The organism is Ekhidna sp., from assembly GCF_040223195.1.
Taxonomy (GTDB): domain Bacteria; phylum Bacteroidota; class Bacteroidia; order Cytophagales; family Cyclobacteriaceae; genus Ekhidna.
The window spans coordinates 57672-165538 of record NZ_JAVKDX010000007.1; the positions used below are offsets into that span (position 1 = coordinate 57672).

Genomic DNA, 107867 nt, shown 5'->3' on the forward strand with positions numbered 1-107867 from the left:
TCTTTTGGGTGTTTGTGCCAATCCAATACCATATCTCATTTCCTCCGGGATAGATAATGGAAGGGCCTCCTCTGAGATCCGCATTGGAAACTTGTTCATCAGTCAGGAAAAAGCCGGTTTCAAATCGCCACAGGTTTTTAAACTCCAGAAATACATTTCCATTCATGGAAGATTCGAGAACCACGCCCCCAAAATCCAGATTCTGTTCAAAATACATGTTGTAGGATTGGTTCCTGAAAAGTTTTGTGACCTTATTGATCCGGTAATTGGTCCAGGCCCAGTTATTAATAATATCTGTTTGCCGCAAAAAGCCAATATCGTTCAATTCCAATTCGGGAGATTTATAATTTGAGCCCACCGTCCACCTCCATTCACCACTTCGTTTTCCGAATGAAAAGGACGAAAAAGTCCCTACTAGCTCTGTCCTGGTCGAATCTACGCTTTTGTATGTATTGTCTGTCCGTTGGAAGCTTCGCTGAAAGGCATTCTGCGTTCTATAGATGGATCCTCTACTACCAGTCACCCTACTGAAACCATACTTAAAATTCACACCGTACTTACGATCTTTGAAATTATGGTCAATATCGAATCCTCCGCTTTGGGCATTGTCATGCAAGAGTTCCATGCCATTTCCCTGGTTATCAAACCGATTGACATTTGTAACGATAGCTCCAAAGACTGTCTTGGCATTGTTTAAATCTTGTTGAAATCTGGCTGCAAAATAGTTGGTCATCGGTTCGATGGTCTCACTTCTAAAATTTCTCAAAGTATCCATAACCTCAGCATTTTCACTATTTGTGACAGATTCAAGCACGCCCCAGGAAAATCCTTTTGCGTTTTTTCCAGTGAGCTTTGCCGCCCCTATCAAGCGTGTCTGACGCGGTACATCTGCATACTCCACATCATCTGGCAGTTGGCCCTGGGGAGATCTACCTATCCTGCGGGAATAAAAAAGGTTATTGATTCCTCCGCTTGTTCCAAAATCCAAAATGTTGCTTCCTTCAAGGAAAAAGGGCCTCCGTTCCTGGAAAAAGATCTCAAATGCCGAAAGATTTACCTGGGAAGGGTCACCTTCCACCTGACCAAAATCAGGGTTGACCGTTAAATCGAGCGTAATGTCAGAGGTGATTCCAATTTTGGCATCCACTCCCACGTTGTTCTTAAATTCTTTGCCCGCATCCCTGAATGGATTTCCTTCCTCTTTCGGATATTTTTCCAAGGAGGAAAGTACATATGGCTGGATTTCGAGCTGCTTTTGTGGTTTTATTCCTTTGATTCCATTGAGCTCTCCAAAAAGGTGAACCCATCCCGGGGCATTGGGATCGACTGGCTGCCAGGTAGAGCGCTCTTCCTCCCTGAATATGCGGCGAGTGAATTGAATCCCCCAGGTGTGATTCTCTTTATTTGCAAAACGCAACTGCGAAAGGGGGATCTTGAATTCTGCTATCCATCCCTGATCATCCACACTGGTTCTCAGGTACCAGATAGGATCCCAGGTACTGTCCCAATTATCTCCATTGTTGGATACATATTCATCCCCTTTTACCCCAGATACAGATGCAGAGAATGAAAAAGCCGTTCGCTTATCCCCGTAGCTGTCAATGTTAATTTCTACAAAGTCCCCATCAAAACCATCCCTTCGGGACATTCTTTTTACGATCTTGTCCGGTTCCGTGTCGAATGCGCGCACCCCTACGTAGAGGAATTTTGCATCGTATAGAATTTTGAATTGGGTTTGCTGCTTTGGCTCGACATTATATGCAGGTCGGTGACCAATAAAATCTCCACCCCACTCTACCTGATCCCAGGCCTCCTCATCCAGCTTGCCGTCAATGGTGATTTCACTTTTTATCCAGTCAGTGGTGTAGGATTTCTTGGGGGGAAGTTCTTCCTGGCCAAGAATTTTTGTGCAAAGACATAACAGGGTTACAAACTGAGTGAGCAGTTTCAGGCGCATGAGTATAGTTAGTTGTAAGCGACACCAATCCAAACGAATGAATGGATGACAATGAATACTCCAATAATGATGAGTGGTTACATTTTTTATATAGAAAAAAGAAATCTGGGATGGAAGGTTACTTCATAGTATACCTCAAACCTGTTTGTATAGACAATCTGGAAGGATTGCTGGTAGAATTACTAATAGGAGTAATCGCGTGACGATAGTTTGGCTCAATGGTAAAGGCAAAGTTGCTTAATATGGAGTATCCCAGTTCCAATCCCCCTATTCCGTCAAAAGACCAATCATTATATAAGTTTAGGTTATCACTATCCAGAACTTGCCTGGATGGATCAGAAAGACTTCCATTTATCAAATAGTTTGCAGCAAGGCCTGCATTAAGTCTTAAACTAAATTTTCTGTCAAAGACGTAATATCCGGCCTTGAGTGGAATGGATGCTAACTGCACATTGTTGTTCAACTCAACCTCGTGATCATAGCTTTCTTCGACTTCAATTACCGTTTCTCTGGCTCCTGGAGGTGGTGAGACAGGATTTTTCTTAAAGGAGGATGGAACTTCGCCTCCAACCAGCTCTCTACTGTCTATGGTAAAAACGTCTAACACGTTTATGGATGCAGAGCCGCTGTTGTTCATCCGCGTATAAGCCAGACCACTTTCAAGGGTCCATTTCTTACCAAGCTGCACGCCAAAATCAACCCCAATGGAAGTAGCTAATCCTTCATTCATGCTTGAAGAAATACTGGTGGTAGGATTGATAAAACCCTCCGTACCAACTGCTGAAGCAATTCCTGCGGGGTTCAACGAACTTGCTAAAGCACTTGAGCCTGAAATATTGCTGCTAAAAGTGCCAGCTCCAGCCTCTACTCCTGCCCATACTTTCTTCTCTGCAGGCTCTCTCGATGATTTGCGAGAAGTGCCTGGTCCGGCGGCTCTGTACCAATAGATATCAGATGATACCGTGGCAAGCTCCAATCCGGGAGATTTCTTACTTATGATAAACTCTTCATAATCTGACTCTACAGTTTCGTCTTTTTCAAAATATGCGAGCATTTCATTACTACTACTATTTACTGAATTGCTGGAACCTGAGATTTTCTTAAAGGTCAAATCCCGGCTTTGGAAAGTTGAAAAATTATGATCAAAATAATTGTCTGTATTCCAGTCTTTAGAAAGCAAGGCATTATAACTCTGATAATCCTCTGGTGAGACATCACTGCCTGAAAACGGGAAATAGAGTATTCCCAAAAAGAAAACAATGACAAAAACAGCAGCTACAGCCATCCATTTGAAGAGCATGTGTTGCGCCTCATATCTGGAAACCAAATCTGCATTGAGTGCACTCTCTATATTGCTCCATGTGCCAGAGGGTGCCTTTACTGTTTGTCCTTCAAACTTATCCCGAATCCGATCTTCAAACCTCTCCCGATCCATATTTGACCTTATCTCTCTGAATTACCTTTTCTGCCAACAGTGATTTTGCCCTGGAATATTGAGACTTTGAGGTGCCTTCGCTAATCTGCAATTTTTCAGCTATCTCGTGATGTTTGTAGCCTTCGATCGCAAACAGGTTAAAAATGACCTGACACCCACTTGGAAGCTCCCGAATCATACTAAGAAGCTCCTCGTATCCCAGCTCTGAGATAGCTGATTCCTTTTCACTCCAATCATCCAAATCATTGACATCTACCATTGGGTAGAGATAGAGTTTGCTTCGTTGATGATTGAGTGCTGTATTCACAACTATCCGCTTTATCCAGTATGCCAATGACGAGTCCTTCCTGAAATTGTGGATATTCTTGAAGACCTTTATAAATGCCTCCTGAATAATATCCTCTGCCTCTTGTTGCATTTTGGAGTATCTCAGAGCCACCAGATACATACCATCGCAGTATTTATCGTATAGCGCTTGCTGATACTCCTTCTTGCCTTTCTGGCAGCCTTTAATCAATTTTTCTTCGCTGACCGACATTATGTTGGCACTTTAAAAGACCCAAAGCGGTGTATTATAGTTGTAATAACTAATTTGGATACTTAAATAACTCTAAAGTTATGAAGATCCCCCTGATAATAGCAATATCTGTTGTTTTAATTCAATGCGAGCCCATCGTACCGCAGCAGTCTCAGACCAACAAAAAGCTGATTTTTGATAATCATGAGTACGAGGATATCATCGGGTATGCTAAAGTGATACCTGTTGAAAACAGTCAAAGAAAAGAGCTTGAGAACCCGGTAATCAACCTGAATGAGCGTGACCAGTTAATAATGACCTTTGATTTGCTGACGGATCAATTTGAGAATCTGAGTGCCAAAATTTTTCACTGCAACAAAGACTGGGACAAGTCTGTGCTCAGGGATATGGAATTCCTATCACAGATCAACAATTATAGGATAACTGACTTCAACTATTCCAATAATACGGTGCAGCCGTATATCAATTACCAATTTCAGATTCCAAAACCGACGATATCAGGAAACTATGTAGTGGCGGTATTCCGAAGGGCCAATCCCGATGATGTATTACTGACCCGAAGGTTTATGGTGGTAAATCCTGTTGCCAGTATCGGACAGACCGTGCGGGTAAGTACTACGATCAACAAGCGAGACGAAAATCATCAAATCGAGTTTGATATCAGATATGGCAATTTGCTGGTCAACGCTCCAACGAAGGATATCAGCCCTGTGATCCTTCAAAATCATAATTGGTACACTGCTATCAAAGACATACCTCCTACGCTGGTTCGAGCCAATGATGGGTCGCTTGAATTTCGACATCTTGATCTTAAAACCAACTTTCCCGGATGGAATGAGTTCAGGTTTGCCGATCTGAGAACGCTGAATGTATCTGGGAGAAACGTGGCGAGAATTACCAATACCGGCCAGGAAATCATGGCCCCTCTGAAGCTGGATGGTACACGGGGACCCATCCCCTACACGCTAAACTTCCAGGATATCAATGGAAATTACCTCATCCAGAATGATGATCCAGGTGAGGGCATTCTGAATGCGGACTATGCCAACGTACAATTTTCTCTAAAGTCCGAGCCCATCAACGGGGACGTTTATGTGGTTGGTCAGTTTAACAACTGGCGACTAACCGATATCAACCGGATGAAATATACCACTCAAAATGGACTGGGGCGGTATGAAACCACCATCCCGCTGAAGCAAGGGTATTATGAATACCTGTACTATGTAGATAGCGATGAACTCCCTCCCTATCATTTTGAAGGGAGTCATTTTCAGGCCGAGGATGAATACGAGATACTGGTATACTACCGAAAACCTGGGAATGTCAATGATGAACTGATCGGGTACAAACGTTTCCGATCCATAGAAAGATAGTTACACATTGAAACGGAAGTGCATCACATCTCCGTCCTTCACTATGTATTCTTTTCCTTCTATCGCAAGCTTACCCGCTTCTCTGCACCCCGCTTCAGTCTTATATTGCTGATAATCAGGAATTTTAATCACCTCAGCTTTGATGAAGCCTTTTTCAAAGTCCGAGTGAATTACACCTGCGGCCTGTGGCGCTTTCCAGCCATTCTTTATTGTCCAGGCCCTCACTTCTGTTTCTCCGGCTGTGAAATATGTGATGAGATCAAGCAATGAATAAGAAGCTTTGATCAACCGATTCAAGCCTGACTCTTTTAAGCCGTATTCCTGTAGAAACATTTCCTTCTCTTCCGGATCTTCAAATTCTGCTATCTGAGCCTCCAATCCGGCAGATACCAGTATCAGCTGAGCAGCTTCGTTTTTGATGGTCTCCTCCAGCTTTTTGCTCCATTCATTCCCGGTGCTCAGCGAATCCTCATCCACGTTGGCCACATAGATGATGGGCTTATCCGTCAAAAGCTGAAGAGGCTTGATCCAGGCCCTGGATTCTTTGTCCATCTCCAATGACCGGGCATTCTGACCGCTTTCCAGATGGGTCTTAAATTTTAATAAAACCTCATGCTCCGCTTTCGCATCTTTATCACCGGATTTTGCAATCTTCTGTACCCGCTCAATTCTTTTATCAACCGACTCCAAATCTTTCAACTGAAGCTCTGTATCGATCACTTCTTTGTCCTCAATTGGATCGACCTTACCCGCCACGTGCACAATATTGTCGTTATCAAAACACCGCACCACATGGATAATGGCATCCACTTCCCGGATGTTTGCCAGAAATTGATTTCCAAGTCCTTCTCCCTTGCTCGCTCCTTTCACAAGCCCGGCAATGTCCACGAATTCTATCACAGTGGGTAGCACTTTTTTTGGATTTACCAGATCCGATAAGATCTGAAGTCTTTCATCCGGTACGGTGATCACTCCAACGTTTGGCTCAATCGTGCAAAAAGGAAAATTGGCCGCTTCCGCCTTAGCATTTGACAAAGCATTAAAAAGCGTGGACTTGCCCACATTTGGTAATCCTACGATACCGCACTGTAATCCCATAAGGTTAATTTTTAAAAGGGTTGCGAAAAATCGCTTTTTCGAGGCGCAAAACTAGCATAAAAAAAGCCTCCCAACATACGTCGGGAAGCCTCTCTCTTCATACTTACTAAAAAAGTTATCTTATCAATCCCACTTCAGTTCAGAATCGGATTCTGATACCTCAGCACCAGCAATTTCCTCATCTTCCTCATCTTCCCTATCGAACTGTGCAAAATCCACTTCAGGCATCAATTCGTCCTTTACGTGGTTTACCGTGGTATTCAGCGCGTTTACAAATTTGTTGAAATCTTCTTTATACAAGAAAATTTTATGTTTTTCATAGAAAAACCCATCGTCTTTCGGCTTCCTTTTACTCTCCGTAATCGTCAGGTAATAATCATTTGATCGTGTCGCTTTCACATCAAAAAAGTACGTACGCTTTCCCGCCTTTACTCTCTCAGAATAGATCTCGTCTCTTCCTTTTTCGTTATTATCTTCCACTTGATTAAAATTTGTGTTAGGTGTTAGTTTTTGCTAAAATCGGGCTAAATATAGTGCTTTATATTTTTTATCTGCAAAACAAAAGCCTTGAATAGCTGGTGAATATCTGAATATGACGACAAACATTTCCGAAATCAATCAATATGACAACCTGGGACTCATAGCAAAGCAGCTTGTAGACGGGTTTATCACCGGCCTGCATAAGTCTCCTTATCATGGCTTTTCGGTAGAGTTTGCAGAGCACAAGCTTTACAATTTTGGTGAGAGTACCCGGCATATTGACTGGAAGGTATTCTCCCGAACAGACAGGCTCTATACCAAGCAATATGAAGAGGAAACGAATCTTAGGTGCAGAATTCTAATAGATAATTCTGCGTCCATGCATTTCCCCCAACCGGGAAAGGACAAATTGAAGTTTTCAATTTTTGCAGCGTCAGCACTTTCATATTTACTCACCCGGCAAAGGGATGTAGTTGGGCTTTCCGTTTTTTCGGACAAGATTGAGCAGGAAACCGAACTGAGAAGTACCAAAGCTCACCTCAATACGATCCTGTCCAAGCTTTCTGAACTACAAAATGCAAAAACCCCCGATACCAAAACTAATATCAGCTCAGTGCTTCATGAGATTGCTGATAAGATCCACAAGCGATCGCTGGTGGTGATCTTCTCGGATATGTTTCAAAATTCGGATGAAGATCAGTTGCTGAGTGCTCTACAGCACCTAAAGCACAATAAGCATGAGATTATTTTATTTCATGTATCGGATTATTCCAGCGAGCTACATTTCGAATTTGAGGATCGGCCGTACAAGTTCATTGATATGGAAACCAATGAGTCCATCAAAGTGAATCCGCATGAAGTGAAAGACATGTACCGCAAGGAAATGGCCAATTTCTACCAAGATCTGAAGATCAAATGTGGAATGATGAAGATCGACTTTGTGCCAGTCAACATAAATGATTCCTTCGATAAAATTCTGGGAGCTTACCTGATCAAGCGAAAGAAGATGAGATGATTACAGGTGTAACCATTCTTTCTTTGCGGACAGTTCCTCTTCCGTCTCCACGTAATCAGGATCCGGCACACAGCAATCGACCGGGCAAACCGCAGCACACTGTGGCTCCTCGTGAAAACCTGTACACTCGGTACATTTTCCCGGGACGATGTAGTAAAATTCATCTGATACTGGCTCTTGCGCTTCTTTGGCATCTACCTTAGACCCATCCTCCATCTCAATGTCCTTCAGGTCTGTGCCATCGGCCCACTTCCATTCTACTCCACCCTCATAGATTGCTGTATTCGGACATTCGGGTTCGCATGCACCACAGTTGATACATTCGTCGGTAATCATTATCGCCATAGAAAAACGCTTTTTTGTCGTGTTCTAAATGAGGGAACAAAATTAATCGCAATAAGTTTGCAGCCCAATCGACTAAGTCGACTTATTTGACTTTTTTATGAATAAGAGCGAGAAAATCAAGGCATTTGCCGAGTTGGGTAAGAAGATCGCTAAACTTACCGACCAGGAAATAGAACATTTAGCCACCCAGGCCAGACAAAAAAACGGGTGGTTTTCACTAGAAAGCGTAAGAAATGCATTAGAAGGAATCAGTCATATGCTTGCAAGTGAAAAGCTCTCCAAGTGGACGGATGCCTATGATTTTGAGCAGGTCACGCCAAAAATAGTGGGTATCGTTATGGCAGGAAATATCCCATTAGTTGGATTTCATGATCTGCTTAGTGTATTGATATCCGGTCATTTTGCAGCAATAAAACCCAGTAGTAACGATTCGTTTCTTACTAAAACCATGGTCGACTGGATCATAGAAATAGAGCCAAGGTTCAAAAAAAACATTGAAATACGGGAGAGACTGACCAATATAGACGCAGTGATTGCGACAGGAAGTGACAATACAGCTCGATATTTTGAATACTATTTTAAGGACATTTCAAGTATAATCAGGAAAAATCGTACTTCGGTAGCTATTCTCAGCGGCATGGAAAGTCCCAAGGAATTGGAATTACTTGGTGAGGACATCTTTTCATATTTCGGGTTAGGATGTCGCAATGTTTCCAAGGTATTCACTCCAAAGGGTTATGATTTCCGGGATGCTTTCCCACACTTTGAAGGGTATAAAGAAGTAGGAAATCACCATAAGTACCGAAACAATTACGACTATTATAAGTCGATCTATCTGGTAAACAGAACCCCTCACCTTGACACAGGTTTTTTACTAATAAATACAACAGATGAGCTGGTCTCACCTATTGGTGTCCTTTTTCATCAGGAGTACGATTCATTGGAAAATCTTCATGCTGTGCTTGATTCCCAAAAGGAAAAAATCCAGTGCATCGTTGGGAAAGACTACATTCCTTTTGGAAAAGCTCAGCGACCAGAGCTTTGGGACTATGCCGATAATGTGGATACATTAAAGTTTCTGAGCAGCCTGAATTGAGCCATAAATCCAGTGCAAATAAATTATTTTTGTCCATCCTCAGCTGAGCATGAGGAAACTATTTTCCTACCAGTTTAATAATTGAAATAACTTCCATAATGAGCCTATACACCGATTATCTAAAAGAAATTGAAGAGCGAAAAGCTCAGGGACTTCATCCAAAACCGATTGATGATGGGGAATTACTGAGTGAGATCATCACACAGATCAAAGATGCTGGCAATGAACATCGAAAAGATTCCCTGCAGTTCTTCATTTACAACACCCTGCCAGGTACTACCCCTGCTGCCGGTGTGAAGGCAAGGTTCTTAAAGGAAATCATCCTTGGTGAATCAAAAGTAGAAGAAATCACACCTGAGTTTGCGTTCGAACTGCTCTCACACATGAAAGGTGGGCCTTCTATCAAGGTGCTGCTAGATCTGGCACTTGGCAGTAATGAAGCCATTGCACGAAGTGCTGCGAACGTGCTCAAGACGCAGGTATATCTTTATGATGCAGACTATAAGCGTTTGAAAGAAGCGTATACCAGTGGCAACCCCATCGCAAAAGAACTTTTGGAAAGCTATGCCAAAGCAGAGTTTTTCACGGAGCTTCCAGAGGTAGAAGAAGAAATCAACATTGTGACATTTATCGCCGGTACTGGGGACATTTCAACAGATCTGCTTTCCCCAGGCGCTGACGCACACTCCAGATCAGATCGCGAACTGCATGGACAGTGTATATTCGAGCACAACAAGGACATGCAAAAAGCGCTGACTGAACTCAAGGCTAAGCACCCTGATAAGCGAGTGATGCTGATCGCTGAAAAAGGCACCATGGGCGTAGGTTCCTCACGAATGTCAGGAGTAAACAACGTGGCGTTGTGGACCGGTATTCCGGGTAGCCCGTTTGTTCCGTTTGTGAATATTGCCCCGATTGTAGGTGGTACTAATGGTATTTCTCCAATCTTCCTTACTACCGTGGATGTGACCGGAGGTATTGGGGTGGACCTGAAAAACTGGGTGAAAAAGACGGATGCAGATGGCAACCCTGTGCGAGATGAAGCAGGCGAGATCGTACTTGAGGAAGCCTATTCGGTGGCTACCGGTACCGTACTGACCATCAATACGAAGAAAAAGAAACTGTACAAAGGTGACCAGGAACTGATTGATCTTTCCAAATCACTAACGCCTCAAAAGATGGAGTTCATCAAAGCCGGTGGATCGTATGCCATTGTGTTTGGAAAGAAACTTCAGACGTTTGCTGCCAAAACACTGGGTATCCAGGCGCCAGTAGTGTTTGCGCCATCGAAAGAAATTTCTCATGAAGGACAAGGACTGACAGCCGTTGAGAAAATATTCAACAAAAACGCAGTAGGAACATCTGGCAAAACCCTGCATGCGGGCTCTGATGTGCGCGTGGAAGTCAACATTGTGGGATCGCAGGACACGACCGGCTTGATGACCGCCCAGGAATTGGAAGCGATGGCTGCCACGGTGATCTCTCCAATTGTAGATGCTGGCTATCAGTCGGGCTGTCATACTGCCTCGGTGTGGGACAAGAAAGCGCAGGCCAACATTCCTAAGCTCATGAAATTCATGAACGACTTTGGGCTGATCACGGGACGTGATCCGAAGGGGGTGTACCCTGCCATGACCGACGTGATCCACAAAGTACTCAATGATATCACCGTAAACGACTGGGACATCACCATCGGTGGCGACTCCCACACGCGAATGTCTAAAGGGGTGGCGTTTGGTGCAGACTCAGGCACGGTTGCTTTGGCACTTGCCACCGGAGAAGCTTCCATGCCGATCCCTGAATCAGTAAAGGTGACGTTTAAGGGTGAGATGAAATCATACATGGACTTCCGCGATGTGGTACATGCGACACAGGCTCAGATGTTGAAACAATACAATGGGGAGAACGTCTTCCAGGGACGTGTGATCGAAGTACACATCGGTACGCTGACGGCTGACCAGGCCTTTACCTTCACAGACTGGACCGCCGAGATGAAGGCAAAAGCTTCCATCTGCATATCCGAAGACGAGACCTTGATTGAATCTTTAGAAATTGCGAAAGGCCGGATCCAGATCATGATCGAGAAGGGCATGGACAATGAAGCACAGGTACTTCAGGGATTGATCAATAAGGCAGACAAGCGTATCGCCGAGATCCGATCCGGAGAAAACCCTACACTAAAACCGGATGCCAACGCAAAATACTATGCCGAAGTAGTGGTTGACCTGAATGAGATTGCAGAGCCAATGATTGCTGACCCGGATGTAAATAATATTGACGTATCCAAGCGATACACCCACGATACAATCCGACCGCTTTCGTACTACGGTGGGGAGAAAAAAGTAGACCTTGGGTTTGTGGGCTCGTGCATGGTGCACAAGGGCGACATGAAGATCCTGGCACAGATGCTCAAAAACGTGGAAGAGCAGCAGGGTAAGGTGGAATTCAAAGCACCATTGGTGGTAGCCCCTCCTACCTACAACATCGTAGATGAGCTGAAAGCAGAAGGCGACTGGGAAGTGTTGGAGAAATACTCGGGGTTTGTGTTTGATGACAACAACCCTAAAGGTGAAGCACGTACCAAATACGAAAACATGCTGTACCTGGAGCGCCCGGGCTGCAACTTGTGCATGGGTAACCAGGAGAAAGCCGAGCCGGGAGATACTGTAATGGCAACCTCCACCCGACTGTTCCAGGGGCGGGTGGTGAAAGACTCCAATGAGAAAAAGGGAGAATCCCTTCTATCCTCCACTCCGGTGGTGGTGCTTTCCACCATCCTGGGCAGAACCCCGAAACTGGATGAATATGAAGCAGCAGTGAAAGGGATTGACCTGACCAAGTTCAAGCCTTCTGGTAAGCAACTGGTGAGGTGAGAAAAACATACACTTAATTAAAAAGAAGCCCAATTCGATTGAGTTGGGCTTTTTTGTTTAACTCTCTGAGAGAAACTATATACAATCAATTCCTGTTTACCTTTAGAATCGTAAACCTTAAAATACAGAATTCATGCCTCAGGATTTTCTAGGAATCGAAAAACAACTATCCACCCAACTCGGCACCCACAAATACTTCAGCCTTCGCGAATTGGCGAAAAAGGAAGAGGTGGTAAACAAACTACCTTATTCCATCAGGATACTTCTTGAAAATGTCATTCGCAATTACGATGCTTTTGCAGTCACTGAAGATCATATAAATACCATTTTAAACTGGAAAGAAACTGCGGGTAAGAAAGATATTCCTTACAGTCCGGCCAGGGTATTGATGCAGGATTTTACAGGAGTACCGGCAGTAGTTGATATTGCCTCGATCAGGGCTGAGGTCGCGCGAAAGGGAAAAGACATTAGCAAAACAAATCCACTTGTGCCCGCTGACATGGTTATTGACCACTCTGTGGTTGTGGATTACTTTGGAGCGGCAGATTCCTATCAAAAAAACGTAGACCTTGAATACCAAAGAAATGATGAACGATACAAACTACTCAAATGGAGCCAGCAAGCGTTCACTAACTTCTCTGTGGTGCCTCCCGGAATGGGTATTTGCCATCAGGTAAACCTTGAGTATTTGGCTAAAGGCGTAATCGAAAGAGATGGATTTCTTTTTCCAGATACGCTGGTGGGCACAGACTCACACACACCAATGGTAAATGGGATCGGTGTATTGGGTTGGGGTGTTGGAGGCATTGAAGCAGAAGCAGCCATGCTTGGGCAGCCTATCTACATGATCCTTCCTCAGGTAATCGGATTGAAGATTACCGGAAAAATGAAGGAGGGCACAACCTCCACAGATCTGGTATTGACCATCACGAGGCTGTTAAGGGATTATGGTGTTGTTGGAAAAATCGTAGAAGTATTCGGGCCAGGGCTGGCAAATCTTGCTGTGACGGATCGGGCAACTATCTCCAACATGTCCCCTGAGTTTGGATGCACAGATACCCATTGGCCAATTGATGAACGCACGCTTGATTACATGCGAAATACGGCTAGACCGGAGGATCACATAGACATGGTGAAAGCTTATGCGCAGGAAAATATGCTTTGGAGGGACGACAATGCCAAAATCGAATATACGGATGTGGTAGAGCTGGATTTGGGCACAGTAGAGCCAACGATCTCTGGCCCAAAAAGACCACAAGACAAGATTTTATTAAGAGAGGCCAAAGACAAGGTAATTAGTCTTTTGAAGGATCAGGGCAGAGAATACATCACCATTGCGGATCGTACCGGTGACTGGGCCAATGAAGGCGGAATGCCGGCACCTACTGTGAAAAACAAAAATGGAATTAGGAGTGTAGATGTGAGCATCAATGGAAAAGACTACTGCCTGTCAGATGCCTCAGTGGTGATAGCCGCAATCACTTCGTGTACAAATACTTCCAACCCAAGTGTAATGATTGGTGCTGGTTTAGTAGCCAAAAAAGCAGTAGAACTTGGATTAGACATAAAACCTTGGGTGAAAACATCCTTAGCTCCCGGATCACGAGTGGTTACAGAGTATTTGGAAAAATCCAAACTGCTCTCCTACCTCGAAGACTTGAAGTTCTACAACGTTGGATATGGATGCACTACCTGTATTGGTAATTCCGGCGATATGATGCCGTCTGTACAAAAAGCGGTGATTGAGAATGATCTGGTGGTGAGTTCGGTGCTTTCGGGAAACAGAAACTTTGAGGCACGAATCCACCCAAATATTAAGATGAATTTTCTGGCATCTCCCATGCTGGTTGTGGCCTATGCGATTGCCGGTCATACGGATTTTGACATGAACAATGAGCCGCTCGGGAAAGATAAAGATGGAAACGATGTATTCCTGAAGGACATATGGCCGTCTTCCAAAGAGATAGACGAAGTGATGACTTCCGTGCTGAGTCCGGATGATTACAAAGCTAACTACGAGACCATTTTTGACGGTGATGAGACCTGGCAAAAGCTAGCAGCCCCAAAAGGTCAAACCTATGACTGGGACAGCAACTCAACCTACATTCAGGAAGCGCCTTTCTTTAAGAACATCTCGGAGGATGTACCTAATCCTGAGGATATTAAAGGAGCAAAAGTACTACTCCAACTAGGCGATATGGTAACGACAGACCACATATCGCCGGCTGGTAAATTCTTACCTGAGGCACCTGCCGGAAAGTACCTGGTAGAGCATGGCGTGGAAAAGAAAGATTTCAATTCATACGGTTCGCGAAGGGGAAATCACGAAGTGATGATGCGCGGGACATTCGCCAATGTGCGAATCAAAAATAAGCTCGCCAGTCGTGAAGGTGGATGGACCACTTACATACCAACAGGAGAAGAAATGACAGTATATGATGCTTCCATGAAGTATCAGGAAGCAGGAACACCACTTGTGGTGATTGGAGGCAAGGAATACGGATCGGGATCATCCAGAGACTGGGCTGCCAAAGGAACAACATTGCTTGGCGTAAAAGCCGTGATCACGGAAAGCTATGAGCGTATCCATAGATCCAACCTGGTAGGGATGGGCGTACTTCCGCTTCAGTTTCAGGAGGGCGAAACCCAGGACACCCTTGGTCTTACAGGCGAGGAAACGTATGACATTTCAGGCATTTCCGACAGCCTCACCCCAGGCAAACTTGTAGATGTCATTGCCACCAAAAAAGATGGATCTAAAGTGGAGTTTAAAGCATTGGTGAGACTGGATTCCGGAGTAGATGTGGAGTACTACAAGCATGGAGGCATTCTGAACTATGTACTTCGAAATTTCCTGAAGGAATAATGAATCTCAAGAATCTCAGAAAAACCGGATCAAACCTCTGGTTTCTTTTGTTGGGATAGATAAGAAGTAATTTTAAAACAAACTGAAACAACCTAGATATGAAAACTAACAAGCTTGGATTATTATCGATATTCATGATTACACTGATGGCATTTTCCTGCACGAGCACCAACAAGGGTGAGGGAAGTCAGGATGAAGCGAGTGAGGCCATGGAAGAAAAAGTGGCGATCACATTGACCAAGGCCCCACCATCGCCGGAGTTTCCAGATGCCCAGCTCACCAAAGCAGGGATCATCACGACCCCAACCGATACAGGGTACTCAGTTCTTTATTCTTTCGATGTTCAAAATTTTGAGCTTGGAGCTCAAACGGAAAATGCTGCTACCCGAGGCATTGCCAATTCAGGCAAAGGACAGCACATCCACTACATTGTGAATAATGGACCTTATGCAGCACACTACATGCCTGGCATCAATGATGTGCTTGACGAAGGCAACTATGTCGTGTTGGCTTTTCTATCTCGATCGTACCATGAGAGCGTGAAGAGCGAGAGAGCCTATTATGTAGAAAACCTCTCAATAGGAGCAGTAGAGTCAAACGAGGCAGATCTATCTGCGCCACACCTCTTCTATAGCCGTCCGAAAGGAACCTATAGTGGTCCCGATACCGAAAAGCTGATGCTGGATTTTTATCTTCTAAACACCACCCTTTCCCCTGATGGAAACAAAGTAAGAGCGACCATCAACGGAAATGAATTCATGATTGATGAATGGGCACCATACTACATCGAAGGTCTGCCAAAAGGAGAAGTTTCCATCAAATTGGAACTATTGGACAACCAGGAGAACCTGATCCCCGGGGCATTTAATTCCGTGGAACGCACGGTTACCTTAGAGGAGTAATAAAATTGATCCCGGAGTTCTTCCGGGATCTTACATTAGATTTTAATTATGTCATTTCGACGATAGGAGAAATCTTTACATTTTAGAGATTCCCATTCTTCGGAATGACATTTTTTGAATAGTATAATTAATCCACCCACTCTGCCACAAACAGGTTTGTATCCCTGTTGCCCCCGTTAAAGCGATTAGACGCCCAAACCAAATACTTACCATCCGGGCTAAACATTGGGAACGAATCGAAGGTATCATCAAAAGTGACCTGCTCTAGCTCCGACCCATCAACATTGATCATGAAAAGGTTAAAAGGGAATCCTCGCTCAGAACCATGATTTGAGGAGAATAATATTTTCTTACCATCTGGCGTAAAGAAAGGCGCCCAATTGGCATTTCCTAAACTTGTGATTTTCTTCGCATCAGAACCATCTACATTGGCAATATATAGTTCCATTTTTGTAGGCTGTACCAATCCCTGTGATAGCAAATCTTTATACTCTGCAACTTCTTCATCTGTTTCAGGTCGTGAGGCCCTCCAAACAATCTTGCTGCCGTCTGGCGAGAAAAATGCTCCCCCATCATAGCCAAGTTCACTGGTGATTTGCACCACATCTGATCCGTCCAGATTCATAATATATAGCTCAAGATCGCCTGACCTGGTAGATGTAAAAATGATCCGATCTCCCAGCGGAGAAACAGTCGCCTCGGCATCATAGCCTTCCTCAGAAGTAAGTTGGTTTACAATATTTCCTTGCAGATCAGCTACGAAAATGTCATAACCCTCATAAATCGGCCAAACATATTTCCCTGAGCTCCTTCCCGGTGTTGGCGGGCAAAGGCTGTCTGCCAGATGCGTAGAACCATACACGATGAGAGAATCTCCCGGCAAGAAATAGGAACAGGTGGTTCGCCCCAATCCTGTGCTAATCATATTTGGACGTTCACCCTTTTTTGGGTTGTTTACTTCCAAAGTGAAAATCTGATCACACTCCACCCCCCAATCAGAAAAATCAGATTGAAATACCAAGCTCTTTCCATCAAAACTCCAGTAGGCTTCTGCATTATTCCCACCCCACGTCAGCTGACGTACATTTTTCAAGTGTACCTCCTGCTCGTACCTCAAAGAGTCTATACTTTTTTCAGCACCACCAGTTTCAGCAGATCGCTGACAGGAAAGTATAGCTATTGCAATGGATAAAATCGTAAAATTCCTCATGGGTTGGTATATTTAGGTTTGCGAAAATAAATCCTATTACTTACACATGAAATGCCCATAAAGTAAACTATACCAACCGAGGATGAGTATACGGGCAAAAATCACGATTTGATGCAGCTTCAAGCTATCCGGACATTCCATGTGGCCTTTAAAAAACAAATTATATACACATGAAATGAGCATAAATATTCGAGACCGAATTTATACCAACCGGTTGATGAATATTTATCGGGAATTCCATGTGTAACCATTGAAAATAAACACTATACACATGAAACAGCATTTATCACTCATCCTCCTGACTTTCAGTCTAACCTTTTGCAAGCAGGCCACCTATGATCCTATTGCTGAGATCGGTCAGGATGTTGCCGTTTTGGCCAGTGACTCCCTGCAGGGGCGTGAAGTAGGAACACCCGGTGAGAAAATGGCTGCTGATTATATTGTGAGTGAATTTAAGGCTGCCAGGTTACAGCCGAAAGGGACTGATGGGTTTTATCAAAGCTTTTTTGTGAAAGATGCGGATAACCCACATGCCCAGCCATCTTCTGAGGGTGGCGAAAATGGCATTACGGGATACAACGTGATTGGTATGATTGACAATCCCAGTGATGAAATGGTTATCATCGGTGCGCACTACGATCACCTTGGGATGGGGGATTTTTCATCACTTCATCGCGGGGAAAAGGAAGTTCATAATGGAGCAGATGATAATGCCAGCGGAGTGGCAGCAATGCTACATCTGGCCAGAGTTTTATCGGAAAGGGAACTGAACCGGGATGTACTTTTCATTGGAATGTCCGGTGAAGAAAAGGGACTGTGGGGATCCAACTATTTTACTAAGAATCCAACCATTGATTTGACCAGAGTAAACTTTATGATCAACATGGATATGGTGGGCCGCTTGGATGAAGCTAAAGGCCTTGCGGTAAATGGTACCGGAACCTCTCCTATCTGGAACTGGCTGCTGGATGAAGTAAATAGTGATAGTTTGAAACTAATCAAAAGTGAATCCGGTGTAGGGCCATCTGATCATACCTCTTTCTATCTTCAGGATATTCCTGTTTTGCATTTCTTTACCGGTCAGCATGAGGATTACCACAAGCCCGGTGACGATGCGGAAAAAATTAATGAGGAGGGCATTTTAAAGGTAGTTTCATATATTCAGAGAATAGTCGAACTCATGGATGATGACGAGAAGATCACTTTTACAAAGACAAAGGATGAATCTGACAATCCCCGATTTACTGTGACTCTGGGCGTGGTGCCAGATTACATGTACGATGGTGAAGGCATGCGTATTGATGGAGTGAGTGAAGATAAACCTGCAATCAAGGCAGGGATTCAAAAGGGCGACATTGTAGTCCAACTTGGTGACAGCACGGTTACAGATATGATGAGCTACATGAGAGCATTATCAACTTTTTCCAAGGGAGATCACACCACAGTGATCATTGAACGGGCAGGAGAAAAAATATCATTCGATATTGAATTTTAATATCTCAAATAATTATTGAGTCTTTCTTCAATCTAAGCAGGCTTAAAATTGTCATTGCTGGTTAGCCATTTTTACAATTGGTTAATGGTATAAATCAACCCACCTGTTGTGGTGGTGTAATGACTACAATTATGCGAAAAAATCTATACTCACTTTTTGTTCTTTGTTCAATCCTTTCCTACAGTCAAAGTTTGCGAGATATCTATCAGGAGGGTATGAATGCCTATGAGGAGAAAAATTATGAGCTCTTCAAACAAAAGATGTTTACCATTGATACCATGAGACCCAACTATCCTGCAGTAGTCTATAATCTAGCTGGAGGATATGCGCTAACTGGAAACAAAGTAAAATCCATTGAAACTCTCAATAAATACATTTTGATGGATGCCACACAGGATTTTTCAAAAGACAATGACTTTGCTGCGATTATCGAGAGTCCAGATTTTGAGCAAATAGTAGAAAAGCAAAAGCTGCTAACCTCAATTATCGAACCTACTGACCTGACAAAAATTCCTATTTTGTCATCACACCCTGAATCGATAACGTACTCACAAAAACAAAAGGCTTTCTTTATCGGTGGAGTCAGAGATGGCAACATCTGGAAAGTAGAGCAAGACGCTGATCCCATCATTTGGGCCGAATCACCAAAAAACTCCTGGTCTGTGATGGGACTTGATATCTCACCAGACAACAAACACTTGTGGGTTGGCACATCATCTATGAGCAACTACGCTTCATATATTCAGAATGAAGAAGGATTTGCATCAGTACTTAAGTATGATCTGAAAAGTGGTGAATTGCTCGAAACCTTCGTACTACCGGGAGGGCATAATTTTGGAGACTTGATAGCCGATACCAAAGGGAATATTTTCATCTCAGATGGTACTGCAAACAAACTATACTGGATTGAAAATACTGAAAATCAGCTAAAGGAATTCGCCGACCTATCCAATCAAGTTTTCAATCTTCAAGGCCTCACACTAAATGAAAACGAAACTGCCCTTTTTCTCAGTGATTACATAGATGGTATTTATAAGCTGGATCTGGCCTCTAAAGCGCTTGCCAAACTTGACATTGTGGGGGAAGGTATCCTCATAAAAGGAATTGATGGGCTTTATTTTAAAGACAATTCCCTCCTCTGCTTACACAATGGAACAACACCTAATCGAGTTGTAAAGTATCTACTGTCCGAGGATGGTAATTCTATTCTTAGCAAAGAGACACTGGCTCAAAGTGGCTCATTAGGTGAACCGACTCAGGGAATCTGGATTGGGGACAGGTTTTATTTCATCATGAATAGCCCCTGGGCAGCCTACAGCCAGGATGGAATTTTTTCTACCGAAGGAGACAGCCTATTCATTGGGATCATAGAATAACCTCATATAAGAGATATGAGAATGTAACAAGATAATTTTCTCTCCGTATGTACTTGGTATTAACAAGTACTAACTAATACAAACAAAAAGAAACCTTTGATGCAACCTTTTGTCTTTAGGCAGCATCAAACCCACAAAGAAGACCTAAACTCAAATACTATGACACGACTAATGAACATTTCAAGAATTGGAACCTCTCTACTGGCATTCCTTCTATTATTTATTGCCCAGGCTCAGGATGAAGGCTTTATCTATGGAAAAGTCATCACAGAAGATGGTGAAGAATACGAGGGCCCGCTAAGATGGGGCAAGGAGGAAGTTTATTGGACCGATATGTTCAATGCTTCAAAACGGGAAAATAAAAACCTGGACTATCTATCCAACAGGGAACTAGATAATCTGGAAGACCGATACGATGATGATAACATTGTATCAAGGTTTGTAAATATTACCTGGGACGACAATGACAATCGGTTTGTCCATGAATTTTCCACACAATTTGGCAACCTGAAATCCCTCAGGGTTCGCTCCAACGATAGAGTTGAGGTAGAGTTAAAAAATGGTGAATTCATAGATGTGGATGGGAGCGGCTACAATGATATTGGAGCAAAAATCACTGTGCTTGATAGAGAAATGGGCAACATCAGACTCTCCTGGAGTAACATTGACAAGATAGAGTTTCTCCCTACCCCGGCTAGACTAGATGAAAAATTTGGTGAACCTCTTTATGGGACGGTGGTCTGTGACCTTGGCGAATTCACCGGATTTGTGCAGTGGGACCATGACGAACGTGTGGGAACAGACGTGCTTGACGGTGAAGAAGATGGTGATGATTATGAAATCGCTTTTGACAAAATAGAATCTATTGAACGAGATGGATACAATAGCAGCATCGTAAAACTTAAATCAGGAAGGACGCTTGACCTGAAAGGAACAAACGATGTGGATGATGACAATAAGGGCATTATCGTGACTGTAAACGGACTTGGACGTGTAGATATCGAATGGGACGAATTTGACAAGGTAACCTTTCGGGATGCCCCAAATAGCGGTCCATCTTATAGCTCTTTTGCATCTCCAAAAAAGATTTCAGGCTCTGTGGTGGTAGATAATGGTGATCGTCACTCTGGCGAAATCATCTTTGATCTGGATGAGGAATACACATTTGAATTGCTAAACGGTGAGGACGATGATGTGAAGTTCATCATTCCATTCAGCAATATTTCAGAAATCTCGCCAAGAAGCTCCTACGCCGCAACAGTAACGCTGAAAAGCGGAGACAATTTGATCCTCGAAGATAGCCAGGATGTATCAGACAAAAACCTGGGCATCTTGATCAAAACGGACTCAGACAGGGTCTATGTGCCGTGGGATCGGGTGGAAAAAATCTCCCTGGACTAATCAGACTAAACTCAAAGGACAAAAACTCAAATAGCCATGTTAAAGAATTATTTCAATGTTGCCCTGCGCAACCTTTTCAAGCATAAGTTCTATTCACTGATCAACATTCTCGGGCTTTCCATTGGCCTCACCTGCTTCCTGATGATCTCCCTCTATGTCGTGGATGAATTGAGCTATGATTCATTTCACTCGGATGCAGATCGAATTTATCGGATGGATTTCACCGGGAACATCAATGGGTCTGAGTTTATCACAGCGCTGGCCAGTGCTCCCGCCGGACCTACTATGCCAATAGAGTTTCCGGAAGTGGAAGATGCTACCAGGCTGAGAAGCTCAGGGAACTGGATCATCAAGAAAAAGGATACGGAAAACGCCTATAACGAGGACGATGTAGTTTATGCAGATAAGAATTTCTTTACTTTCTGGGATTTCGAGCTGCTGAATGGCAATCCTGAAACATGCCTGGAAAGACCAAATACGCTAGTTATCAGTCAATCATTGGCTGATAAGGTGTTTGGAGATGAAGACCCCATAGGAAAGATCGTGGTACTTGATAATAGTGATGACTGGGAAGTCACAGGTGTCTACGCAGACATGCCTTCCAATTCCCACTTTTCTTTCAATATGATGCTTTCGATGGAGAGCCGGGAAGAGGCACAGTCTCAAATGTGGATGAGCTTCAATTTCAATACCTACCTGAAACTGCAGGAAGAGTACGATCCAAATCTGCTCGAAGCAAAGTTTCCTGACCTGATCGAAAAGTACATTGGCCCGGAGATAGAAAAATTCATGGGTGCCACTTTAGAAGAATTTTACGAAGGTGGAAACAGGGCAGGGTTTTACCTTTTTCCACTCAAAGACATTCACTTAAAATCTGACAAACTTGGTGAGATTGAGGTGAATGGAGACATGAAGTATGTGCTCATCTTCACTGCGATAGCACTGTTTATTCTGATTCTTGCCTGCATCAATTTTATGAACCTTTCCACCGCCAGGTCGGCTGGCAGGGCAAAAGAAGTGGGAGTGAGAAAAGTGATGGGCGCACACAAAAGCCAGCTAAGAAAGCAGTTTTTGACAGAGGCATTTCTTATCACACTCATCTCAATCCTAATTGCGTATGCACTTTCCTTCCTTCTATTGAGTCAGTTCAATACCCTCGCAGATAAGGAAATGGTTTTCAATAACCTGCTAAGCCCGGCATTTATCCTGATTATGATATGCGTTTTGATCACTGTTGGCTTTCTAGCTGGAAGCTATCCGGCTTTTTTCCTTTCAAAATTCAGGCCCGTGGAAGTATTGAAAGGAAAGCTAAACCTCGGATTGAAAGGTGGTGGATTGAGAAGTACCTTGGTAGTGCTCCAGTTTTGTGTAAGCATCATTATGATCATTGGCACGGCCATCGTGTACGAGCAACTCTCCTATATCCAAAATAAGAAGCTGGGTTACAGCAAGGACCACATCCTGATGATTCACGATCCGTGGCTGATGGGAGACCAATCTGACTCATACAAAAATGAAGCGCTTCAGCATGCCAATATCCTGGCCGGCACCATGTCGAGTTTCTTACCGGTACAAACCGCAGATAACAACAATGCGTGGTTTCCAGGCTCTAGCGCATCAAAAAGTGAAACCTACATTTTCCATGAATATCGAGTAGATCATGACTACATGGAAACATTAGGAATTGAGATGAAAACAGGCCGCAGCTTTTCCAAAGACTATCCAAGTGATAGTAGCACAATCGTATTGAATGAAGCAGCAATGCACAAACTAGGATGGACAGAAGAGGAAGTGATTGGTCAGACCTTATCAACTTATGATGGATTTGGTGATAGTATTTACACTGTTTCTTATAAAGTAATTGGAGTGGTGAAGGATTTCAACTTCACCTCACTTAGAGATCAAATCGAGCCATTGATTTTTGAGTTGGGAAGAAGCAGAGGATTCGTATCATTCAAGATATCAAGCGAAAACATTCCCGCCACCGTCAACTTTTTGGAGGAAAAATGGAATGAATTTGCTCCTAGCCAGCCATTCGAATACAGCTTCCTTGATGAGCGATTCAATGAAATGTATAAAACTGAGCAAAAGCTGGGTAAGATCTTCGGGATCTTCGCCTTCCTTGCCATCTTCATCGCGTGCCTTGGACTCTACGGGCTGGCAGCCTTCACAGCCGAGCAACGAAGAAAAGAGATTGGTGTGCGTAAGGTATTGGGTGCTTCCATCGCAAGTATCATCACATTGCTATCCAAAGAATTCTTAAAGCTCGTTGGAATCGCATTTTTGATAGCGGCACCTATCTCCTACTATGTCATGAACGAATGGCTGCAAGATTTCGAGAACAGAACCAATATCAACGTTATGGTTTTCATATTGGCTGGAATCGTGGCTCTGGTGATTGCATGGGTCACCATGAGCTTCCAGTCATGGAATGCGGCCAGGGTCAATCCGGCCAAATCGCTCAAAGACGAATAATTTCACCTATTGCTTCTACTACAGCCCATCTCCATTTAGAGATGGGCTTTTTTACTATAAGCAACCTTTGGGGAAAAAATGCATCTTATATAGTAACCAAAAAGGACTATCATGCTCAAAAACTACCTAAACGTCGCACTGAGAAACCTCAGAAAACACAAGTTTTATTCATTTCTCAACATTTTCGGATTGGCCATTGGATTAGCCTGCTTCATGCTTATTTCACTGTTCATCAAGGATGAGCTAAGCTATGATAAACATCTTGCTGATGCAGATAGAACCTATCGAGTCGATTTCTTTGCCACACTAAATGGATCAGATCATGTTTCCGCAAACGTAGGGGCACCTACAGGTGTGGCCATGAAAAATGACTATCCTGAAGTAGTGGATGCAGTAAGGGTTCGTAATTCCGGAAACTGGTTTATCAAGAGACAAGGAGAAACAGAGACATTTAAAGAAGAGCACGTTCTTCTCGCCGATTCCAATGTCTTTTCATTTTTTGGCCTCCCCCTTGTTTATGGTAATCCTGAAAATACACTGGCCAGACCAAACACATTGGCCATAGACCTCTCTACCTCTAAGAAGATTTTTGGAGATATCAATCCAGTGGGAGAAGTTGTGGTACTTGATAACAGAACAGACTATGAAGTGGTGGCGGTTTATCAAGATATTCCTGAAAATACCCATTTCCATCACAATGTAATGCTCTCCATGAGTTCATTTGAGTGGACAAACAATCAAAACTGGCTGAGCACAAACTTTAACACCTACATCAAATTAGATGAAGGAGCTACTATTCAGGAATTGGAAGCCAAAATTCCTGATATGATCGAAACGTACTGTGGGCCACTGATTGAGCAGTTTTTAAATATGAATCTGGAAGAATTCAGGAATAGTGGCAATGCCCTTGCCTTCCCTATTTTTCCGCTAAAGGATATCCACCTCCACTCCAACAAATCAGAAGAATTGGAAGCAAATGGAGACATCAAGTATATCTACATTTTCTCTGCAGTAGCACTCTTTATTTTGCTACTGGCTTGCATCAATTTCATGAACCTGGCCACAGCGCGATCTGCCAGCAGGGCCAAGGAAGTAGGCGTGAGAAAAGCCATGGGCGCATTCAAAAAGCAACTGATCAATCAGTTCATTTCCGAAGCGATGGTAATCTGTTTCATTGCATTCATTTTCGCTTACATTATTTCGTTTCTAGCCATTCCGGGATTCAATATACTGGCAGGCAAAGAGCTTTCATTTACAAGCCTGCTAGACGCTCAGTACATTCTTTTCATGGTAGGAATTATGATTTTGGTAGGGCTGCTGGCCGGCAGCTACCCTGCATTCTACATGACCATGTTTAAGCCTGTAGAAGTATTAAAGGGCACCATTCGTCAGGGATTGAAAAGTGGGCCCATCAGAAGCGCATTGGTGGTGTTTCAGTTTTCCATTTCCATCATCATGATCATTGGCACAGCCATCGTATTTGATCAGCTCTCATTTATCCAGAACAAAAAGCTGGGGTATGACAAGGAACAAATCCTGATGGTGAATGACGCCTGGATTCTCAGGGATCAGGCAGAAGCTTACAAAAATGAAGCTTCCAGAAATTCCAAAGTGATCAGCAGCACATTGACCAGTTTCATTCCAGCAGGAAATTACAACAACTCAAACCTGTATTTCAAAAATGCTACGGCGGCTTCTGATGAAAGTCTGGTGATAGGAACTGCCACCGTAGATCATGATTTTTTGAGCACCATGGGGATTACCATGAAAGAAGGACGGTTCTTTTCCAGGGAATTTGCCAGTGATACCATGGCGGTGATCATCAATGAGACGGCCGTGCAAAGATTTGGATATGACAACCCAGTAGGATCAAAGCTCTATACCCATGATGGACCGGATGACAATCCGACCATCGAAGGATTTAGGATTGTCGGTGTGGTAAAGGATTTTCATTACAAATCCCTGCGAAACAACATTGAGCCACTCGTCCTCCATTTAGGACAAAACGCCGGGTTTGCGCTCTTCAAGGTCCAAATGGAAAACCTTGACGAGACCGTTGCGCATTTGGAATCAACGTGGGACGATTTTGTGCCGGGACAACCTTTTGAGTACCAATTCATGGATCAACGATTTGACTTAATGTATGAGTCTGAGCAAAAGGTGGGACAAATATTCTCTGTATTTGCTGTGCTTACCATCCTTATCGCATGCCTGGGATTATTTGGTCTGGCCGCCTTTACTGCCGAGCAAAAAACCAAGGAAATCGGAATCCGAAAAACTCTGGGTGCCTCCGTTTCCAGCATTGTCAACCTGCTTTCCAAAAACTTCATCAAACTGGTGGTGATCTCCTTCGTGATAGCCATTCCGGTAGCTTCATTTGCGATGAACTACTGGCTTGATGATTTTGCATACCGAACGGATTTGAAACCATCAACCTATATCATTTCAGGGATTGCAGCATTGACTATTGCATGGATTACCATCAGCTTTCAATCCTGGAAAGCCGCAAGGGTCAATCCTGCACAGTCTCTAAAGGATGAGTAACACTTGTTTAATCATTAGATAATATCATTAAACAGTTATCCACGTATCCACAAGTTATCCACAGCCCCGATTCTTCGGGGCTTTTTTTATTCCACATCGGTTCGCTTTGTGTTATTTTGAAGTGAATATAATCCACCTCCTATGTACCTCATTTTCGATACAGAAACCACCGGACTTCCTCATAACAAAACAGCACCGGTGGAGGATCTGGACAATTGGCCCAGGCTCGTTCAAATCGCATGGCAGCTACACGATGCAACGGGTAAACTACTATCCACCGGCAACCACATCATCAGGCCTGAAGGCTTCACAATCCCATTCAATGCAGAAAAGGTACACGGCATCTCCACCCAGCGAGCGCTGGATGTCGGTGAAGATTTAGTCGGGGTTCTCGATAAGTTTTCGGGCGATGTGAAACGAGCCGAAGTTCTGGTAGGTCACAACATTGAGTTTGACAACAAGATCATAGGTGCGGAATACCTGAGAACCAATAAGGAGAACCTGCTTGCCGATGCAAAAAATATCGACACGGCTGAAGACACTAAGGAGTTTTGCCAGCTGGAAGGAGGGCCCGGCGGAAAGCTAAAATCACCAAAGCTCATCGAACTTTATGAGAAACTCTTCGGAGAACCATTTGCAGATGCACATGATGCTGCATACGATGTAGATGCTACCGCAAAAGCCTTCTTCGAGTGCTTGAAGCGATCCATCATCCCTACCATTGATGAAACAAATCCGTCGGACATTTCTTACGAATCTCCCAATCTGGATGCTGCCAACTTTGCCACCAAGAGAGAAAAATCTTCTGGCAAGCTCGGCTCGGAAGAAGTAAAGGCAGAAGATATCAAAGAGGCCTTTTGCCACCTGCATGGGCACTCGCAGTTTTCGGTGCTGCAAGCCACACCAGATGTGGGGGCCATCATTGCCAAAGCCAAAGCCTACGACATGCCGGCTGTGGCCATTACGGATTTAGGCAATATGTTCGGTGCATTCAAATTCGTGCGGGCTGCCAAAGGTGCAGGTATCAAGCCAATCATCGGATGCGAATTTTATGTAGCTGAGGAAAGACAGAAGCTTCAATTCACCAAAGACAATCCAGACAAGCGATTCAGGCAGGTACTCTTGGCAAAAACGAAAAAAGGATACGAAAACCTAATCAAGCTAAGCTCCATTGCCTATAAAGAAGGAAACTATGGCCTCTATCCGCGTATCGACAAAGCACTCATTGAACAATACAAGGGGGATTTGATCGCCCTCAGTGGTAGTCTGGGAGGTGAAATCCCTCACCTTGTTCTCAATGTGGGTGAAACGCAAGCTGAGGAAGCCGTCCTTTATTGGAAAGGACTTTTTGGCGATGACTTCTATCTGGAACTAAACCGTCACGGGCTGGAGGAAGAAAATAGACTCAATGAAATCCTGGCTGGCTTTGCAGCAAAACACAACATCAAGCTGATTGCAGCCAATGAGTATTTCTACCTCGATAAGGACGATGCGAAAGCCCACGATGTACTGATCTGCATCAAGGAAAATGAGAAACAAAGCACCCCAATTGGTCGGGGAAGAGGATTCCGCCCCGGTTTACCCAACGATAATTACTACTTCAAGAGTCAGCAGGAAATGAAGGAAGCTTTTGGCGATGTACCGGAAGCAATTGAAAATATCTCTGAGCTGGTAGATAAGATTGAGGAATATTCCCTTGAACGTGATGTCCTCCTCCCCGCTTTCGGCATACCTGATGAATTTAAAAACCCTGAAGACGAGAAAGACGGAGGAAAAAGAGGTGAAAATGCTTACCTGCGCCACCTCACCTACCTGGGTGCTAAAAAACGTTATCCGGAGTTGACCGATGAGATTCGGGAACGAATAGATTTTGAGTTGGAAACCATCGCCAATACCGGATATCCCGGCTACTTCCTCATCGTGCAGGATTTCACCGCCAAAGCCCGGGAAATGGGTGTGGCCGTTGGCCCTGGCAGGGGATCAGCTGCCGGATCGGTGGTGGCCTACTGTATTGGGATCACTAATGTTGATCCCATAGCCTACGATCTCCTTTTTGAGCGTTTTCTGAATCCGGACAGGGTGTCTCTTCCCGATATTGACATTGACTTTGACAATGAAGGAAGGGAAAAAGTGATCAAATATGTGATTGACAAGTATGGTTTTGATCAGGTGGCGCAGATCATTACGTACGGTACGATGGCTCCCAAATCTGCTATCCGGGATGCAGGTAGAGTGATGGAGCTTTCACTGCCTGAAACAGATGCTATAGCCAAGCTGGTGCCGGAACGACCTGGCACTAAATTCACTAAGGTTTTTGAGGAAGTAAAAGAGCTGGAAGAACTGAGAAAAGGGAAAGACCTCCCCTCTCAGGTATTGAATCAGGCGGTCGTTTTAGAGGGGTCTCTTCGTAACACCGGTATCCATGCCTGCGGTGTGATCATCACCCCGGATGACATGAGCAAGTTTGTTCCTTTGGCCAAGTCTAAGGATTCCGAACTTCTTGTCACCCAATTTGACAACAGTGTAGTTGAAGCTGCAGGAATGCTGAAGATGGACTTTCTGGGTTTGAAAACTTTGTCCATCATTAAAACGGCTGTTGAAAATATCGAAAAGCGGCATGGGATTAAGATTGACATTGACTCCATTCCGCTGGATGACCAAAAAACGTACGAGCTCTATCAACGAGGAGAAACCAACGGTACGTTTCAGTTTGAGTCACCCGGCATGCAGAAACACCTGCGTGCGCTTAAGCCGGATAAGTTCGAAGACCTGATCGCCATGAACGCCCTGTATCGTCCCGGTCCGATGGAATATATCCCCAACTTCATCGCCCGGAAGCATGGCAAGGAAAACATCTCCTACGATATCCCCGAGATGGAGGAATACCTGGCCGAAACCTACGGAATTACAGTCTATCAGGAGCAGGTGATGCTCTTATCCCAGTCTCTTGCTGGATTTACAAAAGGTGAGGCAGATGTATTGCGAAAAGCGATGGGTAAGAAAAAGAGGGATGTCCTTGATGAGATGAAGCCCAAATTCATCGAGCAGGCCAAGGCCAAGGGGCACCCTGAGGATAAACTTGAAAAGGTATGGACCGACTGGGAAGCTTTTGCAGCGTATGCCTTCAATAAATCTCACAGTACGTGCTATTCGGTGGTGGCTTATCACACGGGCTATCTCAAAGCAAATTATCCGGCAGAGTATATGGCCTCTGTACTCACGCACAATCAAAGCAGCATAGACAAGGTGAGCTTCTTCATGGAGGAGTGTAAGAACCGAAACATTCCGGTATTGGGGCCTCACGTCAATGAATCCCAAAAAGACTTTGCTGTAAATGCCGAAGGAGAAATTCGTTTCGGGATGGGTGCCATCAAAGGAACGGGCGAGTCTGCAGTTCAGGCTATCATTGAGGAGCGGGATGCCAACGGTCCGTTTGAAGATATCTTTGATTTTGCAAAGCGAGTCAATCTCCGAACGGTGAATAAAAAATCGTTTGAAAGTCTTGCAAAAGCTGGAGCTTTTGACTGTTTTCAGGACTACCACAGACGTCAATATGTGGATCCTGATGATGAGAACACTTCGCTCATTGAAAAGGCTATCAAGTATGCCAACCGTATGCAAGAAGAGGAAGCTAGTAATCAGTCTTCCCTGTTTGGAGGCTCGTCCGGAACAGACATTGCCAAACCTAAAGTTGGCAGAATTGAGCCGTATGGTCAGATCGAGAAGTTGAACATTGAGAAGGAAATGGTTGGTCTTTACATCTCAGGCCATCCGCTCAATCAATTCAAATTTGAGATGGATCATCTCACTAATGCTGGCATACACCAGCTGTCAGAGCTTGAAAAGTTGCAAGGGAATGGCAATATCCGAATTGGCGGGATAGTGAGTGACGTCCAGCACCGGACTTCTAAAAAGGGCAATCCATTCGGACAGTTTACCCTAGAGGATTTCAACGACAACTACACCTTTTACCTCTTCTCCCAGGATTACCTCAAGTTCAAACCGATGCTTGAGAAAGGGTGGTTTCTTTATATCTCAGGCAATATTCAGAACCGCTGGAACAGTGAAGAGCTGGAATTCAAAATTCAGAACATTGAGCACCTGAGTGAGATACGTGAAAAGATGACAAAAGGACTCGAACTTAAGTTGCGCCTGGAGGACGTTAATGCTGTAATTGTTGACGAAGTTGAACGAATTGCTGAAAAATTTCCAGGAAAATCACTATTAAAAATGTCGTTGGTTGGGGTTTATGAAGAGCGAGCGATCAACCTCGAAATGCTGAGTAGGAAGTTTACCATTGACCCCACAGATGAGCTGATCAAAGAATTGGAAGGCATTGATGAGGTCAAGTACCGGGTATTGCTTCAAAAGAACTAAGTGTCAAGTGTGCAACAATCCAAACTTTTAAGTGATCAGAATAAACTATTCAAATTACTTTTGTGTTCGAATCTCAAGCAATCAAAAAAATCAATAATAATACAATGGCAAAAGCAGTAGAAATTACGGATAGCAACTTTGAAGAAATCATCAATTCTGATCAGCCGGTGTTGGTTGACTTCTGGGCAGAGTGGTGTGGACCATGTAAAATGATTGGCCCTGTGGTGGAAGAATTGGCGAGTGATTTTGAAGGAAAGGCAGTAATCGGAAAGGTAGATGTGGATGCTAATCCGGAAGTATCTGCTAAGTTCGGTATCCGATCCATCCCCACCCTTCTTGTATTCAAGAATGGCGAGATTGTAGACAAGCAAATAGGCGCAGTTCCTAAAAATGTATTGAGCGATAAGCTAACCGCACAGATGGCCTAAGCCAAAGTAAAAAATCTCTAAGCCTCAATGCCCATGGTATTGGGGCTTTTGTTTTTTATATCAATCTTTACTCAAAAAAATAAAATGAGATATACACTAGTCTTACTGCTGATATTCACCTTTTCATTTGTGAAGGCTCAGCGACCAGGGATGATGGAAGATTTCGAAATCCGGTACGATAGCATGGAGCAGGTAAAGGCAGAACTGAAGCTTTCCGATGAACAGTTCGCCAAATGGAAAGAAGTCAATGATAGGTATTATCCGCAATTGGCGCAGATAGAAAAGCTTGATTCACTGGAGAATCGTCAGCGAATGATGCGGGTGCGTAAAATCCAAAAAGACAGAGATGCTGAACTGAAGGAATTCATCTTTGCTGCACAATGGGAAAAATATGAGATGATGCAGCGAACAGCCCAACGGGAGCGAATGAAATCGAGGAGACAGGAGATGATAGATAAGAGGAAGCAACGAATGGAGGAAATGAAAGAAGAGGAACCTGATGGTGGGCAATAAATGATCCTCAATCTCATTTCAGGCCCAAGGAATATCTCTACCGCTCTCATGTACTCCTTCGCTCAGCGAAGTGACACCAAAGTGGTGGATGAGCCTTTCTACGCACACTATCTCATCCAAACCGGACTGGATCATCCGGGAAGGAAAGAAATCATCGAAAGCATGGCTGCTGATGCCAATGAGGTGCTGGATGAGATAAACCGGCTCGCAAAATCTTATGACATCCTATTTCTTAAAAACATGTCTCACCATCACGAGGGCCTGGACTGGAGCTACCTGAAAGACATGATCAATGTATTTTTGATTCGTAATCCCAGGCAGCTAATTGCTTCTTTTTCTCAGGTGATCCCCAATCCCACCCTTCAGGATATTGGTTTGAAGCACGAAGCTCAACTTCTGGACTATGTCATAGATCATGGAAACCACGCTCCCATTGTCATCGACTCGAATGGCATCCTTCCCGACCCTCAGTCTGGACTGGAAGAACTGTGTGGAAAAATCGGCATTCCATTCGAGCCTCAAATGCTGTCATGGAAGGCTGGCCCAATAGTGGAAGATGGCATATGGGCTAAATATTGGTACAAGAATGTGCATCAATCCACCGGATTTGCAAAACAAAAAACCAGCGAACGGCCTCTCCCCGATCATTGCAAACCACTATATCTGGAGGCCCTTCCCTATTATGAAAAACTGAAAAGCTATATTTAATCAAAAGTTCCAATCATTATTATGCTGCAGCAATACAATCCTAAAAACAAAGACATACAGGTATGGGTGGGTGATCAATTGTATCACCGAAATGAAGCAAAAGTCTCCGTATTTGACAGCTCCGTGCAGGGGGGAGATACAGTATGGGAAGGTCTTCGGGTTTATAAGGAAGGTATCCTGCATCTGGAGAGGCATCTGGATCGGATGTATGAGTCGGCCAAAGCCCTGCACTTTGCTCATGTCCCCACCAGGGACTTTGTGAAGAAGGCAATCAAGCAGACGCTGGAAGCCAACAAGATGACGCAAGATGTGCATATACGGCTGACACTGAGCCGGGGAGAAAAAGTGACTTCCGGGATGGATCCGCGTCTTAATCAGAAGGGAAGTTGCCTGATTGTGCTGGCAGAGTGGAAGCCCCTGGTCTATGACAATGAAACCGGCATCCGGGTAATCACCTCCACCCAACGGAGAAACGGCCCACAATTTCTCGATTCCAAAATCCATCACAGCAATCTGCTCAATAACATCCTTGCTAAGATCCAGGCCAATGTGGCCGGCGTGGATGCTGCGATCATGCTCGATGAGCGAGGGTTTGTGGCAGAGCTAAACGATACCAACCTCTTCCTGGTGAAAGACGGCATACTCTACACCCCTTACGCCAATGCCTGCCTTCATGGGATCACGCGCTCATTTGTCATAGAACTAGCCCACATCAACGGCATCCCCTGCCATGAAAAAGACCTGAGCCTGGTGGAGTTTTACAATGCCGATGAAGTATTTGCGACCGGTACCATGGGTGAGCTTACCCCAGTGGTGGAAATAGACGGACGAAAGATCGAAAGTGTGACTGGCTCAGACATGCGGGAGCAGCTTTCCATTTTTATGTTTGAGCAGCTGGGGGAAAGGTGTGAGAGGTTGTGAAGTTTTGAAACATATACACCCTGGCTTGAAGTAACTAGTACCACCGGATAGTGGGTTGTTACGACATCAACGTAGTGATAGTCATGGATGGTTTTTAGTAAATCTCCCTCAGCTTTTCGTGTAGGCTTTGGCGTGGTGACCGAGATAGACGAGCAAGGTGCCAATAAGAAAGCCAAAGTGGATTTTGAACAAGCCGGAGAGAAAACGCTGCTGCTGAGCTTTGCCAAGTTGAGGATTCTGGATAAGTAATCCTTTAAAATTCCAAAACAGGTATATTTGAAAGTGGCTTATATTTTTAAGAGTGCGTATTATATTCCTGCCTTTGCCGGCAGGCAGGCAACAACAAACGCTTACAAACGATAAATAATTGATTTTGTAACTGTAAGTCAGTTAGTTAGATGAACCGCACTTAAAAAATGTATAAGAAAAATAACGCGCACAGTGCGCGTTACATTAATGTTACATGTCAGTTGCACCTTGATCATATGAAATCAATACTTTCCAAAGAACTCTTTAAAAAAGAACCCAAGAAAATCATTCGAACAGTCGGACTATTCTACGCCGGAATTGGAGCATGGTGCTTCTTCGGGCTAACTCTGATGAACTCAACTATGAGCAACTTCCCAAAGGATGAGGAATTTGAAGGGTTCAACCGGACTTTTGAGATTCTTCAGAACATCTGGACAACCTACATGCCACTATTGATAATTATTGGACTCGGCATGGTTGCTTTTTCATACGCATATGAACGGCTTCATGAACAACGAATCGCAATCCAAACAGGAATACTTATAGCATCTACAATTTGGGTAATTGCTTACTCGATAGCCAGCATCCCCTATCTCGAAGCTTTCCAGTCAATCGCACCTGAACAGAACGGTATATTTAACGGACTAACTTACATTTTCGCAGTATTCGGATTTGGTGCTGTATTCGCTCTAATGACTATTCCAAACTACAAAGTGCTCAAGAAACTGAAGGCCGAAAATACCGACATGTAACAGACGCTGATCGGGCATATGTCTAGGTGCCTTCTGGCTGATTTCAGTGCAACTCGACCGTGATATCTGCCGCTGGGAAAGGTCGGTGCTTTATAATGACTTCAGTTTGCAGGATTTTTCACTTTCTGAACGCAGTGCCACTCTGATACTTTGGAAGCACCGGCTGATTCATTAGTTTTATCGGAACTTGCTAAGCTCGGGGCGCACTCCTGCTAGCTTAGCGTTATACAAAATTTACTGCATGAACTGTCCGAACTGTAACAATGAAATTCTGAACGAAAACATAAACGTTCAAACTGATATCGCAAAGTGTCAGAGTTGCAACAACATTTTTAAAATTTCTGATGCCCTAACCGATTCAAACTCTGACGGTTTTGACTTGAACAACCCTCCTAAAGGAACTTGGATAAGAAGTGAAATGAACCAACTTGTTATCGGAGCTACAACTCGATCGCCAATCGCATTCTTCCTCGTTCCGTTCATGGTAGTTTGGTCCGGTGGATCAATTGGAGGAATCTACGGAACACAACTCGCAAAAGGTGAATTCGATCCATTCATGTCACTATTTGGAATTCCTTTCTTAATTGGATCTATAATTTTCTGGAGTCTCGCTCTAATGGCGATTTGGGGTAAAGTCGAACTAACGTTAGACAAACACGGAGGCAAAACTTTCACGGGATTAGGGAACATCGGACTAACAAAGAAATTCACATGGGATGAAATCTCTTCTGTAAGAGAAAAACAATCAAATTTTAACTACCCAGGTAGTCAAGGTGGATCAATACTTCTAGAAGGTAAACGGAGAATCTCATTTGGAATGGGTGTGAAAGAAAGCAGAAGATATTACTTGTTTAGAGCGCTGAAAAACATACTTTCTAAGGTGAAATCGAATAAAAACTTTGTATAACAGACGCTGATCGGGCATATGTCTTGGTGCATTCTGGCTGGTTTCGGTGCAACTCGCCCGTGAATCTGCCGCTGGGAAACGACAGTGCTTTCTACCAACTTCTGCTCGCAGGAGTTTTTGACTTGCGGAACCTAAGCTGGTGCGCGTTTGAAACGCGTACCTCAAAATCCAACTGTAGCTGAAGATTCCGGCACAAGGCCAGAATGACGTTCCAATAAAGTCATATCCCCTCCCGTTCTCGTTGTAACCGGGTTGCGTAGACGAGGATGCCAATGTTACCCCCCCGCCAAATCCAGCAGCAACGTATACTCTTTTACTTTTTCAGCGTCATCAAGTTTTCTGGCCAGCTCCAGGATCGTATTGATCGTGCTTTTGTTGAACGGGTCATCATACCGGGCAATCTCATAATGCCGGATAGCTTCTTCATAGTACTTTTTTGCTTTAGTCATCGCCTCCAGATCAGCAGCGTTTTCAAAAATAATGTCGCCGGCCTCCTTGTTCGTCTCCCCTAGCAAAGCACTAATGGATGAGTTCACTCCAAGCTTTTCGGCAAAAACCAGGCATTCAATACGCCTGTCCAGCAGTTCGGTCTTCGCATCTGCTCCATCGGCCTTCTTTGATTGTTTTTCGTAAGCATCCGCCTGCTCCATGACCAAAACATTGAGTCGGGCATAGGCCTTTGTTATTTGCTCCTCCCAGCTATCATCATGCTCAGCTACTTCAGAAAGATTTTCATATGCAAGCCTGATCGGATCAGATTCCGCAAAGTCCCTCTTCTCTGCACGCTCCAGCCATATCAATCCCCGATAGAAATAGATTTTTGCAACAGAAGACTCAGTAAACATCACCTTCACTTTCTCCGCCTCCGCAAAATCTACCAGGGCCTCATCATATTCCTTAGCCATGAAATGTCGAATCCCCGAATCCACATAACTTTGGCCACCGGCAAGCAAGGCTGATACAAAAAACAGTATAAAAGCAATTGGTTTCATGGCGAGTGATCTGGTCATCTATAATACCACATCTGTGCAATCTGTAACCAAAAAAAATGGCATAACAGCAAATGTCCAAGAATGATCCTATCATATTACCTGAAAAGTACTATTTGGACTACTTCAATTACGTTCTGGAGTTTGTGGAAAGGCAATATGATCACATCCTGGACCAGCCCGAGCACCTGTTTTATCAGAGCTTCCGGGATTTGTCCGAGCAGGCCCAATGCCTCTACCTGAGGTTCTCCAACCGACGGGGGGATTTCTTCCGGATCAGTAAGATTTCCTATGCTGAAATCCCCGACCTGCACCAAGCGAAAGAGGAATTATTGTATCAGGGATTTATCCGGATCAATGAAAACCCTGATCCCGGCCAGTTCAGGCTGTTCACCAAATCGGAGCTAATATCCATTTTCGGGTTTCTTAGTCCCGCTCAGAAAAAGGAAGAAATCCTGACCGAGCTCACCGATGCGGATATTCGACTCATCCACGAACAAGAGGAGATTGCCGAGGTGCTGAAAAATGATGAAGTGGACTTCATCAAGCTGCTATTCTTCGGGCACAGGGGCGGACAGATGACCGATTTTGTCGTTCGCGATGTGGGCAATGTGAAAATTGAAAAGCTGGACGAGTCGAAGTTTAAGCCCTGGTTTGGCTCACGGGAAGAGGCGCTCTCTATGATGCACATTTCGCAGCTCAGACGTATGATATACGAAATCCAGGAAGCCGGACTGCCGCTGGAAGACTACCTGGAAGAGATGCCCTGGAACACCTGGCTCTCCTATCCCAGGTCTGCTAAATCCGCCGAAAAGCTTTTGCTCAAAATAGCTTACTACTTCGAGCAAATGCAGCAGCCGGAATTGGCGCTGCACTACTACTCCTTCACCGATAGGCCACCGGCCCGGGAGCGGAAAGTGCGGCTGCTGGACAAGATGGACAAGAAAGAAGAAGCGGTAACTATCGCCCGGGAGATGTCAGAGCATCCGTCCAATGCATCAGAACTGACCTTCGCCACGGATTTCCTGAATCGAAAAGGAATCCGCATAAACCGGAGCATGACCGAGCGCCTGAAATCAGCACCTGCTATAGAAATCCCTCGGCCCACCATTAATGTTGAAAAGGCCGTTTTAGAGTATTATGAAGACAAAGGCTGGCAGGGACTGCACGCGGAGAATTACCTCTGGAGGGGCTTGTTTGGTTTGGTGTTCTGGCATGTGATTTTCGATGAAAGTCTCGGCTCCTTTCATCACCCCCTGCAGCGCCAACCGTCCGACCTCAACGACGCGGTTTTTTTTGAGTCCAGACAGGAAAGCCTGAAAATACAGCTGGATAAACTTAAATCCCGGAAACAGTTACTCAAACATGTTGCAAGCCTACATGCTAGCAAGCAGGGCATTGCCAACCGATTCGTCTACTGGCATGAATCGCTCCTCCCATCGCTGGAAGTGATGATCGATCGGGTGCCGCTGAAAGGATTGAAACTGGTGCTACTGGAGATGTCTAAAAACATGAAGGAAAATAGTGCAGGGTTTCCCGATCTCTTTATTTGGAAGAGGAAGGAATACCACTTTTATGAAGTGAAATCCCCCAACGATCATCTATCGGCCCAGCAGCTCTTCTGGCTGGATTTTCTCGCTTCCGTCAAAATCAATGTGGATGTGCTGCGGGTCAACTATATCTAAACAAAATCGTAACTTTAAATTGTTAAATAAACAGACAATGAAGGTATTATTGGAAATTCAGGACAACAAGGTTGATTTCGTAATGGAACTGCTTGAGAATTTGAAGTTTGTGAAAGCCAGGCCCCTTGATTCTGGTAAAGTTGAGATGCTGGGGGGCATTCAGCAGTCTGTGGAAGAATTGAATCAAATCAAAGCTGGGAAATTAAAAGGGATTCCAATCCAAGAATTGCTAGATGAGCTTTGAAATCATTGCTACCCCTCATTTCAAAAGAGAAATCAAGAAGCTTTCAAAAAAGTATAAATCGCTCAAAGTTGATTTCAGCAGGCTAGTCGACCAACTAAAGAGCAACCCATCCCAGGGTACGCCTCTTGGCAATGATTGCTTTAAAATCAGAATGGCAATCACATCTAAAGGAAAAGGTAAATCGGCTGGTGCAAGGATCATTACTCATTTCTATTTTGATGGCAATAAATTGTTTCTTCTCAGCATCTTTGATAAATCCATTCAGGAAACAATTACAAAATCTGAGCTTCGCGCTCTTCTTGAGAATATAAAAAAATAAGTGCTTTGTTTAGTCTTTGGGAAAAACAGTCCTTCCTTACTTCTGATGTACTAATTATTGGTGCAGGCATCACCGGACTCTCCGCTGCTGCTACCTTGAAAGAGCAATCACCCGATCTGCAGGTAACCGTATTGGAGCGTGGCGTACTTCCTTCCGGAGCAAGCACCAAAAATGCAGGGTTTGCTTGCTTTGGCAGTGTATCGGAGCTGCTCAGCGACATTAGCACCATCGGTGAAGACGGAATGGTGGGGCTGGTGGAAAAACGCTGGGATGGCCTGCAAAAAACCTGTCAGCGACTGGGCAGAAGCATGATCGATATCCAGGTCAAAAGCGGCTATGAGCTGATCTTTGAGGAGAAATCGTCGGTCATTGAAAACATCGAGCGGGTGAACGCTCTGCTAAACCCATTCTTTCAGCAAAATGTCTTTTCACTAAGCAATGATAAAATCCCGCAATTCGGATTTGGACAAACCCATCACCTCATTGAAAACCCACTGGAGGGCCAGCTGGATACCGGGAAGCTGATTTCATCCCTTTGGAAATATTGCGCCGAGCTAGGCGTGCAGGTATATACCGGCTGTGCAGTTGAGAATATCATTGAGGAAGAAAGCAAGGTGATTGCCCAATGCAAAGAACTGAGCTTTGAGGCCAAAAAGTTAGCTGTGTGCACAAACGCATTTACCAGAAAACTTATAAAAGAGGATTTGGATATTTCTCCCGGTCGAGGCATTGTGATGAGTGTTATTCCAGAGAAGGATTTGAAATTCGAGGGAACCTTTCATTACGAGGAAGGCTACTATTACTTCCGGGACTACTATGGCAAGCTGCTGTTCGGAGGGGGACGAAATCTTGCAATGGAAGACGAGACTACCACGGAGTTTGGCGTCAATCAACAGATTAAAGAAAAACTCCTTGAGGATTTGAATACCATCATCCTGCCAGATCAGAAATACGAAGTAGAAATGGAATGGTCCGGCATCATGGCTTTTGGCACAAGCAAGCAGCCAATCGTAAAGCGTATATCAGATAGAGTGGTAGCCGGTGTGCGATTGGGTGGCATGGGTGTGGCAATCGGCAGTCTAGTGGGGGAAGAAGTGGCCGAGTTGATTTTAAACTCTTAAATTATCCTTTTTAAATAAAACCCCAGAACCTAGCCCTTCATCACCATAATTCCAGGAGGCATTTTCCCACCTTACATAGTATTCCAATGGATTTATGAAATCCTCTAATTTCTCAAACCAGATTGATAGGTTTTCTAATAAATTTGATTCATTGCCAAGGTCATCTGGGGAGAAAGTAATTTCAAGAAAATAATCATTCTCCTCTGGTGAAAGGAAGAATTGAAGCTTCTTTATTGGCTCTTCAATATTTTCTACTTCAATCATCAGATAGTCAAAATCCTTTTCAAGTAGATTATCTGGTATTGTATAACTAGGTTTAACGCCCTGAGAAAGTGTTGCTTTTCCATTAGGATAAATGCAATGAATCCATTCAATTGAAGCTTTTGCTTTATTTAGAGACAATCTCGAAAATGTGATGTCTATCAGCGAACTATCTCTAGAATTAAGAAGATTTAAAAACTCTTTCAACATCTACTTAAACTGTAAGCTTTACAAAAAAGGTACTCCCCTTCCCTAGCTCAGATTCTACCCACACTTTACCTCCGAGATCCTGAACGTATTTTTTCACGATGGATAGCCCCAGCCCGGTGGAAACCTCGCCACCCGTTGGCCTGGCACTCAGCTTTTGAAACCGGTTGAATATCTTTTTCTTATCCTCCTCCGAAAATCCTGGTCCTTCATCCGATACCTTGAAGATCACACTATCATAATTGCAATCCGCTCTCAACTCCACGGAGGTATTCGCTTCGGAGAATTTCACAGCGTTAGAAACCAGGTTTTCCAAAACAAGCAATAACAACAGGTGATCCGTACGGATGATGTTATGATTTTCACAAAATCCCACAGCAAGCTCAATGTTCTTCTTAGCAGCAATTGGCCGGTACCGCTGCACTACATCCTTCATCACCACCCGAATGTCCACCCGTTCATTCAGCACCTTTACCCGGTTTCCTTCCAGCCCATCCACATCCAAAATCTTAGTTACCATCTTATTGATCCGCTCAGCACTGGCCGTGACCTGGTCCAGCATCTTGGCCTCCACCTCAGACAGCTTCTTGCTCATGTTTTGATTTACAATCTCCGCCACCATGATGATCTGGCTAAGTGGTGACCGAATATCATGGGCCAGGATGCGCACCAGATTATTTTTTTCCTCATTAAGAGCCACCAGTTGAGCATTTCGGTTCATCAACTGCTCATTCTTCAGCCTGATGTCTTCCTGCTGTTCTTCAATCTGGTCTTTCTGCCCTACGATTACCGTCGTGGTTTTTTGATTTTTATAAAAGAGATACGCTATCACAAATAAGAATATGGAGACGATAAAGATTCCCCACATCAATATCCGTCTGGTAGCTTGCTCCTCCTCCAGCTTCAAATTGGCATTTTTTATCAACGCAAGCTGCATTTCCTTCTCCTTCGTGAGGATCGATGTGCCTAGCTCCTCTCCTTTATAGATTTCATCAATAAACGTGTATAGTTCGTCTCCAAGGTAGGTGGAAATAATTTTTGAAATTGTTGCCCTGTACTTTTGAGATGTTAGGAATTCGTCCAAATACGCTTTCCATTTACTTTCCTTTGGGAGTATGAATGCATAGCCACGACCCTGTGATGTGAAAAAATTCTGCCGCGTCACCTCACCTCCGCTTTTGATAAGCATGAGATAAATAGGCAGATCAATAAACCCAAACTTGTCTGGTTCATTCCTGATTGCTTCCAGGATGTTCTTATCACTCTCGATGAATTCAATCTCAAATGAAGCACTAAACTGACCCTTCAACTTCCTAAGCAAAGACTCATACTTCGTGTCCCTGATGGTGACAGCATTTAGTTTGTTCAGCATTTGATCCATCTCTTCAAAAGATCGGACAATGGAAGTGCCGTTGCTCGAGACCATCACTGTAATATCCGGAAAATATGAAGTAGTAAAATCTGCATATACCAATCTCTCATCCGTAATGGAGAGCGCAGATACACCAACTGCATTAGGGATTTTGTCCTCCTTCATCACTTCCAATATGTGAGAGAAGCGCTTGGCTTTGATCCAGTTTGGCACTATATCCATTCCCTTTTCAGCCTTCATAAATTCTGCAAAAGCCAAAAGCATCTCATACTCCACACCAGTAAGAATCCCGCTATCATCTTCATAGATGAAAGGCTTAGATGTGTACCAATAAAGATCTAGGGTCTCTGCCGATTGTGGAACCTGCGGGCTAATACTAAAAGATGCCATCTGAATGCAGAATGTCAGCAAGAAAACTAAAAGGTGGCGGTGCATGAGTTAAATATGGCGAATTTGTCTGGAATGAAAAATTGGTAGGCACTGTATCGAACCTATCCTACTTAAAAATAACCCTAAAATCACAAAACCATCTATACATGCTTTCGGTTATGCTAATGATTAATACTTAAATCATGGCAAAAAAGACCGTTTCAAAATCGTCCATCCAAAAAGGATATCAGAATTATCTTCTTGAAGAGGGTAAGAAACCTGAGACCGTTAGAATCTTTACTAAGCATCAGAAAATTGCAGATGAAGACTTCTACAAACATTTTGGGTCTCTCAAAAATGTAGAAAAATCCATTTGGGAAGATTACTATCTCAAAACCTTGAAAGTAGTGCAAAACGATGCGGACTTTGAGGAGATGAGCGGAAGGGAGAAGCACCTCTCTTTCATGTATACCATGTTGGAGATCATGAAATCAGACCGCTCCTACATTTTGCACAAACTGGAGGGTAAGAAACCACATGAGCTACCCTCGGAGCTACGCCAGACACAATCGATTATTGTGAATTCTGAAATAGACTGGGCCAAGACTTTCGACTTCCTGCCTGAAAAGGCACATAAAACCACCCAGTCTGCATACCGGCGAATGCTCTGGTCCCACAGCATAGCCATGATCATGTTCTGGGTGAAAGACGACTCAGGTGATGCAAAAGACACAGATATTTTTATTGAGAAATCCACCCGCACCGCTTTTGATATCGGAGAGCTACCGGCGCTGGACTCCATCATAGACCTAAGTAAGTTTTTTCTACAACGAATGGGATTCGCTAAAGCGACAGCATAGATGGCAAAAGAATTGGATCGAATCCCGATTGGGAAAGTAAAGCGTGCCAGCAAGTTTGTGACCACCGGGGCAAAAGTTGGTGCCAACTATGTGAAAGCCTACAGCAAAGCTGCCATCAAAGGCAAGCTGGATAAAGAAGAGCTGGATAGCGACAATGCACGCGATATTTATGATTCGCTGAGCGAGCTAAAAGGAAGTGCACTGAAAATGGCCCAATTGCTCAGCATGGATCAAAATGTGCTGCCGAAAGCTTATTCTGATAAGTTTGCAATGGCCCAGTACAGCGCCCCACCTCTATCCTATCCGCTGGTGAAAAAGACGTTTATTGAAAACCTTGGCAAAGCTCCGAACGAGATTTTTGATGCTTTTGGAAAGAGTGCGAGCAATGCCGCATCTATGGGCCAGGTTCATAAAGCCGAACTCAATGGACAGCAGCTTGCGGTAAAGGTTCAGTATCCCGGAGTAGCGGATAGCATCAAAAGCGACCTAAGGCTTGCCAAGCCCTTTGCACTCAAACTGATGAACGTGAAAGGCAAAGACGTGGAGCCTTACATGAAAGAGGTGGAAGACAAACTACTGGAAGAAGCTGACTATGAATTGGAGCTAAAGCAATCGCTGGATTTTGCCCAAAAATGTGAAAAACTGGAAGGTGTATTTTTCCCCACGTATTATCCCGAGCTCTCCGCACGGCAGATCCTGACTATGAGCTGGATGGATGGTGAGCCGATAGGTGCTTGGATGAAACGGGAGCAATCCCAGGTAAGCAGGGACAAACTGGGACAGACTCTATGGGATTTCTACATGTTTCAAATGCACAGCCTGCGGATGATGCACGCCGATCCACATCCGGGGAATTTCATCATCGATGATCAGGACAACCTCGGCGTGATTGATTTCGGATGCATCAAGCACATCCCGGAAGATTTTTATGAAGCCTACTTTGAGCTGGCCAGCCATGAGGTACTGGAAAATCCGGATAAGGTAGATCGACTTTTCCGACAGCTGGAAATCATCAGGCCAAATGACTCGCAGAAAGATGTGGCCACAGTAACCGAAATGTTTACCGGGCTCATTCGGCTGCTGTCCCGTCCATTCAATCAGGGCTCCTTCGATTTTGCTGATGAAGCGTACTTCAGAGAGATTTACCTGAAAGGTGAGGAAATTTCCAAAGACCCTGAGATGAACAAGTTGCAGGCAAGAGGTTCACGGCATTTCATTTATTTCAACAGAACTTTCTTTGGGTTGTACAATATTTTGCATGCACTAAAGGCGCAGGTAAATACTGCGTCGGTCGACTTTTTGTCGGTGGCTTAGGCCTCCGTCGGAGTAAAAAATTTCTATCAAAATATGCTCAAGCCACGCTACTTTTGCACCGCTTTTAAATGACTTTGTATCGCAAAGTCCAGGGGGTGGAAAAGCTTTTTCGCCTCGTGGAAAAGGATGTGGCCACCTTTCAGCAAGCCACTGAGATGAAATGCAAAACAGGATGCGGAATGTGCTGCCTCAAGCCGGACATTTCAGCATCTCCACTCGAGTTTTTGCCTTTTGCCTACCACCTTTTCAAGACGAATCAGGCTCATGAATGGCTGGAGAAATTTAGGAAAGACGATCGCAAGATTTGTCACAATCTGAATGCTATGCTTGGTAATCAGGATGGGGGCTTTTGTTCATCCTATCAATACAGAGGGCTGATTTGCCGGTTATTTGGGTTTTCGGCCATGCTTGGTAAAAACAAAGTTCCTCAGCTAGTGACCTGCAAAACTATCAAAGAAGAATATCCGGCTTCAGTGGCAAGGGCAAACGCCATGATCGATCAGCGAAGGTATGTTCCTATCCTCAGCAACTACTATCATCAGCTCCGAATGATTGATCCGGATTTGGGCAGGGATATGATGCCCATCAACAGGGCAATCGCTGAAGCAATCAAGACGGTACTTGCCTATTACAGCTATCGGAACCCGCGGAAAGTCGGGTAGAAAAATGGGATGAGATCGGGAATAATCAGGAAGTAAGTTGTTCCAATATTTTGAAAAGACCTATTTTCGAGAGTCGGAGAACAACGTAATATGACGAACAGACGAGAACCCACCCTATTTGAATCCCTTATCCCCATTTTATTTCTCATCCTGCTGCTGGTCATCAATGTAGGAATTTTTGGAAGCGAGGCGCTCGGCGGGTCCAACCAGATCGTGCTGATCCTGTCTGCAGCCGTAGCATCCATCGTGGCGATCAGGATCGGATTTAAATGGCAAGAAATCCAAGATGGGGTTGTCAAGAGTATTAGTTCGGCTATGGCCTCCATTCTTATTCTGCTACTGATCGGTTCACTAGCTGGAACATGGATGCTTAGCGGGGTAGTACCTGCCATGATTTATTACGGTCTACAAATCCTTAACCCTACCATTTTCCTTGTTGCCGCATGCATTGTCTGCTCCATTGTTTCCGTAGCTACGGGAAGCTCATGGACTACCTCAGCTACGGTGGGCATTGCGCTTATTGGAATTGGTCAGGCACTGGGGATTTCAGAAGGCCTGGTCGCCGGAGCTATTTTATCGGGTGCCTACTTTGGAGATAAAATGTCTCCGCTATCTGATACGACCAACCTGGCGCCTGCCATGGCTGGCACAGATCTTTTCACACACATCCGTTACATGACCATCACCACAGTTCCCTCCATTCTATTGGCGCTGGGTATTTTTCTGGTAATTGGCCTCACCAACTCCTCGGATGGCATAATTGAAGGCAAGCAGGCGATCCTGGCAGCCATCGACGGCACATTCAATATTTCCGGCTGGCTTTTCATTGTTCCGGTAGTGGTGGTAGTCTTAATCGTGAAGAAGATGCCGGCTCTTCCTGCACTGCTGATTGGCACCTTGCTGGGGGCAGTATTTGCGCTCATCTTCCAGCCAGACCTGGTTGCGGAGGTAGCAGCTACCGCCAGCTTCGACGGAAAACTTTACGAAACATTTGCTGGCATTTCCCCTGCACTAACCAATGGTTTCATTGGCACGATGCAGGCCATGTTTGGTGACATCTCTTTCACTACAGGAAATGCCGTGCTGGACGATGAGGGACTTTTGAGCAGCTCCGGAATGAACGGCATGCTGGGAACCATCTGGCTCATTCTTTCAGCTATGATTTTTGGAGGAGTGATGGAAGGTGCCGGGATGCTAAAGCGCATCGCCTCGGCTATCATTTCAAAAGTCAATTCCATTGGGTCGCTCATTTCAAGTACGGTAGGAACATGTGTGTTTTTTAACCTGACAGCCTCTGACCAATACCTGGCCATTGTAGTTCCGGGGAGAATGTATGCCGACACTTATCGCGAAAAAGGACTGGCGCCCGAAAACCTCAGTCGAACGCTGGAAGATTCAGGAACCGTCACTTCGGTATTGATCCCATGGAACACCTGTGGAGCTTATCATTCCACGGTTTTGGGAGTTGGGACATTGACCTATCTGCCTTATTGTTTCTTCAATATCCTCAGCCCGCTCATGACCATGCTGGTGGGATATACCGGGTACAAAATCAAAAAGCTGGTAAGCAAAGGTGAATAGTCGGTTTGCTGAACATATCACCAAAGAAGACATACAGTCTCTGCCCCTTTTAGCTTTCAAAGGAAAAATTCACACGCTCAATACAGAGAAAGAATGTGATCGGGCGGTGAAAAAACTCAGGGGGTTTGATACCCTGGGCTTTGATACGGAAAAGAAGCCCACCTTTGTAAGGGGTGAATACAACCACACCGCCATGGTTCAGCTTTCCACCATGGATGAGGCTTTCCTCTTCCGGCTAAACCTCATGGGGTACCCTTCATCCTTGTTTGACCTGATGGCCGACCACTCCATCCTGAAGCTGGGCATCAGCATTGATGACGACCTGAAAGACCTGAATAAGGCCCGCAGGTTCAAACCAAAAAACTTTACCGACCTGAACGATCTGGTGCGGGAGCTGGGAGTCAAACATATGGGTGTGAAAAAGCTGGCTGCAATTGTGCTGGAATCACGGATATCCAAAAACCAGCAGGTATCCAACTGGGAGGCTGAATCACTTACTGCTGCACAAAAAAAATATGCTGCGACCGATGCGTGGATATGCGTGGCTATTTACGACAAACTGAAGTCACGAGGATACGTTTAAACTTTTTCAATCTAACAAGTAAAACATGGTATTCAGAAAACTTGATCAAATAAATCCCAAGGAGTTGCTCCCGGGCTATACCGTTCGGTTTGTGCATGCCGAGCGCATGACGCTGGCTTACTGGGATGTAAAAGCGGGAAGTCCGCTACCGGAGCACTCCCACGAGCACGAGCAGGTGGCAAATGTTCTTGAGGGCGAATATGAGCTAACCGTCAATGGTGAAACCAGGAGATTGAAACACGGCGATGTGGCGGTGATCCCTTCCAATACGCTTCACTCAGGAGTAGCTATTACAGACTGCAAACTGCTGGATGTTTTTGCCCCGGTCAGGGAAGATTATTTAAACGCAAATTCATAAAAAAAGCGACCCGAATGAGTCGCTTTTACAATTGATTTCTGCTTCAATTAGCTTGGCCAGTTTCCTGACTCTGTTTCATTTCCTTCATCATCATAATAGGCATAGGTACCGGCAGTTCCATCTGCATTCCAGGTGGCTTCATAGTAAAGGTTGCCATCGATGGTATAGGATAGCTCACCGGAGTTATCATCATTCACTACAATGGAAATCATAAATCCACCGTCAGAATCAGACACAGTAAACAGGAATGAGCCATCAGTGTTTTCTTCCCAGGTATAAGTAATGACAGGAACAGTCTCTACCTCAGATACTCCAATTGCTGACCCGTAAATCTCCATGAAGCCTTCATTGGCCGTTTTGGATTGCTCAGCATAGATGAATAGTGCCGGAGTAGAACCATTCTGAGAGAAAAATATCTGGAAGATGTATTTGTTACTTTCCTCACATATCTGATAAGCCACGGTAAATGATTGGTCACCACTTCCATAACTATAGGTGTAGACCACAGCATTACCCCCACATGTACCAATCGGCACATTTGATTCCTCTGCTCCGGAGGTTTGGTTGAAAAGTGAAATCCAGGTCGTCATGGCATTGGCGGAAGTAAGGTTGGAGCTTATCTGAAGCGCATTTGGATCGCCCGAATTATTCAGATTATTGATAACCGTCTGATCAATGGGCGGATTGGATGCATCAAAAGCAAACTCTACCTCGCTAAGGTCAACGGAGGCTTCATCATCACTCCCACATGAAACAATAAAAAATAAGGAAAAAACAGTGATCAGCAATGTGATCTTTTTAAGGTGATTCATCATATCGATTCTTCTAATAATTAAAGTAATTATGTTAATAGTCCAAAATTAATGATTCAACCCGTCAAGACATGACCTGTTCCGGCATTCCTTTCTGAAAGTCGATGAAATACACAAAATGCTCGAAGAGGAAACCCGGAAAAATATCCCTTATGCATTGATATTTAAGAACGAGATAAGATATCATCAAAATAAAATCGTGCTAAGAACCAAAACCAACCAAGATCGTGTTATTCAAGCTTCATGAGTAAAAATAAAAATGTCACCTTCGCCTGGGCAGTTAAGCATATTATCTGGCCAAGAAAGAAAACCTTGTTGGTTGGATTCGTCCTGATCATCTTTAGCCGACTGGCTAGCCTGGTGCTGCCTGGAGCCACCAAATACCTGGTGGATGATGTGATCAAAAATTCTGATCTGGAAATGCTGAAAACGCTGCTGATCGTTGTGGTTATTGCTATCACGATCCAGGCTATCACCTCGTTTTTACTCACAAGGATCCTAAGTGTGGAAGCACAGCACCTGATCTCACAGCTCCGAACCAAAGTCCAGAAAAAAGTCCTCTCTCTCCCCATCAGCTACTTTGACAATACCAAATCCGGAGAGCTGGTATCTAGAATCATGACCGATGTGGAAGGTGTGCGAAACCTGGTAGGAACAGGTTTAGTACAGCTTGTGGGCGGAACGATCACTGCTATTATCTCATTGGTACTTCTTATCAATATCAGCGCCTCTATGACGCTCTTTGTGCTGGTGCCAGTTTCCATTTTTGCTTTCATTGCCATGAAAGCATTTGCTAAGATCAGACCGATCTTCCGTACCCGTGGACAAATCAATGCAGAAGTAACCGGCCGACTGACCGAAACCCTAAACGGTGTTCGTGTGATCAAAGGCTTCAATGCCGAGGAGCAGGAAAATACCATTTTCGAGCAGGGTGTTTTGAAGCTTTACAATAACATCAAATCCAGTCTTACCGCGACTGCATTTGTGACCAGCTCCGCTACGTTCCTGCTTGGATTGGCCAGCGTTGGGATCATGGGTATCGGTGGATACTACATCATCAATGGTGACATGACCATTGGGGACTTCCTGGCTTTCACTCTTTATCTCGGATTTATGATTGCCCCGATCGTGCAGATGAGCAACATTGGCAGCCAGCTTACAGAGGCCTTTGCCGGGCTGGACCGCACTGAAGAGATCATGAAAATGGATCCGGAGAACCTGCCGGACAAGCGTCCGATCATATTGGATTCAATCTATGGGGACATAGAATTTAAGGATGTATCGTTTGCCTATGAAGAAAACAAGGACGTCCTTCATGATATCAACTTCAAGGCTCCCCCGGGCTCGGTTACTGCGCTGGTAGGAAGCTCTGGTTCCGGCAAGTCTACCACGGCAAGTCTGGCGGCAACCTTCCTCACCCCACAATCCGGGCTGATCACAATCGATGGACAGGACCTTTCCAAAGTTAATCTGGAGAGCTATCGCAAACATTTGGGTGTCGTGCTTCAGGATGATTTTCTCTTTGAGGGGACGATCAGGGAAAACATCATCTTCCCTCGACCAAATGCTACTGAAGACGAAATACAAGCAGCAGTTAAAGGGGCTTATGTCAACGAGTTTACGGATCGGTTTGAAGATGGGCTGGAGACGGTCATTGGTGAGCGAGGCGTGAAATTATCAGGCGGTCAGCGTCAACGGATTTCCATTGCCAGAGCTCTCCTGGCCAATCCTAAAGTCATTATCCTGGATGAGGCGACCTCCAATCTGGATACGGAAAGTGAGATGTACATTCAGAAAAGCTTGAACATGCTCATGAAAGACCGTACCACGTTCGTAATTGCCCACCGGTTGAGTACCATCCGTCAGGCAGATCAGATCCTAGTGATTGAGGAAGGAAAGATCGTGGAGCGAGGCACCCACGATGAGCTGATTGCGAAGGAAGGAAGATACTTTGAGCTGTATACCTATCAGAGTAGGATATAGATCATTGGGGTATATTTGGGGAGTGGGAACACAATATGTGCATAACACTAATGTTAGGTGGTATAAAGCTCAATGACAGAAAAACGATTTAGATTTATTGTCAGGTGGATTTTTCCACCTATAACTTCTTCCCTTGCATTTGGAGTCGTTTTTATAAGTAACGCCTCTAAAAAACTTCTATCAGGTTCTGAATTCACTACTGAACTCTTAGTTGCATTTGTGGTAACACTCATTGCGGGAACTGTTGGAGGGTTGGCTTACTCAATATATCGACCACAATTCAGAAAGCTAGGACGTCATGCTGGAGACTTGTTAACTGGAGCAATAACCATAGATTTTTACTTTATCGCTATTTACAACATACTTCAATACAACGAGTTTGATCAAGGGTTAGCTGACGGGATTTGGGCATTAATGCTTTTTGCAACCGTAATATGAGCCTTTGCCGGATGGTACCTTAACATTACCAAAATGGAGATTGGACTAATCCAATATTTTTTGAATCTTTTCGGAGAAGATGATTTCGCTGAGGAGGAGGAAAAAACACCACCTAACACGCGCTGGTAATACATTTGTCGGACGGCATCTAGCTCCAAAGCCTCGGTTCGTGTCCTCACGAATGTTTGTGAAGACACAAACCCTAGCATTAGGAATTTTTCCATTGAGCTTTTAGCCCCAACGATCTTAAACAATATTACTAAACCTAATCCTTGGCAAACGCCCTTTACAAGTACATAAACAACTCAAATGATAAAACTACTGGACCGCTGTGACATAAGTCACAAGTTTATAATCATGAACTGTCTATTGTTGTGCTTTTAAATCTATCATTTATGAAAACATCAGTAGTATCAGGACTAGTCGGTTTGTTATTGATTACTTCCTGCGCCAAAGACGACAGCAATTCCAATACACTTCAGGAACAGATTGAGGAAGTGCTTCATGACAAGACCTTTGTGATTACCAGTTTCATCGATTCTGGGAATGATGAAACTAGCCATTTCAACTGCTATGCCTTTGAATTCAAATCGGACGGAACCGTCACTGCTACCAATGATGACGAAACCTACAATGGAACATGGAGCATCTCTAATGATGCGAGCGACGATAACAGTGAAAGTGACCTTGACTTCAACCTCCATTTCAGCGTGACCAATGCATTTGAAGATCTAAACGATGATTGGGATATTGTTAATTACAACGAAACCTCAATAGAATTGACGGATGTAAGCGGTGGTAATGGAGGTACGGACTTGCTTACTTTTGAGATCGGTAATCCCTCAACAAATTGTACCTCACAGATTCAATCAACAATACAAGCCAACGTGCAGAGCGGCACATGGCGTATCAAGAAATTTGTAGACTCTGACACAGACGAAACCATACATTTTGCAAACTACAACTTCACATTCATGAGTTCGGGTGTGCTACGTGCAACCAATGGAACGAATGATTATGAAGGCACCTGGAGTATCACAGATAGCAATAGTAATGATGATAGTCAGGATGATTTGGACTTCAATATTCATTTTAACCTGACTAATGATTTTGAAGATCTGAATGATGACTGGGATTTCATCTCCCAATCAGCTTCTGAGATTGAGCTCACCGATATAAGTGGGGGAAGCGGCGAGACAGACCTGCTGACGTTCGAAAAAAATTGAGACTATGACCCGTATCATCTAGAAGCACATTCAAAATGGTATTTTTTACATGTTAGTTTAACTGTCAATTTTATTTAAGAGTTGAAGAATCAAAGGTTCTGGCCCTTGCCTGTCTCATGTAGGCAAGGGCCAGAATGACTTTCTACTATAATCCTCATTCTTTTATCTTAGACCCATGGATGAAATACGAAAGTCACTCTCCTTCCTAAGCCCTGATCTGATCAAAAAGATTGAGGAATCCTCTGCTATCAAGGATATCCCAAAGGACACGGAGATCCTGCGTGAAGGCCAGTATGTCAAAGTCATCCCCATTGTTTTGGATGGACTGATCCGTGTTTTTTCCCGGTTTAGTGATAAGGAACTCCTCCTCTACTACATCAAGCCCAGTGAAAGCTGCATCATGTCATTTGCCTCCAGCCTTAAGAATGACCCAAGTAGAATCTTTGCGACCACCGAAGAAGACTCCCGGGTGCTCTTACTCCCCGTAGATGAAGTTTCCTCCTGGATCCATCAGTTCCCAAGCATCAACACCCTTTTCTATCAGCAATACAACCTGAGGTACAGTGAACTGCTCAATACCATCAGCCATGTAATCTTTGACAAGATGGACAAGAGGCTCTATGATTATCTCGTAGAGAAGTCTAACCTGACCAGGCAGAACCCCCTCAAAATCTCCCACCGGCAAATTGCCAGTGAGCTTGGAACAGCCAGAGAGGTGGTATCACGAGTGATGAAGAAACTGGAAAGTGAAGGTAAAGTGCTCCAACACTCCAATAGCATAGAAATTATGGTCGGTGACTAAAGTCACTGCATTGGCAAAAATTGGTTTCTACATTTGATCTCATGAACAGGGAAAAACTTGCAAAACTGGTGGGGGTATGCATTTTATGCGTCTGCATCGTTTACGGCATTGTCCTGATCATCGAATTTTTTAGCTAACTAAAACATCAATAAAATGAAAAAGAACATGGGATCAGCGGACAGAGTGATCAGGGTGATACTCGCTGCAGTATTGGCATATCTTTATTTCACAGGAGTATTGGTAGGCACCTTTGGTTTAGTGCTGGTAATACTCGCTGCAGTATTTGTACTTACAAGCTTAATCAGCTTTTGCCCACTTTACGCTCCTTTTGGGCTGAGTACCTGCAAGGTGAAGGAGAAGAGCTCATAACTGAGGTCCATTAATGATGGACGGAGCTCGCCCAAGGCGAGCTCTGATTTATTCATTTCGGATACTCTCTGTAGGATCAGAGATGGCAGCCTTATAGGTTTTAAGTGTCACGGTGATCAATGCGATGATCGCTGTAGCTACTCCTCCTACCAAGAAGACATACCAGTGGCTGGATAGTTGAATCCGGTAAGCATAGCCTCCTAACCAGTTGCTGATAAAGTACCAGCTTGCCGGGATCGCGAATAGTGAGGCAAGCAGCACCAATAGCACAAACTCTTTTGAAATCAATCCGATGATCTGCTGAACAGTAGCTCCCAATATTTTTCTAATTCCCAATTCCTTCTGCCTTTGCTGAGCAGAATAGGCTGCCAAACCGAAGATTCCCAGGCATGCCAAAAAGATCGAAATACCGGAAAAGGCACTAAACAATCTCGCCTGCTTTTGTTCCTCTTCATAAAGCCTGGCCAGGCTCTCATCCAAAAAATCATATTGCAAAGGAAAGCCCGGTGATAGCTTACGATATGTTTCATCGATGGCAATCAGGGATTCTTTGAAATCTTCTCCTTCTAATTTTACCACCACTCTCCCGCCAAAATTTTGCCCGGCAATAATTGCCATCGGCTCAATCTGGTCTTTTAGTGAAGTAAAATGGTAATCTCGCACTACTCCAATAACTGTTCGTTCCATATCATTCCAGCTTGGAAGCTTGACCTTCTTTCCTATTACTTCATTTGCCCCAAGTCCAATTTCGGCCAGTGCCATTTCATTGATGAGCATGCCATTCTCGACATCAGTTTTTAAGTCTGGTGAAAAATTGCGTCCAGCCAGCACTTCCAAATTCAGCACGCTCAAATAGGCCGTATCTGAAAACACCGTCCTGAACCTGAAATCTTCGTCTATGCCTGCGAATTGAAAAACAGAAACATCGTGAAATCCTCCCGGCTCACCACTCATATTAGAAACAGACTTGACAGAGGGGATGCTTTGAAGCTGCTTAATGAAGGTTTCTTTATTTGCCCGGATCTCCTGATTATACAAACTGATTACCACCACGGCATTTTTATCAAATCCAAGCTCTTTGTCAGTGAGGTATTTGGTTTGCTGAGATATCAGCACAGTGGCTACAATGAGAAAAATAGAAATGGAAAACTGAACCACCACCAGCCCTTTCCTCAGACCTACATTTTTGCCGGACGTGATTTTTCCTTTCAAAGCTGAGATGGGCTTGAAAGATGAAAGCAACAATGCCGGATATATTCCGGAGGTAAGCAACACCAATGTGAATAAGGCGGTGAAAAATATGATCACATTACTATCCAGCCAATTGAGCGAAATCTGAATATCGAAAAAGCGATTGAAAAGTGGATTGATCAATTCGCACAAGCCAATTGCCAAAAGGATGGAAAACAAGAGAATCATAACCGACTCCCCAAGGAATTGTAGTACAAGTCTTCCTTTGTTCACGCCCAATACTTTTCTCACTGCCACTTCCTTTGCTCGCATAAATGACTGGGCGATGGAGAGATTGACGTAATTGAAACATGCGATAAAAAGGATAGCGATGGCCACCAATCCTAAAACATAAATGGCATTGATATTTCCGTGAGCAGCAGGATCGTACCTGGTTTCGTCATCAAAGTAAACTTGCATCAGAGGCTCAAGCGCCAAATCTATTCTTGCCCCTGATTTCTTAAAGTCCTCTCCAAAGTACTTATCCATGAACCCCGCAAACTGCCCTTCTACCTGTTCAGCCACCGATTCATTAGGAATCTTGGCGTACGTCATCAGGTTATTATTCCACCAGTTTTTAAACCAATCAAACTGCTCGTAAAGCTGAAGAGAAGCCACAAAATCAAATCGGAGGTGAGTTTTGGCAGGCAAGTCATCCATAACTCCTGTTACAATAAAAGTGAACATATTATCCGCTTTGATTTCCTTGCCAATTGGATCTTCATTCCCGAAATATTTCTTGGCCATTTTCTTACTTAGCACCACCGAGTTAGGCTGCTCTAATACCGTCTTCGGATCACCGGAAAGGAGTGGGAATGAGAAGAATTCGAAAAAGTTGGCATCTGCCATGAGTATCTGATCCTCGTAAAACCTGCGCTCCCCCGCAGATACCAGTCCGGACTCGTTCAATGCGCGAGTGACACTTGAGATGGCGTCAGGAAAGTCATTCGTCAGCGCCTCGGCAAAGGGGCCGGAGGTCACTCCAATATCATATTTGGTACCATTGACCTCTGATTTTCTTATGACCCGATAAATCTGATCCTTATCCTGAATGAAAGAATCTGTGGCTATCTCAGAGAAGATATAGAAGTACAAAAAGATAGTGGCGACCAGCCCAAACGTGAAGCCTGATATGCTGATCAGTGAAGAAGACTTATAGCGATATAAGTTTCTTAGCGTGAGTAATGGATTAAATGAAAACATAGGTCCTGATTTTTGAGTTTTGATTGATTTGAGTGTAGATGGACGCAGATAGTTTACTACCTGAATCCAGTATTTTAGTCCTTTGAGTTTGCTGCTGCTCTCAGCATAATATTGATGAAGGTCACCCTGCAGCTCTTCTACCAACTCAGCTTTGCATAGCCATTGGATTAGCTTGAATGATATCTTCGGTGGCTGCACTTCCTTAGCCATTTGTAAACTTCAATTCAAATGAAGGCACCTGGCTCCACAGGCTTGCACGCATTTCTTTTACTTCATTCAGGGCTGTTTTACCATCCGCAGTGAGTTCATATATGCGTTTTCTCCTGCCCCCCCTTTCCTGTGTGGCACCTCCAAGTTCAGATTTCAGAAAATCCTTTTGCTCCAGTCTGCTCAAAGTAGTGTGCAAAGCGCCCATGGAAATGGATCGATTGACCTGCTTTTTGATCTCATCTTTTATTCTGAGCATATATGCTTCCTCCTGAAGTATTAAAACTACCAGTAGCAGTAGTTCTTCGAATTCACCCAGATTAGTACCTTTCATATTAGTTTCTATTTTGCAGACTAATATACGATAGGCTTACTTTATATGTTTCGATAAAGTAGAAAGAAATCAATTATTTGATCAAATGGGGGTAATGGATCAATCCAATGCCTCTTTCAGCACGGAAATACCCAGCAGGTAGGCATTGGAAATAAGGCCATCCTGTACTTTGAGTTCTTTTAGTAGCTCTTTTTTGTATTCGGAGAGACTGGTGCCTGAGGTTTTATTCAGGGCATCTCCTATGATTATGCCAGAGGTCATAAAGCCGATTACGAGAAGGGATTTCTTAAACCAGTTTAATTCTGTGAGCTTTTTCATGACTTTCTGTTTGGTGTGTTTACGTGGTTAGTACGTAGAAGTCTGAATTTATTACAGAGAAAACAGAAAAATGTTTCGAACTGGGCAATAAAAAAAAGCTACTCCCTTTCGAGAGTAGCTCCATTAAATTCCAACAAATCTTCTTTTACCAAATTTTCACACGCTCTTCTTCCGGTCTCCATAACTCGTCTCCTTCCTTAATGTCAAACGCAGCGTAGAACGTTTCCATGTTTGTCAAAGGGCCTATAGCTCTGAACATGCCCGGAGAATGCGGATCTGTAAGTACCTGAGTTCTCAGGGTTTCATCCCGATATTTTGTTCTCCAGATGGTAGCCCAAGAAATGAATAACCTCTGCTCAGGAGTGAATCCATCGATCAAGCCGGGGTTTCCATTTTCAGCCAAATGAATCTGAAGTGCATCATATGCGGCGTTGAGACCACCAAGATCCCCAATGTTTTCACCAAGGGTCAGCTTGCCTTGTACATAGACACTATCAAGTGCTTCATAGGCATCAAACTGGGCAACCAGCTTTTCACTTCTTTCTTCGAATCGCTTCTTGTCATCTTCCGTCCACCAGTTCACCATATTTCCCTGGAAATCAAATCGGCTACCCTGATCATCAAATCCGTGAGAAATCTCATGACCAATCACCGCACCCATGCCGCCATAGTTGACTGCCGCATCAGCGGTGTAGTTGTAGAAAGGTGGTTGAAGGATGGCTGCAGGAAATACAATCTCATTGTTTAATGGATTGAAATATGCATTCACCGTCTGAGGGTTCATCCCCCATCGCTGCTTATCCACTGGCTCGCCAATCTCTTTGATGTTTTCCTGAAACTGCCATCTCCAGGCATTTTCCATGTTGCCATAGTAGCTGTAAGTCTCCCCGCTGGTTTCCACCTTCAAGGCAGAGTAATCCCTCCATTTGTCCGGGTATCCTATTTTCACAGTCAGGTTGTTCAGTTTCTTCAGTGCCTGCTCTTTTGACTCTTCAGACATCCAATCCAGATTTTTGATACGAGCATCAAACGCCTTCATTAGATTGGCCACCATTTCCTCCGCACTAGCTTTTGCTTCAGGAGGGAATGTTTCCGCGACATAGACCTTGCCAATTGCCTCTCCGATCACTCCATTGGTAGAAGAGAGCACACGCTCAGATCTTGGTCTCATTTGTTCGGTTCCACTGATCACCTTGCCATAGAAATCAAAGTTTGCCTGCACCATCTCATTGCTTAGAAAGTTTGCAGCCTGATTTACCACATTCCAGGCAAGATAATTTTTGATCTTAGCCATGTCTACCTCATTGATGGTAGCTGTCACCTCTTTCATAAATTTTGGCTGAAGCACAATCAGTGTATCCACCTTAGACATATCCACACCCACTTCGTTGAGGTATGCATTCCAGTCTAATGCAGGAGACAGCTCTTGAAGTCCTGAAACAGTCATTGGGTTGTACAGCGCCGGGATATTTCTTGCCTCAATTGGCGTGAGGGATGCAAGGGCGAGTCGATTTTCTATTTCCATCACATCGTTAGCCATCGCTTCGGAATCCCCCTCTACTCCGGCCAAATCCATCATTCGACCTACGTGAGCAATGTACTTTTCCCTGATCTCTTTCGACTTTGCATCGTCCTTGGTGTAGTAATCCCTGTTTGGAAGACCTAACCCACCAGCTGTCACATAAAGTGCATTGATCTTGCTATCCATCAGGTTGGCAAAAGAGGCCACCCCATGAAAGGATCCGTATCCTGAGCTGTGCATATCAGCTAATAGGCTTTGAAGATCCTCCTTACCAGAAATAGCATTGATTTGCTCCATCCATTTAAACAATGGCTTGGTGCCCACCCTTTCTGCCAGCGTTGAATCCATACCGACAGAAAAGAAATCTATTGCCTTTCTTTCATCTGTGCCATCGCCAAAATCGGGATTTTGAGCGGAGCGGTCCATGATATCCAGCATGATCTTGTCATTCTTTTTCCGTAGCTCCGGGAATCCACCCCAGCGACCCTGATCGGCTGGTATTTCAGTTTTGTCCAACCAACTGCCATTGGCAAATCGGTAAAAGTCCTCTTTAGGATCCACTCCCTCGCCCATCATCGATAGGTCCAAACCTGGAGGCATTTCTTTGGCTTTTGCATCTTCCTGCGGTGCGGTGCACGAGCCAAGAAGTACGACTGCCAATACAATTAGCATTGAGTTTTTCATAGTTTTATGATTGGTTTTTAGAATCTTAAAAGTATGAAAATGAAGTAGTTAAAACTATCTGATCAGGCTAAATGGTAAAAAAAGTTGATGAGCGAGCATCTATTCAGCTAATCTTCCACAATTACAATGGGGAAGTCTTGTCCTCTGGAAAAAGTGTGCGGGTATTGAGGGCTTCCTTTGTATTTGATGCTGAGCTCTGGTACCTGGTCATCCAGGTATGATTTCAGCTCGTAGATGGTGACTTTTCCATCCTTAGGTGCTCCATCCGCATCTCCTGCCAGCCCTTTTAGCAACGCATACGTGAATAGCCCATGGCCCAGCGACTCAAACTCAGTGGCATATTGCTCGCTACCCGCTGCGGCCATCACATGGATGCCAGAACTACGGGACAGCTGTGCGATGGCTTTTTCCTCGGGAGCCCCACGCTGGGCCAGCACCTCTACCGATCCCCCGGACTGGCATGCATCCATAATAATAAGCTGCTTGAGTGCTTTGATATCCAACATGGCCTGCTGAAGTTGAGACGCCTTTATTCCATACTCATCAATTTTGTCGCTATCGTAAAGCCTGCTTGCGTTGGAAGACACGAGGTAGAAATCACCATCCACCATGCTGCCATGGCCGGCATAGTAAAACACAAAAACATCGTTGACGGAAATCTGATCGTTCAGGCTGGAAACCTTTGCCAGTATGTTCTCTTTGGTGGCGTCTCTATCAAAAATCTGATGTAGCACTACTTTTGAATATATCTCCTCGCCCTGCTGCTTCATTTGCGTAGCAAAAGAACTGGCATCTGTCTTAGCGTAATTCAGGTTCAGGGATTTGTTTTGGTATTCATTAATTCCAACAGCCAAAATATGACAGGTGCTTCCCGGGACTTTGGAATCTGAAAACAAACTCACTTTGGCTTTATTGGACTCCAGGTTTGCGTTGGAAGAAGCTATCGCCATGAATTCATTATGACCTGCCACTAGTGGGAATTCAATGGTGTAAATTTTCGCATTGTCATCGGAGCGAACCTTTTGAATCTGTGATTCCAGCGGCACTCTCTTTCCATTGTGAAAAAGCCTCACCTCATTGACTCCACCTCCGGCATCTTCTGCCTTCAGGTAAAGCTTAGCTGTTTCATTCTCCACCAACCCTGATAGCTTAAGCACGGGTGGCGGGTTTTTGTCCATCAACTGTCCCATTGACTTGGTGCCTGCTTTTGAGGGACTGAAGATATCCTTTACCAGGCCGGGCACATAAAATTCCTCCATCAGCTGATCTGCGCCAACTGCCTCCATCCCTCTCACAAAATGAATGTTGGAAATTGCATCATCCGTGGCATCAAAATACCCATCAGGCGTTTTCACCATCCAGTCGTTTTTCCCTATCTGGATATGCTCAAACAGTTCTTTGCGCTCATCGAAATCCCAGAATTTTGTTACCCCGTCCACATCCGTCGTCATCATGAGATTATCCCGGATATCCAGGCCATTGATCTCCGCCTGATGGCCATCCAGTTGATTGATGATCCCGGACGTATTTCTATCCCAAATGGTCACCAGTCGGTCGGCCCCCACGGATATGATTTGGACTTCTTTCAAAAGAGCAGAAAAAACAGGTTTATCTGATTTGAAACGCTTCTTGATCAACCCGCTATACAAGTCCCAGAGAATGATACTCCCATCCCAACCGGCGGATAAAATCTCGTCTCCATACACACGAACAGTCGTAACATTATCTGTGTGACCGATGAATTCCTTGACAAATTTCTTTGTCTCTACTTCCCAAAGCTTCAGGGTTTTATCCAGCATTGCTACGACCAGATAGGCGTCATTTTCGGTGAAGTCAAACGCATAGGTAGAAGCACCCTCGTTGTAGATATAATTATAACGCTCCCAAGTTTCCGTATTCCAAAGACTGATCACACCATCCCAGGCGGTGCTCGCCAGGAGTTTCCCATTATTACTTAGGGTGAGATCGAAAATCGGCTCCCTGTGAGCATTGATTTTCTTTATCACTTCACCTGTTTCCTCATTCCAGATAATAATTTTTCCATCCCCGGCACCAGAGGCCATGGTTTGCTGATCTATCCGTTCAAAGCATAGTACTCCCTTTTCATGGCCGATATATTCCATGGATATGGATGCGCTTTTCACATTCCATTTGCGGGCCTTGCTCCCCGTTTTGCCTACATAGAAATCATGACTATCCAGCATTCGAGCTGGCTTATATTTGACCCATTTGGCGATGTAGTGTTCCCAGTAGCTGCCCAGGTCATAATCCAAACCTGTGCTCGACTGATTCAGGATCCCTTCATACCGCCTGATTTCATTTCCCTCGTAATCGGTCACAACCACGACCTTATCTACCGCAATAGCGATCTCCTGCTCTTTGGGGTGGAATGTGGCATCATTGATCTCAGCACCCATGCTCCATTTGGAATGAAGTTTACCGGACTTACTCAGATACACAAAGACCGAATCTTCCGTGGCAGCCAGGAAGTGATCTCCAGATGGTTGGAATTCTACGGAAGCTATATCTCTGAAGGATCTTTGCCCCTCCCACTCCTTCTTACCTGAAGATAGATTGTACCTGGTAAAAGTGGTTCCATTTGAAAGCTTCAGTAGTTGATTTTCCCGGATATCAGTAATCGAACCGCAACCTCCGCAGTAACCAGCCTCGGGTTTGAATTCGTAGATCAGAGACCAGTCTGTGGTGGAATAAATCTTTGCCGTTCGGTTGTCTTCTCCCACAGCCAAATACTTCCCGTCTGGGCTAAAGGTCACGCTCACTCCATATCCTACACCTCTATCAGCATTGGCTTTGATTTTCATGAGCAGCGAGAAACCATCTGTTTTGAAAATGGAAATAGAATCTGCATAGCTGCCCACCGCCAGCAAATCTCCATTTGGGCTAAAGTCTACCGAGGTGACAAACTCTGCTAGTTTTTTGCTCTGCCAAATCAGTTGCCCAGTTTCCATATCCCATACTCCAGCTGTGCCGTCTGCACTACTGGTTGCGATCATTTTTTCATAAACGGCGAATCCATTAACTGTATGATCATGCCCCAGCATAGTCCTGATTTCCTTGCCAGATATAGCATCCCAGATTTTTACGCTCTTGTCTCTGCTAACCGTAATGAGGAATTTTCCATTGCTGGTGAAGGCCACAGATTTGATGGCTTCCCCGTGTCCTTTTTGGATGACTGCCTGAAACGACTGAGCCCCTGCAAAACAGAGGCTCAAAAGACTTAGTAATGAAATTAAATTCTTCACTTGATCAATCACTTAGGTGGGCGGTCCAAACGGGAACCTTTGCATGGTTGACCACATCCTCGGCGATGCTGCCAGCAAGGAAGTGCCCCACTCCTTTGCGCTGGTGGGTTCCCAATGCAATCATATCTGCCCCAATATCCTCAGCATAAAGGATGATTCCATCCTCCTCATTTTTGTAGTTGTAGATATCAATAGTGAAGTTCTCAATGCCGTATTTATCCACAAATTCATTCATTTGTTTCAAGTCATGACGGGTGGAAGTGAAGCTGGCAGGTGTATTGATTTTTACAATGTTGAGTTGGGCGTCCATCATTGCCTGCAGTGCTTTTACTTTCTCTATGAAAAAGTCATCGGTATTCATAAAATCCGAAGCAAAGATGATCTTCTCGATTGGCTCCATTGAAAACTTATCGCTCACGGAGATTACCGGGCAGGTTGCTTTTCTTACAATTCTCTCAGTATTAGATCCCACAAAAAACTCATTCAATCCTTCAGCTCCTTCGGTACCCACGATAAGCAAATCCACGTTTTCTTCTGTGATCTGATCGATGATGGTGTGGTATGGATTGCCCAACTGGATTTTGGTGCTTATTTTTTCCTTTGAGTACTTCGCTCCGGAAACAACCTCTGCCAGCTTACCCTGAACCATTTCGTACATCTTTTTGATGTAGAGTTGTTCCATTGGATCTTCATTCTGAATTCCCATGGTCTTGAAGGAATCAGGTGTAGGGTGATCTATGACGTTTAATAGTAGGATATTTCCCGCAGACTTATCAGCGATTTGGCAGGCAAAATCGAGTGCGTGTTCCGCAACTTTTGAAAAATCGTAGGGTACTAATATTTGTTTCATGTTTAAGGGAGTTTATTTTTTTGTAGCACACATGGAATTCGCATGAGGACTAATCATCCATCTGGTGGGTGATTTTCTATCATGCTCATTTCATTGACTTATTGAATTTTTAATACTCCCAAGTTAATGAAAAATGGCTTTCATCATTCCATTTTGATGAAAATCATATCGAGAACCAACGAATGTTAATGTATGGATTAGTTGAGTCCCTGCCCCAACGAAAAAAGAACGGCAAAAAGCAGGGTAGCGATAGCCATTTGTTTCAGATATGGGTCGAGCTGATGTGAGGGCTTTTTAGCCACTGCTTTGATATTGAAAATGAAGAGGGAATTGACGAAAATGAATAGGAATCCCCACCCACTTTGGAGAGTGAGGAACACATACGCTACACTTAGGAGCAATCCTACCTGCAAAAGTAAAACGTGATAGATGACTGCCTTTTTCTTTCCAATACGTACCGGTATAGATTGCTTGCCTGACTGTCTGTCTGATTCAATATCCCTGATGTTGTTCACATTTAAAACCCCTACACTAAATAGCCCCATGGAAGCCGCCGGAAGAAGAATGAGCCAATTGAGCTCCTGCACCTGCAAGTAGTAGGTTCCAAACACGAGTACAATACCGAAAAATACGAAGACAAACACATCGCCAAAACCGACATAGCCGTAGGGATTTTTTCCTACCGTGTATTTGATCGCAGCAGCAATTCCAACCGATCCTATCAGGAGGAATACCAGGACGGATTTCCAGTCATAAGGGAATGAAAGATATAAAAGTACCACGCCCGAAAGAAAAGCGAAACACGTAAAAAGTATGATCGCCTTTCGCATGGCTGCAGGCGTGATCGCCCCCGAACTGACCATCCGGACTTCTCCGATGCGTTTTTCATCCACGCCTGAGGAGGCATCTCCATAGTCATTGGCCAGGTTGGATAGGATTTGCAAAAGAATGGCTGTAAGCAGCGTCAGCCCCGCAATCAGATAGTTCAATTCCGCCTTGTTGGTAGCCAATGAAATCCCTACCAGCCAGCCGGAGATGGCAAGAGGAAGCGTACGCAAGCGAAAGGCTTTGATCCAGGATTTCATTCTACATCCGATCGGGCACTTCAATCCCCAATAAACTCATACTTTCTTTAATAAGTTTAGCAGTAACCGCCGATAGTGCAATTCGGAATGCTAGTGCATCCTTATTCTCTTCATTGAAGATTGGCACCTCCTGGTAGAACCCGTTGTATTCCTTAGCCAGATCGTACACGTATTGAGCCATCACCGCAGGTGAGTATTCCCTGGCCGCTTCCTCCAAAGCGTTCGTGTATTCCGTAATCTTATAGATCAACTCGATCTCGCGCTTGCCCAGCGACCCAACCTTTTCCGGCGCAAAACCTGTTTTTACTTCGAGCGATTTAGCCCTTCGCAGAATTGCAGAGATGCGGGCATGGGTGTATTGAATAAACGGTCCGGTGTGACCCTGAAACTCGATGGACTCCTGTGGGTTGAAGAGCATTCTTTTCTTGGGGTCCACTTTGAGCAAGAAATATTTCAAAGCTCCAAGGCCAAGCATACGATAGAGGTTTTTTGCCTCCTGCTCTTCCATTCCCTCGATCTTCCCGAGCTCTCTGGTATGCTTCTCTGCCGTATCGAACATTTCATGCAATAGGTCATCCGCATCTACTACGGTTCCCTCGCGGGATTTCATTTTTCCGCTTGGGAGGTCCACCATCCCATAGGAAAGATGGTACAGGCCATCAGCGTAGCTGCGGCCCAGCTTTTTCATGATGGCAAACAAAACCTTGAAGTGATAATCCTGCTCATTTCCCACCACAAATACGGTCTTATCAAACGGAAAATCCCGATGCTTCATATCACAAGTACCCATGTCCTGAGTCATATACACGGCAGTTCCATCCCCCCGAAGAACCAGCTTCTCATCCATCCCCTCATCCGTCAGGTCCACCCATACCGAGCCATTATCTTTTTTGAAAAACACCCCTTTTTGCAATCCTTCCTCAACTAACTCCTTGCCCAGCAAATAGGTGTTTGACTCCTTGTACATTGTGTCGAATTGGATGCCCATGGTATCATAGGTCTGGTCGAATCCTTCGTACACCCAGCCATTCATCTTCTCCCAAAGGGCGACTGTTTCTTTATCCCCACGCTCCCATTTCTGAAGCATCTCCTGCGCTTCTTTGATGGAAGGTGCTTCCTTCTTTGCCTCCTCCGGATCCATGCCCTGGTGTATGAGCGTATTGATCTCCTCCTTGTAGATTTGATCAAACTTCACATAATACTTGCCGATCAGGTGATCGCCTTTCATCCCGGCACTTTCCGGGGTTTCTCCATTGCCCAGCTTTTGGTAGGCCAGCATGGATTTACAAATGTGTACTCCACGATCATTGACCAGATTTACTTTTCGAACCTCGTATCCATTGGCAGCAAGGATTCTGGAGGCTGAGTCGCCGAGAAAGTTATTTCTCAAATGACCCAAATGAAGTGGCTTGTTTGTGTTCGGTGAAGAAAACTCGACCATCACCTTCTCCCCATTCACAGGAAGTTTTCCATAGTCCGCATTCGCTGAAATATCACTGAGCGTCTGTGCCCAGGTAAGATCAGCCACTTCCAGGTTTAGAAACCCTTTGACCACATTGTATCCCTTGATAAAATCCGTATTTTCCTTTAACCAGCCGCCAATCTGCGCACCCGCATCCTCCGGCTTTCCTTTGGTAACTTTCAGGAATGGAAACGTGACAAACGTGTAGCTCCCTTCAAATTCTTTCCTTGTAGGCTGAAGGCTGACCTGATCCGGTCCGATTTCGTGATTATATAGTTTGGCGAATGCCTCTGAGATTGCTTTCTGTATTTTTTGTTCCAGCATTATGCTTGGTTATTTCTTGGGATTAAAAATTTCGGCCATCATGCACCGTGCGCTTCCGCCTCCCAGCTTTTCGATGGTATGGATGTCGCTATGCACCAGCTTTCCGTGCTTGGATAGTTGTGATTTTTGATCGTCTGTCAGGGAATTGTAAGCGGCTGAAGACATTACCACGAGTCGCTGGTCATCCTTGCCAATCACCTGAAGCATATTCCCGGCAAACTGTTCCTTTTGCGATTCCGTGATTTCGATGATCTCTTTGTCTGTTTCTTCCAGCGATTCGATCAGGTTTTCACGCTCATCCAGGTCGTCAATGCTCTCCAGACAAACCACTGCAAACTCCTCCCCCAGACACATCATCACGTTGGTGTGATAGATTGGCAATCGCTTTCCATCTACCGTCTGGAGTGCATGAAATGAAATGAGATCATACTCGGCCTCATCACAAAAATCTTCCAAAACCTGAGGCATGGTGCGCTCAGAGATTGCCGCATAGGCGATCTTGTTTTGCCGATCCAGCAATAAACTTCCCGTTCCTTCAAGATAAGCCCCTTTCTCCTCCCAGTGGGTGAAGCTTACAATATCCTCAACTTTGAAATTTTGCTTTAACCCTTCAATGATATCGTCCCTTCTCTCCAACCTTCTGTTTTCTGCATACATCGGATAGAGTCTGATCACACCATCCTGATGAAAGGATATCCAATTGTTTGGAAAAATGGAATCCGGGGTGGCTGGCTCAGCGGTATCATCAAAAACTGTAACATCCACACCCTCAGCCCTGAGCTTTTCTACAAACTGATCGAACTGACCTAGTGCCTCCTTCTGAATATCATCTGCAGATACCCCCTCCTCGTTTTTCTGGTAGTAGTTGTTCACCGCAGTTTGCTCATTCATGTAGAAAGCAACCGGGCGTATCATCATGATATGGTTTGTGACCTGCTTACTCATATTTTCTTCTTAGTGGCATAGTGGAACATCTTAACAACCCTTCCATTTTAGCTGTTTCGCGATATTTTACCTCCTCTACAGTCAATCCCCATTTTCTAAATTGCTCATTGAGTCGGGTAAAGCTGCTATCCGAGATAACCACCTCGGGGCTGATGGAAAAGAAGTTGGAATTCATTTCATACATCTCCTCTTTGGTGATTTCGAATACATTGTCCTTTCCAAAGAAATGGATCAGAAAGTCAGCATCTTCGGGGTTTTTGAACCCTCCCCGGTAAATGATTGCTTTATCCTTACCTACGGGCTGAAAGCAACAATCCAGATGGAGCGCATTTTCACGGGGATCCTCATCGGATTTTTTCAGTTCAAATGCTTTGACGGTGTATTGGGGAAATGTTTTCTTCAAATACTCAACAGCCGCTTCGTTAGTCCTTGAGACAGTATACTTTTCAAAATCCGGCTCCTTAGAATAACCAACAAAAATGTAATCCTTCCATGGCATGATGTCCCCACCTTCCATTCGTTCGTGCTCATCGGGGAGCAGTATATTCTCTACCTGATCTATGACATACTGGATGCCATCCGATTCAAGCTTTCGCTCAGGAGTGACACACGGCACCACCAGCTTATCACCAATTACAAAAGCAATATCCCTGGCAAAAATCTGGTTGAGACCTTCGATATTTTCCGGACGATACACCTTCACCCTATGCTTTTCGAGCACCTTCGCCACCGTATCCATTTCGTTGATCAAATCCTCTTCTTTCGGAAAGGTACCTGCCAGAATGTGCTCTTTTGATTTGGGATCATACGTTTTCTCAACATCCGGAACGCCACCCATGCTATCTGCAATGCCTAAAATGACTGCCTCCAGAGGGGCAGTTTCGTCTAAAACTCTTACGGTGATCATGAAGTTGAAAAATTCACGCAAAATTAACCTGATTCTCTAAGGAAACCCTCATGGACTTCCGGTTGGTTTGCATTTTTAGGAGGATAGATTTCTTCAAGATTCCAAATCAACTTCGATTTGTTTTTCATAGTCCCTATTTTAACGGATAATTGCACCGACTTTTCCTTTTGAGCCAATGAGAAAATATGCCGATCTAATAGATCAGACCTTTTACTTCCCCACACCGGAATTTAAAGTTGAGAAGGACAACTTGTTCTTTCATGGAGTCAATTTGATGGAAATCATCAAAGAGTATGGTACTCCGCTGAAGCTAAGCTATCTCCCCAAAATTGAGCAAAACATTAAGTATGCGTACAAGATTTTTCAGGACGCAATTAAGAAGCACAAGTACGAAGGAAGCTATACCTATGCGTATTGCACCAAGAGTTCACATTTCAGGTTTGTAGTGGAAGAGGCGCTCTCAAACGACGCTCACATTGAAACTTCTTCAGCTTACGATATTCCCATTGTAAGGAGTATGAACAAGGCAGGAAAGCTCTCAAAAGATCACTTTGTGATTTGCAATGGCTTTAAAAGACCACTATATCTGAAAGAAGTCGCTTCTCTGCTCAATGAGGGATTCAAAAACTGCGTTCCAATCCTGGACAATCTCAATGAACTAAATTATTATAAAGAACATGTAAAGGATGAGTTTAACGTTGGAATCCGAATTGCGGCTGATGAAGAGCCAAACTTTGCATTTTATACTTCCAGACTTGGTATAAGATACAGCGATATTCTCCCTTACTATAAGGAAGAAATTAAAGATTCCAAGGCGAAGCTTAAGATGCTTCATTTCTTTATCAATACAGGCATCAAGGACACAGCCTATTATTGGAGTGAGCTTAGCCGGTTTATTTACAAATACTGCGAACTAAGAAAAATTTGCCCTGAGCTTGACACGGTGGATATCGGGGGTGGCTTTCCCATCAAAAACTCACTCCATTTTGAATACGACTATAAATACATGGCCGAGCAGATCATTGAAAACATCCAATGGATTTGCAAAAAGAACCATGTACCTGTACCCAATATTTTTACTGAATTTGGAAGCTTCACTGTAGGGGAAAGTGGTGCAACTATTTACTCCGTGCTGGATCAAAAACTCCAGAATGACAAAGAACTTTGGTACATGATGGATGGATCATTTATCACCCACATGCCGGATGTATGGGGACTCAATCAGAAGTACATCATGCTTCCTATCAATCACTGGAAGAGCCCATATCACAGGGTAAACCTGGGCGGGTTGACTTGCGACAGTATGGACTATTATGATTCAGAAGCCCATATCGGGGAGGTATTCTTACCTCAATACGATAAGGATGAAACGCTCTATTTCGGTTTTTTCCATACCGGGGCGTATCAGGAATCGCTCGGCGGGTATGGCGGCATCCAGCATTGTCTGATCCCGGCCCCCAAGCACATCATCATCGATCGGGATGAAAATGGAAATATCCATCATGAGCTTTTTGCTCCTGAGCAGGAGAGTGCAGCCATGATGAAAATTTTGGGGTATTAGGTTTTAACCAAGATTAACTGTCTTCTCCACTCTAGATGCAACAGCTTATCAGTAGCATTCGTTTGGTTATTTTTGAATCTTTCGGTTTTTCAATCAGCCTACTCAATGTCTAAAAACTTAGTCGTCATACCTACTTTCAATGAGTGCGAAAACATTCGCGACATCATCAATGTGACGAGGGTACTTTCTCCCCTTTTCGACATACTCGTAGTGGATGATGGCTCTCCTGACGGAACAGCCGATATAGTGAAGGAGGAGATGAAAAAAACGCCGGATCGGGTTCATCTGATTGAACGCGAGGGAAAGCTGGGACTTGGCACTGCCTACATTGCCGGGTTTAAATGGGCAATAGAAAAAGGGTACGATTACATCTGCGAGATGGATGCAGATTTCTCACACGATCCAAATGATCTTATCAGATTGCATGCTGCCTGTGTAGATGGAGCAGACCTGGCCATCGGCAGCCGATATGTGACAGGAGTAAATGTAGTAAACTGGCCGATGGGCCGTGTGCTGATGAGCTACTTTGCCAGCTTCTATGTGCGCATCATCACAGGCATGCCATTCCGTGATAGTACAGCAGGCTTTAAGTGCTACAGCCGACAGGTTTTTGATAAACTCGATTTGGACAAAATCCACTTCATCGGATATGCCTTTCAGATTGAAATGAAATTCAACGCCTGGAAACACGGCTTCAAAATCGTGGAAGTACCAATCATCTTCACCGACCGAACAAAGGGTTCTTCCAAGATGTCCAAGGGAATTTTCAAAGAAGCAATCTTTGGTGTGCTACAGATGAAAATCCAGAGTCTCTTCAAAAAATACGAACCGGTGGCTTAGTCGAACCGGATAGCGCGAACCGGACGTACGCGTGAAATAATCGCAACCGGAATCAAAAGCGTCAATCCAATTAGGGTCAAGACCAGCAGATTTAAACCAACAATAGTTAGTACATCAATTTCTATTGGCACATGCGTCATGTAGTAATTGGCGGCATCTAATGGAATGATTTTGAAGTAATATTGAATGAAGCCCAGTGACAGGCCGATCACATTGCCCCAAAAAAGGCCCCTAATGATCAACTGAAGACCATTGAGCACAAATACCCTGCGGATAAGCTTGTTTTGTGCGCCCAGGGACTTCAGCACACCGATCATTTGCGTTCGCTCCATAATGAGGATGAGTAAAATGGAAATGATGCTGGTGCCCGAGACGAAAAGGATAATTGTCAAAAGAATCACCACGTTTCTATTGAGTAGGTTGAGCCAATCAAATATCTGAACGTACCGATCCGTGACCTGATCCACATACAGATCGATATCAAGGCTATTAAAGAGATCGTTCCAGGCCTTTTCCATCTGATCAGTATCTGTGAGAAAAACCTCAATCCCGCCGGCCAGTGTATCGGGCCAGTTGTTGATCCGTCTCACCAAATCCAAATCCCCAATGATGATCTTTTCATCAAACTCTTCCAACCCGGTCTCGTAAATCCCGGTCACTTGCAATCTTCTGAACCTGGGCGGGTTCTGCACAAAATAAATCAGCACCTCATCTCCAACTTGAAGCTCCAGGTAGTTGGAAACCCGTTTACTCAATGCTACCTCAGTGGAATAGTCATCCTTTTGGAGATTTGGGAATCTCCCGGCGACCATGTGCTTATGAAAACCCAGCGTATCAAAGGATTCATCCACCCCTTTCACAATCACGCCCTGCACTTCTTCTTCGGTTTTTAGTAGCCCGGCTTTCATGGCATAGGGTTGCACCCGCTCCGTCAGCGGATAGCTGTTCAATTCCTGAATGAGTGAATCATCTACCGTGATTGAAGTTTCCTCAAAGGAAGTAGACAGGGTGTATTTGCTAATGATCAGGTGGCCGCTGAAACTGTAGATCTTATCCTTGATCTCTTTCTTAAACCCATACAATACCATAAAAGCAAGAATCAGCACTGCCAGGCCCAGCCCAATACTTACCACCGCAATGCGGTTGATAATGCTGGAAAAAGACCCTGCCGACTTTCCGGATATTCGTCTGGATATAAAAAAGGGGAGATTCATTTGCTCTTTGCAAAATAGGGTTTTGAATACTGTAAGAACAAGCTAACTTGGAGATTTAATATGCGCAGGGTTATTGTCATTTTCTTACTTATTTCGCTGGGCTGTGGAACTAAGCCACATGAGCAAAAATCATCCATCCTACCTGGAGCCCGCCAGTTGGGTGAATACTCACCCTTACTCAAAAATAAGAGCGTGGCGCTTACCGTCAACCACAGTTCCTTGATTGAGGGTGTACACATCACAGATTCTCTAAGGTCTCTAGGGATCAATATCATCAAGGTTTTTACCCCCGAGCATGGTTTCACAGGGACGGTAAGTGATGGAGTAGTAATTGAATATGATAGTGTGGAATCTGGCTATGAACTAGTTTCACTTTACGGGGAAAACAAAAAGCCTACTGAAGAGCATATGCAAGGGGTGGATGTCATGGTGTTTGATATTCAGGATGTGGGCGCCCGGTTTTATACCTACATCAGCACCATGCATTACGTGATGGAGGCGTGTGCAGAAAACAACATTCCGCTGATTATTCTGGATAGGCCCAACCCCAATGGCAGCTATGTAGACGGGCCTGTACTTGATACTGCTCTTCAGTCGTTTGTGGGCATGCACCCCATTCCCATTGTGCATGGCATGACGGTGGGCGAACTGGCGCAAATGATCAATGGAGAAGGATGGCTAAAGAATGGGATCAAAGCGGATTTGCAGGTTATTAAAATAAAAAACTGGGATCATTCCATGCCTTACCCGCTCCCCGTAAAACCCTCTCCCAACCTACCCGATGACCTGAGTATTTCGCTCTATCCAAGTTTGTGTCTTTTTGAGGGGACTATCATGTCCGTTGGGCGGGGCACTGACCATGCCTTTCAGCAAATTGGTCATCCTGATTATCCCGATGGGACTTACTCATTTACCCCCGAATCCCGAGAAGGTGCCAAATGGCCACCCTATGAGGACCTGACCTGCTATGGTTTATCCTGGGTTGGCACCAAACCGGTCTATAAGTTTTCGCTTCAGCCACTCATTGAAACCTATCAAAAAATGGATCGGGATGATTTCTTCAATGACTATTTTAAGCGATTGGCTGGAACTAATTCACTCCAAAAACAACTGGAAGAGGGGATGAGCGAGAAACAAATACGGGCTTCCTGGGAACCTGAATTGAGTAATTTCAAGAAAAAGCGAAAGCAATACCTGCTTTACAACTAAGCGTGAATGGATTATCAAGGAATTTTAAATGTAATTGAGGATAAGCTCAAAGGTGAAAAGCTGGATGGGGAGGTGGCCACCTACATTCCCGAACTGGCAAAAGTGAATCCGGATAAGCTCGGCATGCACTTGACCAGTGTAATTGGGGAAGAGTTTCATTTTGGTGACTCAGAGGAGCGGTTTTCCATTCAGAGTATTTCCAAGGTGATGTCTCTGGCACTGGCCTTTATCACGGAAGAAGAAGAGAAAATATGGGAGCGTGTGGATGTGGAGCCTTCAGGTGATCCCTTTAATTCGCTGGTTCAGTTGGAACATGAGCGGGGCATCCCTCGTAATCCCCTGATCAATTCCGGTGCACTGGTGATTTGTGACATTCTGGTTTCCCATCTGAAAAATCCCAAGCAGGAATACCTGGATTTTGTGCGAAAGATCGCGGGCAATACCACCATTGATTATAATGAGAAGGTAGCTAAATCCGAAAAAGCAGAGGGGTATAATAACCGGGCCATGATCAACCTGATCAAAGGATACGGAAATATTGACAATGATGTGGAGGAGGTACTGGACTTTTATTTTGATACCTGTTCGTTGAGCATGTCATGCAGGGAGCTGGCCCAAACTTTTGTCATTTTTGCAAATCAGGGCAAGCTTTTGCAAAATCAGAAGCGGGTGCTAAGTGAGGTTCATACCAAGCGTATTAATGCCATCATGCAGACCTGTGGATTTTATGATGAAGCCGGGGAGTTTTCCTTTCGCGTAGGGCTACCCGGTAAGAGCGGCGTAGGTGGCGGCATAGTAGCCATCTATCCAAACATGTATAGTGTGGCTGTATGGAGTCCAAAACTCAATGAAAAAGGAAACAGCACTGCGGGGATGCGGGCACTGGAGCTACTCACTGAGATAACAGGATCATCCATTTTTTAAGTAATTTCAATAGAAAAATATTTCAGATATGCGAGCAAATTGGTTTGAACTTCCCGTAAAAGAAATGGATCGTGCAAAGAACTTCTATCAATCCATTTTCGATATCCAAATGGGGGATAACATGGAAATTGGTTCGGCAGCCATGTCATTCTTCCCATTTGAGACGGATGCCAGCGGAGCAACCGGTACCCTCATCAAACAAGAAACCTACATTCCTTCCTATCAGGGTGCTTTGATATATTTCTCTGTGAAAGAAATAGATGATGTGCTCCCAAAAATTGAAACAAATGGTGGCAAAATCATCAATCCCAAAATGAGTATCGGTGAGCATGGATTTGTAGCACATATTGAGGATTCGGAAGGAAACAGAATCGCACTACACCAGCAAGCTGTATGAATGAAAATCAGGACCCCACGGAAAACATTGTGGAAATACTCCTCAACAAGTCTTCCATAAAGCAGCAGACTTACCGAAACATTTGTCAGGCTTTTGAGCAAATGCTAGAAGAAGCTCGTGTGCAGATTGACATCATTAGTGCCAAAACCACTGAAATGGATAAGGATGTCAAACTGAGTGTAGAGGCTATCAGTAAGCAGGAATTTCACGTGCGCGTGGCTGGCGATCTGCTCGTTTTTGTGCTTCATACAAATATTATCACACTTACAGATGAGTATGATTATAATAAATCCGAATACGTAAAAGAAAATCCGCTGAGGAAGTATTTGGGACAGATTAATATCTACAATTTCATGTCAGATTCGTTTGAATTTAACCGACTGAATGATCCGGGGTATTTATTGGCCAGATTGCTGATCAACTATGAAAATCACTTCATTGTAGAAGGTGACAGACAGGTTGGTTTTATGTTTGAAACTATTTCAGAGAAACCAATAGAAAAAGTGGATCTTGATATTCTGATTAAGCTGATCATCACGCAAGCTGCTGAAAATGACCTGATAGCTCCGCCATTTTCTCAAATCCGAAATATTACCGTGAGGGAAAAGATGGAACGGACACAATCGCTGGGAGGTGGCAATAAAATTGGCTTTCAAATGAGCTATCAAAACGAGACAAAAGATTAATCTTAAATCATCGCTGATGCGGAGGAATGTGCTGATAACGTTCCTTCATTTTTGCATGTTTTTCCTTATCCACAGGCTTGTGAGTTACCTTTTCCGTCGCTGGAGATTTCTTCAAAGGAACGGAAGGACGCACTGGTCTCTTCTCAAAGCCCCCTCCACAATTGGGACACACATTCTCCAGTTCATCTACACAATCCGCACAGAAAGTACATTCAAAAGTGCATATCCTCGCCTCAGTGCTGGAAGGTGGCAAAGGCTTGTTACAGTTTTCGCAAGTTGGTCTTAGTTCTAGCATACTTTCCAATTAGTGAGTTGAAAATGGATACTTTAAAAGTAACGAGATTCTGATCGGTAATGGCCTTGCCTACTTCAAATGATAATTGCTGATCAATTAGTGTGTAAGTACCAGCCAGGTATGCATTGAAATCATTTTCCGATGGACAGATCAACCGGAAGTAACTCTCAGCAGTTACGGTTTCAATGTTCAGGTGCTGAGACAATCTTCTAAGCCGCACATCCACCAACGAACCTCCTGAGTATCTCATGCTCTCCAAATTCAAACCCGATCTCTTCTGCCCAATTTGGCCTGAAACAGAGGTGAAAGAATTGCAGAATAAGATTAGAGGTAAATACCTAATTAAGAATCTGAGTGTCATCGAAACTTGGAGAAAAGTGCCACATCAATTCTCGGCTCAATGGCTTTCCTCCTCTCCACCCGTTTAGTAAGCCTGATCCCCACAAGGATTAGCGCAGCACCCAGAATTGTCCAGAGGGAAACTCTTTCATCAAGAAAAACGATCCCTAGGATCACACCATAGATTGGCATTAGGTAAGTAACCAGTGAAGCATACCCGGCACTCGATTGCTCGATCAGTTTGAAGTAGACAATAAAGGCAATGGCTGTTCCAAAAAAGGCCAAAACCATTAATGATCCAACGGCCTGATATCCGATGCTGAAAAGACTAAAATCAGGATGGAATAGGAACGCTAATGGAACGAGGTATATGCTCACTGACAACAGCTGGGCCGCAGGTGCCTGAAATGAAGGCGTTTTTGCAAAGTGTTTTCTAATATAGGACAGACCTATCCCATAACTGACAGAAGCAAACGTGATAGCGATTATTCCCGCCAAAGAACCCTCCACTCCTTTCGAAATACTAGGAACTACAAGGATGATTAATCCGATGAAGCCAAGGAAAACCCCTCCCAATTTATTTCTGGTAAGCTTTTCCTCTACTATCATGAAATGAGCAAAGATGATGGTGAACAAAGGCATCAGGCCATTCAGGATAGAAGCCAGCGAACTATCAACATACTGCTCTCCCCAGTTGATCAAAACAAATGGAACTGCCTGAGCAAAGAACCCAGCAATGAATGTTTTCTTCCAAAAGGACTTCTCAATTGATAGTCTCCGTCCCTTTAGAATGAGTAGAGTATTCAGAATAAGACCAGCAATTCCGATCCGAAGAGCCGCGAGCATTACCGGAGGAATCTCACCAACAGCAATTTTGATAAATAGAAAAGAAGGGCCCCAAAGAGTGGCAAGCAGAATTAGAAAGTAGACATTTTTGATTCTCATAGTTTGTTGTATTGATTTCCAAATTGAACGAGAATCAAGAATGAACTAACTATTAATTGGATGAATTGATTTTATCAATACGATTAATTTCATTAATATAGCAACATGGAGATCAGACACTTGAAGTTGATTCGGGAGGTAGCAGAAACAAAAAGCTTGACCAAAGCCAAGGATGCCTTATTTCTCTCACAGTCTGCCCTCAGCCATCAACTTAAAGAAATCGAAAGTCAGCTGGGAACACAGCTATTTCACCGGGTAAACAAGCAGCTCATCCTGACCAATGCAGGTAAAATGGTGTTGGAATCAGCAGAAAGGATTTTGAAGGAATTGGAGAAAACTGAGAGGTCCATTAAGAAATATGTATCTGGCACAAGCGGAACACTGAGACTGGCTACTCAGTGCTATACCTGCTATCATTGGTTGCCTTCACTCATGGCAGATTTTAAGAAGGAGTTTCCCAATGTAGAGATCGAGATTTTCCACAACAACAATGCAGATGTTGAGGATCAGATATTGGACGGATCCATTGACCTGGCCATCATTTACGAAAATTCAAATCGGCAGAATGTGGATTACCATGAGCTTTTCAGGGATGAAGTCTTTGCCATCGTGCCCAAGAATCACCCCTGGGCGAAAAAATCATACGTGGAGGCCACAGACTTTGCGGATCAAAATGTAATTATCCACTCCTATCCCCTTGAATCCGTGTCATTATTTTCCCAGGTATTGATCCCGGAGGGCATCAGTCCCAGAAAAGTGATGCAGGTGCAGGTGACTGAGGCTGTGGTAGAGCTGGTGAAGGCCGGCATGGGAGTCAATGTGATGGCCAAATGGATTTTGGAGCCTTACCTGAAAAATGAAGATTTGGAGCTAATCCCTGTTACCAAAAGAGGCATCCACCGTACATGGGCAGCAATTACCCTGAAAGATGAAAACAGACCTCAGTATTTAGAAAATTTCATTCACCATCTCCGGTGCAACATTGGCGAGCTTTGTTGCTGTGTGAATTAATCCATCCTCTCCAGCTCCTCTTCGGTATAGTCAGTAGGCCTTCCCAAATGTCTAAACTTATCTATTTCCTCTTTGAATTCTTCCAGACGAATAGCCACACGTTTGTATGCCGGGCCACCTAATGGTAAGTGAACTGGAGGGTTCTCTAAAGTAGTTACCTCATACATCGCTTTCACTGCCTTGACCGGATCACCAATTTGATTTCCGCTCACTTCACGAATACTCTCCATGTTTTTAGTGGCCGTCTCTTTATATTCTTCGATGGCGGATTCATTGTAAGTCGCAGATCTTCCCGCCCAGTCTGTTCGAAAAGGCCCTGGCTCTATATTGGTCACTTTGATGCCAATATGCTTGGTCTCTGCGGAAAGCGCCTCCCCTATTCCTTCCAGCGCAAATTTGCTGCCGTTATAAATACCTACTCCGGGGAATCCATTTAGCCCTGCAATGGAGGTAATGTTCAGGATATTTCCGCTTCGCTGCTTCCTCATGAATGGCAATGCCAGCTTGATCATCCGCACACACCCAAAAACATTCACATCAAATTGGCGTTGCATTTCCTCCTCACTGGTCTCTTCGATTGGCCCCAGCGTACCATAGCCTGCATTATTGACCAATACATCCAGTCTGCCATACTCCTTCTCAATCAACCTGACGGCCTGATCTATTGTGTCTTGCTTCTGCACATCCAAAACAATTCCTTTTACTAGCTCGGGATTAATTGATTCTAATTCTGAAACCTGCTCGTGCTTTCTCACCGTTCCGATTGCTATCTCCCCTTGCTCCACCACCACTTTCACCAGCTCCCTACCGAAACCGGTAGAACATCCCGTAATTAGCCAAACTCGTTTGCTCATGTGATTTTTTTGTTTGAGTGGACAACATGGAAGATCCGGAAATTGTTCTCAAAGGACTATTAAACCATAGCTCTCCAGGATGTCCCTGGCACGGTCTGAGTCCAGATACTTCAAAAACGCCATCACCCGTGCATCATACTTGCCATCAAAATAGATGCGCAGCGATCGCTTCAGCGGATATTCCCCATTGTCGATGAAGCGAGGCTCAGGAGCAACAAACCTGAGGGAATCCCCACCCTGAACCGATGGCAGCTCTATGTTCTTCACCATCGCTGTGTAGTAGGCATACCCAATAAACCCGATGCTGTTTTTGTTGCTGATCACCGAATCCACAATTTCATGATTTTCCCCGGCTATTATAGCGTAGGGGGTCACATCATATATCTTGAAATGCTCAGTAAAAAAGCGCTGAGTCCCGGAATTGGAATCCCGAACCACTGGCATGATTGAGCCGGGCTCCCCTCCTATTTCACTCCAGTCTTTGATGATCCCTGAATAAATGTTTGTGATCTGGTGATCAGTCAATTTCCCGATCGGGTTATCCAAATGATTGATTACCACAATCCCATCATAAGCAACCACCCGCTGGCTCACTCCATGGCCATCGCCCAGGATAGAATCCAGGTTAAACGGGAAAGATGAGAGCCCAATATCTGCTGTTTTATCCTTTATAGCCATCAACCCGGTGCGGCTTCCTCCCCCTTCCAGGGTTACCTTCAGGGTATCCTGCTGCTTTTGAAAATCTGATGCCAGGGTAGAAAATGCCTCATGCATAGACTCACTTCCCTTGAGCCTTAGTGTTTCATATTCCTTGCTCTTTTGGATCGAATTGCAGCCAAAGAGCAAAAGCAAAATAGTGAGTGATAAAATTGATCTCATAGTTGATTGTAGTTAATGAAAGACGAAAGTAGAGAAGGCAAAATCGTCACGATTCAAGAGACAATTAACGATCTGTTAAGCAATCATTACCAGTCATTATTACCCATAATTTGCAATCTTTGTCCTCTAAACTTTTTAATTTCAACCTGATATTCCCAACTAATCATTTGTCATGAAGAAACTAACCTATCTATTATCCCTGCTTGTCGCAATTTCAATATCTGCTCAGGCACCTATTACCAGTATTCCATTTGAGCTTTTCGGCGATCACATTATCATCAAAGTAAGTGTGGATGATTCCGAGCCGCTCGATTTTATCTTTGATACCGGCTCAGGATACACCGTAATTGATGATGACATTGCTTCAAAGCTGAGTCTTGCCGGAAAAGAAATAGAGATGAATGAAACCTCTTCAGCATGGCATCTGATCAAGCACAACACCATAGCAATCAATCATTTCCTGATGGAAAAAAATACCAAAGTGTACTCCACCGATCTGGACCACCTGGAGATCAGTCTGGGCATGGACCTGGACGGGATCATTGGCTATGATCTACTCAGACATCATTCCGTAAGTGTAAACTTCGACACCAAAATGATGAACATTTATGATCACAGCAACTCACCCAAGCAAGGTGATGCTATCCCATTTGATCTGCATATTTCCATTCCTGTGATTAAAGGAACGGTAGTGCTCAACAATAATGAACCGCATGAAGGCACCTTCTTCGTGATGACGGGGGCAGGTACAACCCTTGACTTCAACTCCCCCTATGCAGAGCAATGGGATGTGATCCATAAAACAGGAAACCATTACTCATACCTGGTAAAAGGCCTTGGCGATGAGGAAACCCCGCACTATGAAGGGCACGTGCTTTCGTTTTCATTTGGCAACCAGACCATCGAAGATTTGCCAATCGGAATCAGCACGGCTACTACCGGTATTCAAGCGGATAAAAAAGTCGCTGGCATTATCGGTTCGCAGATTTTGAGAATGTACAATTTCACCCTTGACTATGGCACCAAGATGCTCTATTTGGAAAAGGATCATACCTATGATGCAAACTTCAAAGTAAACTGTAGCGGAATTGATGTTCAGCTTTCGAAAGATAAGAGCAAAGTGCTCATCCACCAGGTATTTGATGACAGTCCTGCAGCTGAGGCCGGCATCAAGATCAATGATGAACTGGTGAAAATCAACGGCAAAAAAATGGATGAAGTGAGCCTTGCAGAGGTGAAAAAAATTCTTAAAGAGGAAGGTGAAACCGTCGATTTGGTAATCAATCAGGGAGGCTCTGAAAAATCTGTGACCATTACGCTCCGATCCATGATCGATTGAGGATAGTTTGGTTTCTTTGCGCTCCATGAGCAAAGACTTAAGGATTGTATTTCTTGGAACGCCCGATTTTGCAGCAGCAAGTCTTCGAAAGCTGGTGGAAAACCAGGTGCATGTGGTGGCAGTAGTAACCGCTCCTGATAAGCCGCAAGGACGAGGAAAAAAGCTGGGTATGTCCGCTGTAAAAGAATATGCCCTGGAGGCTAGCCTCCCCGTGCTCCAACCGACCAACCTTAAGTCTCCAGAATTTTTGGAAGAGTTGAAAAGCTACCACGCCGACCTACAAATTGTGGTAGCCTTTCGTATGCTCCCGGTAGCGGTTTGGGACATGCCGGAGCTTGGTACATTTAACCTGCATGCCTCACTGCTACCACAATACCGTGGTGCAGCCCCCATCAACTGGGCTATCATCAACGGGGAAAAGGAAACGGGCCTCACCACCTTTTTTCTCAAGCACGAAATAGATACCGGGGAAATCATTTTTCAGGAAAAAGAGCCGATTCGTCCGGATGACAATGTAGGTTCCCTGTATCAGCGCCTGATGGAAAAAGGTGCTGACCTGGTACTCAAAACCGTGCGAGCCATTGCCGCCGGTGACTATCCACACATTGCGCAGGAAACAGATATGGATCTGAAATCTGCTCCAAAAATCTTCAAAGAAGACTGCAAAATTGATTGGGACAAACCGATGAAAGAGGTCAGGAATTTCGTGAGGGGCCTCTCCCCCTATCCGGCGGCATGGACTGAATTGGAAGGGAAAACGGTGAAAGTTTTTCAGGTAGAAAAATCAACAGATGACATATCTAGACAGCCTGGAATGTTTGAATCGGATGGAAAAACCTACCTGAAGGTGAAAACACAGGATGGTACTTTAGACATTTTGGATTTGCAGATAGAAGGCAAAAAGCGCATGTCTGTAGAGGATTTCCTTCGTGGCTATCAGTTTACCGATCATTGAAGCTTGCCAGTGGGATAAGCATAGACATTGTAACTTTAAAGAGTACATCAAAACAGAAAGGCGATATGATCATTTCAATGATTGCGGCGATGGGGAGAAACCGGGTAATTGGGAAGGACAATGACATCCCCTGGCATTTGCCGGATGACTTCAAGTACTTCAAACAAACCACAAAAGGCCATCATGTGATCATGGGCCGAAAAAACTGGGAGTCCCTCCCTGCTTCCTTTCAGCCACTACCCGGCCGACCAAACATCATCATCACACGGCAGTCTGATTATCAGGCAAATGGTGGCAGGGTGGTAGCCTCTTTGGATGAAGCACTTGAAATTGCCAGATCAACCAGTGAGCCGGAAGCCTTCATCATCGGAGGTGGGGAAATCTATCGGATGGGATTGGGGTATGCGGATCGCATCTATCTGACAGAAATCAATCATGATTTTGAGGGGCAGGTTACCTTTCCTGAGTTTGATCAATCTGTATGGAAAGAAGTGTCGCGGGAACACCACCCGGCAGATGAAAGACACAAATACTCATTCGATTTCGTAGTATATTCAAAAAAATAATCTCATGGACATCCAATCACACAAACGCACATTAGGCATCATTCACATCGTTTATGGTTCATTGATAGCCATTGCTTTCATCTTTATTGGGAGCTTTGTTTCATTGATTTTTCCATTCATAGCCGATGAAATTGCCAAAGACGTGGGGAACGATGCAGACGAAATTCTGCTCATGGTTACCTCTATCATTCGCATCGTGTTTATTCTCCTGCTGATCTTCTCCGCTCTACCATCCATTATTGCAGGCATTGGGCTGCTTCAAAATAAAAGCTGGGGAGTGGTCATTGCGTTGATCGCAGGATGTATTTCCATTTTTAGTTTTCCTTTCGGTACGGCAGTCGGTGTTTATAGTATTTACGTATTTGTAGAGAACAACAAACACAAAAATGAGCAAGATCAAGGGTAGCGTGGTTTGGCTGACCGGGGCTAGCTCCGGCATTGGGGAGGAGCTGGCCTATCAATTGGCCGAAAAGGGTGCGAAATTGATCATTTCAGCCCGGAGGAGGGAAGAACTTGATCGGGTAAAGGCAAACTGTAATTCAGACACGGTGGAGGTACTACCTATAGATCTGGAGGACAGTTTTTCTTTAAAACAAAAGACAAAAGAAGTAGGGACGATCTTTGGCGATGTGGATATCCTGATCAACAATGGGGGAATCAGCCAGCGAGACACCATCCTCAACACAAGCCTTGATGTAGACCGAAGGCTGATGGAGGTCAACTACTTCGGTTCCATCACCCTATCCAAAAGCCTCTTGCCAGACATGGTAAAGCGCAAAAAGGGTCATCACGTGATTGTCACCTCCACGGTCGGCATCATCAACACGCCATTTCGATCCGGCTATGGGGCCTCCAAACATGCATTGCACGGTTTCTATGATGCCCTGAGGGCGGAGCATCATGACGATGGCATCAAAGTCACCATCGTGCTGCCGGGATATATAAAAACCAACATTTCGTACAATGCGCTTGTGGGCGATGGCAGCCAGCAAAACAAGATGGATCCGGGTCAGGAAAAAGGAATGTCCCCACAAAAATGTGCCCGCCTCATAATCAAAGCGATCGAATCCGGCAAACAGGAAGTATACATTGGTGGCCTGAAGGAAAAAATGGGCATCTATTTGAAACGGTTTTGGCCTAAAGCTGCGGCTAAGGCGATCAGAAAGTTGAGAGTGACATAGCATCTGTGAGACACGTTCTTACCATATTGTTATTTACTGCAATCGGGCAGTTGGGATTTGGGCAAGGTACAAACCTGCTCCGAGCTAGAGATTTCCATTCTCACCACATTGATCAGGAGTGGGTGTTTGTCAAATACAAGCAGGGAAACCTTAAGATGACCCCTCAATCCCGGCTTTTGGTACAAGACAAGAAGCCCAACACCCTGTCCAATGTGGTGAAACTCAAAGTACCTAAAGGAAAGACCCCCATTGAATATTGCAACGAACTCAGGAAGGCCGGAGATTTGGTTTATGCCGACCCTATTGTTCAATATCAACTGCTCTCCACTCCTTCTGATCCACTGATTTCAAATCAATATTACCTCGACAATATCCGAGCATATGATGCGTGGGAAATCACCCGTGGAGATGATGACATCACCATCGGGATCGTTGATACAGGCCTGGATCTGGGCCATGAAGACATCACTTCCAACCTGTGGCTCAATACGGATGACCCGGTGGATGGAGTAGATAATGATGAAAACGGGTATGTAGACGATTACTATGGCTATGATTTTGCCGACACAGATACTGATCCCACCATTCAAAATGGCAATCACGGGATGATCGTGGGGGGCATAGCCAGCGCCTCCACCAATAATGGAAAAGGAATAGCCGGGGTTGGGTACAATACCAAAGTTGCCGCATTAAAGAGTTTCCGAACTTCAAACGGCACAAGCAATGGACTGTATGAAGCCATCATCTATGCAGCAGAAAATGGTTTTGAGGTAGTAAACCTGTCCTGGGGCAGGATGGGCACCCCCCTTCAATCAGAACAGGACATCATCAATTATGCTGTGCTGGATCACGACATGGTGGTGGTAGCAGCCGCAGGAAATGAAGGTGGAAAGGTGACGGAGGAAGCCAGGTTTTATCCGGCCAGTTATGACAATGTGCTATCCATCGGTGGATCTGATGCTGACGACCATAAGTCTTCCGGTTCATCCTTCAACTATTCTGTTGATCTCCTCGCTCCCGGGGTTTCCATGTTCTCCACCATCAAAAATGATGGGTATACAAATGGCGGCCCTGGTACTTCCTTTGCCGCACCACAGGTAGCTGCGGCGGCTGCTTTGGTCAGAGACCAGTTCCCTACTCTTACGGCTATCCAGGTGATGGAGCGGGTGCGGGCAACTGCCGATGATATTTACGACATTGGGAGCAATGCTACCCATGAAGGCAAGCTCGGCAAAGGCCGACTGAATGTACTCCGGGCAGTGAGTGAATCCAACGTGAAATCGCTTCGTGCAGAAAACCCCTCACTGACCTCCCGATATGGAAATGCCGTATTTTATGGCGATACAGTTCAGGTTTCAGCTACGCTGACCAACCACCTCTCCTCCATCAATAGTCCGCTGGTAACCATCTCTTCACCAAATGATGATTTTACCGTTTCTCAGGGAAGCTTTCAGCCGGGATTTATGAAATCCCTAGATACCAAAGACATCTCTTTTGAGGTGATCCTAAACGAAGACCTGGCTCCCGAAACGCAGATTGGTATCCGGCTGGATTATAGTGCGGCAGGATACAATGATTTTCAATACCTGGAGGTAACCACCTCACCCGATTATGCCGATTTCGGCAATGAGAAAATCAGCATGACCATCAGTGGGGATAGCGACCTGGGGTTCAATGAATATGAACCCGAACTTGAGGGATCCGGTCTTCAGTACCAGTTGGATACGCTTATGACCTATGCCGGACTTATGCTGGCGACCAATTCCAGCAATGTTTCGGATAACATCATCTCCAATTATACCAATCAATCACGGAATCAGGATTTCTCAGTTCAAAAGAACTATAAGCTATACCACCATCCTGCCGCCGACTATTTTGGGTATTCAGAATTCACAGACCTGAACCGTCCGCTCATCATCGAACAGTCAAATATCACCTGGTCAGATGAAGATTTTTTAATTGTTCGTTACCGGATTGTAAATAATTCTGCCGCAGCAATAAACGATCTGTCCATAGGCCTATTTGCTGACTGGGATCTTGGTGATGCCACACAGAATTTCGCGGCATACGATGCAGTGGACAATTACATCTATACCAGAAATGCAACAGGTGATTTGTATGCCGGCGTGCAGGTGAATGGCGGGGACAATATCGAATTCAGCGCACTGGATATGGGCGCTTTCAATGGGAACGTGCAGGATATCGACGACCTCTTTTCTGATGCTTCCAAGTATGACTTCCTGGTCAATCAGTCCCTTACTGAGGCAGGTAGCTTCGGCTCAGGTAACGATGTAGCTACTATCAATGGGGTCACTATCACCCAGCTGGCGGCTTTTGAAGAGGCATTCGTGGATGTGTTCTTTGCTATATCAGATTCTCCTTTGGGACTGAAGAATGAGTTTCAAGTTGCAAGCAACCGACTGGACGATTTCCTGCTCAAACCCAGAGTACAGGAAACCTTTTACACCTGTGACGGCACGGCTGTCAACCTGGACCCTTCTGCGGGCACGACCTATGAGTTCTATGAAGATCCCCTGGCGCAGACGCTCATTACCACAGCCACGAGCTTCAATCCAGGCACCATCACCAAAGACACTACCTTCTATGTGAAAAATCTGGATAACGGGTATCCTTCTGATGTCTTTGCCATCCGACTCAATCTGCTGAATGAAATTTCAAATTTTGAAATGTCTACAGATACTTTGTACCTCGATCATCCCACCACCAACGTGGTACAGTTTACGGATCAAAGCCTGGATGCCATTGACTGGAGCTGGGATTTTGGTGAGGGTACGATTTCCAGCCTTCAGAACCCGAGTTTCTCGTTTTCTCAGACTGGCACATACATCATCTCACTTACGATTGAAAATGAGCTTGGATGCGCAGACATGATATCGAAAAGCCTGGTGGTGGCCAACCGTCCCTCCCAACCAATCATTGCAAATCAGGTGATTTGTCCCGGGGAAGATGTCACGCTCAACGACCCTACTGCGGAGAAAATTCATTTGTACGCATTTGCCAGTCAGACAGAGCCGCTTCTAAGCGGCTCCAATCTGATCATCCCTGAGGTCAATTTTGATACCACTATCTATGTGAGCGGTGTTTACGGGTCGTTTGAAAGCAGTAAAGTACCCGTTCAAATAGATGTCCTTGAAGTCAACGGAAGTATTTTCGTTCGCCCTGATACCTTATCAGAAACACATCAAATGATCTTTGAGGCAGTTGGCGTGGATGCAGGTGCCTCGCTGGCGTGGGTAGTAGATGGTGAACCTGCCGGTGGCAGCAGCGCAGTTTCAGCAGTTGCCACTGAGGGGGTGATAGATGTGAGTCTGACAATCACAAGTCCTGATGCCTGTGAAAAAACCATCCTAAAAAAAGTAAGCATCAGCACTTCACCTTTTGCAAGCCTGCAGGACCTGGTTTCTTGCTCCGGCGAAGAGGTGGCACTTATTCCTGAAAACGGGGAATTCTTTGGATTTTATGAAGATGCCGGGCTCACCAAGTTGATCAGTAAAGGAACCCGGTTGATCACCAATCAATACGAGAAGGTGTATGTGGTGAGCCTGGATGATGGCCTTCCCGGCATGCCCATCGAAGTGAATATTACGAACCGTACTATCGAAATTGAAATCGCATACATACTTACATTAATCGGTCAGAAACATAAGGTAAAATTGTTCGCCGTAAGCGATGATCCAATTACCTCCTATAGCTGGTATGTGAATGGTGAACTGGCCGAAACCTCCCAAAACCCAACTTTCTTTTTTGATGATGGCGTTTATGAGATTGAACTACGGGTATTTGATGAAGCAGGATGCTCAAACACGGCAAGTATGTCGATTGATTTAACTGAGCCGTTGGGAATAGATGAATCGGGAAAATGGTTTTATCCCAACCCTACTAAGGGGATTGTTCGGATCAACTCCGACCAGCCTATCGAAGGGATTCAGGTGGTAGGAATTGATGGGAAGTTGGTTTTGGAGCCAGAGGTCAAAGAAGGGATCATTGACCTATCGGGTTTAAGCAAGGGACTGTACATTGTGAAGCTGAAGCTGGCAGGCGGGATAATCAGTCAATCTGTTCTCATTGAATAGCTACTGCACCATCTTCTTCACAAACTCCTCATCGTAGGTCATCTTATAGCCCCAGTACCACATTTGCTTTTGTATCCAGTCTACCCTACGCTGTACATACGGACTGGGTGCCACCGCAGAATAGCGCTTGGGGCTTGGCAGGATGGCGGCCAGCCTTGCAGCCTGTACAATGCTCAATCCATCCGCCGACCGTCTAAAATATGCCTGGGAAGCTGCCTCGGCACCAAAAATTCCATCGCCGAATTCAGCAACATTCAGGTAAACTTCCATGATGCGCTCTTTACTCCAGATCATTTCTATGAGTAAGGCAAAATACAACTCAGCGGCCTTTCGGGCATAGGTTCGGTCCGGCCACAAAAACACATTTTTAGCTACCTGCTGGGTGATTGTGCTGGCACCTTTCACATTACCGCTACGCTTATTGGCCTCTTCGGCCTTTTTTATCGAATGGAAATCGAGCCCATTGTGAAGTAGAAAGTTCTGATCTTCGGCACACATCACCGCCAACTGTAGCCGGCCTGATATTTTTTCGAGATTTACCCACTCATAGTTGATCTCCTTCGAGCGGCCCTCTATCACCATCAGTTTGGTGGTTGGGATTGGAATAAATGCATAAAGAATGACCCAGAATAGTGACAGAATATTGAACAGAAGGATGAACCCGGCAATGGTTCTAATGATATGGTATATGACCTTTTTCAATATTCAGGAAAAGAATATTATTAGTCCGAAAGAATGCCCCGGCCAAAGAGCCAGTTTCCGGGAGCCTCCGGATCGTCGCTTCGGAAAAACTCCTTTACTGCACGGATCAGCTCGCCACGGCTGATGAGATCATCGTGGTTTCGGTCCAGTTTGCGAAATGACTTGGCAGCAAAGCGCACCTCAATCCGATAGCCCACCAACAGGTCAATGTATTCATCCAGATCGATGTACCCATCATTATCCGCGTCGAAATTATCAAAAATCTCTCCTACAAACTCATCCACATACTCACTGAATATATCCTCATCCCCTTTGACGATCACCTGCTCTGCAAAGTGCACCCAATGATCCCAATTGGCCTTTCCGTCATCATTATTTACAAAGTAATTGAAGTGATTCCAGCCATCCTCAAAGCGGGATTTGATCTGGTCATATTTCTTATCCCCTTCTTTAATTCTCCAAAGAATACAGAGGTTTTCGGCGATTCCCAGAAAGTCCTCCTTTTCGATTATTCCATTCCTGTCATAGTCCAGAATGTAGAAAAATCTCTCTAACTTATTTATTTGCAGTTCAGTGAGCATAACGGCAATTTTTGCGAAAATAATTAATCCTGCTCTTTAAATACCTTTTTGAGCAATTCAGTAGTACGGGCAGCCGGATCCTTCCGGATTTTTTTCTCCTCCTCAGCGATCATAAAAAACAACCCATCCATGGCCTTTTGTGTAGCATAGTTTTCCAGATCAGGATTTACCTTTTCCACCAATGGAATTTTATTGTAGGTATTAATCAGGTCAGCATAATATTTGGTTGCATTGGTATTGTCCAAGGCTCGCTTGATAATTGGGGAAAATTTACCTCGAAGTTCATCGCTGGTCGTTCTCTTCAGGTAGTTAGTGGCCGCTTCCTTGTCTTCTCCCCTCAATATATCCCATGCGTCATTGATGGTCATCTGCTTAATGGAATTTACAAAAACCGGCTTTGCCTCTTTGGCTGCCTCCTCTGCTCCCCGGTTTAATGTCTTCACAAACCTGTCCACCTCACTGCCCAAACCAACGTCCCTAAGGGTATTCTCCACCTTCTGCACATCAGGCGGAAATGGGATCTTGATGCTTGGATTTTTAAAATAGCCATCCAGCTGACTTACTTTCTGCGTGCCAGTATTGGTTCCTTTCACCAGCGCCTCTTTCAGCCCATCAATGACCTGATCCGTACTGAGACCTTCTTCATATCCCATCGCATCGGTGATGGATTGAATCTGCTGTGCGGTACATCCAAACAAAATGATTGCTATTGATACAATTTTAACTCGTGACTTCATGATGTTAATCTTATTTTTGAGGCTTGATAAAAGTAGTGAATATTCTTCACTGTTACTGCTCATTCATTATGCCTACAAAAGCACTACTTATTTCCATCGGGGATGAAATTTTATACGGTCAGACATTGGACACGAACTCTCACTGGATGAGTGGCGAACTGGACAGTCTGGGCATCAGGGTATCTCAAAAAATTACGATTGGCGATGTGAAAGAAGAAATTCTCCATCATCTGGCAGAAGCTGAAAGCAAGGCAGATATAGTATTGATCACCGGTGGTCTGGGGCCTACCAATGACGACCTGACCAAACCCTGCCTGGTGGAATATTTTGATACAGAGCTGGTAAGAAACGAGGAAGTGCTGGAAAATATCCGTCAACTTTTCGCAAGGGCCGGAAGGCAAATGTCTGAATTGAACGAAATGCAGGCCGACCTTCCAGCCAACTGCACAGCCATACCGAATGTGATTGGTACAGCTCCGGGCATGTGGTTTGAGCGAAAAGGGAAAATCATCGTTTCTATGCCAGGCGTGCCCTATGAAATGAAGCGGATGATGAAAGACACCATCCTGCCCAGGCTCAAGGAAAAATTCATCAAGGATGGTATCTACCACCGCATGGTCCGCACCATTGGCATCCCGGAATCCGTGCTAGCAGAAAAAATCAAAGACTGGGAAAACAACCTTCCCAAGCACATCAAACTTGCCTACCTCCCCACTACTGGCACGGTCAAGCTTCGCCTCACCACTTCCGGCGATAGCGAAACAACCAAGCGGGAAGTGCAGGATCAGATAGATCAGGTTTTGCCCCTTATCAATAAGTATGTGTATGGGTTTGATGAGGAAGAAATCGAAGAAGCGATTGGGCGAATGCTTAAGGAGCGGCATATTAAACTGGCCGTAGCGGAAAGTTGTACGGGCGGGTACCTATCCCACAAGATCACTTCGGTACCTGGTAGTTCGGAGTGGTTTAATGGTGGATTTGTGCCTTACTCCAATCAGCTGAAAAACGAACAATTGAAGGTTGATAATGAAATCATTCGCCAACATGGGGCTGTCAGTGAGCCTGTTGTTTTAGCTTTGGCAGAAAATGTCCGAAAAGAGTTTCGCACAGAGGTAGGTGTCTCAATCAGTGGGGTGGCAGGGCCCGGAGGAGGAACGGAAGAAAAACCTGTAGGCACGGTGTGGATCGGGTATTCGGATGAGAAGAAAACCGTGGCAAAAAGATTCCAGTTTACTAAGGACAGGATGATCAATATTCAGTTTAGTGCGCTGGCAGCATTAAACATGATTAGAATAAACCTAGATAAGGATTAACAAAATTATTATCTTTGAAAGCGAAATAAACAACACAAAACGAAATATAATATGGCAACTGTAGAAATGGTAATGCCTAAAATGGGCGAAAGTGTGATGGAGGGAACCGTGCTTGCATGGCTGAAAAGTGTAGGCGAAACCATCGAAGAAGACGAATCGATCCTTGAAGTAGCTACAGACAAAGTGGATACAGAGATACCAGCCACCCATGCCGGCGTGTTGAAGGAAATCCTTGCCCAGGAAGGTGATGTGGTGGAAGTAGGAAAACCCATCGCCATCATAGAAACAGATGGAGAAGCCGGAGGATCTAGCCCATCCCCGACCGAAACTCCCAAAGAAGATACTCCTGTAGCCCAGGCTGAAGCCATGGTGGAAACTGCCATAAGCACTGCCTCCAGTAATGGAACTGCCGTGCCACGAACCTCCGATTCCGGTAAATTTTTCTCACCACTTGTGCGAAGCATTGCCAAAGAAGAAGGAATATCAGTTGGCGAGCTGGAGTCTATCAATGGTTCCGGTAAAGAAGGAAGGGTAACCAAGAATGACATTTTGGGTTATGTAGAAAAAAGGAAATCCGGAGCAGCACCTACACCAGCTGCCGCTCCTTCATCTGTGCCGTCCATGCCATCTGCCTCTCATCAGCCTATGCCGGTAGCGGTAGATGGTGGTGATGAGATCATCGAGATGGATCGGATGCGCAAGATGATTGCCGAGCGTATGGTGGCCTCCAAGCACATCTCCCCGCACGTGACCTCCTTTGTGGAAGCGGATGTAACCAAGGTGGTGGCCTGGCGAGAGCGGATGAAAAATGAATTTGAAAAAAGAGAAGGAGAAAAACTCACCTTCACTCCTATCCTGATTGAGGCGATCGTGCGGGCAATTAAGGACTTCCCAATGATCAATGTGCAGATCGATGGAAACAACATTGTGAAGAAGAAAGCCATCAACATCGGGATGGCTACTGCACTCCCGTCTGGCAACCTGATTGTTCCTGTCATTCACAATGCGGATCAGCTTAGCCTGGTGGGAATTACCAAAAAAGTGAATGACCTGGCCAAGAGAGCACGGGAAAACAAACTGAAACCGGATGAGCTTCAGGGTGGCACGTACACCGTATCCAATGTCGGCTCGTTTGGCAATGTGATGGGCACACCTATCATCATGCAGCCTCAGGTGGCCATCATGGCACTGGGAGCGATCCAGAAGAAACCTTCCGTGATTGAAACGCCGGAGGGTGATATGATTGGCATTCGCAGCAAGATGTTCCTATCTCACAGCTACGATCACCGGGTGGTAGACGGAGCGCTTGGAGGCATGTTTGTGCGAAGAGTGGCCGACTACCTGGAGCAATATGATCTAAACAGGGGAATTTAAATTTTTCATAACGTGGGGCACACGCACCACCATCACGATCATTCGGAAGGCAACATAAAAGTTGCCTTCTTTCTTAATCTCGGTTTTGCAATCGTCGAGATCATTGGTGGCTTATGGACCAATAGTGTGGCCATCCTCTCGGATGCACTGCACGATCTGGGCGACAGTCTCACGCTCGGCGTTTCCTGGTATTTTGCCAAAGTGGCCAAGAGGGATCGGAACAAAAAGTACTCCTACGGCTACAAGCGATTTTCTGTCCTGGGGGCTTTAATCAATTCCATCGTACTCGTTTCTGGATCCATATTTATAATCATTGAGGCCGTTCCAAGATTGTTTGATCCTGTGAAACCAAACACAGAGGGTATGATCTATCTGGCTATTGGGGGTGTGATTGTGAACGGGCTGGCTGCCTTCAGATTGAGCAAAGGACACAGCCTGAATGAGAAGGCCGTCTATATGCATCTGCTGGAAGACATCCTCGGATGGGTGGCTGTACTTATCGGTGCGCTTGTGATGCATTTTTGGGATTTCCCGGTGATCGACCCCATCCTGTCTGTGTTGATTGCCACATTCATCCTTTATAACGTATTCAAAAATTTAAGGGAAGGCTTTCGCATCATCCTTCAGGGCACCCCGTCGGATATCAGCGTGGAGAAAATCCATGCCACTATTCGTGAAATTCCCAGGGTGCTGGGTGTCCATGATTGCCACATCTGGTCGATGGATGGCAGCTATCACATTCTTTCGATCCATCTGGTGATTGCTGAGGATCTCTCTCTTTCTGAATTGGAAGCGATAAAAACGGAAACGAAGCATCGTGTATCCAGTCTTGGCATCAACCACACGACCATTGAGTTTGAAACTGATGCAGAAGACTGCATCAAATGTTAGATGAACAAATGCTAATTGTTTGATGAGATTATATTCGCAAAGTGAAAGAGAATATTATTGAAAAATTGATGTCACAGAGCTTCAAAGCAAGCAGAGAGTATTGCCAATATTCTAACTAAAATTGTAAAAACAAGCCAAGAAAGCTTGAAGAGCCGAAAATGAAACAGTTTCATTTAGAATCCAACAATTTAAAATTTAACATTTCACTGTTCCTAGGGTTGGCTTTATATCTATTTGCATCATTTAGCTTCAGCCAAAAAAAATACCTGACGAGGGAAATTCAAATTGAAAATGACAATGATACGTACACGCTAAATATTTATCGTGACCAATACTATAGCAACGGTCTTGCTCTGCGATACAGAGTGCTGACGGATTCCTCCCGATGGGGCACGAATATGGAAAAGGTGATCCGCACGTATGAATTTAACCATAGAATCTACAGCCCGAAGGACTTAAACTGGGAGAGGCTGGAGCAATTGGATCGTCCATACGCTGGTCAGATGAGCATTGGCATATCAAACGAATTCTACTTTAAACGGGGAACCTACCTGCATGTCAAATTAGAATTGGGCTGGATGGGGCCGGCCCTGAGAACAGGAGAACTTCAATATAGCTGGCATAAAGCACTTGGGATGCGACTACCCCACGGATGGCAGTTTCAAATCAATGATGCCCCAATCGTCAATGGATATGGCACCTATGCCCATAAGCTAATTCGCAGGAAACTACTGGACCTGATATCTGAATCAAATGCGGCAATTGGTACCTCATTTATCTATGCACGCCAGGAATTAACAATTAGGTTTGGCTCCCTGAAGCCTATCCAGCAGTCCACACACTACAATGGGGTTTTGGGAGTGGAAAACACCGGATATGAGGCCCGTGAGATTTATTTTTTCCTAAGCCCTGGCATAGAGTATGTTGCATACAATGCCACTATAGAAGGGAATTGGCTTGGAAAAGAATCCGTCCACACCGAAACGAGGATACCGGGAATATTTCAAATGCGAGCGGGGATCATGGCCAGTTGGTTCAACTTTGATTTTGCGCTGCTCTACTACAGGCGCACGAAGGAAACCACCGAGGCTACTCCTCATAAGTATATTGGGATACGGGTGAATCAGCGATTTTAAGCCCCCTTCCAGATTTCCAATGTCATCCGATCCATGTAGTCTTGCCGTCGTACGATCAGGGCTTTTTCCACTCCCTTCTCTATGATTGGGGAAAAAGCATAATCATAAACCAGGTAGTACAGGTTGGTCTGGGTTTTGAACAACCCGGAGAAATAGCGAAAATCGTAACCCATCTGGTCAAGTACTTCCTTCCGTACAGTGGCCTTTCCCTCGGGAGATAGCGATTTCAAAATTCGCCGGTTGTGCCTGATCCTCGAATTGACCAGGGTAATGAATTGCTCGTCTATTGACTTATGCTGATTATTATAGGCATTTCTGCAATAGGCATCACAAAACTTTTTGTCTGTTCGCCCGCTCAGGGATTTGCCGCATTTCATGCACTTGTTTGGAGCCAAATTATTCATTTATATAAATACTTATAGTCGAATATAAGCACTTATATGAAATGTTCAGTGGTTTATTCTTCTGAATATTGATACATGAAATCACTTGTGAGCGCAGAAGCGAAGCAATACCGGTGGGCGATGGATCAGCTCCGCATGCAACTATTGGTCAAGCGCTATAGTGAATCTACCCGTCAGGTATATTGCCATGCATTCCGGGAGTTTTTAAAATATGTGTATCCTACCCCGCTGCATCATGTGGGCACGCAGCATATACTAAAGTACCACCAGTACCTGATAGAGAACAGAAAGCTATCCCGCTCTTCTCAAAATCAAAGCATCAATGCCATCAAGTTTTATCTGGAACATGTGCTGGGGCAGGACCGACAGTTTTTTAAGCTGGAGCGGCCAAAGAAGATCCAAAAGCTGCCGCAAGTACTGAGCCTGGAGGAGGTGCGCTTAATACTTAAAGCCACAGGGAACCTCAAGCATAAAGCCATTCTGACCACTATCTATTCGACTGGAATACGGATAGGTGAGCTCACCAGCCTACGGGTGGAAGATGTGGATCCCCATGGTATGCGCATTTGGGTGAGGGAGGGAAAGGGTGTGAAAGATCGCTTTACCGTGCTCTCCCCATTGCTGCTAACCCTGCTGAGGGAGTATTATAAAAAGTATCGGCCGATGATCTACCTTTTTGAAGGACCTGATGGCCAACAATACTCATCGTCTAGCATACGGAAAGTACTGAAGCGAAGTGCTGTAGCGGCGGGTATCCGCAAAACGATTGTGCCGCACACGCTTAGGCATAGCTTTGCCACCCACCTGCTTGAAAACGGGACTAACCTGAGGTATATCCAAACGCTGCTGGGGCACACGAGTACTAAGACTACCGAGATATACACCCATGTGAGCACCAAAAAGCTTGATGAAATTTTAAGTCCATTAGACTTAATGGATCAGGAGGGGTATATTTGAAAGGTGGATAATGCGCACAGTGCGCATTACATTAATGTTAGGGTGCATTTGCATGAACTCAAGAATTCTCTCATATCTTACAATTTTCCTAGTGCTTGTCTCCTGTCGGAACTACATAGAACGGGAGCAAACAAACTATGAATATCACGATATTCAGATCTCGGATACTGTGGAGCTTGAACCATTGATTGCCGTAACGAATGAAGAATATCTACAATACGGCTCAAATGTTGCATTTGTGAACATCCAAGGTGACACCATCATACCTTTTGGAAACTTCGCATATTTTGGAACTGATACTCTGAACTTCTTTGCCAACGTACTTCTTCACCCGAACGATAGCACTTATGGAAGATGGGTAGGAATTGACAGAAATGAGAACATCCTATTTGATCTGGTGAACTTCGATAACGGTCCAGACTATTTCAAAGATGGACTAACGAGAGTTCAACGAAATGGAAAAATGGGATATGCGAACGAAAGAGGTGAAGTTGTTATTCCTTGCCAATATGCATTTGCAAGATGGTTCGAGAACGGAATAGCTGAAGTAACTTTTGAGGCTAAACAATATCGTGACTTGGACGAACATATGAGGGTAGAAAGCGACTCTTGGTTCGAAATTGACAAACAAGGAAATCCGATAAAAACACCCTAACATACGATATGGCGCATGGACTTACTTAGCCATCTGCCAGGTACCTGCCAAACATCCCGCTTATCTGCCTCCAAGAAACAGAAGTGCTTTCTACCACCTTCTGGTCGTGGAGTTTTGAATTTGTGTGGCGCAGTGCCAGTTTGATACTTTGAATGCACCGGCAGATAAGCTACTTTTATCGCAATTAATATAGCTCGGAGGCCACAGCGCCATATCTGGGCGTTAGCGCCAACCTTTCTGCATGGCAAATAGAAACCACTTCACAGATAAATTTCAGAACAAATCGAACTCTGAACTAGAGCAAATGCTAACTAGTAAAGGTCATGTTCATGAGGCTAAACTGGCTGCAAAATGGATATTAGAGGAACGGAAGAGTTTACCTGAACTTATTCCCAACTCTTTAACAGAAATCGACAACAACCCCTTTCCAAATGGGATTACATTTTTTGATAAGCAATCATCTTATGATAAGACCAAGCTTAAAAAGAGACTAATTCAGGTTCGAAAAGATAGTAGGCTTGAATTCATCATATATGGTGTAATGATTTTTGTTGCACCTTATATAGCCTTCCGACCTGGACAAACCTCTCTAATTGAGTCAATGACTTATTGGGAAGCAGTTGGCTTCTTCTCAATATTTCTTGGACTATTTGCTTTGGGATCTTTCATATTCAAAGCGTATTCGAAAATTAGAGCACTTCAAACCAATAGAAAAAAGGTAATTGCTGCCAGAGTTCTTAGAGTTGAAAATTCTTTTAACGAGAAAAATCATGTGCTAACTCTCCAACATGAGAACCTGAAAGAATACCAACTGTCTAAATTTAACAGAGCTCCCAACAAACTGGATTATGTCAGGCTTGAATTCAGTGAGCTTGGCAATCAACTAATCAAGATCGAAACGATATCAGAGGACGAGTTTATCGAACTAGCTGAACAAAAAGACTTTGAAAATTTTGAACATAAAACATTCGTTGAGGTCTTCACAAGCGTAAAAGCTGAGAGATTAAAACTGACCGAAACTTTTAGTCTTTTTATTCCAAAGGATGATCATTTCATAACTCCGATAATACTCCTGTTGAATTTTCTAATCTTTATTTTGATGCTAATCTCAGGTGTTGACATTTACAGGCCTGAGGTCATAGATATCGTAAACTGGGGAGGTAATGCCAAAGTCTTGACTTTAGAGCAGGGGCAATATTGGAGACTGGTAACGAGTGTATTCGTTCATGTCGGAATTGCGCATATATTAATGAATTCGATAGGATTCTTGTTCGCTGCTGCATTGCTTGAACATAATTTGGGACGGCAACTCTTTCTTTTTGTTTATATATCAACTGGAATACTCGCAAGCTTAACAAGTGCTTTATGGAATGACAATATGGTCAGTGCCGGAGCTTCGGGAGCTATTTTCGGTCTATACGGATTTATTCTTGCCAAACTCCTTTCAGCGAACGAACAACAGAGGAAAATGAACGATGGTCTGATTGTTACGATCTTCATTTATGTCCTATATAACCTCATTATGGGGTTAACTGGGAATATCGATAATGCTGCTCACATTGGAGGCTTGTTATCTGGAATTGTAATGGGAGTACTACTGAAAAACAAGGGCAGGCTCTAACATACGATATAACGCATGGCCTTACTTAGTCTTCTGCCAAGAGTCTGCAAAACATCCCGCTTATCTACCGCCAGGAAACTGAAGTGCTTTCTACCATCTTCTGCTCGTGGGAGTTTTTTTTATGCAATTGCGCAGTGCCCATTTGATACTTTGAATGCACCGGCAGATAAGCTACTTTTATCGTTATTAAATAAGCTCGGAGGCCACAGCGCCATATCTGGGCGTTACTTGTCATAGTGCCATGAGCAAAATCTTTCCGGTTCTTTTGATCTTTACCCTCTTGTCTTGTAAGAACGCACAGGTTAACTCAACTGACGACCGACTTTACCAACATGTGGACTCACTTATTACGCAAGTCTTGAACTACGAATACAACGAGGACACTTTTGTGCGACCAATTGTAATTGACACAACTCTTAAACGCCCAATTCATAGCTCTCACTCGACTTTACCCAAGAACCCTGAACCGCCAATTCTGCTGAACGGTGAGATTGTAAAGAAGGAAGAACTAAGAAACTATTCAATTGAAAAAATGCGTACAATTGAGGCGATTAAACCTAGCGACACAACAACAGCTCTATTCGGAACTCTTGGCAAAAACGGACTTATTATCATCCATTCGAAGAAAATCAAAATCGAACCGTGGAACTAACCAATATATGATAATCCCTGAATCCATAACTATCAAACTTGTGAACCGTAAAGGTGAACCGCAACATATTGCGAACGTCTTCATGGGATTGAAGATTTTCATATCTGAGAACAGCTATCATACATTCTCAATTATGGCTACTGACAGCAACGGAGAGATTCAACTTTCTAAGGATGAAATCATTGAGAATACCGAAATCAATGAACAGGAACTTTCAGATCAGTCAACTCCCTTCGAATTTTACATTTGGGAACTGGACACCTTGCATTTAATGAAAAGTCGAATTGAAAATTTGTTGAAGATGTACAAGGATGAAGACTCGATTATGAACGAACTAAAAAGTTTTGGGATAGCAGATTCGAACATATCAACTGAACTTGAGAAAATTAAGCGGAAGGAATTGGAAGATCGGAACCTGTTCGAACAACTCTCTAAGTCCTCAAACCATAACTTAATCCTTTTTGATTCCAAGATTACCGGAATATGGAAGTCAAGAGCCGAACAGGAATATCAACTGGTGACGGAACGAAAAAACGACAAGTAACAAGCGATATGGCGAATGGCCAAACTGCCTATCTGATACTTCTGTGCAACTTGACCGTGACCCTGCCCATTCTGTCACCTTTGTGCTTCTAACTACTTTCATCTTTCTGGATTTTGACTTGCGGAAAGCAGTGCTTCGTAGATGCCGTTGTAGGTGTTGGGCAGTTTCACTACTTTAGAGGTGTTTACAAAGGGTATGGCCACTCGCCATATCTGAGCGTTATCGCCAATAATCACTACATGAAACAGATATTAATACTTGCAACTTTCACAACATTTACCCTTCAACTTTTTGGACAGGACAACTGTTTCGAAAACTCGACTGGACTGTATTGGCCGCTTGAAATAGGCTCAGAACTTAAACACAAATATGGAAGTGATTCGAAGGTGTCGGCAATAAGCGGAGACAGTATTGAGTTCAACGGAAAATATTACCTAGTTGAAGTTGAAACTTACAAAAGTGGTAAAACCAAAGAGAGCTATTGGCGTGAAGAAAATGGTGCAATCTTCAATTACAACAAAGAAAAAGGTGTTGAGTCCATGGAACTTCCAGCCTCACCTGAACTTGGAACAAAGTGGACAAGCACAGACAATACTTGGACTTATGAGATTGTCAGTTTGACTAGCACCTACTCAACTCCTTTTTGCGAATTTGCTAACCTACTTGAGGTCAAAACTGAAAGCTCCGAAAGAAAGGGAACTGTTTATAATCTATTCTACAAACAAGGTGTTGGGCTAGTTGGGTTGAACGTGAACGGAACACCGTACTCGTACATTCTGCCTAACAAAAAACTGAACGAACAGAACTTCATGGCTTTCGGCTGTGAAAATGCTGGCTCAGAAAAAGAAATCCAGTCTTGCACTTATTCCAAAATTTTTGAACACATAAAGGCAAATTACAAGGCTCCCAAGAAAATGAAAAAGGGCAAGATTCTCGTGAACGTCATCATTGGCAAAGACGGATATGTCGATGATGTGAAGATCGTTCAGACTATACCAAACGCTCAAAAACAAGAAGAAGAGGCAATTCGAGTTATCAAATCATTACCTCAATTCAGGCCTGCACAAGTTGATGACGGACAACCAATTAGAGCCTCAGTAACTGTCCCTTTCAGCTTCTAAAAAGGCGATAACAGGCGCTAAGCCCAATCGGCTTACTTAGTTACTTGCAAAGGGCATCTGGATCAGATACTTTTGAGATATTTGAAAGGCTGAGCCGACTGTGCTTAGCTAGACGTTGGGCTTCATACTCTAGAAAACGAAAAGCACCATGAATAAAAGAAATCACCTTACCTAACTCCTACGAACATGGTCTATATAAACCCTATCGAAATACTTGAACTTAAAGGAGTTGACGTTAACGAAATTGATTCGAGCAGGATTAAGAAACAGAAGCGGATTCTCATTGCAGACATTGAACTATCAGATCATGGATACCTCTCCTACAATGGTCAAAACCTTACAAAATCGGATTGCGAACGATCCATTGAGGAACTAGAAGATAGAAACAAATTGGAATTCTATTCTCATCTGGCTTCTAATCTGGAACTCAATGCTTTTTTGGCTAACGGAAATCACGAACTACTTAAAAAGCTAAAACAAGAAAGTATTTATAAACTACCAGAATTTGTTGATTTTGTGAGTCCATATTTTTCAACCAAAATTGACAGCATTCTTTTAAAGTCTTTTCAGAATCGTGACCTGGAATTATTTACAGCTGCACTAAGGTCAGATTACCTAATTGCGGGAAATGACCTCAATAATGCCTACAGGGGTTTAAGCAACGAAATTGATTCAAGAATCGCCCAAACTGACAAACTGACTAAGGAAATTAAAGACGAAATATCAGACTATGATGAGGACAACATAAGGGACATCATTGAGATCGTGGAGCAAAATTTTCCAATTGATTTCTTAAACAAATTACCTTCCTATTTCCAAAGTCAGATAAACAAGGTTGCTGCATCAATTAATTTCCTTCAAATTCAGATTTGGAATGAATTCTCAAATACCACTGTTCCACTCAAACTTTTAGAACATTTACTCGATCTGAATATCGAAAGTGTTTCAAAACCGACTTTCCAGAAAAATTATAATATTGTCAAGAAGAAACACGAAGAACGGATCGCCCAAGAAAAAAATGCCCCATTGATAAAAGAGTGGGCCAAAATTCTAATTTCAATTCAGAATAAAGTTGAAGAGGTTGAAAATGATACGATTTCTTCAACAAGTGCCCTTTCATTTGTAAAAACATCATTTAAACTTGACACTCTCAACAGCCTGCCAAATTTTGCCAATGAAATAAGAACCCAAATAGCTTATTCGATTCGAAGTATCTCAATTGCTAGTTGGAACAAACAGAACGACATCAATAGTGCTCTTGCATTAATCAGATATGCGCTTAGCATCCATGTCAATGAAGATGTCAAAATAAAATTTCAACAAGATGAAACTGAGTTAAAAAATCTTGAAGAAAAATACAAAGGAATTCTTGTTTGCTTCTTTTGTGATAAAAATCCACCAGTGAGTGGAAGTGAATTGAATACTACCATCTACAAAGAAACAAACCGCACATATTTCCCTCGTCGTGTTCAATATTCATATTCAGAAGTTTCAATTCCTAGATGTAGCAACTGCAAGGAAATTCATTCAAAGGGTAGAAGTATTTATTATGTTTCTCTTATTGGTTTACTGATTCTCGGGGTAATCATTGGTGCAGCTACGGAAGGTGAACATTTTATCATTGGAGGTATTATAGGCGGATTTGTGGGTTGGATCGTTGGGAATGCAATTGAAGGAAATCAATCCAAGAACCAGGGCATAAAAGATGCCTCAGAATCTACATTATCTCAGCATCCAATTCTTTCAGAACGCATTAAAAGTGGTTGGACATTCTCCCAACCAAGTGCTTAACTCGTAAATCATGAACCAACAATTTAAAGTACCCAAAGAATACATTGAACTTCTTGACCAACTATTCGAGATTGAGAGAAAGCTTGAAACGATTCAGGAATCTAACAGCATTGCTCGAAACATCAATAAAATGAAGGACGTGTTTGAAAATTTGAACTCAAATTCAGGTGAATCAAGTGGCGGTTTGGTTTATCATAATCCAATTGGCGAAGCATACAATGAAACTCGCTTGGATTTGGAAGCCAGCATTGCCGGAAATTCAACCGAAAACCTGTTTGTAACTGAAGTTATCAAACCAATTATAAGATATCGTATGGGAGGAAGTACATTGATCATTCGAAAAGGTGTTGTAGTAGTCGAATCAAAAAATTAATCTAAACATGGAAAGCACAATCAACATTGGAATAGACTTGGGAACTACCAATTCCGCAGTTGCAAAATTTGTCAAAGGTGATGTCATAGTATTCAACAACCCTCTGGATTATGGCCGTTCAACCCTCCCTTCTGTGGTGTATTACAAAAAGGACAGAATTGTGGTTGGCAGTAAAGCCAAAGAGTATTTGGAAAGAGATCCTAAAAATGTTGTTGGTCTTTTCAAAAGAAAAATGGGAACAACGGAAAGCTTTCATATCAAATCAATCGATGAGTCAAAATCTCCCATTGATCTATCAGCTCAGGTCTTAAAGGAATTAAAAACATTTGTAAACACTGGGGATGATTTAGAATCTGTAGTTATTACAATCCCAGCCTCGTTTGATTCTATACAATCCAATGCCACAAAAGAAGCAGGCAAAAAGGCTGGATTTAAGCAAGTTGTTCTACTGCAGGAACCAATTGCTGCAAGTTTGGCATATGCCAACATGAAAAAATCAAAGGACTTATCAGATGGGTACTGGCTTGTTTACGATTTAGGTGGGGGAACTTTCGATGTTGCCCTAGTAAGAATTAAAGATGGCGAAATGAAAGTCATAGATCATGAAGGAGACAATTTTTTGGGTGGGTCGGATTTTGATCGTTTGATTGTTGAGAAACTGATTATTCCAAAAATCGCCGAGGAATATTCCTTTGATGATTTGGAAACCCAGATGAAAAGTGCTTCTGGAAAGTATAATACAAAGTATTATTCCCTATTGAATCAGGCTGAGGAGGCTAAAATTCGACTATCTGCAGTTTCATCCGCTGAAATAATTGTTGAAAGGCTTGAAGATGAAGAGGGTAATGAGGTCGATATGGAAATCACCATTACAAAATCAGAATTCAACGAATTAATCAAAGATTCAATTGATGGAACTAACGAAATGATCAAAACCATTTTGACGAGGAATTCATTAACATCCAAAGACATCCAGTTCAACCTGATGGTTGGAGGTTCTACATTTATTCCTTATGTCCGCACACGGGTTGAGGAAGTACTACAAATTCCTGTCAATTGTGAGATTGATCCAACTACTGCCGTTGCAGTTGGTGCTGCTTACTATGCGGCAACTAAACCAAAAGAAATTTCATCGGCCAAATCAGATAAACAGGAATATTCAATTTCCATAAAGGCAAGCTATAACAAGGCATCTAAAGAATCTGAAGAATTGTTCGCTGCACGGGTAACCGGAAATACTGAAGGTCTCTTTTATAAAATTGTTCGACAAGATGGTGGATTTGATTCGGGTCTTAAAGAATTGTCGGAAAGGATAAACGAGGATTTACCCCTTGTTGAAAACACCTACAACTTCTTTTCATTAACAGTTTATGATAATCAGAATAACATTGTTGAAACTGATATTGAACCAATAGGTATCAATAGCGGATTTGGAATAAGTGGACAACCATTACCAGAGGACATTTGTCTAGAAGTGGATGATTATGATAACCCAGGACAAACTCGATTGGTCTTGGTCTTTGAAAGAAATTCTGTCCTACCCACTAAGCGAACTTTGACGTTTCCAATTAACAAACCAATTCTAAAAGGTAACGCATCTGATAGGCTTTGGATTAATGTTTATGAAGGCCCACAAAGTTCCTTACCAGAAGCCAACAAACTAATTGGTGTTATTGAGATAACTGGCAAGCAAGTTTCAAGGGACATTGCCAAAGGTTCTGACCTTGAAATCTCAATAATGATTTCGGAAAGTCGGGATGTAACCGTGTCGGGGTATTTAAATATGTCAGACCAAGAATTCAAAAACGTGTTCAACCCAAAAGAACGCGATACTCATATCACTTTATTGAAAGACCAAGTAACCGATTTATCCTCCAAACTTGATGATGAAATTGAACTGGCAACTGAGAAAGAAGATTATGAAACCGCCAGTGCACTTTCGAAATTGAAAACTGACATGGATAGCGTATCCGAAGAAGCTGAAAGACTTTCTGATGATGACGTGACTGACAAGAGATACCAATTAGAAGACAAGAAACGAAAAATCGCACAAGAAATTGACAGTGCGACCAGACATAAACGGCTGCAAATTGCTATGGCTCATTATCAAGAAACCAAGGAAGAATGCAGACAATTAATTGAGGATTCAGGAAACGACCATGAGCGTAAAACATTCAATGACATTATTTCTCAAGAAGGTGCTTTCATGGCAACAAAAAGTCCTTTGAAGATTCAAGAAAAATCAGATGAACTTCATAATATCATTGGACAAATAAGATGGCGATCTCCTGACTTTTTGAAGGGATTGTTCAATTGGCTTTTAAATGAACAACCAAAAATGAACAATCAATCACAAGCTAAAAGCCTTATTGACGCTGGAAATTTTGCGATTGAAAGTAGAAATTGGGATCGGTTGAGAGAAATCAATTATGGACTTCTTGATCTATTACCCAGAGACTCAATGGATGAAATAACAACCAAAATTGGATTTGGACTATGAAAACTGACGAATTCCAAGATTTACTATTGCAATCGGCTGTCTCCATTATTGGCTGTGACGGTGATATTGATGATTCCGAGATTGTGGAAATTGACAACTTAATTGACAATGAAGCCTATTTTTTAGGATTTGACAAACAAGACAAATTAGAGACGCTAATAACTGAACTTAAAAGCAAAGGGAAATCAGCTATCAATTCATATTTGGAACATCTTTCAACGGTTCAGTTATCCCATCGTCAAAAACTCAACTTATTAGAAGTTGTGGTGAGAGCGACAGAAGCTGACGGAGTAATACATCCAAACGAAATAGAACTTCTTCATTTGATAATTCCTAAACTTTCGCTGAATGACGAGGAGATAATTACCAATTTCCCTAATCAAATTAGTTATCTGCTGAACTTTCAAAAACATGAACTCAGCAAGGAGTTTGCAACCGAAATAACCTTCAACGACAAGACGGACGAGTCGAAAAAATAGAAATGTACGAGAGCCCAACAAACGCTAAAAATCCATAGGCTAATGAGCTACTTGCAAAGTGAATTTGAATCTGATACTTTTAGAGAAATAAACAAATGGTCAGCCTACGGATTTTAGCTGATCGTTACCTCTCATACCGCCATGAATCACGAACAAGCCAAAGAGACAGTTGATGAGATATTTAACTCAATCAGAACAGCAACTTCGAACGAACACATTGACGAACTAATTTCTGGCGAACTCTATAAAAACAAAATGGATTCGGAAGCCTATCCATACCTTCATTTCAGCTTAACTCCTTCAGAAATTCAGGAACTCATCAACTCTAGACTAATAAACTCAGATGGTAACATAACTCCGAACATTTCTGAACGGGATGACCTCAATCCCTTGACCAAACTACTCTACTCCGTCCTTTGGAAAAATGGAGACTTGAAAAAGATAAAGCACATTGTACAGGGTATTCAACAAATTGACGAACCAACTTCTGACAAGGAAGACGGGCTTGTTTTCTATCAGTTTGGTAAGTTTTTAACGAAAACAGGCCAACCGATAATTGACCAACATGTATTGAGAGCGTTTGCGATTTACAGAACAACTGACCTTCATGAAGTAGAACAACTGAGATGGAAAGGAACGCTTAACAAGAAAGACCGACCCTTGATTGAAGACTACAAGAACTGGCTCAAATCGAACGAACTAACTGCTGAACTTCGCTCCGAACACGAATATTCTTACCACATCGACCAACTACTTTTTGCACTTGGAAAGACAATCAAAACGAGCAAAAGAACGAGAGGTAACAGTCGCTAGCACGAATGCGCCAACTGCCATTTTACAAACTTCAGTGCAAACATCACCATGAATCAGCCGCTGGGAAAGGTCGGTGCTTTCTACTTGCCGCATCTCGCAGGAGTTTTCATCTTTCTGAACGCAGTGGTTATTTGATACTTTGGAAGCACCGGCAGATTCATTAGTTTTATCGGAACTTGCCAAGTTCGGGGCGCACACCTGCTAGCTTGGCGTTACCCACCATACCCGGAACGTGAAAAAGAGAATCAGAAAAATCATCGTTAGGCTTTTGGTTATCGGAGTTGTTCTGATAACACTGAACTTTCTGGTTGTAATTTTCATCGGTAACATCAACTACTCCCGAACTTTTGGAACGGAATACGACCGAACTGGGAACGAACGCATAACTCGAACTTCATGGTCAGAACTCCGAACGAACACCAGACTTCTGAACATTGAACTAAAACCAACTTGCCCAGGATACGTGGGGTCGTTTCTAACAAAGAAGGGACTGGTGGACTATGAGTATGGAATGTTCTCACCAACTCTTGAACCTGATTACGAACTCGAGGATTACAAGATCTTAGAAGACTCGGTGAACGGATATTTCGTGCGAACAGTAGAAAATGATGGAGAGTTTGGGCTTTATATTCCAACGCAACAGGACATGAACTGGTCACTGACAATTTACCCGTCATCAACTGCTTACAAACTCCGGGACGAACTCTTGAACGCTGTAACAACAGCGAACTACAACGTAGAATAACAGGTGGGTAACATTCGCTAGCACGAATGCGCCAACTGCCACTTTGCAGGCTTCAGTGCAAACATCACCATGAATCTGCCGCTGGGAAAGGGTAGTGCTTTCTACTGAGTACAGCTCGCAGGATTTTTCTCTTTCTTTTCGCAGTGCATTCTACAAACTTTGGGAGCACCGGCAGATTCATTAGTTTTATCGGAACTTGCCAAGCTCGGGGCGCACTCCTGCTAGCTTGGCGTTGTAGGTAATATGACAAAAGACATTCCACATATCAATTTTAACCCTGCAACCACTGATAATTTTGGTTTTGAAATTGTGCCTATTGAAAAAATTGCTCAAAATAGAAATCAAAATAAACACAATTCAGAACTACCTCATCAACTAAAGTTTTACAACTTAATATTTTTTACAGAAGGGCACGGCCGACATTTTATTGATTTCAATTGGCATAAGGTGCAAGAAAACACTCTAGTGTATATCACAAAAGAACAAATTAACGCTTTTGATTTTTCCAGAAACCTAAAAGGATTCTGCTTAGTTTTTACTGAAGAGTTTTTTGTAAAATGCTTTTCGAACCTATCCAAAGGATTTGTATTTAGGTTATTTAATCCACAATTATTCTCTCCAATTTTAGAGATTCCAACCGATTCTGATTTTAACACTTATTTTAATCTTCTACAGAAAGAATATAACAACCCTAGGGTACTAATTCAAAAAAACATTATAGAATCTCTATTTACAATTCTTATCACTAAAGCAGAAGACATAAAGCAAACACAAACTGCTAAATATAAAGATTCGACCAAAATCAAGGTTTTTCAAAATTTCACTTCGCTAATTGAGCAGAATTTATCAACAAGTAGAAGTGCCGATTTTTACGCCAAAGAATTAGCCATTACTTACAAACATTTAAACATCATTTGTAAAAATCTAGTAAACAAAACAGCGAAAAATGTAATTAACGATTTGGTGATTCTCAAAGCGAAAAGAAGTTTAATTAACTCGCATATAAGGAGTAACGAATTGGCTTTTAAATTAGGATTTGAAGACCCTACAAACTTCACTAAATACTTTAAGAAAAATACAGGTTTAACCCCAAAAGAGTTCATAATGTCTGCTTCGAAGCTATAATGGTTCGATTTTAACCATTTTTGTACCTGCTTTAATCTTTCTTAGTGCTTCTGATTATTTCACCTTTGTATTAACAATTAAAAAAACAAAGAAATGACAAATTTAAAAGCAATCGTATTGCCGTTTTATCAAAAGGCATTAACTGTAAATACAGAGACAAACCCAGCGGAAGTATTAAACACGATTTTAGCAGACGATTTTGTGTCTGAAGGAACAGTTGACAACAAAAATAAAGAGCAGCTTATTGGTCAGTTGAGTTTTTTCTGGAAAATGATTCCTGATTTGAATTGGGAGCCTACAGAAATCATTGAAAGTGGCAATCAAGTTATTGTCAGAAGTAAAGTAACTGGAACTCCGAACTCTCCTGAAGGACAATTTTTTGGTTTGCCTACAGATGGGACTAAATCTTTTAAGACTATGTCTATTGACATCCACACAATTAAAGACGGGAAAATTGTTAAAGTTAACCACATAGAAGACTGGGCTACAGCTTTGAAACAATTAAAAAGCTAACATTACAGATGCAGAAACACTACCTACAACAAGGTATAAAAGCAATAGCGGTTTGGGAGTAATCTCAAACCGTTTTTGTATTTAAATAAGTATCTTGCTTTCCGAAAAGTAAGTGCATTTAAATCCGCTACTGCTCTTATACTATACGTTAGGTCTCATATGCGAACATTGACAGTCATATTGTTATTTCTGAGTTTTTCCGCTTTTGGGCAGAAGTTTCCAGTAATTCTTGATCCACTTGAACCTAATGGCAACCTCTCAACAATTCACATGATCCAAGGTGGATTTGAAATTATTGGCATTTCAGACAACTTTGAAACATTCCGAC

Annotated in this window: 96 protein-coding genes (1 of these 96 only partly in view); 65 read left to right on the top strand and 31 right to left on the bottom strand. The window is 43.8% G+C overall.

The window, feature by feature from the left end:
* From RLN88_RS03090 to RLN88_RS03100, 3 genes are all read right to left on the bottom strand, one after another.
* A protein-coding gene (locus tag RLN88_RS03090; protein ID WP_350219910.1) for a DUF5916 domain-containing protein crosses the window boundary here: on the bottom strand, window positions 1-1957 show its 5' portion. The gene continues 659 nt to the left of window position 1, outside the view; the window shows 1957 of its 2616 coding nt (coding positions 1-1957); its start codon is at window positions 1955-1957; the stop codon falls past the left edge of the window.
* A 118-nt stretch (window positions 1958-2075) separates the two neighbouring features.
* Entirely contained in the window at window positions 2076-3392 is a 1317-nt protein-coding gene (locus tag RLN88_RS03095; RefSeq protein WP_350219911.1) for an outer membrane beta-barrel protein, read from the bottom strand.
* Entirely contained in the window at window positions 3373-3930 is a 558-nt protein-coding gene (locus tag RLN88_RS03100; protein ID WP_350219912.1) for an RNA polymerase sigma factor, read from the bottom strand. The genes RLN88_RS03095 and RLN88_RS03100 overlap by 20 nt, the downstream gene beginning before the upstream one ends.
* Before the next feature lie 80 nt (window positions 3931-4010).
* On the opposite strand from RLN88_RS03100, the gene RLN88_RS03105 reads away from it, so the two are divergent.
* Window positions 4011-5303: a type IX secretion system plug protein gene (locus RLN88_RS03105; protein WP_350219913.1), complete on the top strand. Its 1293-nt coding sequence runs from the start codon at window positions 4011-4013 to the stop codon at window positions 5301-5303.
* On the opposite strand, the gene ychF is transcribed toward RLN88_RS03105, so the two are convergent.
* Both ychF and RLN88_RS03115 read right to left on the bottom strand, forming a co-directional pair.
* Window positions 5304-6401: a redox-regulated ATPase YchF gene (gene ychF / locus RLN88_RS03110; protein WP_350219914.1), complete on the bottom strand. Its 1098-nt coding sequence runs from the start codon at window positions 6399-6401 to the stop codon at window positions 5304-5306.
* Between the two features lie 123 nt (window positions 6402-6524).
* A complete protein-coding gene (locus RLN88_RS03115; RefSeq protein ID WP_350219915.1) occupies window positions 6525-6881 on the bottom strand; it encodes a DUF3276 family protein in 357 nt (118 codons plus the stop codon).
* A 112-nt stretch (window positions 6882-6993) separates the two neighbouring features.
* Between RLN88_RS03115 and RLN88_RS03120 the strand changes: the two genes are divergently transcribed.
* Window positions 6994-7896 carry a DUF58 domain-containing protein gene (locus tag RLN88_RS03120; RefSeq protein WP_350219916.1) on the top strand — a complete coding sequence of 301 codons (903 nt, stop codon included), beginning with the start codon at window positions 6994-6996 and terminating at the stop codon, window positions 7894-7896.
* Here the strand turns inward: RLN88_RS03120 and RLN88_RS03125 are convergent, their stop codons facing one another.
* Entirely contained in the window at window positions 7897-8241 is a 345-nt protein-coding gene (locus RLN88_RS03125; protein WP_350219917.1) for a 4Fe-4S binding protein, read from the bottom strand.
* Between the two features lie 97 nt (window positions 8242-8338).
* Here RLN88_RS03125 and RLN88_RS03130 point away from each other — a divergent pair, with 97 nt between their 5' ends.
* From RLN88_RS03130 to RLN88_RS03145, 4 genes are all read left to right on the top strand, one after another.
* On the top strand, window positions 8339-9337 hold the full coding sequence (locus tag RLN88_RS03130) for an acyl-CoA reductase (RefSeq protein WP_350219918.1): 999 nt from the start codon (window positions 8339-8341) through the stop codon (window positions 9335-9337).
* A 98-nt stretch (window positions 9338-9435) separates the two neighbouring features.
* Window positions 9436-12210 carry a bifunctional aconitate hydratase 2/2-methylisocitrate dehydratase gene (locus tag RLN88_RS03135; RefSeq protein ID WP_350219919.1) on the top strand — a complete coding sequence of 925 codons (2775 nt, stop codon included), beginning with the start codon at window positions 9436-9438 and terminating at the stop codon, window positions 12208-12210.
* 133 nt (window positions 12211-12343) lie between these two features.
* The gene (gene acnA / locus RLN88_RS03140; protein WP_350219920.1) at window positions 12344-15076 is read left to right on the top strand and encodes an aconitate hydratase AcnA; all 2733 of its coding nucleotides are present in this window, start codon (window positions 12344-12346) and stop codon (window positions 15074-15076) included.
* A gap of 98 nt (window positions 15077-15174) precedes the next feature.
* A complete protein-coding gene (locus RLN88_RS03145) occupies window positions 15175-15978 on the top strand; it encodes a hypothetical protein (protein ID WP_350219921.1) in 804 nt (267 codons plus the stop codon).
* A 127-nt stretch (window positions 15979-16105) separates the two neighbouring features.
* On the opposite strand, the gene RLN88_RS03150 is transcribed toward RLN88_RS03145, so the two are convergent.
* Window positions 16106-17188: a TolB family protein gene (locus RLN88_RS03150; protein WP_350219922.1), complete on the bottom strand. Its 1083-nt coding sequence runs from the start codon at window positions 17186-17188 to the stop codon at window positions 16106-16108.
* Between the two features lie 271 nt (window positions 17189-17459).
* Between RLN88_RS03150 and RLN88_RS03155 the strand changes: the two genes are divergently transcribed.
* The 13 genes from RLN88_RS03155 to RLN88_RS03215 all read left to right on the top strand — a co-directional run bounded on the left by RLN88_RS03155 (window position 17460) and on the right by RLN88_RS03215 (window position 35334).
* Window positions 17460-18683, top strand: coding sequence for a M20/M25/M40 family metallo-hydrolase (locus tag RLN88_RS03155; protein ID WP_350219923.1), 1224 nt, complete (start codon window positions 17460-17462; stop codon window positions 18681-18683).
* A 131-nt stretch (window positions 18684-18814) separates the two neighbouring features.
* Window positions 18815-20059 (top strand): TPR end-of-group domain-containing protein, encoded by a 1245-nt coding sequence (locus RLN88_RS03160; RefSeq protein ID WP_350219924.1) that lies wholly within the window; start codon window positions 18815-18817, stop codon window positions 20057-20059.
* A gap of 159 nt (window positions 20060-20218) precedes the next feature.
* Complete coding sequence (locus tag RLN88_RS03165; RefSeq protein WP_350219925.1) at window positions 20219-21460, top strand: hypothetical protein; 1242 nt, start codon at window positions 20219-20221, stop codon at window positions 21458-21460.
* Window positions 21461-21496: 36 nt separating this feature from the next.
* The gene (locus RLN88_RS03170) at window positions 21497-23935 is read left to right on the top strand and encodes an ABC transporter permease (protein WP_350219926.1); all 2439 of its coding nucleotides are present in this window, start codon (window positions 21497-21499) and stop codon (window positions 23933-23935) included.
* Window positions 23936-24046: 111 nt separating this feature from the next.
* Window positions 24047-26479, top strand: a complete 2433-nt coding sequence (locus RLN88_RS03175; RefSeq protein WP_350219927.1) for an ABC transporter permease — start codon at window positions 24047-24049, stop codon at window positions 26477-26479.
* A 141-nt stretch (window positions 26480-26620) separates the two neighbouring features.
* On the top strand, window positions 26621-30856 hold the full coding sequence (gene dnaE / locus RLN88_RS03180) for a DNA polymerase III subunit alpha (protein WP_350219928.1): 4236 nt from the start codon (window positions 26621-26623) through the stop codon (window positions 30854-30856).
* Window positions 30857-30945: 89 nt separating this feature from the next.
* The gene (gene trxA, locus RLN88_RS03185) at window positions 30946-31284 is read left to right on the top strand and encodes a thioredoxin (RefSeq protein WP_350220004.1); all 339 of its coding nucleotides are present in this window, start codon (window positions 30946-30948) and stop codon (window positions 31282-31284) included.
* Between the two features lie 84 nt (window positions 31285-31368).
* Complete coding sequence (locus RLN88_RS03190; protein WP_350219929.1) at window positions 31369-31797, top strand: hypothetical protein; 429 nt, start codon at window positions 31369-31371, stop codon at window positions 31795-31797.
* Entirely contained in the window at window positions 31798-32505 is a 708-nt protein-coding gene (locus RLN88_RS03195) for a sulfotransferase-like domain-containing protein (RefSeq protein WP_350219930.1), read from the top strand.
* A gap of 21 nt (window positions 32506-32526) precedes the next feature.
* Window positions 32527-33426, top strand: a complete 900-nt coding sequence (locus tag RLN88_RS03200; RefSeq protein ID WP_350219931.1) for an aminotransferase class IV — start codon at window positions 32527-32529, stop codon at window positions 33424-33426.
* A gap of 87 nt (window positions 33427-33513) precedes the next feature.
* Window positions 33514-33675: a hypothetical protein gene (locus RLN88_RS03205; RefSeq protein WP_350219932.1), complete on the top strand. Its 162-nt coding sequence runs from the start codon at window positions 33514-33516 to the stop codon at window positions 33673-33675.
* A gap of 236 nt (window positions 33676-33911) precedes the next feature.
* Window positions 33912-34427, top strand: a complete 516-nt coding sequence (locus RLN88_RS03210) for a hypothetical protein (RefSeq protein WP_350219933.1) — start codon at window positions 33912-33914, stop codon at window positions 34425-34427.
* 241 nt (window positions 34428-34668) lie between these two features.
* A complete protein-coding gene (locus RLN88_RS03215; RefSeq protein ID WP_350219934.1) occupies window positions 34669-35334 on the top strand; it encodes a hypothetical protein in 666 nt (221 codons plus the stop codon).
* 275 nt (window positions 35335-35609) lie between these two features.
* On the opposite strand, the gene RLN88_RS03220 is transcribed toward RLN88_RS03215, so the two are convergent.
* Window positions 35610-36344 (bottom strand): hypothetical protein, encoded by a 735-nt coding sequence (locus RLN88_RS03220; RefSeq protein WP_350219935.1) that lies wholly within the window; start codon window positions 36342-36344, stop codon window positions 35610-35612.
* Window positions 36345-36397: 53 nt separating this feature from the next.
* Between RLN88_RS03220 and RLN88_RS03225 the strand changes: the two genes are divergently transcribed.
* From RLN88_RS03225 to RLN88_RS03240, 4 genes are read left to right on the top strand one after another with little or no spacing between them, the layout of a single operon-like run.
* Window positions 36398-38008: a VRR-NUC domain-containing protein gene (locus RLN88_RS03225; protein WP_350219936.1), complete on the top strand. Its 1611-nt coding sequence runs from the start codon at window positions 36398-36400 to the stop codon at window positions 38006-38008.
* A 37-nt stretch (window positions 38009-38045) separates the two neighbouring features.
* The gene (locus RLN88_RS03230) at window positions 38046-38252 is read left to right on the top strand and encodes a hypothetical protein (RefSeq protein WP_350219937.1); all 207 of its coding nucleotides are present in this window, start codon (window positions 38046-38048) and stop codon (window positions 38250-38252) included.
* Window positions 38242-38571, top strand: coding sequence for a hypothetical protein (locus RLN88_RS03235; RefSeq protein ID WP_350219938.1), 330 nt, complete (start codon window positions 38242-38244; stop codon window positions 38569-38571). The genes RLN88_RS03230 and RLN88_RS03235 overlap by 11 nt, the downstream gene beginning before the upstream one ends.
* Window positions 38572-38576: 5 nt before the next feature.
* On the top strand, window positions 38577-39692 hold the full coding sequence (locus tag RLN88_RS03240; protein ID WP_350219939.1) for an NAD(P)/FAD-dependent oxidoreductase: 1116 nt from the start codon (window positions 38577-38579) through the stop codon (window positions 39690-39692).
* Here RLN88_RS03240 and RLN88_RS03245 read toward each other — a convergent pair.
* Both RLN88_RS03245 and RLN88_RS03250 read right to left on the bottom strand, forming a co-directional pair.
* A complete protein-coding gene (locus RLN88_RS03245; protein WP_350219940.1) occupies window positions 39681-40163 on the bottom strand; it encodes a hypothetical protein in 483 nt (160 codons plus the stop codon). The genes RLN88_RS03240 and RLN88_RS03245 overlap by 12 nt on opposite strands.
* A gap of 4 nt (window positions 40164-40167) precedes the next feature.
* Window positions 40168-41922, bottom strand: coding sequence for an ATP-binding protein (locus tag RLN88_RS03250; RefSeq protein ID WP_350219941.1), 1755 nt, complete (start codon window positions 41920-41922; stop codon window positions 40168-40170).
* 182 nt (window positions 41923-42104) lie between these two features.
* On the opposite strand from RLN88_RS03250, the gene RLN88_RS03255 reads away from it, so the two are divergent.
* From RLN88_RS03255 to RLN88_RS03280, 6 genes are all read left to right on the top strand, one after another.
* Complete coding sequence (locus RLN88_RS03255; RefSeq protein ID WP_350219942.1) at window positions 42105-42761, top strand: hypothetical protein; 657 nt, start codon at window positions 42105-42107, stop codon at window positions 42759-42761.
* On the top strand, window positions 42762-44075 hold the full coding sequence (locus tag RLN88_RS03260; protein ID WP_350219943.1) for an ABC1 kinase family protein: 1314 nt from the start codon (window positions 42762-42764) through the stop codon (window positions 44073-44075). It begins immediately after the preceding gene.
* A 95-nt stretch (window positions 44076-44170) separates the two neighbouring features.
* On the top strand, window positions 44171-44737 hold the full coding sequence (locus RLN88_RS03265) for a YkgJ family cysteine cluster protein (RefSeq protein ID WP_350219944.1): 567 nt from the start codon (window positions 44171-44173) through the stop codon (window positions 44735-44737).
* A gap of 90 nt (window positions 44738-44827) precedes the next feature.
* Window positions 44828-46318 (top strand): Na+/H+ antiporter NhaC, encoded by a 1491-nt coding sequence (gene nhaC, locus RLN88_RS03270; RefSeq protein WP_350219945.1) that lies wholly within the window; start codon window positions 44828-44830, stop codon window positions 46316-46318.
* Window positions 46311-46901 (top strand): 3'-5' exonuclease, encoded by a 591-nt coding sequence (locus tag RLN88_RS03275; RefSeq protein ID WP_350219946.1) that lies wholly within the window; start codon window positions 46311-46313, stop codon window positions 46899-46901. The genes nhaC and RLN88_RS03275 overlap by 8 nt, the downstream gene beginning before the upstream one ends.
* Before the next feature lie 25 nt (window positions 46902-46926).
* Window positions 46927-47259 carry a cupin domain-containing protein gene (locus tag RLN88_RS03280; RefSeq protein ID WP_350219947.1) on the top strand — a complete coding sequence of 111 codons (333 nt, stop codon included), beginning with the start codon at window positions 46927-46929 and terminating at the stop codon, window positions 47257-47259.
* Window positions 47260-47306: 47 nt separating this feature from the next.
* Here the strand turns inward: RLN88_RS03280 and RLN88_RS03285 are convergent, their stop codons facing one another.
* Window positions 47307-48074 (bottom strand): hypothetical protein, encoded by a 768-nt coding sequence (locus RLN88_RS03285; protein WP_350219948.1) that lies wholly within the window; start codon window positions 48072-48074, stop codon window positions 47307-47309.
* 240 nt (window positions 48075-48314) lie between these two features.
* On the opposite strand from RLN88_RS03285, the gene RLN88_RS03290 reads away from it, so the two are divergent.
* The 5 genes from RLN88_RS03290 (at window position 48315) to RLN88_RS03310 (ending at window position 52889) form a co-directional block, all read left to right on the top strand.
* Window positions 48315-50054 (top strand): ABC transporter ATP-binding protein, encoded by a 1740-nt coding sequence (locus RLN88_RS03290; protein WP_350219949.1) that lies wholly within the window; start codon window positions 48315-48317, stop codon window positions 50052-50054.
* Between the two features lie 72 nt (window positions 50055-50126).
* A complete protein-coding gene (locus RLN88_RS03295) occupies window positions 50127-50492 on the top strand; it encodes a hypothetical protein (protein WP_350219950.1) in 366 nt (121 codons plus the stop codon).
* Between the two features lie 395 nt (window positions 50493-50887).
* On the top strand, window positions 50888-51718 hold the full coding sequence (locus RLN88_RS03300) for a hypothetical protein (protein ID WP_350219951.1): 831 nt from the start codon (window positions 50888-50890) through the stop codon (window positions 51716-51718).
* Between the two features lie 175 nt (window positions 51719-51893).
* Entirely contained in the window at window positions 51894-52520 is a 627-nt protein-coding gene (locus RLN88_RS03305; RefSeq protein ID WP_350219952.1) for a Crp/Fnr family transcriptional regulator, read from the top strand.
* A 153-nt stretch (window positions 52521-52673) separates the two neighbouring features.
* Window positions 52674-52889 carry a YgaP family membrane protein gene (locus RLN88_RS03310; protein WP_350219953.1) on the top strand — a complete coding sequence of 72 codons (216 nt, stop codon included), beginning with the start codon at window positions 52674-52676 and terminating at the stop codon, window positions 52887-52889.
* 48 nt (window positions 52890-52937) lie between these two features.
* On the opposite strand, the gene RLN88_RS03315 is transcribed toward RLN88_RS03310, so the two are convergent.
* The 10 genes from RLN88_RS03315 to RLN88_RS03360 form a co-directional block, all read right to left on the bottom strand.
* On the bottom strand, window positions 52938-55532 hold the full coding sequence (locus RLN88_RS03315) for an ABC transporter permease (protein WP_350219954.1): 2595 nt from the start codon (window positions 55530-55532) through the stop codon (window positions 52938-52940).
* A complete protein-coding gene (locus tag RLN88_RS03320; protein ID WP_350219955.1) occupies window positions 55525-55863 on the bottom strand; it encodes a PadR family transcriptional regulator in 339 nt (112 codons plus the stop codon). Before RLN88_RS03320 ends, RLN88_RS03315 begins: the two co-directional genes overlap by 8 nt.
* A gap of 99 nt (window positions 55864-55962) precedes the next feature.
* Window positions 55963-56181, bottom strand: coding sequence for a hypothetical protein (locus RLN88_RS03325; protein ID WP_350219956.1), 219 nt, complete (start codon window positions 56179-56181; stop codon window positions 55963-55965).
* A 145-nt stretch (window positions 56182-56326) separates the two neighbouring features.
* Window positions 56327-58387: a M13 family metallopeptidase gene (locus tag RLN88_RS03330; RefSeq protein ID WP_350219957.1), complete on the bottom strand. Its 2061-nt coding sequence runs from the start codon at window positions 58385-58387 to the stop codon at window positions 56327-56329.
* Window positions 58388-58494: 107 nt separating this feature from the next.
* Window positions 58495-61650 carry a WD40 domain-containing protein gene (locus tag RLN88_RS03335; protein ID WP_350219958.1) on the bottom strand — a complete coding sequence of 1052 codons (3156 nt, stop codon included), beginning with the start codon at window positions 61648-61650 and terminating at the stop codon, window positions 58495-58497.
* A gap of 4 nt (window positions 61651-61654) precedes the next feature.
* On the bottom strand, window positions 61655-62500 hold the full coding sequence (locus RLN88_RS03340) for a universal stress protein (RefSeq protein WP_350219959.1): 846 nt from the start codon (window positions 62498-62500) through the stop codon (window positions 61655-61657).
* Between the two features lie 197 nt (window positions 62501-62697).
* Window positions 62698-63585 (bottom strand): 1,4-dihydroxy-2-naphthoate octaprenyltransferase, encoded by an 888-nt coding sequence (gene menA / locus RLN88_RS03345; RefSeq protein ID WP_350219960.1) that lies wholly within the window; start codon window positions 63583-63585, stop codon window positions 62698-62700.
* 1 nt (window position 63586) lies between these two features.
* Complete coding sequence (gene argS / locus RLN88_RS03350; RefSeq protein WP_350220005.1) at window positions 63587-65374, bottom strand: arginine--tRNA ligase; 1788 nt, start codon at window positions 65372-65374, stop codon at window positions 63587-63589.
* 6 nt (window positions 65375-65380) lie between these two features.
* Window positions 65381-66316 (bottom strand): citrulline utilization hydrolase CtlX, encoded by a 936-nt coding sequence (ctlX, locus tag RLN88_RS03355; RefSeq protein ID WP_350219961.1) that lies wholly within the window; start codon window positions 66314-66316, stop codon window positions 65381-65383.
* Window positions 66309-67223 (bottom strand): dimethylarginine dimethylaminohydrolase family protein, encoded by a 915-nt coding sequence (locus RLN88_RS03360; RefSeq protein WP_350219962.1) that lies wholly within the window; start codon window positions 67221-67223, stop codon window positions 66309-66311. The genes ctlX and RLN88_RS03360 overlap by 8 nt, the downstream gene beginning before the upstream one ends.
* A gap of 175 nt (window positions 67224-67398) precedes the next feature.
* On the opposite strand from RLN88_RS03360, the gene RLN88_RS03365 reads away from it, so the two are divergent.
* Together RLN88_RS03365 and RLN88_RS03370 are read left to right on the top strand one after the other, a co-directional pair.
* The gene (locus tag RLN88_RS03365; RefSeq protein ID WP_350219963.1) at window positions 67399-68784 is read left to right on the top strand and encodes a type III PLP-dependent enzyme domain-containing protein; all 1386 of its coding nucleotides are present in this window, start codon (window positions 67399-67401) and stop codon (window positions 68782-68784) included.
* 105 nt (window positions 68785-68889) lie between these two features.
* The gene (locus RLN88_RS03370; RefSeq protein WP_350219964.1) at window positions 68890-69624 is read left to right on the top strand and encodes a polyprenol monophosphomannose synthase; all 735 of its coding nucleotides are present in this window, start codon (window positions 68890-68892) and stop codon (window positions 69622-69624) included.
* On the opposite strand, the gene RLN88_RS03375 is transcribed toward RLN88_RS03370, so the two are convergent.
* Window positions 69621-70838, bottom strand: a complete 1218-nt coding sequence (locus RLN88_RS03375) for an ABC transporter permease (protein ID WP_350219965.1) — start codon at window positions 70836-70838, stop codon at window positions 69621-69623. The two genes, RLN88_RS03370 and RLN88_RS03375, sit on opposite strands and share 4 nt — an antisense overlap.
* A 60-nt stretch (window positions 70839-70898) precedes the next feature.
* On the opposite strand from RLN88_RS03375, the gene RLN88_RS03380 reads away from it, so the two are divergent.
* The 4 genes from RLN88_RS03380 to RLN88_RS03395 are packed head-to-tail and all read left to right on the top strand — an operon-like array spanning window position 70899 to window position 74054.
* Window positions 70899-72047, top strand: coding sequence for an exo-beta-N-acetylmuramidase NamZ family protein (locus RLN88_RS03380; RefSeq protein WP_350219966.1), 1149 nt, complete (start codon window positions 70899-70901; stop codon window positions 72045-72047).
* 6 nt (window positions 72048-72053) lie between these two features.
* Window positions 72054-72971: a glutaminase gene (locus RLN88_RS03385; protein WP_350219967.1), complete on the top strand. Its 918-nt coding sequence runs from the start codon at window positions 72054-72056 to the stop codon at window positions 72969-72971.
* Between the two features lie 28 nt (window positions 72972-72999).
* Window positions 73000-73368 (top strand): VOC family protein, encoded by a 369-nt coding sequence (locus RLN88_RS03390; protein ID WP_350219968.1) that lies wholly within the window; start codon window positions 73000-73002, stop codon window positions 73366-73368.
* Window positions 73365-74054, top strand: coding sequence for a hypothetical protein (locus tag RLN88_RS03395; RefSeq protein ID WP_350219969.1), 690 nt, complete (start codon window positions 73365-73367; stop codon window positions 74052-74054). The genes RLN88_RS03390 and RLN88_RS03395 overlap by 4 nt, the downstream gene beginning before the upstream one ends.
* A gap of 7 nt (window positions 74055-74061) precedes the next feature.
* Here RLN88_RS03395 and RLN88_RS03400 read toward each other — a convergent pair whose 3' ends face one another.
* The 3 genes from RLN88_RS03400 to RLN88_RS03410 form a co-directional block, all read right to left on the bottom strand.
* Complete coding sequence (locus RLN88_RS03400; protein ID WP_350219970.1) at window positions 74062-74349, bottom strand: DUF1272 domain-containing protein; 288 nt, start codon at window positions 74347-74349, stop codon at window positions 74062-74064.
* On the bottom strand, window positions 74315-74599 hold the full coding sequence (locus RLN88_RS03405) for a hypothetical protein (protein ID WP_350219971.1): 285 nt from the start codon (window positions 74597-74599) through the stop codon (window positions 74315-74317). Before RLN88_RS03405 ends, RLN88_RS03400 begins: the two co-directional genes overlap by 35 nt.
* A 107-nt stretch (window positions 74600-74706) precedes the next feature.
* A complete protein-coding gene (locus RLN88_RS03410; protein WP_350219972.1) occupies window positions 74707-75633 on the bottom strand; it encodes a DMT family transporter in 927 nt (308 codons plus the stop codon).
* Between the two features lie 105 nt (window positions 75634-75738).
* Between RLN88_RS03410 and RLN88_RS03415 the strand changes: the two genes are divergently transcribed.
* The gene (locus tag RLN88_RS03415) at window positions 75739-76644 is read left to right on the top strand and encodes a LysR family transcriptional regulator (protein WP_350219973.1); all 906 of its coding nucleotides are present in this window, start codon (window positions 75739-75741) and stop codon (window positions 76642-76644) included.
* Here the strand turns inward: RLN88_RS03415 and RLN88_RS03420 are convergent.
* Together RLN88_RS03420 and RLN88_RS03425 are read right to left on the bottom strand one after the other, a co-directional pair.
* The gene (locus RLN88_RS03420) at window positions 76641-77498 is read right to left on the bottom strand and encodes an oxidoreductase (RefSeq protein ID WP_350219974.1); all 858 of its coding nucleotides are present in this window, start codon (window positions 77496-77498) and stop codon (window positions 76641-76643) included. The genes RLN88_RS03415 and RLN88_RS03420 overlap by 4 nt on opposite strands.
* Window positions 77499-77546: 48 nt before the next feature.
* Window positions 77547-78377: a phosphate ABC transporter substrate-binding protein gene (locus tag RLN88_RS03425; protein ID WP_350219975.1), complete on the bottom strand. Its 831-nt coding sequence runs from the start codon at window positions 78375-78377 to the stop codon at window positions 77547-77549.
* A 172-nt stretch (window positions 78378-78549) separates the two neighbouring features.
* Here RLN88_RS03425 and RLN88_RS03430 point away from each other — a divergent pair, with 172 nt between their 5' ends.
* The 6 genes from RLN88_RS03430 to RLN88_RS03455 all read left to right on the top strand — a co-directional run bounded on the left by RLN88_RS03430 (window position 78550) and on the right by RLN88_RS03455 (window position 86512).
* A complete protein-coding gene (locus tag RLN88_RS03430; protein WP_350219976.1) occupies window positions 78550-79716 on the top strand; it encodes a PDZ domain-containing protein in 1167 nt (388 codons plus the stop codon).
* 25 nt (window positions 79717-79741) lie between these two features.
* Window positions 79742-80671 carry a methionyl-tRNA formyltransferase gene (fmt, locus tag RLN88_RS03435; RefSeq protein WP_350219977.1) on the top strand — a complete coding sequence of 310 codons (930 nt, stop codon included), beginning with the start codon at window positions 79742-79744 and terminating at the stop codon, window positions 80669-80671.
* Window positions 80672-80736: 65 nt separating this feature from the next.
* Window positions 80737-81237, top strand: coding sequence for a dihydrofolate reductase (locus tag RLN88_RS03440; RefSeq protein WP_350219978.1), 501 nt, complete (start codon window positions 80737-80739; stop codon window positions 81235-81237).
* Window positions 81238-81241: 4 nt separating this feature from the next.
* Window positions 81242-81643, top strand: a complete 402-nt coding sequence (locus RLN88_RS03445; protein ID WP_350219979.1) for a hypothetical protein — start codon at window positions 81242-81244, stop codon at window positions 81641-81643.
* Complete coding sequence (locus tag RLN88_RS03450; protein ID WP_350219980.1) at window positions 81624-82418, top strand: SDR family oxidoreductase; 795 nt, start codon at window positions 81624-81626, stop codon at window positions 82416-82418. The genes RLN88_RS03445 and RLN88_RS03450 overlap by 20 nt, the downstream gene beginning before the upstream one ends.
* Window positions 82419-82423: 5 nt before the next feature.
* Window positions 82424-86512: a S8 family serine peptidase gene (locus tag RLN88_RS03455; protein ID WP_350219981.1), complete on the top strand. Its 4089-nt coding sequence runs from the start codon at window positions 82424-82426 to the stop codon at window positions 86510-86512.
* Here RLN88_RS03455 and mtgA read toward each other — a convergent pair whose 3' ends face one another.
* The 3 genes from mtgA to RLN88_RS03470 are packed head-to-tail and all read right to left on the bottom strand — an operon-like array spanning window position 86513 to window position 88532.
* The gene (mtgA, locus tag RLN88_RS03460) at window positions 86513-87214 is read right to left on the bottom strand and encodes a monofunctional biosynthetic peptidoglycan transglycosylase (RefSeq protein WP_350219982.1); all 702 of its coding nucleotides are present in this window, start codon (window positions 87212-87214) and stop codon (window positions 86513-86515) included.
* A gap of 20 nt (window positions 87215-87234) precedes the next feature.
* Window positions 87235-87795, bottom strand: coding sequence for an EF-hand domain-containing protein (locus RLN88_RS03465; protein WP_350219983.1), 561 nt, complete (start codon window positions 87793-87795; stop codon window positions 87235-87237).
* Window positions 87796-87818: 23 nt separating this feature from the next.
* On the bottom strand, window positions 87819-88532 hold the full coding sequence (locus RLN88_RS03470) for a DUF4197 domain-containing protein (protein WP_350219984.1): 714 nt from the start codon (window positions 88530-88532) through the stop codon (window positions 87819-87821).
* 68 nt (window positions 88533-88600) lie between these two features.
* On the opposite strand from RLN88_RS03470, the gene RLN88_RS03475 reads away from it, so the two are divergent.
* From RLN88_RS03475 to RLN88_RS03490, 4 genes are all read left to right on the top strand, one after another.
* Window positions 88601-89845, top strand: coding sequence for a competence/damage-inducible protein A (locus tag RLN88_RS03475; protein ID WP_350219985.1), 1245 nt, complete (start codon window positions 88601-88603; stop codon window positions 89843-89845).
* A gap of 51 nt (window positions 89846-89896) precedes the next feature.
* Window positions 89897-91219, top strand: coding sequence for a dihydrolipoamide acetyltransferase family protein (locus tag RLN88_RS03480; protein ID WP_350219986.1), 1323 nt, complete (start codon window positions 89897-89899; stop codon window positions 91217-91219).
* 12 nt (window positions 91220-91231) lie between these two features.
* On the top strand, window positions 91232-92110 hold the full coding sequence (locus RLN88_RS03485) for a cation diffusion facilitator family transporter (RefSeq protein WP_350219987.1): 879 nt from the start codon (window positions 91232-91234) through the stop codon (window positions 92108-92110).
* Between the two features lie 218 nt (window positions 92111-92328).
* Window positions 92329-93246: a lipid A-modifier LpxR family protein gene (locus tag RLN88_RS03490; protein ID WP_350219988.1), complete on the top strand. Its 918-nt coding sequence runs from the start codon at window positions 92329-92331 to the stop codon at window positions 93244-93246.
* Here the strand turns inward: RLN88_RS03490 and RLN88_RS03495 are convergent.
* Complete coding sequence (locus tag RLN88_RS03495) at window positions 93243-93650, bottom strand: hypothetical protein (RefSeq protein ID WP_350219989.1); 408 nt, start codon at window positions 93648-93650, stop codon at window positions 93243-93245. The two genes, RLN88_RS03490 and RLN88_RS03495, sit on opposite strands and share 4 nt — an antisense overlap.
* 75 nt (window positions 93651-93725) lie before the next feature.
* Between RLN88_RS03495 and RLN88_RS03500 the strand changes: the two genes are divergently transcribed.
* The 14 genes from RLN88_RS03500 (at window position 93726) to RLN88_RS03565 (ending at window position 107539) form a co-directional block, all read left to right on the top strand.
* The gene (locus RLN88_RS03500; RefSeq protein WP_350219990.1) at window positions 93726-94607 is read left to right on the top strand and encodes a tyrosine-type recombinase/integrase; all 882 of its coding nucleotides are present in this window, start codon (window positions 93726-93728) and stop codon (window positions 94605-94607) included.
* 52 nt (window positions 94608-94659) lie between these two features.
* The gene (locus tag RLN88_RS03505; protein WP_350219991.1) at window positions 94660-95262 is read left to right on the top strand and encodes a WG repeat-containing protein; all 603 of its coding nucleotides are present in this window, start codon (window positions 94660-94662) and stop codon (window positions 95260-95262) included.
* 241 nt (window positions 95263-95503) lie between these two features.
* Window positions 95504-96883, top strand: coding sequence for a rhomboid family intramembrane serine protease (locus RLN88_RS03510; protein WP_350219992.1), 1380 nt, complete (start codon window positions 95504-95506; stop codon window positions 96881-96883).
* A 358-nt stretch (window positions 96884-97241) separates the two neighbouring features.
* The gene (locus RLN88_RS03515) at window positions 97242-97535 is read left to right on the top strand and encodes a hypothetical protein (RefSeq protein WP_350219993.1); all 294 of its coding nucleotides are present in this window, start codon (window positions 97242-97244) and stop codon (window positions 97533-97535) included.
* A gap of 40 nt (window positions 97536-97575) precedes the next feature.
* Window positions 97576-98079, top strand: a complete 504-nt coding sequence (locus RLN88_RS03520) for a hypothetical protein (protein ID WP_350219994.1) — start codon at window positions 97576-97578, stop codon at window positions 98077-98079.
* 239 nt (window positions 98080-98318) lie between these two features.
* Window positions 98319-99200: a TonB family protein gene (locus RLN88_RS03525; RefSeq protein ID WP_350219995.1), complete on the top strand. Its 882-nt coding sequence runs from the start codon at window positions 98319-98321 to the stop codon at window positions 99198-99200.
* A gap of 186 nt (window positions 99201-99386) precedes the next feature.
* Window positions 99387-100991 carry a hypothetical protein gene (locus RLN88_RS03530; RefSeq protein ID WP_350219996.1) on the top strand — a complete coding sequence of 535 codons (1605 nt, stop codon included), beginning with the start codon at window positions 99387-99389 and terminating at the stop codon, window positions 100989-100991.
* Between the two features lie 10 nt (window positions 100992-101001).
* Entirely contained in the window at window positions 101002-101364 is a 363-nt protein-coding gene (locus RLN88_RS03535; protein WP_350219997.1) for a hypothetical protein, read from the top strand.
* A gap of 7 nt (window positions 101365-101371) precedes the next feature.
* Entirely contained in the window at window positions 101372-103864 is a 2493-nt protein-coding gene (locus RLN88_RS03540) for an Hsp70 family protein (protein WP_350219998.1), read from the top strand.
* The gene (locus RLN88_RS03545; protein ID WP_350219999.1) at window positions 103861-104343 is read left to right on the top strand and encodes a TerB family tellurite resistance protein; all 483 of its coding nucleotides are present in this window, start codon (window positions 103861-103863) and stop codon (window positions 104341-104343) included. The genes RLN88_RS03540 and RLN88_RS03545 overlap by 4 nt, the downstream gene beginning before the upstream one ends.
* Window positions 104344-104484: 141 nt before the next feature.
* On the top strand, window positions 104485-105156 hold the full coding sequence (locus RLN88_RS03550; protein ID WP_350220000.1) for a hypothetical protein: 672 nt from the start codon (window positions 104485-104487) through the stop codon (window positions 105154-105156).
* Window positions 105157-105388: 232 nt separating this feature from the next.
* Entirely contained in the window at window positions 105389-105901 is a 513-nt protein-coding gene (locus RLN88_RS03555) for a hypothetical protein (RefSeq protein WP_350220001.1), read from the top strand.
* A 243-nt stretch (window positions 105902-106144) separates the two neighbouring features.
* Window positions 106145-107026 (top strand): helix-turn-helix domain-containing protein, encoded by an 882-nt coding sequence (locus RLN88_RS03560; protein WP_350220002.1) that lies wholly within the window; start codon window positions 106145-106147, stop codon window positions 107024-107026.
* A gap of 93 nt (window positions 107027-107119) precedes the next feature.
* The gene (locus RLN88_RS03565) at window positions 107120-107539 is read left to right on the top strand and encodes an ester cyclase (RefSeq protein WP_350220003.1); all 420 of its coding nucleotides are present in this window, start codon (window positions 107120-107122) and stop codon (window positions 107537-107539) included.
* Window positions 107540-107867 lie beyond the last annotated feature (328 nt).

What these genes read in the sequence shown, in the direction of transcription:
- RLN88_RS03330 (WP_350219957.1), bottom strand. Translation starts at nt 58,387, where the DNA reads ATGAAAAACTCAATGCTAATTGTATTGGCAGTCGTACTTCTTGGCTCG.
- RLN88_RS03190 (WP_350219929.1), top strand. Translation starts at nt 31,369, where the DNA reads ATGAGATATACACTAGTCTTACTGCTGATATTCACCTTTTCATTTGTG.
- RLN88_RS03225 (WP_350219936.1), top strand. Translation starts at nt 36,398, where the DNA reads ATGTCCAAGAATGATCCTATCATATTACCTGAAAAGTACTATTTGGAC.
- dnaE (WP_350219928.1), top strand. Translation starts at nt 26,621, where the DNA reads ATGTACCTCATTTTCGATACAGAAACCACCGGACTTCCTCATAACAAA.
- RLN88_RS03135 (WP_350219919.1), top strand. Translation starts at nt 9,436, where the DNA reads ATGAGCCTATACACCGATTATCTAAAAGAAATTGAAGAGCGAAAAGCT.
- RLN88_RS03145 (WP_350219921.1), top strand. Translation starts at nt 15,175, where the DNA reads ATGAAAACTAACAAGCTTGGATTATTATCGATATTCATGATTACACTG.
- RLN88_RS03405 (WP_350219971.1), bottom strand. Translation starts at nt 74,599, where the DNA reads ATGAGATACTCAGGAGGTTCGTTGGTGGATGTGCGGCTTAGAAGATTG.
- RLN88_RS03160 (WP_350219924.1), top strand. Translation starts at nt 18,815, where the DNA reads ATGCGAAAAAATCTATACTCACTTTTTGTTCTTTGTTCAATCCTTTCC.
- RLN88_RS03155 (WP_350219923.1), top strand. Translation starts at nt 17,460, where the DNA reads ATGAAACAGCATTTATCACTCATCCTCCTGACTTTCAGTCTAACCTTT.
- RLN88_RS03295 (WP_350219950.1), top strand. Translation starts at nt 50,127, where the DNA reads ATGACAGAAAAACGATTTAGATTTATTGTCAGGTGGATTTTTCCACCT.
- ychF (WP_350219914.1), bottom strand. Translation starts at nt 6,401, where the DNA reads ATGGGATTACAGTGCGGTATCGTAGGATTACCAAATGTGGGCAAGTCC.
- RLN88_RS03150 (WP_350219922.1), bottom strand. Translation starts at nt 17,188, where the DNA reads ATGAGGAATTTTACGATTTTATCCATTGCAATAGCTATACTTTCCTGT.
- RLN88_RS03550 (WP_350220000.1), top strand. Translation starts at nt 104,485, where the DNA reads ATGAATCACGAACAAGCCAAAGAGACAGTTGATGAGATATTTAACTCA.
- RLN88_RS03470 (WP_350219984.1), bottom strand. Translation starts at nt 88,532, where the DNA reads ATGAAGTCACGAGTTAAAATTGTATCAATAGCAATCATTTTGTTTGGA.
- RLN88_RS03530 (WP_350219996.1), top strand. Translation starts at nt 99,387, where the DNA reads ATGGTCTATATAAACCCTATCGAAATACTTGAACTTAAAGGAGTTGAC.
- RLN88_RS03400 (WP_350219970.1), bottom strand. Translation starts at nt 74,349, where the DNA reads ATGCTAGAACTAAGACCAACTTGCGAAAACTGTAACAAGCCTTTGCCA.
- RLN88_RS03425 (WP_350219975.1), bottom strand. Translation starts at nt 78,377, where the DNA reads ATGAGATCAATTTTATCACTCACTATTTTGCTTTTGCTCTTTGGCTGC.
- RLN88_RS03165 (WP_350219925.1), top strand. Translation starts at nt 20,219, where the DNA reads ATGACACGACTAATGAACATTTCAAGAATTGGAACCTCTCTACTGGCA.
- RLN88_RS03245 (WP_350219940.1), bottom strand. Translation starts at nt 40,163, where the DNA reads ATGTTGAAAGAGTTTTTAAATCTTCTTAATTCTAGAGATAGTTCGCTG.
- RLN88_RS03320 (WP_350219955.1), bottom strand. Translation starts at nt 55,863, where the DNA reads ATGAAAGGTACTAATCTGGGTGAATTCGAAGAACTACTGCTACTGGTA.
- RLN88_RS03235 (WP_350219938.1), top strand. Translation starts at nt 38,242, where the DNA reads ATGAGCTTTGAAATCATTGCTACCCCTCATTTCAAAAGAGAAATCAAG.
- RLN88_RS03195 (WP_350219930.1), top strand. Translation starts at nt 31,798, where the DNA reads ATGATCCTCAATCTCATTTCAGGCCCAAGGAATATCTCTACCGCTCTC.
- RLN88_RS03395 (WP_350219969.1), top strand. Translation starts at nt 73,365, where the DNA reads ATGAATGAAAATCAGGACCCCACGGAAAACATTGTGGAAATACTCCTC.
- RLN88_RS03130 (WP_350219918.1), top strand. Translation starts at nt 8,339, where the DNA reads ATGAATAAGAGCGAGAAAATCAAGGCATTTGCCGAGTTGGGTAAGAAG.
- RLN88_RS03170 (WP_350219926.1), top strand. Translation starts at nt 21,497, where the DNA reads ATGTTAAAGAATTATTTCAATGTTGCCCTGCGCAACCTTTTCAAGCAT.
- RLN88_RS03200 (WP_350219931.1), top strand. Translation starts at nt 32,527, where the DNA reads ATGCTGCAGCAATACAATCCTAAAAACAAAGACATACAGGTATGGGTG.
- RLN88_RS03565 (WP_350220003.1), top strand. Translation starts at nt 107,120, where the DNA reads ATGACAAATTTAAAAGCAATCGTATTGCCGTTTTATCAAAAGGCATTA.
- RLN88_RS03385 (WP_350219967.1), top strand. Translation starts at nt 72,054, where the DNA reads ATGGATTATCAAGGAATTTTAAATGTAATTGAGGATAAGCTCAAAGGT.
- RLN88_RS03250 (WP_350219941.1), bottom strand. Translation starts at nt 41,922, where the DNA reads ATGGCATCTTTTAGTATTAGCCCGCAGGTTCCACAATCGGCAGAGACC.
- RLN88_RS03365 (WP_350219963.1), top strand. Translation starts at nt 67,399, where the DNA reads ATGAGAAAATATGCCGATCTAATAGATCAGACCTTTTACTTCCCCACA.
- RLN88_RS03340 (WP_350219959.1), bottom strand. Translation starts at nt 62,500, where the DNA reads ATGAAACAAATATTAGTACCCTACGATTTTTCAAAAGTTGCGGAACAC.
- RLN88_RS03310 (WP_350219953.1), top strand. Translation starts at nt 52,674, where the DNA reads ATGAAAAAGAACATGGGATCAGCGGACAGAGTGATCAGGGTGATACTC.
- RLN88_RS03495 (WP_350219989.1), bottom strand. Translation starts at nt 93,650, where the DNA reads ATGAATAATTTGGCTCCAAACAAGTGCATGAAATGCGGCAAATCCCTG.
- RLN88_RS03210 (WP_350219933.1), top strand. Translation starts at nt 33,912, where the DNA reads ATGAAATCAATACTTTCCAAAGAACTCTTTAAAAAAGAACCCAAGAAA.
- RLN88_RS03540 (WP_350219998.1), top strand. Translation starts at nt 101,372, where the DNA reads ATGGAAAGCACAATCAACATTGGAATAGACTTGGGAACTACCAATTCC.
- RLN88_RS03505 (WP_350219991.1), top strand. Translation starts at nt 94,660, where the DNA reads ATGAACTCAAGAATTCTCTCATATCTTACAATTTTCCTAGTGCTTGTC.
- RLN88_RS03440 (WP_350219978.1), top strand. Translation starts at nt 80,737, where the DNA reads ATGATCATTTCAATGATTGCGGCGATGGGGAGAAACCGGGTAATTGGG.
- RLN88_RS03260 (WP_350219943.1), top strand. Translation starts at nt 42,762, where the DNA reads ATGGCAAAAGAATTGGATCGAATCCCGATTGGGAAAGTAAAGCGTGCC.
- RLN88_RS03095 (WP_350219911.1), bottom strand. Translation starts at nt 3,392, where the DNA reads ATGGATCGGGAGAGGTTTGAAGATCGGATTCGGGATAAGTTTGAAGGA.
- RLN88_RS03415 (WP_350219973.1), top strand. Translation starts at nt 75,739, where the DNA reads ATGGAGATCAGACACTTGAAGTTGATTCGGGAGGTAGCAGAAACAAAA.
- RLN88_RS03525 (WP_350219995.1), top strand. Translation starts at nt 98,319, where the DNA reads ATGAAACAGATATTAATACTTGCAACTTTCACAACATTTACCCTTCAA.
- menA (WP_350219960.1), bottom strand. Translation starts at nt 63,585, where the DNA reads ATGAAATCCTGGATCAAAGCCTTTCGCTTGCGTACGCTTCCTCTTGCC.
- RLN88_RS03535 (WP_350219997.1), top strand. Translation starts at nt 101,002, where the DNA reads ATGAACCAACAATTTAAAGTACCCAAAGAATACATTGAACTTCTTGAC.
- RLN88_RS03390 (WP_350219968.1), top strand. Translation starts at nt 73,000, where the DNA reads ATGCGAGCAAATTGGTTTGAACTTCCCGTAAAAGAAATGGATCGTGCA.
- acnA (WP_350219920.1), top strand. Translation starts at nt 12,344, where the DNA reads ATGCCTCAGGATTTTCTAGGAATCGAAAAACAACTATCCACCCAACTC.
- RLN88_RS03100 (WP_350219912.1), bottom strand. Translation starts at nt 3,930, where the DNA reads ATGTCGGTCAGCGAAGAAAAATTGATTAAAGGCTGCCAGAAAGGCAAG.
- RLN88_RS03325 (WP_350219956.1), bottom strand. Translation starts at nt 56,181, where the DNA reads ATGAAAAAGCTCACAGAATTAAACTGGTTTAAGAAATCCCTTCTCGTA.
- RLN88_RS03285 (WP_350219948.1), bottom strand. Translation starts at nt 48,074, where the DNA reads ATGATGAATCACCTTAAAAAGATCACATTGCTGATCACTGTTTTTTCC.
- RLN88_RS03370 (WP_350219964.1), top strand. Translation starts at nt 68,890, where the DNA reads ATGTCTAAAAACTTAGTCGTCATACCTACTTTCAATGAGTGCGAAAAC.
- RLN88_RS03255 (WP_350219942.1), top strand. Translation starts at nt 42,105, where the DNA reads ATGGCAAAAAAGACCGTTTCAAAATCGTCCATCCAAAAAGGATATCAG.
- RLN88_RS03215 (WP_350219934.1), top strand. Translation starts at nt 34,669, where the DNA reads ATGAACTGTCCGAACTGTAACAATGAAATTCTGAACGAAAACATAAAC.
- RLN88_RS03445 (WP_350219979.1), top strand. Translation starts at nt 81,242, where the DNA reads ATGGACATCCAATCACACAAACGCACATTAGGCATCATTCACATCGTT.
- RLN88_RS03360 (WP_350219962.1), bottom strand. Translation starts at nt 67,223, where the DNA reads ATGATCACCGTAAGAGTTTTAGACGAAACTGCCCCTCTGGAGGCAGTC.
- RLN88_RS03305 (WP_350219952.1), top strand. Translation starts at nt 51,894, where the DNA reads ATGGATGAAATACGAAAGTCACTCTCCTTCCTAAGCCCTGATCTGATC.
- RLN88_RS03410 (WP_350219972.1), bottom strand. Translation starts at nt 75,633, where the DNA reads ATGAGAATCAAAAATGTCTACTTTCTAATTCTGCTTGCCACTCTTTGG.
- RLN88_RS03500 (WP_350219990.1), top strand. Translation starts at nt 93,726, where the DNA reads ATGAAATCACTTGTGAGCGCAGAAGCGAAGCAATACCGGTGGGCGATG.
- RLN88_RS03205 (WP_350219932.1), top strand. Translation starts at nt 33,514, where the DNA reads ATGGTTTTTAGTAAATCTCCCTCAGCTTTTCGTGTAGGCTTTGGCGTG.
- RLN88_RS03560 (WP_350220002.1), top strand. Translation starts at nt 106,145, where the DNA reads ATGACAAAAGACATTCCACATATCAATTTTAACCCTGCAACCACTGAT.
- RLN88_RS03290 (WP_350219949.1), top strand. Translation starts at nt 48,315, where the DNA reads ATGAGTAAAAATAAAAATGTCACCTTCGCCTGGGCAGTTAAGCATATT.
- RLN88_RS03375 (WP_350219965.1), bottom strand. Translation starts at nt 70,838, where the DNA reads ATGAATCTCCCCTTTTTTATATCCAGACGAATATCCGGAAAGTCGGCA.
- RLN88_RS03105 (WP_350219913.1), top strand. Translation starts at nt 4,011, where the DNA reads ATGAAGATCCCCCTGATAATAGCAATATCTGTTGTTTTAATTCAATGC.
- RLN88_RS03465 (WP_350219983.1), bottom strand. Translation starts at nt 87,795, where the DNA reads ATGCTCACTGAACTGCAAATAAATAAGTTAGAGAGATTTTTCTACATT.
- RLN88_RS03220 (WP_350219935.1), bottom strand. Translation starts at nt 36,344, where the DNA reads ATGACCAGATCACTCGCCATGAAACCAATTGCTTTTATACTGTTTTTT.
- RLN88_RS03510 (WP_350219992.1), top strand. Translation starts at nt 95,504, where the DNA reads ATGGCAAATAGAAACCACTTCACAGATAAATTTCAGAACAAATCGAAC.
- RLN88_RS03300 (WP_350219951.1), top strand. Translation starts at nt 50,888, where the DNA reads ATGAAAACATCAGTAGTATCAGGACTAGTCGGTTTGTTATTGATTACT.
- ctlX (WP_350219961.1), bottom strand. Translation starts at nt 66,316, where the DNA reads ATGAGTAAGCAGGTCACAAACCATATCATGATGATACGCCCGGTTGCT.
- RLN88_RS03230 (WP_350219937.1), top strand. Translation starts at nt 38,046, where the DNA reads ATGAAGGTATTATTGGAAATTCAGGACAACAAGGTTGATTTCGTAATG.
- RLN88_RS03280 (WP_350219947.1), top strand. Translation starts at nt 46,927, where the DNA reads ATGGTATTCAGAAAACTTGATCAAATAAATCCCAAGGAGTTGCTCCCG.
- RLN88_RS03380 (WP_350219966.1), top strand. Translation starts at nt 70,899, where the DNA reads ATGCGCAGGGTTATTGTCATTTTCTTACTTATTTCGCTGGGCTGTGGA.
- nhaC (WP_350219945.1), top strand. Translation starts at nt 44,828, where the DNA reads ATGACGAACAGACGAGAACCCACCCTATTTGAATCCCTTATCCCCATT.
- RLN88_RS03120 (WP_350219916.1), top strand. Translation starts at nt 6,994, where the DNA reads ATGACGACAAACATTTCCGAAATCAATCAATATGACAACCTGGGACTC.
- RLN88_RS03545 (WP_350219999.1), top strand. Translation starts at nt 103,861, where the DNA reads ATGAAAACTGACGAATTCCAAGATTTACTATTGCAATCGGCTGTCTCC.
- RLN88_RS03420 (WP_350219974.1), bottom strand. Translation starts at nt 77,498, where the DNA reads ATGAGCAAACGAGTTTGGCTAATTACGGGATGTTCTACCGGTTTCGGT.
- RLN88_RS03175 (WP_350219927.1), top strand. Translation starts at nt 24,047, where the DNA reads ATGCTCAAAAACTACCTAAACGTCGCACTGAGAAACCTCAGAAAACAC.
- RLN88_RS03315 (WP_350219954.1), bottom strand. Translation starts at nt 55,532, where the DNA reads ATGGCTAAGGAAGTGCAGCCACCGAAGATATCATTCAAGCTAATCCAA.
- fmt (WP_350219977.1), top strand. Translation starts at nt 79,742, where the DNA reads ATGAGCAAAGACTTAAGGATTGTATTTCTTGGAACGCCCGATTTTGCA.
- RLN88_RS03480 (WP_350219986.1), top strand. Translation starts at nt 89,897, where the DNA reads ATGGCAACTGTAGAAATGGTAATGCCTAAAATGGGCGAAAGTGTGATG.
- RLN88_RS03125 (WP_350219917.1), bottom strand. Translation starts at nt 8,241, where the DNA reads ATGGCGATAATGATTACCGACGAATGTATCAACTGTGGTGCATGCGAA.
- RLN88_RS03475 (WP_350219985.1), top strand. Translation starts at nt 88,601, where the DNA reads ATGCCTACAAAAGCACTACTTATTTCCATCGGGGATGAAATTTTATAC.
- RLN88_RS03430 (WP_350219976.1), top strand. Translation starts at nt 78,550, where the DNA reads ATGAAGAAACTAACCTATCTATTATCCCTGCTTGTCGCAATTTCAATA.
- RLN88_RS03450 (WP_350219980.1), top strand. Translation starts at nt 81,624, where the DNA reads ATGAGCAAGATCAAGGGTAGCGTGGTTTGGCTGACCGGGGCTAGCTCC.